The organism is Brucella pseudogrignonensis (assembly GCF_002252525.1).
Taxonomy (GTDB): domain Bacteria; phylum Pseudomonadota; class Alphaproteobacteria; order Rhizobiales; family Rhizobiaceae; genus Brucella; species Brucella pseudogrignonensis.
In genome coordinates, this window is sequence record NZ_NNRM01000021.1 from 55,576 (window position 1) to 163,896 (window position 108,321).

The window sequence follows — 108,321 nt, forward strand, 5'->3', positions numbered from 1 at the left end:
CTACCCGGTTTTTTTTATTGCCTGATTTTCTATGGCATTCAGCGAACGAGAGTGAACGATCGTACGCGAAACGCGCTACAGCATAATTCCCTAAAACTGAATCAGTTTAAGGTAAAATTGTGCTGTAAACATAAAGTGTTAGAGCGATCTTTGTTGGCCCAGTAGGGTGCGCGGCGCTTTAAGCGTCTGGCAGAAGTTTTGAAAGCTCTGGATGCAGCTCTTCAAATCGCTTCATCCAGCGCTTGAGCTTCGGACGACCGCGCTCCCATTTGCCTTCAAAGCGCAGCCCCAGATAACCAAGGGTGGCAGCCACCGCCAGATGACCGCCATGCAGCTTGCCAGCAAGGCGCGGTGGAGCTTCATTTAGAAGATCGAGTGCACGTTCGGCCTTACGCCATTGCAGATCCAGCCATGGCTGATGCACTTTTTCTTCCGGGCGCATACGACGCTCGTAAACATGGGCGAGCAGAACGTCAGCCAAACCGTCTGCAATCGCTTCAAAACGCTCAGCATCCGTACGCTTTTCGGCATTGCGCGGAAAAAGCTTGTTCCCCGATACGCGGTTCAAATATTGCATGATCGCTCGGCTATCGAAGACGGGCTTGCCATCATCTGTAAGCAAGGTCGGGATTTTACCCAATGGATTGGCGCTGACGAGGTTATCCGGTTCTGCCGAGGTGGTAACGACCACGCTTTCAAACGGGATGCCTGCATGGGCTGCGGCCATACGCACCTTGGCGCTATACGGCGAGGCGGGCGAATAAAGGATCTGAGTCATCACGATTCCTGAGGTTTAGGACTATCTTGTCGCGGGCATCATAACGGATCGGCTGCGACATGCATTGGCGTTGACCTGTTCGCAGGCACGAAACTTCAGGTCTTTCGTCATGCAGATGCGAACTTCCTGAAGGTAATTCCTATTGCAGGCGACCGATATTCCGTCCGGCTTCATTCCCGGATTGGCGGTTACAAACGCTTTTTCAACAAGCATCGGATCAACACGACGGTTTCCAGCCATGCTCCGAAGGCTCGGAGGGATGTTCACATGCTGATAGGCTTGACGGACGGTTGCGAAATACTCGTTCTGAGGAAGGCCGGAGCAGCTTCCATGCTTGCGCCATTGATGCGCGACCAGCCCTGTGGACGGCATGATGTCCGAAACGCTTGAAACGATTTGTCGGGGAACAAAACTGCCACGGCTGCGAGCATTGTCGAACTGACAATTGGCTGGATAGCCCCATTCGTTTTGTGGCCAAAGCCCATGAACGACAAACCCGAAAGGGCGATTGGTCCCGCATTGCTGCCTGTTTGCTCTCGGACCTTCCGAAGCGCAATAGCTTGGCGACCATGAAAGAGACAGCACATAGAAATCAAATTCACCGGGGCTGCTGTTGCCCCGGTCTTGCGCCACTACGGGTAGCGCTGCAAAGGAAGTGGCAAGAAGGGCGGCTGAGATCGCCGCCAGTTTGCGCAGCATTGCCTATCCTATCAACGTAGGACGCGGCATTTTGCGTCGTACACGGCCCAGCGATCAAAGCCATCTACGCAGAACTCGACATTCTTGCCGACGCCTGCAAAGCCTTGACCTTCTTCAACCATGTACCAGACCGAACGATTCTGGCCATCGCTGAGAACAGCCGTTGCCTTGCAATAGGTGCGCTCGATCTGGGCTGGATTGTTCTTTGGCTCATAGCGCGTCAGGCGAACATCGCTCATTGCAGAAATGCCAACCTGTGGAAGGTTTGGTACGTTGCGAACCTGATAGCCGAAATCAGAAACGACGCTGCGCAGAATGCTCTGCTGACTGCAAAGACCGGCATCACCAACGGCTGTCGGTGCAGATGTCAGATAATCTGCAGCATTTGCGGGCAGGGAAGCGAACGTCAGGGGAAGAACCGATGCAGCCAGAAGTGCTGCACGAGAAAACTGTCCGATGCGATCCAACTTGCGTTGCATATCTCTATCCTGTCTCACAATTCGAGCGTGATGCTCGTTTTATTAAATTGGCGAGTTGCAGTTTCTTTCAGCAACGGGCAGCGGTCAAGTGCGATCCGTCTCGCTGCGTATCCATTGAATGCTGAAATTGCTCCCCTTTTCTTCACTAAGCAACTTGGTAAGGCAGGGAAGCAGGGTTTGCATCTCACTTTCCAGTGTATAGGGCGGATTGACGACAATCATTCCAGTGCCATCAAGCCTTGGCTCAAGCGATGGTGCGCGAATCGCAAGTTCAATGCGCATGATCTTCGGAATTTCGGTTTCACGCAGACGCTTTGAAAACCGTTCTGTCTCTTTACGATCCTTGACCGGATACCAGAGCGCATAAGTACCGCCGGGAAAACGCTTGTAAGCCTTAACCAGCCCGTCAACGAGGCGATCAAATTCGCCTTCTATTTCAAACGGCGGATCAACCAGCACCAGACCGCGTTTCTCCTTAGGTGGCATATGTGCGCCGAGCGAAAGCCAGCCATCAAGCTCAATGACGCGCGCCTGATAATCGCCGTCAAACAGCTTCGCCAGCTTTTTGGCATCCTGCGGATGAAGTTCCAGTGCCGACAAGCGATCCTGTTTGCGCAAAAGATAACGGGTCAGAAGCGGCGAGCCGGGGTAATGCCGCAGCTCCTTACCATCGTTCACCGCGCGCACCACATCGAGATAAGGCTGCAACAATTCAATGGCGGCTTCCGGGATTTCGCCTTTTTCGACTGCATCGAAAACACGGCTGATCCCGCCCGTCCATTCGCTGGTTTTGCCAGCTTCGGTGCCTCGCAGATCGTAAAGGCCGATACCTGCATGGGTATCGATCACGCGAAAGGCTTGATCCTTACGCTTGAGATATTCAACAATGCGGGAAAGGATGACGTGCTTGACGACATCGGCAAAATTCCCGGCGTGATAGGCGTGACGATAATTCATGTTCGCGCTTGTTTCATGCCTCGTCGCTTTCGGCAATATCCCTGCTTCACCAAATGTGACATATAACTGTCATCATCTGCTCTCATCCGAGTCGAGTCTTCCATGTCTGGTAGCGTACTGCTGATTGTCCTTTGTGGCGCGTTTTTCCACGCAAGCTGGAATGCTATCGTCAAAGGAGGCAGTGACAAATTTTTCGCAGCCGCCTGCATTACCGGTGCGGCTGGTCTGATTTCACTGTTTTTCCTGCCTTTTTTGCCATTGCCGCATCCATCGAGCTGGATTTTCATAGGCCTCTCGACCATCACGCAGATATTCTACATGTCTTTGGTCGCAGCTGCCTATAAATCGGGCGACATGAGTGAAGCATATCCGATCATGCGAGGCACGCCACCTTTGCTGGTGGCACTTGTCAGCGCACCTTTGATTGGTGAAGCCATTGGCTGGGGCGGTTGGGTAGGCATTATACTGATCTGTAGCGGCGTTCTTGCAATGGCGCTCGAAGCGCGGCGTCGTAACGGCGGCACATCGAGCAAAACCGCTTTGCTTGCGCTTGCCAATGCAGGTTTCATTGCAACTTATACCATCATTGATGGCGTCGGCGTACGGGCATCGGGTAACACGCTGTCCTATACGCTGTGGCTGTTTCTGATAAACGCTTTTCCGCTCGGGTGCTGGGCGCTTTATCGTGAGCCGGATCGTTTTCTCAATTATGTTCGTAACCGATGGCGCCCGTCGCTGATTGGCGGCATTGGCACTTTGGCCTCTTACGGCCTGGCGCTGTGGGCAATGACAATGGCTCCAATCGCCGTCGTCGCAGCTTTGAGAGAGACGGCAATCCTGTTTGGTGTTCTCATTTCAGCACTTATTCTCAAAGAGAAAGTGGGCCTGCCACGTTTTCTGGCTGCGGGCTTCATTGTGCTCGGCGCCATTACCTTGAGACTTTCGTGAAAATCTATTTCGTCGCAGGTGGTTCAACACGTCAGAAATTCGTTTCTGTGGAACTTCGCTTGCGCTAAAAAGCGCTATGAACCAGCCATCCCCCAGATCAAATATCAAAATCGGACATTCTGCCTGTCCGCATGATTGCCCTTCCACCTGTGCGCTTGATGTTGAGCTGCTGGATGAACGTACAATCGGCCGCGTCCGTGGTGCGAAGGACAACAGCTATACCGCTGGTGTAATCTGCGCCAAGGTTGCCCGCTATGCCGAGCGTGTTCATCATCCGGATCGCCTGAAACATCCGCTCATTCGTGCTGGCCGTAAGGGTGACGGCGAGTGGAAGCAGGCATCCTGGGAAGCCGCGCTTGATCTGATCGCCGAACGCTTCATCAAGGCCGAACAGACCTATGGCAGCGAAACTGTCTGGCCATATTACTATGCTGGCACAATGGGGCTGGTGCAGCGCGATTCCATCAATCGCCTGCGCTATGCCAAACGCTATTCGAACCAGTTTGACAGTTTCTGCACCAATATGGCGTGGACCGGCTATTTTGCTGGCACCGGCAGCCTGACAGGCCCGGACCCGCGTGAGATGGCAAAGGCGGATGTGGTCGTCATCTGGGGTACCAACGCCGCAGCCACGCAGGTCAATGTGATGACCCATGCGGTGCGAGCACGAAAAGATCGTGGTGCCAAGATCGTTGTCATCGACATCTACGCCAATGCGACCGTGCGACAGGCGGATATGGGTATTGTGCTGAAGCCCGGAACGGATGGCGCTTTTGCCTGTGCTGTAATGCACGTCCTGTTTCGTGATGGTCTTGCGGACTGGGATTATCTCAATCGCTACACCGACGATCCGAAAGGGCTGGAAGCTCATCTTGAGACCCGCACACCGGAATGGGCGGCTGAAATCACCGGCCTGAGTGTCGAGGAAATCGAAGCTTTTGCGCATCTGGTGGGTCAAACCAAGCGCACCTATTTCCGGCTTGGCTACGGCTTTACGCGCCAGCGGAATGGCGCTGTGAATATGCACGCCGCAGCATCGATTGCCTGTGTGACGGGCGCGTTCTTACACGAGGGCGGCGGCGCATTTCATTCCAATTCCGGCATCTTCAAGATGGACAAGCGCGAGATTGAAGGCAGCGCAATGCAGGATAAAAGCCTGCGTTTCCTCGATCAGTCGAAGATCGGACGTATTCTTACCGGCGATAGCGAAGCGCTATATGGCGGGCCGCCCGTAACAGCAATGCTGATCCAGAACACCAATCCAATGAATGTGACGCCAGAACAGCGTCTGGTGCGTCAAGGCTTTGCCCGTGAAGACCTGTTTGTTGCCGTGCATGAGCAATTCATGACTGATACGGCCAAAATGGCCGATGTACTTTTGCCAGCGACCACATTTCTTGAACATGACGATATTTACCGTGGCGGCGGACAGCAGCATGTGGTGCTGGGGCCGAGGTTGATCGAACCTCTTGCAGATGCTCGCCCGAATATCTTTGTTATCAACGAGTTGGCTGAACGTCTGGGCGTCGCACATCTGCCGGGCTTTAACGTCGATGAGCGTACGTTGATCGACAACATGAATGCCAACAGTGCTCTTCCGCATTTCGATGACTTGAAGGAAAAGCGCTTTGTCGATTTGCAGCCTCCATTTGAGGAAGCACATTACATCAATGGCTTTAAATGGCCGGATGGAAAGTTCCGCTTCCGTCCCGACTGGACCGGCAGCCCGTCACCAAACAAACCACCGGAAGTCATGGGACTGCAAGGGCCACATCACTCCATTCCAGAGTTTCCGGACTATTGGAATGTGATTGAGGCCGTGGATGCCGAACATCCATTCCGTCTCGCCACATCGCCTGCCCATAATTTCCTGAATTCGACATTTGCGGAAACACCGACATCTCTCACGAAGGAAATTCGGCCAGAGCTTCTAATCCACCCGGATGATGCGGCTCAACTGGATATCGCAGATGGTGAGCGGATTGAAATCGGCAATCATCGTGGTGAAGTGGTGCTTCATGCGGTGTTGCGCGCTGGTCAAAAGCGCGGTGTCGTTGTGTCAGAAGGTATTTTCCCGAACTCCACGTTCGAGCGGGGTGAGGGGATTAATACGCTGATCGGAGCGGAGCCTGCGGCGCCATATGGCGGTCTGGCGGTTCACGACACCAAAATCTGGATCAGAAAGCTTTGATGAAATAAAAAAAACCGCGCTTAATTTAAATTAAGCGCGGTTTTTGATTGTATCAGGCCGTATTAGCCTGCGTAGTTCAGCTTGAGCTTGGAAAGGCCAACAGCTGCGTTGAGGCCTTTCTGGCCCTGAACCGAAATTGGCTGCAGCGAAATTGTCTTCCACGAGCCGCCGGTCAGGATGTTGGTGCCTGCGCCAATGCCGATTGAGGCATTTGCCGATGCGCCGACATAACGGCCCTTGAGCGCGCCTTCAGGGCGAACGGTTGGAGCCCAGACAGCCCATGCAACGGTGCCGCCATTGATGAAGCCGATATCTACGCCGATTTTTGTGATGTTGCCGGTGTAGTGCTCTACCGGGCCGCGACCGCGAACAGGGCTGAACACACAATCCACGTCCTGCTGGCTGCCGATAATGACGCCGATTGCAGGGGAAATATCACAAGTAAGAGTGCCAACTTCCGAACGCGGCTGGGTGCGACCTGAGCCGGGAGGCGCTACGAAGTCAGCAGCAAGAGCAGGGGCAGTAATAGCAATGCCCGAAACGACGGCCATAGCCGACAGGAAGGAAGTCGAAAAACGGAGAGACATGATGTTGTCCTCTAATAAACACATACTGAAAGAGACGCTTATGCGACTCTCACGGGTTGCCGAAGCAGCTTCCCTTACGAACTTGAATTAGGGCATTTTCGCGAGAATTAAAGTTTTGTTAACGAAAAAATTCGGGTGTGATTAATTTGTCGCGTTTAATCGCGCTTTTGTAACTCAGGCGCTGATCACCATCGCATCTTGCGACAGGCCTATTTCCGCGTCACCACTGGCAAATTTGCTGAGCGCCAAAGCGTAGATCTTGTGTTCGGCTTTCAAAACGCGCGCAGCAAGGCTGCTTTCCGTATCGCCTTCGACGATAGGCACAGCGGCCTGTGCCAAAATCGGACCTTCATCCATGCCTTCCGTCACCAGATGCACGGTGCAGCCTGCAAGTTTCATGCCTGCGTCAAGCGCACGCTGATGCGTGTGAAGGCCTGCGAAAAGCGGCAACAGCGAAGGATGAATGTTGAGGATACGACCTTCATAAGGCGCAATAAACTTAGCTGACAACAGCCGCATGTAACCTGCAAGGCAGATAATATCCGGGTTGAGCAGCGCAAGCGCCTCAAGGATTGCATCTTCATGCGCATCCTTGGAGGCATAATCTTTGCGGGTAAACACCTGCGTCGCGATGCCAGCGGCCTGTGCTTTGGCTAGTCCGCCTGCATCTGACTTATCAGAGAAAACCGAGACGATTTCGGCTGGAAAATCGGGTGCCTGAGCAGCGCGGATCAGCGCCTCCATATTGGAGCCGCCGCCCGAGATGAAAATGACGACCCGTTTGCGGCTCATAGTTTCAGCGTGCCCTGATAGACGACGCCTTCGCCTTCACGCTTGACCATGCGGCCGAGTGTTGTGACGTTTTCGCCTTCATTGGTCAGGGCTGCAATCACTTCGTCCACCTTGTCTGGTGTGACAACAGCGATCATGCCGATGCCGCAGTTGAAGGTGCGCAGCATTTCGAGTGGTTCGACACCGCCGGTCTTTGCAAGCCATGAGAATACGGCAGGAACATCGATTGCATCGAGATTGATTTCAGCCGCAAGACCTTCTGGCAGAACGCGCGGGATATTGTCCGGGAAACCACCGCCAGTAATATGGGCCAATGCCTTGATACCATCCGAAGCACGGATAGCGGCAAGCAACGGCTTCACATAAATGCGGGTTGGCTCCAGCAGGGCTTCACCAAGCGTTGCACCTTCCTTGAACGGCGCATCAGACTTCCAGCCAAGGCCGGACATTTCGACAATACGACGAACCAGAGAGAAGCCGTTGGAGTGAACGCCCGACGACGAAAGGCCGATAATGATGTCGCCTTCCGAAACATCGCCGCGCGGCAGCAGACGGTTGCGTTCAGCAGCGCCAACCGCAAAGCCAGCCAGATCGTAATCGCCATCGCGGTACATGCCCGGCATTTCAGCGGTTTCACCGCCAATCAGCGCACAACCAGCCTGAAGGCAACCTTCCGCAATGCCGGAGACGATAGCTACGCCCTGATCAGGCGACAGCTTGCCGGTTGCGAAATAATCAAGAAAGAACAGTGGCTCTGCACCCTGAACGACGAGATCGTTCACGCACATGGCAACAAGATCGATACCAACAGTGTCGTGCTTGTCTGCATCGATTGCAATTTTGAGCTTTGTGCCAACGCCATCATTGGCTGCAACCAGCACCGGATCGGTGAAACCTGCCGCTTTGAGATCGAAGAGGCCACCAAAACCACCAATTTCGCCATCTGCGCCGGGACGACGCGTGGAGCGAACAAGTGGCTTGATCTTGTCGACCATCAGATTGCCGGCATCGATATCGACACCCGCTTCAGCATAAGTCAGTCCATTTTTTCTGGCGGGGTTATTTTCCGTGGTCATCACCTGCTCCTGAAACTGGCCTGAAACGGGGCTGTGCCCCTAGTGGGGAATAATGAGGGCGCAATGACATGAGATTGCGTGTCCTGCAAGGCCAGAAGGCCGGAAAAGCGCAAAACATCGCAGGAATCTGCTGAAATTTCCGCGATTGTGGATTTGCAGTAACCTGCCAATGCATAGCCAGCGCCGCGCTCATAAGCATTGCAATCTTTTTGCTACGATCTAACTATCTCTATCTGCCTGCGCTTACGAGAATAGTAACACCGACGTATTATAGCTGAGACGCGGGAAATATCTTTGCAGAGAATGGATCAAAATGGCCAAGAAACCAGCGCCTGCGCGTGACACGACGACCAAGACGATACAACAGGCTGAGGCTGTAGCGCGGGATGGCGATATTCACGTCAATGTGGAAGTCGGCGGCTTTACAGGTTCTGTCGTTCGTCGTCAGGCCATGTTCTGGACCTGTACTGCGGCGATATTCCTTCTGTTTCTCGTGATTTTCAGCCCGGTTCTTCTGCCCTTTGTGGCAGGCATGGCACTGGCATATTTTCTTGATCCTGTTGCAGACCGTCTGGAACGGTTGGGTCTGTCGCGACTGGCTGCAACGATTGTCATTCTGCTGGTATTCCTGATGATACTCGTCGTCGGGTTGATGATCATTATACCGGTGCTCGCGACACAGCTCGCAGATTTCATCTCCAAGCTGCCGGATTACATTTCACAGTTGCAGGCGCTTCTTGCCAATGAGAATTCGAGCTGGCTGAAACGCTATATCGGTATCGATAGCTCGGTCATTCAGGAAAACCTCAGCACGCTCCTGCAACAGGGCGCCGGTTTCCTCTCCACATTGCTCCAGTCCCTGTGGAATTCGGGGAAATCTCTCATTGATATTGCGGGCCTTTTCATCGTTACGCCGGTGGTTGCGTTCTACATGCTGCTCGACTGGGATCGCATGGTTGATCGCATCGATTCATGGGTTCCTCGCAGGCAGCTTTATACCGTCCGCGGCATTGCTCGCGACATGGATGCAGCGGTGGCGGGCTTCGTGCGCGGGCAGGGTACTTTGTGTCTCATTCTCGGCACCTATTACGCTATCGGCCTGACCCTGACCGGACTTAACTTTGGCCTGCTTATCGGCTTTTTTGCGGGGCTTATCAGCTTCATTCCCTACATCGGTTCCTTCGTTGGTCTGACGCTTGCAATCGGTGTTGCGCTGGTCCAGTTCTGGCCGGATTGGATCATGATTGTGGCTGTTGCCGCGGTGTTTTTCCTGGGCCAGTTTGTTGAAGGAAACATCCTCCAGCCAAAGCTCGTCGGATCGTCTGTGGGCCTGCATCCGGTCTGGCTGATGTTCGCTCTGTTCGCCTTCGGTTCTCTGTTTGGCTTCACTGGAATGCTGGTTGCAGTGCCAGCTGCGGCAGCGGTCGGGGTGCTTGTGCGTTTTGCCCTGAATCGCTATCTCCATTCTCCGATGTATGACCCTGCTTACAAGCGTTCGCATTCAGATGTCGGACCGCTGATAGAGGCGGGCGAGAATACAGGCAAAGAGAAATGAAATTGAAACGTAACCGGGCCAGATTTTCAGGAGCCAGACATTCTGGAGGCAGCGATGAGTGACGCGCCGCGTCAGATTCCGCTCGCCCTTGAGCATCAGCCCGGCTATCACCGCGAAGACATCATGGTCACGGGGTCGAACCGTGCGGCGGTGGACCTTATCGACCGTTGGCCGAACTGGGTTGCCCCGGTGGTTATCCTTGCCGGGCCGACGGGCGCGGGTAAAACACATCTTGCAGAAGTGTGGCGTGCAGCAACAGGTGCGTTGCTGGCTGATCCAAAATCCATCAGCGAGCGCGTAGTGCATGGTGCTGCGGAATATCCTGTGCTGATTGATAATATCGGTGGCGCACGTTTTGACGAAACAGGCCTGTTTCATCTCATTAACAGCGTTCGGCAGAATGCAGCCCTTGGTCCGGGGCCATCGCTGCTGATGACTTCGCGTCTTCTGCCCGCAAACTGGAAAGTCAAACTCCCCGATCTCGCATCGCGCCTCAAGGCGGCGACAGTGGTGGAAATTGCCGAACCGGACGACATGCTGCTGGGCGGTGTTATTCACAAGCTCTTTGCTGATCGGCAGATCAGCGTTGAACCGCATGTGGTGAGTTATCTGGTCAGCCGCATTGAACGCTCGCTTCTGTCAGCGATCCAGATTGTCGATCGTCTTGATAACGCCGCTATGGAGCAGAAAACGCGCATAACGCGCACGCTTGCCGCGCAGGTTTTGTCCGAAGCTGGTCACGGTGAGGGATGAAGGTCGCTGTCACTGGAGCTGGCGGATTTATCGGAAGTGCTGTTCTGCGCGAGCTGGCCGGCAATGGACACGACACGCTCGCTCTTTCACGCGATGCGCTTTTGGCGCCAGACTTTGACGGCGTTGATGCGGTCATTCATTGTGCCGCTCTGGCGCATCGAACTGGTGCCGAACGCCCGCAGGCGGATGAGTTTGACGCTGTCAATCATCGCCTGACAGTCGAGCTTGCGGAAAAAGCCAGACAGGCCGGTGTACGCCGTTTTATCTTTGTGTCAACAATCTACACGATTGCAGGCAATCCATCGCCGTTAATGTCGGATATGCCGCTTTCACCGCGTGATGATTACGGCCATGCCAAAGCGAAGGCCGAAGCAGCATTGCTTGCGATGCGTGGTATTGAGGTGGTTATTGCACGTCCGGTACTCGTTTATGGCCCAGATGCACGGGCCAATCTGCGCGCTTTAATGAAGCTTTGCGACACAGGACTACCGCTTCCCTTTGGGTTGGCCGACAACCGGCGCAGTTTTGTCTCGCTGGAAAATGTGGCGCGTGCATTGGTGTTTCTCGTCAATGCAAAAAAAGATCAGGTTTCAGGCCAAATTTTCCATCTCGCCGAGCCAGAACCCCGCTCAACCCGCGAACTTGTCTCAAAAGCCCGCAAAGCAATGGGCCGTCCGTCGCGGTTGCTGCCGGTGCCAGCCTTTCTTATGAAGGTTTTGCTGACGCTTGTGGGCAGACAGATGCTTTATGAGCAGCTGTTCGGCGACATGGTCGCCGATACCTCGTCGCTGCTCGCAATTGGCTTTGACTATCTGCCGGGTGATCTGCAAATCGCAGCCATGGCAACAGCCGCACAGAAAACCTAGTTTTTCTGTCCAACGGCCATTGGCGGCTGAATGCGTGCCTTCTGCACGACGGGTGCCGCTGGAGTTGGTGCTTGCGTCTTCTTGGCAATCGAGCCGGTGGTCATCATTTGTGCGCTGTCGGGCTTGTTACGGCCACCGAGCAACTGATCTTCATGAACCCAGCCAATCATGTTGGTTGAAGGCACGACCACGCGATGCCACTTGCCGGTCTTACCATAGGAGCGCATTTCGCGACCCTTTTCGACCGTACCGATGGCCGGTGAGCGATCCCATGCATTCTTGTGAATGGTGAGTTTTGCCTTGGCGTAAATTACCGATGGAGAATGAGCGACCGTATTGGTGCCGCGCGGCGGCATCGGCAACGCGCGTGCGGATGCAGGGGGAGGCGGCGGTGGAGCCACTTTCTGTGTCGCGACTGCGGGCTTTGAAACCTCAATTGCGGCTTGCTGCACAGGCTTGGCCGGTGCGGGCGCTACCAATGCGGCCGGGCGTGGCACCGGACCCACCGCGCCAGCATAATCTCTGCTTTGCGACTTCTTTTCGACCACTGCCTTCTCGGCAGGTTGTCTGGCTTCAACCTTGGCAGGAGCAGACGAAGTGGTTGTCGGGACAGTGCGCTGGAACAAGGCGGTCAATGCTGCTTGCGGGCTTTTATGCTGAGCCGTTGCCCACAGGCTGAACGCACCCAATCCCAAAATAGCGCCAAGCGCCAGAATTGGTGCTGATGAACCTGAACTGTTCTTGCGCCCGGTAGAACGCCCGGTTGAGCGTTTTGTCGGGCGGGAACTTCGTTTCCGTGGCGCCATTTTTCATGTCCCCTGTCCGAATCGCGACAGGAAGACACTACCGAGTCTTCCTTCGCATTTCGTTACCAGGGTATTTATCAGACCGAGCGGGTGAGGCCGCCATCCACGCGCAGGTTCTGACCCGTGATGTAGGCAGCACCTTCGGAGGCAAGGAATGAAACCGTCGCAGCGATTTCTTCGCTTTTGCCATAGCGCTGCATAGGCACGCTATCCCGGCGTTCTTCTGTTGCTGGCAGGCTGTCGATCCAACCCGGCAAAACATTGTTCATACGGATATTGTCTGCCGCATAGGTGTCGGCGAAGACTTTTGTAAACGAGGCCAAACCAGCACGGAAAACTGCTGAAGTCGGGAACATCGCGCTTGGCTCAAAAGCCCATGCGGTCGAGATGTTGATGATCGTGCCGGATTTCTGCTTTTGCATGAAAGGCACGACAAGACGGCTCGGGCGTACAACATTCAGAAAGTAAGTATCGAGACCCTTGTGCCAATCTTCATCTGTAATATCGAGGATCGGTGCGCGTGGACCGTGGCCGGCACTATTCACCAGCGTATCGATACGCCCCCATTTTTCGATAGTGAGATCGACGAGCTTCTTCAGGTCGTCAGCCGACTGGTTCGACCCTGTGACGCCAATGCCGCCCAGTTCCTCGGCCAATGCTTCGCCTTTGCCAGATGACGAGAGGATTGCGACGGAAAAACCGTCCGCTGCAAGCCGCCGTGCGGAAGCCGCACCCATGCCGCTGCCGCCTGCCGTAATGATCGCTACTTTCTGTGTCGACATTTCCTGATCCCAAAATAATGAAATTGTTTCGATATGCAGAAGGTAGCGGACGAGATTGAAATCCCAAGTGAATTTTCTTGAATTTAAGATTTTATAGCGTTGTTCAGGCAATAAAAAACGCCGCTTTCGCGGCGTTCTAACTAAGCTGGTCGGAATGAATTATTCCTGTCCGGATGCCTTGTTGCCCGAAAAGGGTTCACCGGAAGCAGTCTCACCGCGTTTCTGGCTCGCCTCTTTTTGCTGAACAGCATCACGAAATGCTGCCCACTCATTTTCGTGGCGACGATAAAGTGCATCTGAAGTCTGGATATCCATTTCGATCCTCCATTGGCTCTTGGCATGGCAAATAACATGGACCTTGAAGAATCGTTGCATCACAAACGGTAAGCGTTTGAAATCTTAATCGGTTTATATGTTTATAACCGATTTAGACTTGAAACTTTTTGCCGTGTTGACGCGCCTGTCTTAGCCTAAAGGCTTAGTTTTCCTGAATGGAAACGCCACCCTCTCCAATTTTCATTTCGATGCCGGAAGGTTTTGATTCCTCCTGATAGGTATAGATCGCGAATCCTGCGACCACGACAATAAGAGCACCGATAATCAGATAAAGCCCGTTGCGATTCACTCTGAAACTCCTGAAAATTTGAGGATGAAAACAAAACGCACCAGAGCAAGCTTAGTTCCTGGCTTTGAGCTAAGCCATAAACGCACCGAGCTGCGTAACGCTGTGAATAAAATTTGAAAAATCTGTTTTTAGCGCTTGCTTTATACACGGCGATTATCTAGGGAAGGGCCGCTTACAAAGCACGGAGCGTAGCGCAGCCTGGTAGCGCACCTGATTTGGGATCAGGGGGTCGGAGGTTCGAATCCTCTCGCTCCGACCATTCTTTCCAGACAATTTGCCAAGATGAGTATGTCGCAGTCAGATGCTGTGGCGTGCGCCTTTATCGCGTTGACATGGTGTGACGTGTAAACTATTGCCTTAGTGAAATTATCGCCCTTCATGGGCTCAAGAGCATAGATCAAGGTTCGTCAAATGGTTGCACGTATTTACCGTCCAGCTAAGACCGCAATGCAGTCTGGTAAAGCCAAAACCGATAACTGGCTTCTGGAATATGAGCCAGAAAGCGCTCGTAAGGTCGAGCCGCTTATGGGTTACACATCATCCGGTGACATGAAGAGTCAGATTCGCCTGTCTTTCGACAGTCGCGAAGACGCAATTGAATATGCGACCCGCAACGGTATCGCTTATCGCGTAATCGAGCCGCATGAAGTGAAGCGTCGCAAGGTTTCCTATTCGGATAACTTCAGCTTCTATCGTCCACAGCCTTGGACGCACTAACAGCTTTTCCCAGCCTCATGCTTTGTGCTATGGCCGGGTTCTGATGGTGAGGTCCCGTAGCTCAGCTGGATAGAGCACCGGCCTTCTAAGCCGTAGGTCACTGGTTCGAATCCAGTCGGGATCGCCATCAAAACAATGACTTGGATCATTGAATCCTCCTCTGCCAAAAACCTCACATTGCAGCAATCGTATCCGCCAGCATTAGCGCTGCGGTCAGCAATTATCTGCTAATCACCTTCGACACAGTTGCAATTGCGTTCCCAAGTGCTAAACGGGAATTCCGGTAACTCGAAGGAATACGATATGCCGGATCTCTCCACACTTATGCTTTTTGCCACTGCTTGCGTCGTGCTCACTGCTACGCCAGGGCCAGATATGCTCCTCATTGCCTCCCGCAGTATTAGCCAAGGACAGGCTGCAGGTTTTCTCACCTATGTCGGTATTGCCGTGGGCACATATTGCCACGCAGTTGCGGCAGCCCTTGGTCTTTCGCAGCTCTTTTTGGTTTTACCCGTAGCCTATGAAATTGTGCGCTGGGCAGGCTGCATCTACCTCCTTTATCTTGCCTGGAAGACCATTCGCTCAGATGGCACTGTCTTTTCACCGGTGGTGGGCCTCAATCGCGTTTCTTTGAAACGGATATTCGGCGAGGGGCTTTTTACCAATTTGCTTAATCCGAAGATGGTGCTCTTTGTGCTGGCGTTATTTCCCCAGTTCGTGAAGCCTGAGGCTGGTTCCCTCATCTTACAAATGTTGGTTTTGGCAACCGTGCTCAACGGCATTGGTTTGATTGTGAATGGAAGCGTTATTCTTTTGAGTACGCATGTTCGCAATCGCATTAAAGCACGGCCCTCTATGCGAAGGCTGCCGCAATATCTGCTGGCAACTGTGTTCGCAGCGCTTGCCTGCCGCCTCGCGCTCGGAGGTCGTAATTAGGTTTAGCGAGTAACGTTCACTTGGTATAATAACAAAAACGCCGCAAATTTTGCGGCGTTTCTCAATTCGAAATTGTCTGTCTTATTGGCCGTGCGGGCCATCGCCGGAGCGGCTTCGTGGGAAAAATCGCGGACCACGATCACGCGAGCGATCCCAATTTCTTCCACCACGGTCCCAGTGGCGGCCTCTGTCCCATCCACGGCCGCGATCCCAATGGCGACCACGATCCCAATGACGGCGGTCATAATGGCGACGGTCCCAGCGGTCGTTTCGGTCGTTGAGGGCAGCGCCAATCGCGACACCAGCGATCAATGGAATGCCGATCAGAGCGGCATTGCGACCAAAATCGTCTGAGTAACCGCCGCTCGATCCTTCACGCATGGCGAGGTAGCGGGATGATGCCCAGCCGGACAATCCGCCATAGCTAATCTGGCACCAGCCATAACCCGAGGTGCAACCATGCACATTGACAGGCGCTCTATTTGGAATGCTGCCGAGCGCGGCATAACCCGTTCCTGGACCTGTGCGTACATTAAGATTGGTTGTTACAATCGCGTTAGCGGCTTGCGCAGCACCCGCAGAAAAAACACCCAGCGCAATCATGGCGGCTTTAAGAGTGAGTTTCATGGGTCTTCTCCCTGGATTTATATGCACGGTAAACGAATTTACCGGGCAAGAAGTTCCCAATGGTTCTGCTTATGCGTGTATTTTAGCGACGGTGACGCAGAATGACGGCAATGGCCAGTCCTGCCAGACCAATAGCGATTACACCTTGCAACACGAAAACCCAGTTCATCATGGCATTTCCTTTGGGTGCTTTCGACACCTGAAGACAAAATAGACTTATCTGGTTGGCTTCCTACCGTATTTCAGGGGCATGTGAAATGGATAAGTGCCGAAAAGCAGCCGCGGGCCATGAATGTTGATTTTAAATATCAACTTTTCAATCTATGAAAACAAAAGCGACCATTCGGACGCTTCTGTATTTTCCGACTATTCGTCCCGTCCGAAATATTTGGTTTTCAGCGCAGCCAGCTCTTCGCTTTCCTGAAGGCTGATGATCGCAATCGAAGCGGGCTTAACCAGATCACTATGGCGCGGGAAGGCGAAGCCATATTTATCAGGGCTGAAGGTGTTGCCCACGATCTCGATTGGCGCATCGACATTTTGGTGTACATAATATTCAAGCACAGGACTATCGCCAATGATTGCCGAGATTTCGTCATTGGTCAGTGCGGTTACAGCTTCGGGAAGGTGGTCAAAGCCTACAGTTGAGATTGAGCGCGCTGCCATCGTCTGCTCTGCAATACTACCCGTACGCACACCAACCGTCTTGCTTTGAAGGTCAGCCAAGTTGTTGATGTTATTGGAGATATGGGCAACGGTCATTACGCTGGTTACGGAAGATGTTACGTAAGCAACCACGGCAATACCAAAAACCAGCCAGAATGCCTGCCATATACGTCCCGCCCAACCGAAGAGATTCTTGCGTGAGCTTTTGCCGGAAGTGGCAAGCGAAACAACGTGATAGAAGCTTTCGGCCAGGCCCTCAAGCCAACGACGTGGGAAATTCTGGTCAAACCGGCGATCAAAGAGCGTAAGCAAAACTGTGGCAACCAGAATGACGATACCAATCCAGGCGTAGGTGGCAAGATGGCCTGCATCTTCCAGGTCACCAATCAGATCTTCCCAGCCATTTCCCGCTTGGGTGTGAACCATGATCCGAAGGCCTGCATCAAACCAAGGATGAGTAAAATCAACCACTTCCGCACGTTTTTCAGTGATTGTAATGTTGGTGACAGCCGCATCGACTTCGCTCTGAGAAACGGCCTTCACCAGCGCATTATAGTTCGGATATTCGACGAATTGAGACGCAAGCCCTAGACGTGTGCTTATATTGCTCCACAAATCGATAGCCATGCCAGTGTAAATGTCGCCCTGTTTGCTGACAAAAGGCTCACTGACATAAACCCCGACTTTCACCTGACGCAGAGCTGTGTCCTGAGCGACAGTCGGAATCGCTGATAGAGCTAGTAAAAAGAGCGCGAGCAGACTCTGCGTAAAAAGGTGAAGCGGATGCTTAATTGAATTCCAAGAAGACACTGACCCAAGCCGATATTTATTTTCGATAGTTTATAAGTATAAATATTCCAACACTCGATGGAAGCAAAAGAATGAGCTAATTTCACCCTAAATTTTTATTTATATATAACTAAAATACTATGTAAAAACAAAGCGGCTCTCGATACCATCAAGAGCCGCTTTGCTATTTTATGTGTCTATTCCGTGGAGACGAGCACGAGATAAGGCAATTCAGATTGCTGCAAAGCCTTTTTCGAGATCGGCAATCAGGTCAGGTACATCTTCAAGGCCGATCTGCAAGCGAATGACTGGGCCCGGATAATCGCCCTTGGCAACCATGCGATCCTTGATGCCAACTTCATTGGCAAGGCTTTCGTAGCCGCCCCAAGAATAACCGAGGCCAAAAATCTCAAGTGCATTAAGAAATGCGTGAGCTTCCTGTCGTCCGCCGCTTTTCAGAACGAAAGCGAAGACGCCTGACGAGCCTTTGAAGTCGCGCTTCCAGATTTCATGGCCGGAATGGCTTTCAAGGGCCGGGTGCAGCACACGATCAACCGCTGGATGGCTTTCAAGCCAATGAGCGACTTCAAGCGCACTTTTGCGGTGATGCTCCAGACGAACACCCATTGTGCGCAAACCGCGCAGGATCTGATAGGCATCGTCAGGTGCAGCACAAAGGCCGAGCGTGCCATGCGTTTCCAGAAGCTGCGGCCAGCATTTTTCATTGGCCGAAATTGTTCCGAAAAGAATATCGGCGTGACCGGATGGATACTTCGTTGAAGCATGGATGCTGATATCAACGCCAAAATCGAGCGGTTTGAAGTAAAGCGGCGTTGCCCAGGTGTTATCCATCATCACAATCGCACCGACCTTATGCGCTTCTTCGACGATTGCCGGGATATCCTGCACCTCAAATGTGTTGGATGCTGGCGACTCCGTGAAGACGACCTTGGTGTTTGGGCGCATCAGCTTTGCAATGGCTGCACCGATCTCCGGATCGTAATATTCAACCTCGATACCCATACGCTTGAGGATCGTATCGGCAAAGTGACGGGTTGGATTGTAAATAGAATCGACAAACAAAACATGGTCGCCGGGTGACAGGAAAGCCAGCAGAGGGATAGTGACTGCAGCAAGACCAGAAGGCACGCAAACAGTGCCGGCGGAACCTTCAAGAGCGTCTATAGCCTTGCAAAGTGCTTCACTGGTTGGAGTGCCGCGCGTTCCGTAAGTGTACTTCTGCGCGCCCGTCGCCATGGTCTGTGCATCCGGGAAAAGAACGGTAGAGGCGCGCACGACGGGTGGATTGACGAAGCCATAATAATCGCGCGGTTCATAACCATCATGGGCCAACCGTGTGTTTATGCCCAGCTTTTCTGTCTTGTCCTGTTTGTTAGTCACGAAATTGCCTCCAGGCCATGTTGCATGCTTTGCCACCAGTTCTCATTTGGAGAGCTTTGCAAACTGTTTCCGGCGGATTCAGTCTTGCATGTGCAGGTTTTGGTCCGCTCCGGTGGATACTCCAATTTATTGGATAAGACGCACATGAAGCGGATGCAACATGGCGCTTTGTAACAGTGATAATGTAAACCAGAGAAAGAGTAATTCCGATATGAGTGAGAGTAAGGCCACAAGCACAATTCTTTATCCGATCCGCATCGCTTCGGAGTTGGTAAGGGCGCTTGTCAGGCCGGCTTATCCGGGTGCGCCATCAAGCTGGACACTTGAAATGACGGCGCTTGTAGTTCTGCTGCCCTTTGTTCTGCTTGTTCTGCATATTTGGGATGCGCAGATTGTTCGCGCTGCAATGAACAGCGACTTCTTTGTCATGGAAGTGCTTAGAACCATTACGGATTTGATTCGCACTTTGGTCTGGCTTGGCGTCGGCATTATCGTTTGGCTGAGCACGGCTTTCTTGCTCTCACCAAACATTCGCTTAGCTTCACAAGAAGTGCTCGTCCGTTTTCACAGTTGGGCGACTCTGGTTCTTGCATCGATCGTGGTCGGCAGTTTTCCCACGGAGATCGGAAAGCTCTTGATCGGACGCGCGCGCCCGCTTTTGCTGGATGAATTGGGCTCCGCGTATTTCGCTCCGTTTCGGGGCGAACATTCTTATGAAAGTTTCCCCTCCGGACACTCCATGATGGCCGGTATCATGCTGGTTTCACTGTGGATTTTCTTGCCTCGCTGGCGGTTTCTCACGGTTCCGGTCTGTGTTCTTTTCGTTATCAGCCGACTGGCAGCCGGCGCTCATTATCCGACGGATGTCGTGGCTGGACTGACAATTGGCTTTATCGCGACATGGTGGGTGGCTCGCTATATGGCGACGCGAAATATTATTTTTTCGCTAGATGAAGATCAGGTGATGCCGCGGGTCTGAATGGGGCAAAATTGAGGTGCTGATCGCTATGTTCAGCGCCTCTTTTTATCTATAACGATTTGTATTTATTGAATTTTTACAATATTTTCTTTTTTAGGTTCGGCTGATTTTTCAAGCTGAACGCCTTTACCCTAAAATTGGGAAATCGTGTAAAAATCTGCATGTTGATGACCCATTTTTTAGGCAAACGGGCTTTTTCCACGACGTTAATAGCTTGACCAAAACCAAAATATCGCCTTCGATAGCGCTGTGAAGGCGACAGGCATCACTCCGCCCAGAAAAACAACAGAGGGTCGATAACGGCTCCGGGCGAGGGATATCTGCGTAAGCAGGGGTGGGGGAGGTCTTGTGGCCTGTTCTTCAACCTCATGCAAAAAATAAAGCAACAGAGACGTGCATGGATCATTTGTCCACCACGATCTCCAGGGAACATAAAAGGTTGCAGGCCAGATGAAAAAGACTGTTTTGACAGGGGTATTGGGTGCAGCGGCGTTGTTTGGCGCAGCTTCGGGAGCATCGGCCGATACACTTTCGGATGTAAAGGCTAAGGGGTTCCTGCAGTGTGGTGTCAACACAGGTTTGCTCGGCTTCGCATCGCCTAATGACAAGGGCGAGTGGTCGGGTTTTGACGTTGATTATTGCCGTGCGGTTGCTGCCGCGATTTTCGGCGATGCAACGAAGGTAAAGTTCACGCCTCTCAATGCTAAAGAGCGCTTTACTGCATTGCAGTCGGGCGAAGTGGATGTCCTCATCCGCAACACGACATGGACCATCAGCCGCGATACGTCGCTGGGTCTCGATTTCCCTGGCGTCAATTACTACGACGGTCAGGGGTTCATGATTAACTCGAAGAAGCTGTCGGGTATCAACTCAGCACTTCAGCTTTCCGGCGCCTCAATCTGTGTTCAGGCTGGCACCACGACCGAGCTGAACATGGCTGACTACTTCCGCGCCAACAAGATGGAATACAATCCGGTGGTCTTCGAAAAGCTCGAAGAAGCCAACGCAGCTTATGATTCTGGCCGTTGCGATGCCTATACGACTGACCAGTCGGGCCTCTATTCGACCCGCCTCACGCTGGCAAACCCGGATGACCACGTTGTTCTGCCGGAAATCATTTCCAAGGAACCACTCGGACCAGCTGTCCGTCAGGGCGATTCCAAGTGGGCAGACGTTATCCGCTGGACTCACTATGCGCTGCTGAATGCTGAAGAGTTTGGTATTACTCAGGCCAATGTCGAAGAGATGAAGAATTCCGATAACCCGGAAATCAAGCGTCTTCTCGGCTCGGAAGCGGATACCAAGATCGGTACGGATCTCGGCCTCACCAATGATTGGGTTGTGAATATCGTTAAGGGCGTCGGCAATTACGGCGAACTCTTCGAACGCAATCTGGGTGCCAACAGCCCGCTCAAGATCGCTCGCGGTATCAATGCGCAGTGGAACAAGGGCGGCCTGCAATACGGTATGCCGATCCGCTAAGGCCGATCCGCTAAGGAACGCGCTTTTATTGGATAAATATCGGGCGGGGGCAGCAATGCACCCGCCGGATTTGTCGGCTGTATGATTTCGCAGCTGACCTCAGAATCCGCAGCGCATTCAGGGTTCGGCACTCAGGTCTGCGACTGTACCAAGCAATTTAACTCGCGCTTTGTATCTTATGAGCAAGGCTGCAAGGTTCGGCATTTATACGTAACTGCTTTGAAAAGATTTTCCCGGTGGGGGTCGGGAGCCACAGCTATTTTCAAAGCTGATGCGAAAGGCCGAAAGAAAACAGGGAACATATGGCTTCCTATTCTGCAACCGAACGACGCCAAAGCGGCGGCGGCACATCACTCCTCTATGATCCGCGGCTTCGCGGCATCTTCTATCAGGTCGTGGTTTTTGCTGCCGTTATTGGCTTGATCTACTGGATCGTGGGTAACACGATCACCAATCTTCAACGCGCCAACATCGCTTCCGGCTTCGGATTCCTGAATGGTCGTGCTGGCTTCGATATCAGTCAGACGCTGATATCCTATTCAAGCGATTCCACCTATGGCCGAGCCATTCTGGTTGGCCTGATGAACACGCTATACGTCGCTGGGCTTGGTGTTGTTCTGGCGTCGATCATCGGCTTTCTGGTGGGTATTGGGCGGCTCTCGCGCAACTGGCTGATCCGCAAGATCTGCATGGTTTATGTCGAGATTTTCCGAAACATTCCGCCGCTTCTGGTTATCTTCTTCTGGTATTTCGGCGTGCTTTCCGTTTTGCCGCAGGCGCGAGAAAGTCTTTCTCTGCCGCTTGGCAGCTACCTGAATAATCGCGGTTTCTTCATGCCGTCGCCCGTATGGGGTGAGGGTGCGTGGCTGTTGCCAGTTGCCTTGTTGCTTGGCATCGTCGTTTCATTTTTCGTTGCGCGCTGGGCGAAGCGTCGGCAGATGGCGACGGGGCAACCGTTTCATACGGTTCGCGTTTCTGCAGCGCTGATCATCGGCCTGCCGTTACTGGCGCTGATTGTGACCGGATTTCCTGTCTCGTTTGATTTTCCGAAACTCGGAACCTTCAATCTGACAGGCGGTGCGCAGGTTAAGCCTGAATTCCTCGCGCTGCTTTTGGCCCTCTCGTTTTATACGGCATCCTTCATCGCTGAAACCGTTCGTGCAGGTGTTCTGGGCGTCAATAAAGGCCAGACCGAAGCGTCTTATGCGGTGGGCTTGCGTCCAGGTCAGACGATGCGTTTGATCATCGTGCCGCAGGCGCTGCGTATCATCATTCCTCCGCTCTCCAGTCAGTATCTCAATCTGATCAAGAACTCTTCGCTGGCCATCGCAATCGGCTATCCGGATCTGGTCGCCGTTGGCGGTACAATCCTTAATCAGACCGGTCAGGCTGTTGAAGTCGTGGCTGTCTGGATGGTGATCTATCTCGGTATCAGCTTGATCGTTTCTGTTCTGATGAACTGGTTCAATGCCAAGATGGCGCTGGTGGAGAGATGACAATGGAAAACGCAAATCTCCAATATGTCCGACCGCAAATGGTCGAAGGCGAAGCACCTCCGCGTTCTGTGCAGGGGCTTTCGCATTGGTTGCGGGTCAATCTTTTTGCCACGCCAGTTGATGCAGCTATGACCATTCTCGGTCTGTTGCTTGTGGCGTGGTTTCTTCCGCCGATCATCCAGTGGTTGTTCATCAATGCAGCTTGGACAGGAACAGACCGCACAGCCTGTCTGACGATCGCACAGGGCGGCACTCAGCCAGAAGGCTGGTCGGGTGCCTGCTGGGCCTTTGTAAATGCGAAATACGAGCAGTTCATTTACGGACGTTACCCGATCTCCGAACGCTGGCGTGTCAATCTGACTGCGCTGATGTTCGTGGTGCTACTCGTGCCGCTTCTCATCCCAAGGGCGCCGCATAAGGTCTTGAATGCGATCCTCTTTTTCTTCGTGTTCCCGATTATCGCCTTCTTCCTGCTGGTCGGCGGCTGGTTTGGCCTGCCATTCGTGGAAACACCGCTTTGGGGCGGCCTGCTGGTAACGCTGGTTCTGTCCTTCGTGGGTATTGCAGTATCATTGCCATTGGGTGTCGTGCTGGCTCTCGGAAGACGTTCAAAGCTGCCGGTTATCAAGACCTTCAGTATTATCTTCATCGAAATGGTTCGCGGTGTTCCGCTGGTGACAGTGTTGTTCATGGCGAGCGTGATGCTTCCACTGTTTTTGCCGCCGGGCGTGACCTTCGACAAGCTGTTGCGTGCGCTTATCGGCGTGGCACTTTTCGCGTCGGCTTATATGGCGGAAGTGGTGCGCGGTGGCCTTCAGGCTATCCCGCGTGGGCAGTATGAAGGTGCCGATGCACTGGGTCTCAGCTACTGGCAGAAGACCAACCTCATCGTGTTGCCACAGGCGCTCAAGCTGGTGATCCCGGGTATCGTGAATACCTTCATCGGCCTCTTTAAAGACACCAGCCTTGTCTACATCATCGGCATGTTCGATCTGCTCGGCATTGTCCGTCAGAATTTCTCCGATGCAAACTGGGCTTCTCCACAGACACCTGCAACAGGTTTGATCTTTGCGGGCTTTGTTTTCTGGATTTTCTGTTTCGCCATGTCGCGATACTCTATATTCATGGAACGAAGGCTCGACACGGGTCATAAACGATAAGAATCAAGGGAATAATACAAATGAGTGCACAAAGCGCCCTCCCGCAATCCGAACTCGGTGTCGAACTCGACCGTTCAAAGCTGGAAGTCTCGAAGACCGATGTGGCCATCGAGATCAAGAACATGCACAAGTGGTATGGCGAGTTCCACGTTCTGCGTGACATCAACTTGAAGGTTATGCGTGGCGAACGCATCGTCGTTGCTGGTCCTTCGGGTTCCGGCAAGTCAACCATGATCCGTTGCGTTAATCGTCTGGAAGAACACCAGAAGGGCCAGATTATTGTTGATGGTATTGAGCTCACCAATGATCTCAAGAAGATCGACGAAGTGCGCCGCGAAGTCGGCATGGTGTTCCAGCACTTCAACCTCTTCCCGCATCTGACCATTTTGGAGAACTGTACACTCGCACCGATCTGGGTTCGTAAAATGCCAAAGAAGCAGGCGGAAGAAATCGCGATGCACTATCTGGCACGCGTGAAAATTCCAGAGCAGGCCAACAAATATCCGGGCCAGCTTTCAGGTGGTCAGCAGCAGCGTGTGGCGATTGCCCGCGCGCTCTGCATGAGCCCGAAGGTCATGCTGTTCGATGAGCCGACCTCGGCACTTGATCCGGAAATGGTCAAGGAAGTGCTGGATACAATGGTGAGCCTTGCTGCGGAAGGCATGACGATGATCTGCGTAACGCACGAAATGGGCTTTGCCCGTCAGGTCGCAAACCGCGTGATCTTTATGGATCAGGGTCAGATCGTTGAGCAGAATTCGCCAGCCGAGTTCTTCGACAACCCGCAGCATGAACGCACCAAGCTGTTCCTGAGCCAGATCCTGCACTAATCATTTGGTTGGTCGAAATATAAAACACCCGCCAGAGCGATCCGGCGGGTGTTTTTCTTTGCAGCGGTTCCAGTCAAGACTGAATCGTTGGAACCGCTGTAACTGTTTGTTTTTATGCCTTATCCGACGCATCGCAGCAGGAAAAAAATCAGTCTGGCGAACTGAATTTTCTACGGAGGCACTTCGCAGGCTTGGCGGAAATGCTATTCGTCATTCGGTCCCTGGCAGAACTGAATGCGATTGCCGAATGGATCAATCACCGCCATGACACGGCCCCATGGCGCGTCCTCGATGCCGGGCCGCATATAGCGATAGCCACGCGCATTAACTTCCCTGTGGAATTCTTCGACACCCTGCATACGGACGAAAATATTTGCGCCCGGACTGCCATCACCGTGATGTTCGCTCAGATGCAAGGTCAGACCAGCGCGGGAAACCTGCATATAAAGCGGCATTCCGTCGGCAAAGCGATGCTCCCAATCAAGTGTGAAACCCAGAAAACCGATATAGAAATCTTTGGCTTTCTCGATATCGAAAATTCGGAAGATTGGGCAGGTCTGTTCAAACTGGATTGTCATTCTGGCTTGCCTTTGCGACTGGTGTATTGTTCACCATTAGAGCGCATTCCGAAAAGTGTGAAACGGTTTTCGGACCGAGATTCGCGTCAAAACAAATATTTTGGGCGCCGATCTGCTTCAAGCAATTCAAATGCGCTCTAAAGAGGTCGTCATGGCTGAGTATTATTGGTCGGAAGAATTAGCGCCAGCGCAATTTCGCGAGTTTCATGCGGTTTATTGTAAAGAGTGGTGGACTTCGGCGCGTTCATTTGAGGATGTGACGCATATGCTTTCACATTGCGATCTGACGATTTTCTGTCGCGATGCGAACGGATCGATAATCGGTTTTGCGCGTGTGCTAAGCGACTTCACCTTCAAGGCGATGATTTTTGATGTGATTGTTGCGGATCAGTTTCGCGGGCAGGGCCTCGGTAAAGCTCTTGTGGATCGTATAGTCACCCACGAAAAACTGCAGCGTGTTAAAAGCTTTGAGCTCTACTGTCCTGATAAGCTCGTGCCCTTCTACGAGAAACTTGGCTTCGTGAAGGGCACGTCTTCAATGTTGTTTAATCAGCGTTGACAAGATTATGCTTCAAATAAAAGGCTTAGAGCGCCGATCTGTTTCAATCTGATTGAAACGCGCTCTAAAGCCATTTCGAATCCTGCGATCGGCGACTTTGATCAATCTTCGACGAAACGACGCAAACGCTGCAGTGCATCGTCCCATTGTGCAGAGACAGTGCTGAGATAGGCCCTCGCATCGACAAGCGGGGTCGGGCAAAGCCTGAAACGGCTTTCACGCCCAACCTTATCGCGCTCAACCAATCCCGCTTGCTCAAGCACAGAAAGATGCTTGGTCATTCCCTGCCTGCTAATGCTGCCATTTTGTGAAAGCGTGACAATTGAGCGGCTTTCACCGTCGCTCAATGTTTCGATCAGGGCCAGCCGGGTTGGGTCGGCCAGTGCTGCAAAAATGGCAGACATGTTTGCTGATTGCGTGAGCGAGGCTTCGGTCATTTGCTTTCGAGGTATTCCTTGATATTTCGCATCTGCTCTTCCCAACCACCCGTGTTCATTCGAAGGGCGATTGGCCGACGCTCCGCAGGCAGGGCATCAAAGCCTGTTTCGATAACCGTGAGTTTTGTGCCCGACTCGATTTCTTCAAGTTTGAATTCTACCAGTGTTTGCGGTTCTTTCGCATAATCTGTTTCAGCTTCAACAGCATAAGGATGCCAGGTGAAGGAAAAATAGTGCGGCGCTTTCATATCCTTGATGAAGGACGTCCATCTGGTGTCGCCACATCCATCAAATGTAAAGCGGCCAGTCGATGCGCTGCCGACAATAAATGGTCCATCAATTTTGACACGGAACCATTCGCCGAATTCCTCATGATCCGTGAGTGCGCGCCATACCCGATCAATGCCAGCGCGAAGGTTCACGGTCTTCTCAATGCGATCAGTCGATGATGTCGTTGTCATGATATGCATTCTCCTTGATTGGCAACTGTATGGTTGCCAATCTACACGAGTTTTACATATATGCAACCATATGGTTGCTTATTTCATTTTTGCAGCGGTGCTTTTGCAGGAAGTGGAAACAGTGTGATGAATTTTTCTGCCAGAGCATGATCCCCATTCATTGTGAGCAGGTTTGCCTCTTCAAGAGCGATTAAGGGCTGTCCTCCATAGATTGCTGCAGCCATCATGCGGGGAGAACTTTCAAAAGCGATATCATATTGCTCAGCTTTACCGCGCTTTACTTCCAGTCTGCCGTTGTGCAGGTGCGCGGTGAAATCTTCATCATCGAGTTTAAGCCCAATCACAGCATTCATGCCTTGCGAGCGTTCGGGACTGATCATCGTTCTTAGTGATAGCAGGAACGACGTGGTCGAAATCGGCAAATTGGTATCATGGCTCGGCGAACGTGCAGCCCAGCGACCAAGTGTTTGCAGGATCGGTTCTGCTTCATAGCCCCATTCAGTCAATTCATAGACCTGAACGGATGCAGGGGGCGGCAATTTCGACTTCCGTAAAATGCCTGCTTCTTCCAGTCCTTCAAGCCGCTGTGTGAGAACATTGGCGCTTATTCCTGGCAAGTCTGATCGTAAATCGCTGAAACGCTTCGGTCCGAACATCAGTTCGCGAATGACAAGCAAGGCCCAGCGCTCCCCAATTAAATCAAGGGCATGTGCTGCTGCGCAAGCATCGTCATAGCTGCGTCTTGCTGTTGGTGTTTCACGACTAGTTATTTTTTCTAACTTCATAGTTGCTAATTATAACTTATCTGTCATTATGTTCAAGCAATCTTATGATAGTCGGTTTCAAACAACACATAAAATGCCGACTTTATCGCCCGGGGGATCGGGCAGGCGATAGAAAAGCTGCCGTAAAGACAAGCCAAATGAAAATGGGCAGTTCATGCCCGCAATTGGAGGAATTGCCATGCCTAAAATGATTTTCGTAAACCTTCCTGTAAAAGACGTCGCTCGCTCAACCAGTTTCTATGAAGCAATCGGAGCAACGAAGAACCCGATGTTTTCGGACGAAACGGCGTCCTGCATGGTCTTTTCCGACACGATCCATGCGATGATTCTCAGCCATGAGAAATTCAGCCAGTTCACGCCTAAAAAGATTTCCGACGCCAATGCCACAAGTGAAGTTTTGATCTGTCTTTCGGCGGACAGCAAAGCGGATGTGGATGCAACGGTTGAAAATGCAGCTAAGGCTGGTGGTCGCGCTGATCCGGCTCCCAAGCAGGATTACGGTTTCATGTATGGTCGCAGCTTTGAAGATCTCGACGGTCACATCTGGGAGCTGATGTGGATGGATATGGAAGCAGCCGCAAAAGCGATGGGCTAAATCCAAGCATATTCCGAAAAATATGAAACGGTTTTCGAGCGAGAAACGTTTGAAACTAATAGATCGAGCATTTCCAGCCATACAACCAAACTGGAAATGCTCAACAAGTCGGGGGCTGAGACATATGGGAGGAACAATCCATGTCTGGCTTAACAGTATGCCTCTGGTTCGATAACAAGGCTGAAGAGGCGGCCAATTATTACGTATCGCTCTTCAAAGAATTGGGAAAACCAGCCTCTCTGGATGGCTTCATTCGCTTCCAGCACGGTCATCAATCCGGCGGCACCGATGTCGTCACTGCAAACTTTACACTTGACGGACAGGCGATGACTGCCTTGAACGGTGGTCCACAATTCAAGTTCAACCCGGCAACATCGCTTATTCTGAAATGCAAGGATCAGGCAGAGCTTGATGCGTTCTGGAACCGGTTGCTGGAAGGCGGTTCTGCGATGGAATGCAGCTGGCTGACCGACAAATATGGGTTTGCTTGGCAGATTGTGCCGGAGTTCCTGCTCGATATTCTTCAGAACGGTGAGCCTGAGGTCAGGCAGCGCGTGGCAAATGCCATGATGACGATGTTGAAGATTGATATTGCCGCTCTGGAAGCTGCGCTCGACGCAGGTTAACTTTTTACCGCTGCAACGGCATCATAGCCATAAAGCCAGTCCAGATCTTTCAGGAAAGTATCTGGGCTGCGCATGGTAAAAAGCATGTTGCGTCCAAGCGCAAACACACCTGATGCGTGATAGGCAAAGCGGTTCAGCTGGCCGCGTTTGGCAACGGCTGCGATCCGTTCTTTGCGAACAGAATCAAATCGCTTCAGCGCTGATTGTGGCTCTTGGTCATCCAATGCTTCGGCAAGTGCTGCTGCATCTTCAATTGCCATGGCAGCCCCCTGCGCTGCAAAGGGTGTGACAGCGTGAGAGGCGTCACCGAGAAATACCGTTCTGTCCGGGCCAACAAACTGAGCATCAGCCATTTCAAAAAGCGGCCAGTAGGTCCACTCGGTGGCCAGGGTCAGCACTTCACGTACCGGGTTGCTCCAATCAGCATAAATTGACTGCAGCCGTGCATTGTCACCTGTCTTAGACCAGACTTCACCAGGGTTATCGCCCGTCGTAATGGCTACGAAATTGAAGAAGTCGCCACCCTTTACCGGATAAGCGATAAAATGCGCCTTCTTGCCAAGCCATGCAGAAACGGATTTCCGTTCTGGGATTGCTGCCTTGAAGCTTGCGGGCAGGGCATCCGCTGCAAGTGTCGTACGCCACGCGATATGGCCGCTGAAACGCGCCTTTTCATACCCCGCCTTGGCGCGTTGTGCAGACCAGACGCCATCGCAGGCAATGAGATAGCTGGCAGCAATATCTTCATCTGCTCCGCCACGTCTAACCGTTGCGGTGATGCCGTTTAGATCTGCCTTATGGCCAATAATCTCAGCACCGAGATTAATCTCGATATTTGGATTGTCGTGGCAGGCATCTAACAGTGCTGTTTGCAGATCAGCGCGATGGCAAACGACATAGGGATGATGCCAGCGTTTGAATGCCTTGTCGCCAAGTTGCATGGCGAGCAGGGGGCGAGCCTTGCGCCCATCCATGAGATAAAGCGCTTCTGGCGTAACGGCTTGTGAGGAAAGGCGGTCGGCCACGCCAAGGCGCTGGAGATGGCGCATCGCATTGGGAGCCAGCTGCAAGCCCGCGCCGACTTCCGACAGGGCTTGCGCTTTTTCAAACAGCTGGACAGTCCATCCGCGTGCCGCACATTCAAGTGCTGCACTGAGACCGGCAACACCGGCCCCTGCAATCAATATGCGTCCCTTGACCAAGCTGCTCATAATATCAGCGGCACGAATACCGCCATTTATGTTCAGGCAGCTTTGTCAGCAGGTGCTTCGTAAACGCAGCCTGCAGGAACAGTCTCGTCAGCGTGAAGCTGCGGATTGTAGCGATAGAGCGTCGAGCAATATGGGCAAACCACTTCGCTTTCGTCACCCATGTCGAGGAAGACATGTGGATGATCGAAAGGCGGGTTCGCACCGACGCACATGAATTCCTTCACGCCGATTTCAATGGAATTGTGTCCAGCGTCATTCTGGAAGTGCGGGATGATGTGATCGGACATAATAGGCTCCGGAGCTTTTGGATCGCGGCATTCAAATTGGGATGGCTATTTTTCAAGCGTTTACCGCGAACGGCTTGTTTCTGGAAGCGTTTTCATCAATTCTGGGGACATTTCAAGCGGTTTGCTATCAAACTGTCATATGACAGCCATAGGCTTATCGTCGCGCCGGGATTTGCCGGTAGTAACCGGGACAGGAAAAATGAACGAAAACAGCGTTGTGGCAACCCAGGCCGCCGATTTGACCGCACATGTGGCAGATCAGGCGGCAAATGACCATTCTGCAAACCAGAATGCCAGCAAAGTTCAAAACGCTCACGAAGCTTTGAACACTGACAAGACAGCAGAGCTGATGCAAAGCCCTGAACGCTTCGTCAATCGCGAGTTTTCCTGGCTTCAGTTTAACCGTCGTGTTCTCGAAGAAGCAGGCAATACGCGTCAGCCATTGCTGGAGCGTCTGCGCTTCCTGTCGATTTCGGCAGCCAACCTCGATGAATTTTTCATGGTGCGTATTGCAGGGCTTGCTGCACAGGTGCGTGCAGGTGTTGCCATGCGCAGCGCCGATGGTCGCACGCCGCAGGAGCAGCTTGATTTCGTTCTAGAAGAAGTGGGCCGCCTGCAGGAAGGCCAGCAGGAACGTCTGCGTGCGCTGCGTGAGGAGCTTGAAAAAGAGAATATCGAGATCGTACGCGCATCGACCTTGTCGAAGACCGAAAAAGATTGGCTGGAAGGGCACTTCCTGGAAACAATTTTCCCGGTTCTGACACCGCTTTCAATCGATCCTGCGCACCCGTTCCCGTTCATTCCAAATCTGGGCTTCTCGATAGCATTGCAGCTTGCGCGTCGTCTTGATGGTCATCCGATGACGGCGCTGTTGCGCATTCCGGTTGCCTTGAAGCGCTTCATCCAGTTGCCGACCGAGCAGCAGAACACGTTCCGCTTTATCACCATTGAAGACGCAGTCAGCCTGTTTATCGGTCGTTTGTTCCCGGGCTATGAGGTGCGCGGTGCCGGTACATTCCGCATCATTCGCGACAGCGATATCGAAGTCGAAGAAGAAGCGGAAGATCTGGTCCGCCTTTTTGAAACAGCTCTGAAGCGTCGTCGCCGCGGTCAGGTGATCCGCATCGAGTTCGATGCTGAAATCCCGGAAGCGCTGCGTGTTTTCGTTGCTACCGAACTGGGTGTCTCGGAAAACCGCATAAGCGTTCTCGAAGGTCTTCTGGCGCTCAACATGATTTCGGAAGTCGTTTCGATCCCGCGCGATGACCTGAAATTTGTGTCTTACAATCCGCGTTTCCCTGAGCGCATTCGCGAGCACGGCGGCGATTGCTTTGCCGCGATTCGTGAAAAAGACATTGTGGTTCACCATCCATATGAATCATTTGACGTGGTGGTGCAGTTTCTGCGTCAGGCCGCAGCTGATCCTGATGTGTTGGCAATCAAGCAGACGCTTTACCGTACCTCCAATGACAGCCCGATCGTGCGTGCGCTCGTCGATGCGGCAGAAGCTGGCAAGTCGGTCACAGCCCTTGTTGAGCTGAAGGCCCGCTTCGATGAAGAAGCCAATATCCGCTGGGCACGCGATCTGGAGCGCGCAGGCGTTCAGGTGGTCTTCGGCTTTATCGAATTGAAGACGCACGCAAAGATGTCGCTGGTTGTTCGCCGTGAAGACCAGAAGCTGCGTTCCTATGTTCACCTTGGCACGGGCAACTACCACCCAATCACAGCGCGAATTTACACCGACCTTTCATTCTTCACTTCCGATGCCGATATCGCACGCGATGTGGCGCATATCTTCAACTTCATCACCGGTTATGCGCAGCCTGCTGAAGAAATGAAGATCGGGATTTCACCGCTTACCTTGCGCACGCGAATCTTGAAGCATATCGATGACGAGATCACCAATGCGAAGGCTCATAAGCCTGCAGCCATCTGGATGAAGATGAACTCGCTCGTTGATCCACAGATTATTGACGCGCTTTACAAGGCCAGTCAGGCGGGCGTGCATGTGGACCTCGTCGTGCGTGGCATCTGCTGTCTGAGACCGGGTGTTCCTGGCCTCTCAGACAACATTCGCGCAAAGTCGATTGTTGGGCGTTTTCTCGAGCATAGCCGCATTTTCTGCTTCGGAAACGGGCATGATCTGCCTTCAGACAAGGCAATCGTCTATATCGGTTCTGCCGATATGATGCCGCGCAATCTCGACCGTCGCGTAGAGACACTGGTGCCCATTACCAATGCCACCGTGCATCAGCAAATCCTGTCGCAAATCATGTTTGCCAACATAATTGATAACCAGCAGAGCTATCAGCTACTTGCGGACGGCACCTCTCGCCGGATAGAAAAAGAAGATGGAGAGGAAGCTTTCAACGCGCAGGAATATTTCATGACAAATCCAAGCTTGTCGGGTCGCGGAAAGTCGCTGAAGTCATCTGCCCCCCGTCTGATTGCGCATCGTAAACGTGCGCAGGCGGAAAGAAATACGACTTCATGAGTCCAGCAGTAGCACAAGGCCGGTTGAAAGGCCTCAAGCCCGTCGCGGTAATCGATATTGGTTCCAACTCGATCCGTGTCGTTGTTTACGAAGGCATTGTCCGGTCTCCGACAGTGCTTTTCAATGAAAAGCTTCTCTGCGGTCTTGGCAAAGGATTGGCCAAGACCGGAAAGCTCAATGAGAAATCCGTCGATATCGCCCTGCGCGCATTGAAGCGTTTTCGCGTTCTGGCCGAACAGGCGGGTGCGATTTCCATTCATGCGCTGGCAACAGCCGCAGCTCGCGAGGCGAAAAACGGTCCTGATTTCATTTCTCAGGCCGAGGCTATTCTTGGACGGCACATTGAAGTGTTGTCGGGCAAGGAAGAAGCCTATTACTCCGCTTTGGGTATCATTTCCGGTTTCTACAAACCGCAGGGCGTAACTGGCGACCTTGGCGGCGGCAGTTTGGAGCTGGTTGGCGTCAATGACCATGAGGTCGGTGAGGGGATTACCCTTCCGCTCGGTGGCCTGCGTTTGCAGGACATGTCGAACGAACAACTGCCTGAAGCCGCCAAAATCACCCGCACCGAGCTTGCACGCGCGACTCTTCTTGAAGAGCATCAGGGAGAAGTCTTCTACGCTGTGGGCGGTACGTGGCGAAATCTCGCCAAGCTGCATATGACGGCCAAGCATTATCCGCTGCACGTCATGCATGGCTATGAGATGGACCCGGTGGAAGCAAAAAGCTTCCTCACGCGGGTTGCCAGAGGCAATATCGACACGATGCGCGGCATCGAAGCAGTATCCAAAAATCGTCGCCAGCTTCTTGCTTATGGCGCGACAGTTCTGCTCGAAACCATTCGGCGCATGAAACCCTCTAAGATCGTATTCTCGGCGCTGGGAGTTCGTGAAGGTTACTTGTATTCGCTGCTGCCCAAGAACGAACAGCGGCTTGATCCGCTTTTGTCTTCGGCAGAAGAGCTGGCAATTCTGCGTTCGCGTTCGCCGCGTCATGCACGCGAACTCGCAACATGGACGACGCTTTCACTTCCCGTTCTCGGTTTCGATGAAACTGAAGATGAGAGCCGCTATCGTCAGGCGGCGTGTCTGGTGGCTGATATCAGCTGGCGCGCGCATCCCGACTATCGGGGCTCGCAGGCGTTGAACATCATTGCGCATGGTTCGTTCGGCGGTATCGATCATCCGGGCCGTTCTTTCATGGCTCTTGCGAATTACTATCGCCATGAAGGATTGGTCGAAGACGAAATTGCGCCGGAAATCCTGCAGCTTGCCTCACCGCGTTTGCGTGAGCGGGCAAAGCTTCTGGGTGCGCTGCTTCGCGTCATCTATCTGTTATCGGCATCTATGCCGGGCGTAATCCCGCGTCTTTACTGGCGTGAGGAAGACAACGGCATTGCTCTGGTCGTACCGGGAGATATCGCCGATCTGATTTCTGACCGCCCAGAAGGACGTTTACAGCAGCTTTCAAAGCTGACGGGAAAGAACCTCTTCTTTGCCATCGGCGACAGTGCGATTGACGCGAACGAGCATCATTGAAAAGAGTATGATTGATAAATCGAAAGGCCGGCGAGAGTTTTCTCCGCCGGCCTTTTTACTTAGTTTACAGCGGTTCCAGTTAAGAATGAATCGTTGGAACCGCTGTAACTGTTTGTTTTTACGCATTATCCGACGCAAAACTGCTTCGCACTTTTGCTGGATATGCTATAATTCGACAGCTTGAATACGCCGGTTCTCAAATTTAATGCCGATTTTGCCTTCAATGAGATCGAGCGCTTTCTGGCCGAAGACTTCGCGACGCCAGCCCTGAAGTGCAGGTACATTGGCATTCTCGCCTTCAGCTGCAATCTTGTCGATATCATCGGAGCTTGCGACGATCTTGGCTGCAACGCCGTGTTCTTCGGTCACAAGCTTGAGCAGCACTTTAAGAATATCTGCAGCTGCAGCACTGCCTTCTGGCGAATGAGACTGTTTTGGCAACTTTGGCAGATCTTCTTTTGGAATAGCCAGTGCCGCCTGAATGGCATTCACCAAGCCTGCCGCCTGAGCCGAACGTTCCCAGCCCTTCGGGATCGAACGAAGACGTCCGAGCGCTTCCGCATCTTTTGGCTGCTGCTGGGCGATTTCAGCGATCGTGTCGTCCTTGATGACGCGGCCACGCGGAACATTGCGTTCGCGCGCTTCACGTTCGCGCCATGCCGCAACAGACTGAACGATAGCAAGCTCGATTGGCTTGCGCATACGCGTCTTCACACGCTTCCAGGCATCATCTGGATGAAGGTCATAGGTTTCACGCGCGCTGAGAACAGCCATTTCCTCGTTGACCCACTCGCTACGGCCTTCTTTCTGAAGCTCATCTTTCAGATAAAGGTAGATGTCGCGCAGATAGGTGACATCGGCCAGCGCATAGTCGAGCTGCTTTTCAGACAGCGGACGGCGGCGCCAGTCGGTGAAGCGCGATGACTTGTCGATGTGTTTTCCAGTGACTTTCTGAACCAGAGCGTCATAGGAAATGGCATCGCCAAAGCCGCAGACCATGGCAGCAACCTGGCTGTCAAAAATCGGGGCAGGGATCAGGTTGCCCAAGTGGAAGACGATTTCAATGTCCTGACGTGCGGCGTGGAACACCTTGACCACTTTTTCATCGGCCATCAGGCGAAAGAAGGGCGCAAGATCGAGACCGGGCGCCAGTGCATCGACCAGAGCGGTATGGTCGGGCGAAGCCATCTGAATTAGACAGAGTTCCGGCCAGAAGGTCGTTTCCCGAATGAATTCGGTATCGACCGTTACGAAGTCGGATTTGGCTAGGGCGGATACGGCCTCTTCAAGGGCCTCTGTGGTCGTGATGAGCTGCATGTTTTTCTTTTAGAGCGCATCCCGAAAACTGTGAAGCGATTTTCGGACAAGATGCACGTTTAACAGAGGATTAGCGCGCGCTTCGATATGATTCAGTCAGATTGAAACGAGCACTGGATAATGGTGGGCTGCTTTGGGCTGCGTGCCGCGCCACGAGAAGCATATAGCGATGGAATAACACGTAAATAGTGATTTTTGTCGACATAATCCGTCAAGCTGGTTTAACAAGGCCGGATACGTGCCCGGATACAGGCAGTATCGGCTTGACAAAGCGTGATCAAAATGCGCTTTTCCGCCGGAATTGCAGCGCTTTGCCTGCACAAGATTTATAAAGTTCCAAAAGGCAGAAATCATGCACCGTTATCGCAGCCATACCTGCGCAGCCCTTCGCAAATCGGATGTTGGTTCAAAAGTCCGTCTGTCTGGCTGGGTTCATCGCGTCCGTGACCATGGTGGCATCCTCTTCATCGACATTCGCGATCATTATGGCCTCACTCAGGTTGTTGCAGATCCTGATTCGCCAGCGTTCAAGATTGCCGAAACCGTTCGTGGCGAATGGGTCATCCGTGTTGATGGTGAAGTGAAGGCCCGCGCAGATGAGGCTGTGAATGCCAACTTGCCGACCGGCGATGTAGAAATCTTCGCAACCGAGATCGAAGTTCTGGCTGCCGCCAAGGAACTGCCGCTGCCAGTGTTTGGCGAGCCGGACTATCCGGAAGACATTCGCCTTAAGTACCGCTTCCTCGATCTGCGCCGCGAAACGCTGCACAAGAACATTATGAGCCGCACGAAGATCATTGCAGCGATGCGTCGCCGCATGACCGAAATCGGCTTCAATGAGTTTTCGACACCAATTCTGACGGCTTCTTCGCCGGAAGGCGCGCGCGACTTCCTCGTTCCAAGCCGTATTCATGAAGGCAAGTTCTACGCGCTGCCGCAGGCTCCGCAGCAGTACAAGCAGCTCCTGATGGTTGCCGGTTTCGACCGCTACTTCCAGATTGCACCTTGCTTCCGCGATGAAGATCCGCGTGCAGACCGTCTGCCGGGCGAATTCTATCAGCTCGATCTCGAAATGAGCTTCGTAACCCAGGAAGAAATCTGGGAAACGATGGAACCAGTCATGCGCGGCATCTTTGAAGAGTTTGCCGAAGGCAAGCCTGTAACGCAGCAGTTCCGCCGCATCGCTTATGACGACGCGATCCGCACCTATGGTTCGGACAAGCCAGATCTGCGCAACCCGATTGAAATGCAGGCTGTGACCGAGCACTTCGCTGGTTCCGGCTTCAAGGTCTTCGCGAACATGATCGCCAACGATCCAAAGGTTGAAGTCTGGGCCATTCCGGCCAAGACCGGCGGTAGCCGCGCATTCTGCGACCGCATGAATTCCTGGGCGCAGAGCGAAGGTCAGCCGGGTCTCGGCTACATCTTCTGGCGCAAGGAAGGCGATAAGCTTGAAGGCGCTGGCCCGATTGCCAAGAACATTGGTGAAGAACGCACAGAAGCGCTCCGCAACCAGCTGGGCCTCGGCGACGGCGATGCCTGCTTCTTCGTAGCCGGTCAGCCATCGAAGTTCTACAAATTCGCAGGCGATGCCCGTACGCGGGCTGGTGAAGAGCTGAACCTCGTTGATCGTGATCGCTTTGAACTGGCCTGGATTATCGACTTCCCGTTCTACGAATGGGACGAAGACAACAAGAAGCTCGATTTCGCGCATAACCCGTTCTCGATGCCGCAGGGTGGCATGGAAGCACTGGAAACGCAGGACCCGCTGACGCTCAAGGCTTACCAGTACGATCTGGTCTGTAACGGTTTTGAAATCGCTTCCGGTTCGATCCGTAACCAGCTGCCGGATGTGATGGTCAAGGCGTTTGAAAAGGTTGGCCTCAGCCAGCAGGACGTGGAAGAGCGCTTCGGCGGTCTCTATCGTGCATTCCAGTATGGCGCGCCTCCACATGGCGGCATGGCTGCCGGTGTTGATCGCGTTATCATGCTGCTCGTTGGTGCAAAGAACCTGCGTGAAATCTCGCTGTTCCCGATGAACCAGCAGGCGCTCGATCTTCTGATGAATGCACCTTCGGAAGTGTCGCCAGCGCAGCTGCGCGATCTTCATATTCGCTTAGCGCCAACCCAGAAGAGCTGATCTTCTCCGGTTTGAAAATCAAAAGCCCGGTCGCGAGACCGGGCTTTTTCTTTGACCTTATCAGTACGGCAAAAGAAAACCCGGTGAGCAGAACTCACCGGGTTTTGTTTGATGAACCTGAGTTCGATCAGTTGTTGGCTTCAACGCCAACTTTCAGAAGCTGGATCAGCTTTGTCGGGTCGAGCGAAGCGGTCGCAACGATGGACGCGAAGCTTACCGACTGGTCAGGCGAAGCCGAAACGGTCAGCGACTTTGGATCGTCGAAGTACTTTTCAGCTGCGGCCTTGAGCTGCTGGGCAAATTCAGGGTTCTTGAGCTGTGTTGCCATCAGCGGAACCATCATCTTCAGCTGTTCGCCGAGCTGCTTGCCATCGGCACCCTGCTGCTTGCCGTAATATTCGAGCAGCTTCTGTGTGAGTTCTTCGTTGTCAAAGCGGATCGACAGGTTCTTGAGGCTCAGCTGTTCAGCGAGACCGAGAAGAGCGAGGCCAGCTGCGTCTTTTTCTGCATCAGCCTTGGCCATGTTTTCCTGTGTCTTCTGCAGAGCTTCTACGAAAGACAGATCATAGCCGTCGATAGCAGCGGTCAGATTGATCTTGCCGAGTTCTTCAGCATTGATTTCAAACTGATCCAGCGTCGCATTGCCCGAAGTCGGCAGCCATGTACCCTTCGAGTTGATCGAACCCTTAAGAGCGCTCATATCGAGTGGAGCGAGCGGGTTCTTGCCGTTCTTGTCGAAAGTCGCATCAATATCGGCAATGGTGAGATTGTAGTCGATTTTTTCGGCTTTGTTGGCCGAATTCAGAGTCACTTCCATGCCCTTGATCAGAGCGCCATCTTTGCCTGGAGTGCCAACCGAGAACTCGTCGATCTTCATCTTGTCGTAGAAGACCATCTTGGCGAGCGGGCCTTCGGCTTTCTCGGATGGGAGAATAACGTTCTCCATCGAGATGCCTTTGATCGTGGCTTTATCGTTCTTGTCCGCACCTTCAGGAGCGAAGTCCAAATCTGCAACCGAAACTTTTTCGATGCTATAGCCGCCTTCTGGCGTGTCCTGCACGTTTTCGAGCGTTATATCGCCGACAGGCGTCGCGCGGTCAGAAATGGTAGGCAGCTTGATTGTTGTGCCTTTGAGCAAAATGTTGTCGCCGTCAGCCTTAACTTCGGCGAAGTTCAGCTCTCCGCCCTGCTTTGTATAGAGGGCTTTAACGCGCTCTGCGACTGCATTTGCATCTGCAGCCATTGCCGCACTGCCAAGAACAAGCGAGAGCGCGGTGCTTGCTGCGAAGACGCGCACGGCCTGCTTGCTAACAACGAAAACCTTCATTTATTGGCTCCTGATCATTTGGTAAATTTTAGATAGCCTTCATAAGCCTTTACGCAAGGAAAAACAGCCTGTTTCATTCGTTACGTATAAGTTGTGGAGAAAACCTCTACAATTCCCGTATAGAAGCTAAATGACGGCAACATTGCGACGAATGTACTGGATTGGTTCTCATCCCCACTTGCTGACGAATCGCGCAATTGGTACTGAGAACTATGGGTAAAAGTCTGATTCCGCCGGACGACGGCGACGAACACATCGAACGGGTCGATCTTAAATCGGCCCTCGAGGAACGCTACCTCGCTTATGCGCTGTCCACGATCATGCATCGTGCGCTGCCGGATGTGCGCGACGGTTTGAAGCCGGTTCATCGCCGCATCATGCATGCAATGCGCCTGTTGCGACTCAATCCCGATCAGGCCTATGCAAAATGCGCGCGTATCGTCGGTGACGTCATGGGTAAATTCCACCCACACGGCGACGCCTCGATTTACGACGCGCTTGTGCGTCTGGCGCAGGATTTTGCCGTGCGTTATCCGCTCGTGGACGGGCAGGGCAACTTCGGCAACATCGACGGCGATAATGCGGCTGCGATGCGTTATACCGAAGCGCGTATGACCGAGGTCGCGACGCTGCTTCTTGAAGGCATTACCGAAAACGCCATCGACTTCCGCCCGACCTATAATGAAGAGGACGAGGAACCCATCGTCCTTCCGGGTGCATTCCCGAATCTGCTTGCCAATGGCTCGGCTGGCATCGCGGTCGGCATGGCCACCAATATTCCGCCGCATAATGTGGCGGAGCTGTGCTCGTCGGCGCTCTATCTCATCAATCATCCCGAAGCGACTGTTGAAGAACTCGTCACTTCGCCGGAACAATGGGAAGAGCTGAAGAAGGAAGCGGAAACTGATCCGGCAGCACTTTTGAAGTGCAAGGTGCGTGGTCCCGATTTCCCGACCGGCGGCATTCTGGTGGAAGAGCATGCCAACATTCTTGAAGCCTATCGCACCGGGCGTGGTTCTTTCCGCGCACGCGCGCGCTGGGAAAAGGAAGAGGGCAATCGCGGAACCTGGGTGATTGTTGTCACCGAGATCCCATATCAGGTTCAGAAGTCGCGCCTGATCGAGAAGATTGCAGAGCTGCTTCTGGCCAAGAAGCTGCCACTGCTCGACGATATTCGCGACGAGTCTGCTGAAGACATCCGCATCGTTCTGGAGCCGAAGAACCGCACGGTCGATCCTGAACTGCTGATGGAATCGCTTTTCAAGCTGACCGAGCTTGAGAACCGCGTTTCGCTCAACATGAACGTGCTCTCGCACGGCAAAGTGCCGAATGTTCTGTCTCTGGGCGGCGTGCTCAAAGAATGGCTTGAACATCGCAAGGAAGTGCTGGTTCGCCGTTCCGAATACCGTCTCGCAGAAATCGAAAAGCGGCTGGAAATCCTTGGCGGTTTCCTGAAGGCCTATCTCAATCTTGATGAAGTCATCCGCATCATTCGTGAAGAGGATGAACCGAAACAGGAGCTGATGCGGTTCTTTGATCTGACGGATAATCAGGCCGAAGCAATCCTCAACATGCGCCTGCGTTCCTTGCGCAAGCTTGAAGAATTTGAAATTCGCAAAGAATTCGATGGTCTGACTGCTGAAAAGACTGATCTGGAAGGCTTGCTTGCTTCGGGCACGCGCCAGTGGAAGAAGATCAGCACGGAAATCAAAGCTGTCCGTGAGAAGTTTGGCCCTGAAACCAAACTTGGCAAGCGCCGCAGCACCTTTGCCGACGCGCCAAGCCATGATCTCGAAGACATTCATCAGGCGATGATCGAGCGTGAGCCGGTTACGATTGTTGTGTCTGAAAAGGGCTGGCTGCGCGCGATGAAGGGCCATATGGCTGACTTCTCGACGCTGGCCTTCAAGGAAGGCGATAAGCTTAAGCTCGCTTTCCATGCTGAGACGACTGACAAGCTGCTGTTCTTCACGACAGGTGGCAAGTTCTTCACCATTGGTGCGAACACGCTTCCGGGCGGGCGCGGCCATGGCGAACCGATCCGTATCCTCGTTGATATGGAAAATGATCAGGATATCCTGACAGCCTTCGTTCACGATGCTCAGGCCAAGCTTCTGCTTGTATCGCATGAAGGCAATGGCTTCATCGTGTCCGAGAATGAAGCGGTCGCCAATACCCGCAAGGGTAAGCAGGTGATGAATGTGAAGGCGCCAGATGAAGCCAAGCTTTGCCAGCGCATTTCGGGCGATCACATTGCGGTCGTGGGCGAGAACAGGAAGATGGTCGTCTTCCCGCTTTCGGACATTCCTGAAATGACACGCGGCAAGGGCGTTCGTTTGCAGAAATATAAGGACGGCGGCGTGTCCGATGTTCGTACCTTCGCGATCAGCGACGGTCTGTCGTGGCAGGATTCTGCCGAGCGCACCTTTACGCGCAGCAAGGAAGAACTTGTCGAGTGGATTGCGGCCCGTGCCTCTGCTGGGCGTCTGGTACCCAAGGGGTTTCCGCGTTCGGGCAAATTCTAAGGTTCTGCTCAAATAAAAAAGGCGGCATATGCCGCCTTTTTGTTTCTAGCCCTCAAATTTCTGCCAGCCGCGTGGGCCGAGATGCTCCTGCGGCCTGAAGCGCGTCTTATATTGCATCTTGCGCGACCCCTCGACCCAATAGCCGAGATAGACATGGGGGAGGCCAGCGGCGCGTGCGCGCTGGATATGATCAAGGATCATGAAAGTTCCGAGCGAACGCTCGTGCATATGCGGCGTGAAGAATGAATAGACCATAGACAGGCCGTCTGCCATCACGTCCGTAAGGGCTACCGCGATCAGCTCTCCATCGCCTTTCGCGCTGATAAAACTGTCCGGGCCGCGTCTGCGATATTCGATAATCTGCGTGTTGACGTGGGTATCTTCGACCATCATCGCATAATCGAGCACTGTCATATCGGACATGCCACCAGAATGGTGACGGGCATCCAGATAATCGCGGAAAAGGGCATATTGTTCGGTGCTTGGCTGTGCCTTGTGCTGGCGGCCGATCAGATCGCGATTATGGTTCCAGACCCGGCGCATACTCCGGTTCATCTCAAATTCGCCAGTCAGGATACGCACAGAAACGCAGGCGCGACAAAGCTCGCAGGCTGGACGATAGGCAATGTTCTGAGAGCGACGGAAACCGCCCTGCGTAAGCAGGTCATTGATTTCGCTGGCCTTGTCACCCACAAGATGAGTGAAGACCTTCCGTTCCATCTGGCCGTCGAGATACGGGCAGGGCGATGGAGCCGTTAAGAAAAACTGCGGAGACTGTTGCGGTTGATGGGTCATTCAATATCCACGAAACGGCAATACCGAACCATCTCTTTATGCCCTAAAGATTGAGCCGGCTGCACAAAACGTCAATAGACATTTTGTGCAGCCGGCCCTGAATTTTTTTGATGCTTGCTTTAGCGGTCTGAACGAATGACTGCTGTACCAAGCAAGAGGTCGTGCACGGTACGCTTACGGTCGATCACCAGAGTCGCCAAAAGGATGAACGGTGTAAGCACCACATTCAGGCCCCAGAACAGGACAGTGTGGACCAGTGCCAGCATCGGATCGACTGTGCCGCCTTCAAGGCGCACCAGCTTGATGTTCATCATCTGCATACCCTTTGTGGCCTGTTGAGGCCCGCCAAGAGTGCGAGATATGTAAAACAATGCGACTACCGGGAACATGATGGCGTAGAGCGCCCATCCCAGCGAAAGCGTGAGAATTCCAAGGATGAAAATTACGATTGCTGCTGGGATGCAAAGAAAGAAGACAATCATATAGTCGATAAGAAAAGCCATAATACGGCGTGTGCGCACGCCTTCAAAAAATGCGCGGCTTTCAAAACGCGGGCCCATGACTTCGCCGTGCAGAATATGGTCGGACATTTTTCCTTCCAGTCCTTCAAAAGAAGCGTCCGGGAACAACCGTCCGCTGTCCCGCACTGCGCGGAACAGTCTCAAGGTGGTGTATGAAACTGGCTATTTCAAGGAAACAGCGTCTCGGAATTTAGCCCTGGCTTTTCAGCTTCTCAGCAACGTCGAGCGCAAAATAGGTCAGGATGCCGTCACAGCCTGCGCGTTTGAAAGCCAGCAGGCTTTCCATCATGACTTTTTCTTCGTCGATCCAGCCATTCATGCCTGCAGCTTTGATCATCGAATATTCGCCCGATACCTGATAAGCATAAGTCGGCAGGCGGAATGTGTTTTTCAGGCGATGGATGATGTCGAGATAAGGCATACCAGGCTTAACCATCAGCATGTCAGCGCCTTCAGCCACGTCCTGTTCGGCCTCGCGCACCGCTTCGTCCGGGTTTGCTGGATCAATGTAATAAGTCTTCTTGTCGCCCTTCAGCAGACCAGCTGTACCGATTGCATCGCGATAGGGGCCATAGAAGGCGGATGCGAATTTGGTCGCATAGGACATGATCGGTACATGGTTGAAGCCATGCGCATCCAGTGCCTGACGAATAGCGCCGATACGGCCATCCATCATGTCAGACGGTGCGATAACGTCTGCACCGGCTTCAGCCTGTGCGAGCGCACCGCGCACGACCATCGCAACCGATTCATCGTTGATAATTTCGCCATTGCGCAAAATGCCGTCATGACCGTGCGTTGTGAACGGATCGAGTGCTGCATCGGTAATGATACCGATTTCCGGCACTTCCTTCTTGATCGCACGCACGGCGCGGTTGATCAGATTGTCCGGGCTTGCAACGAAAGCGCCGTCCTCTGTTTTTACTTCTGCCTTTTCGCGCGGGAAGGGCGCAATCGCGGGAATGCCAAGCTTGGCAGCCTTTTCGGCCATGCGTACAGCCATATCGACCGAATAGCGCTCAACGCCCGGCATCGCGTCCACAGGCTCGCTGACATTGGTTCCGTAAGTCAGGAAGAATGGCAGGATCAGATCGTCCACCGTGAGATGTGTTTCCTGAACCAGTCTGCGTGACCAGTCGGCCTTGCGCATACGGCGCAGACGACGCCCACCGGTCACGTCATCGACGTGCCCTGAAATGTTGGCAGAAGAAATGTTGGACAAACGATCAGTCATATAAATGTTCCCGAGAGAAGAAAGCTTGGGAATCTAACGGTTCGGAAGCTTGTTATCAGATGAGCACGGTTTATCACGGGAAAAGTGGCTAATCCAAGCACAATGGCCTGCGCAGGATTGACGCGGGGCGTTTCACTTTCTACGCATTGAAAGCATTTCCAGCAAAAGTGTAAAGCAGTTTTGCGTAGGACAATGCGTAGATTAAAAGGGCATTTCCAGCAAAAGTGCGAAGCGGTTTTGCGTGGGATAATGCGCAAGAGGGAATGATTGTAGCGGTTCCAACGTTCAGCTTTATCTGGAACCGCTTTAATCGCACGGGAGAGACATGATGCAGATCGATTTCGGTGGTGGCGGTGAAATCAGCTTTGAACGCAAGGGAAAAGCGGGCCTCGTGAAGCTGACGCGCTCATCGGCGCTCAATGCTTTGACGCATAAAATGATTCTCGCTCTCGACCGTGCTCTGCAGGCCTGGGAAACCGATCCGGATGTCGCCTGTGTTATTCTGGAAGGCGAAGGCCGGGCGTTCTGCGCCGGTGGCGACGTGGTTGCAGCCTATAAGGCCGGACGCGAAGGCACACCCGCTTTTGATTTTTTCCGCGATGAATATCGACTGAATGCCCGCATCGGGAGATTCCCAAAGCCATATATCTCGCTGCTTAACGGCATTGTCATGGGTGGCGGCGCTGGCATTTCCGTACATGGTTCGCACCGGATCGTGACCGAAAACACGCTTTTTGCGATGCCCGAAACCGGCATCGGCTTCTTCCCGGATGTCGGTGGAAGCGCCTTCCTGCCGCATCTCCATGATAATTTCGGCTATTATCTTGCGCTCACCGGCAACCGAATTCGCTGGGGCGATTGCCTGCAGAGCGGCATCGCGACCCATGCAGTGGCGGCCAGCGATCTTGACGACCTTCGCGATGACCTCGTTGCAAAAGCTGACCTTGATGGGGCTTTGGCCAGTGCTCAGTATCCCGATTTTGAGACGGCCCCCGAAACCCGCAAAGTCATTGCGGAAAGTTTCGCACATGCGACGCTTGCCGAATGCCTCGACGCTTTGGAAAAAGCAGCAGCCACGGGCAATAAACCGGCAACGGATATTCTGAATGTTATCGCCACGCGTTCGCCAACCAGTGTCGCTGTCACATTCCGCCAGATTGCCGATGGTCGCGCACTGGATCTCGACGATTGTATGCGGATGGAATATCGCATCGCGTCGCGTATGCTTGCTGGGCATGATTTCTATGAAGGCGTACGCGCGGTTTTGATTGACAAGGATGGAGCACCTGTCTGGAAGCCAGCTTCGACTGATGAAGTGAAGCCGGAAATGGTCAATGCGTATTTTGCTAATCTTGGCGAGAGGGAACTGAGTTTTTGATGCGTCAGGATGAACTGCACCAGCATATACAACCCAGCGGCACTGAATGGTCCTTTGTCTGGTTTATACGGCTGATCGCTTTAGCTGCTCTTGCGAGCGGCGTTTATTACTGGATTAAGCTGATCGGCGTTTATCCAGGCTTGCTGTGGCGTTTCGACCTCATGCCGTGGCAATGGCAGACGGCTTGCGTGGCCCTTGCTCTGCTTATGCCGGTTGCGGCAACCGGGCTGTGGATGCGTGCGCAATGGGGACCGGTATTGTGGTTCGTGGCGGCTGTCGGTGAGATTGCCATCTATTCTGTCTTTGCGCGCCATTTTGAATACAGGCCCATTGTCGTGGGGTTTAACGCCGTTTGTCTCCTCATTTATGTTGTGTTCCGCGTCCTGCTTTACCTCGAGAAAAGACGACTTTCTCGCGTTCGTATAACGGTCTGAAATCGCGCACCGGTAACAAAACATTAAGTCTGAATCTGCATTTCGCTTGGTAAGCTACTGTTAAGGCTGACTTTTAAGTCGAATTTTATGGATCGCGTCTAAAGTCCTCTCAAGACACGGTGAGAAAATACACCGGACCAACAGGAAAGAGAGCGGCCTCATGTAAGGCTGCTCCGACAGAGAGGCAAAAGAAATGATCAATGCACAGCACAGAATGGATGCATCTGCTCCGCTTTTGAATCCCGAAGCAGCTCTCCGCACACTTTATCTCGAAGCATTGCAGCTGGTTGAACGCCTGCATCGTCGCCTCCTTGATGTCATCAAGGACGAATTCGACCGCGCCGGCCGTAGCGATATCAATGCGACGCAGGCACTGCTCCTGTTCAACATTGGCAATTCAGAATTGACCGCTGGTGAGCTGCGCTCGCGCGGTTATTATCTCGGCTCGAATGTTTCCTACAATCTCAAGAAGCTGGTCGAGATGGGTTTTATCCATCACGAACGCTCTAATACGGACCGTCGTTCGGTTCGCGTCAGCCTGACAGACAAGGGCAACGAGATTGCTGATCAGGTACAGGCACTTTACCAGCGCCATATTGCTTCTATCGAGCAGGTTGGTGGTATTCAGGTTGAAGAATTCACCGCGATGAACAAGTCGCTGCAGCGTCTGGACCGCTTCTGGAACGACAGCATTGCTTACAGGCTTTGATATTGCGGATGCCGAAAGGCAGCCGACAACTTAGAAGTTTGTTGCAGAACGGTCACAATTGACCCGGTTTGTATGTTAAAGTTCATTATTGCGAGCTAATTCAGCGAGGCCTGGCTTGAAATCCGGGCTTTGCGACATGAATAAGCCATAAAAACCGACATAAGCGGTTTAATACAGCGCATAAATTAGAGCTATCTGCAGATGCGACGCATCTGGGCGAAACCGGTTAGCCTTTGGGACCAAAACTATGACCAAAACCGACAAGAATGCCGAAGCTTTCAATGTAGGCCGTCGCAGCTTCCTGCGTGGCGCAGCAACGGCCGGTTTGGCTGCGGCTGCAACTGCTATCGCTCCTGCGGCTTTTGCCCAGCAACAGGCTTTGAATGATATTCTTTCGGCGCCACGCCGCGGCAACTGGGATGACCAGTTCGATGCCCGCGCGACCGGCGGTCAGAAAGTGGCAACCAATCAGCCAGTGCTCAGCCAGCAGACTGTGGGAAATCTTCAGTCCGCTATCGCACAATATGCCGATCTAGCAGGTCGCGGTGGCTGGCCACAGGTTCCGGGCAATGCGAAGCTGCAGCTTGGCGTTAATGATCCTTCGGTGCAGGCTCTGCGTCAGCGTTTGATCGTTTCGGGCGATCTTCCGCGTGAAGCCGGTGTGTCCGGTGCGTTCGATACCTATGTCGATGCAGCGGTCAAGCGCTTCCAGTCGCGTCATGGCCTTCCGGCTGATGGTGTGATGGGCCAGTTTACCTATGCAGCAATGAATGTGGATGCCAATACGCGTCTTGGCCAGCTGCAGACCAACCTCCAGCGCCTGTCCGGCATGACATCTGCAACACAGTCTGAACAGCGCTTTGTGATGGTCAACATCCCGGCTGCTCGTATTGAAGCAGTGGAAGGCGGCAGCGTTTCGCAGCGCCATACAGCTGTTGTTGGCAAGATCGACCGTCAGACGCCGATCCTTGACTCCAAGATTCACGAAGTCATTCTCAATCCTTACTGGACCGCGCCAAAGTCGATCATCCAGAAGGATATTATTCCGCTGATGCGGAAGAACCCGCAATATCTCGCGAATAACAAGATCCGTCTCTACAACGCTCAGGGACAGGAAGTTCCGCCGGAAAGCGTAGACTGGAATACCGACGATGCTGTGAAGCTGATGTTCCGTCAGGATCCGGGCAAGATCAACGCCATGTCCTCGACAAAGATCAACTTCCACAATCAACATGCCGTTTACATGCACGACACGCCGCAGAAGAGCTATTTCAATAAGCTCATGCGCTTCGATTCGTCGGGCTGTGTCCGCGTGCAGAATGTCCGCGATCTTGATGTTTGGCTGTTGAAGAACACCGCTGGCTGGGATCGCCAAAACATTGAAGGCACCATTGCATCGGGTGTGAATACGCCTATTCAGGTTTCCGATCCTGTGCCGCTGCATTTCGTTTACATCACCGCCTGGTCAACAGGCGATGGCGTGGTGCAGTTCCGCGACGATATCTACAAGATGGATGGTGCAACCGCTTTGGCGCTCGGCACCGATACTTGATCCCAATTGACTTACAAAAAAGCCGTCCGAACTCGTTTCGGACGGCTTTTTTGTTTTGGGTGCTGATCCAAGCTACGTCATGCCGCATTTTGGAACATGCTTTTCGCTTAGCGGCCATTGGCCTTGCTAATCGAAGTGTGATACTGCGCCTCATACCATATAGCTATCACCGGCTAACCGGAGGGTGTGAAACATGTCGCAAGCCAATAACGCTTTTTTCAACGCAACTCTTGAAGAAATCGATGCCGATATTTTCGGTGCGATCCGTAATGAACTCGGTCGTCAGCGTCATGAAATCGAGCTGATCGCCTCGGAAAACATTGTTTCTCGCGCGGTTCTTGAAGCTCAGGGTTCCATCCTCACCAACAAATATGCCGAAGGTTATCCGGGCAAGCGCTACTACGGCGGCTGCCAGTATGTTGACGTTGTTGAAGAATTGGCAATTGAACGCGCCAAGAAGCTGTTTGGCGCAGAGTTCGCAAACGTACAGCCTAACTCCGGCAGCCAGATGAATCAGGCCGTGTTTCTTGCGCTTCTGCAGCCAGGCGACACCTTCATGGGCCTCGACCTCAATTCCGGTGGCCACCTGACACATGGTTCGCCAGTCAATATGTCGGGCAAGTGGTTCAACGTTGTTTCCTATGGCGTTCGTGAAGACGATCACCTTCTGGATATGGAAGAAATTGCTCGCCTCGCACGCGAACACAAGCCAAAGCTGATTCTCGCTGGCGGTACCGCTTATTCCCGCATCTGGGATTGGAAGCGCTTCCGTGAGATCGCTGACGAAGTTGGCGCATATCTGATGGTCGATATGGCTCACATTGCTGGTCTGGTCGCCGGTGGCGTACACCCATCGCCAGTTCCACACGCCCATGTCTGCACCACGACGACTCACAAGTCGCTGCGCGGTCCACGCGGCGGTATGATCCTCACCAACGATCCTGATCTGGCGAAGAAGTTCAATTCGGCTGTCTTCCCTGGCCTGCAGGGCGGCCCGCTGATGCATGTGATTGCTGGTAAGGCAGTTGCTTTCGCGGAAGCTCTGAAGCCAGAATTCAAGGTCTACGCTCAGAACGTCGTCGACAATGCGCGTGCGCTTTCTGACGAACTGAAGTCGCAGGGTCTCGATATCGTTTCCGGCGGCACAGACAACCACCTAATGCTGGTCGATCTGCGTCCGAAGAATGCAACAGGCAAGCGCGCTGAAGCAGCTCTCGGTCGTGCGAACGTGACCTGTAACAAGAACGGCATTCCTTTCGACCCAGAAAAGCCATTTGTAACTTCTGGTGTTCGCCTTGGAACGCCTGCTGGCACGACCCGCGGTTTCGGCAAGGCTGAATTCAAGGAAATCGGCTCGCTGATCGCAGAAGTGCTCGATGGTCTCAAGGTTGCAAATTCCGATGAAGGCAATGCATCGGTTGAAGCAGCGGTTAAGGCAAAGGTCATTGCACTGACCGACCGCTTCCCAATGTACGGCTATCAGGGCTAAAATTGCTCACAATTTGATGAAGCCCCGCTCAACCCTGTTGAGCGGGGCTTTTTCAATTATGCCCTAATTATGCATCAACTTAACGATGGGGTATGATCGTCAGGAATCAGTCAATCTAAGGCGTGCCTTTTAAATCGGCGCGCTTGGAAACAAAGGGTGAAGCGCGTCGCGTAGGCTATATGCAGATGCGCTTTCGTAAGTGAAAGAGTGCCATGCGTTGTCCCTATTGCCAGTCTGAAGATACGCAAGTTAAGGATTCCCGCCCGGCGGAGGATGGTGCCGTTATTCGCAGGCGCCGTGTTTGCTCGGTCTGTGGCGGACGTTTTACCACTTTTGAACGCGTACAGCTTCGCGACCTCATGGTCGTCAAGAAGAGCGGTCGCCGTGTACCTTTTGATCGCGAAAAGCTTGCCCGCTCCATCGATGTGGCATTGCGTAAGCGCGACGTGGACGAGGAGCGCGTAGAGCGCGCAATCTCCGGCATCGTACGCCAGCTAGAGAGCTCGGGTGAGGCGGAAGTGACTTCAGACGAAATCGGTCGTCTGGCCATGGATGCTCTCAAGGGCGTCGATGATATTGCCTATATCCGCTTTGCTTCTGTTTATCGCAATTTCAGCAAGGCCGTTGATTTCCACAACGTCATTGATGAACTGACGGTAACTGAAACTGATCGTGATCCGGACGCATAAAATGAGCCGAATGGAATTCCCGCACGCAAATGTGACGTCGGATGACGTTCGCTTCATGGAAGCGACCATTCGGCTTGCCCGTCGTAACAAAGGCCTCACAGGCACAAACCCATCAGTGGGTACTATCCTCGTTAAGGACGGTATCATCGTCGGACGTGGCGTCACCGCGATCGGTGGGCGTCCTCATGCGGAGCCTCAAGCGCTCGCAGATTCAGGTGAAGCGGCCCGCGGCGCTACGGCCTATGTCTCGCTGGAGCCCTGCGCCCATCATGGTCGCACCCCGCCATGTGCCGAAGCGCTGGTGCGGGCTGGCGTTGCGCGGGTGGTGGTTGCCGCAACCGATCCGGATGACCGGGTGAGCGGAAAAGGCTTCGCCATATTGCGGGACGCGGGCATTGAAGTGGTGCCGGGTGTTCTGTCGGACAAGGCGGCTGATGACCTTGCAGGCTATCTGAATCGATCTTCTAAAAAACGTCCGGAAGTGATTCTGAAACTTGCACTTTCTGCCGATGGCTATATCGGGAAAAAGGGCGAGGGGCAGGTCCCGATTACCGGTCCGATTGCGCGCGCCCAATCGCATATTCTGCGCTCGCAGACCGATGTGATCCTCATCGGAGTTGATACGGCAATCGCCGATGATCCTATCCTGAATTGCCGTCTTCCGGGGTTGGAACAACGTTCGCCAATTCGCCTCATATTGGACAGCGGATTGAAATTACCGCTCGATTCAAGGCTTATTCGCACTTCGGAAGCCTTTCCTTTGTGGCTTTCCTGTTGTGAAAATGTGGCGCCGGAGCGGCGATACGAGATGCAGGCTGCAGGATGCCGCATCATTGCAGCGGAAAGCGATGAGGGCCGTATCGCTTTGCCGGAGCTGATGGATGATCTTGCAGCACAGGGTATTTCGTCCGTTCTGGTCGAAGGTGGAGCCAGTGTTGCCACAAACTTCCTAAAAGAAAAGCTGGTTGACCGCCTTGTTCTGTTCCATTCGCCTGTGGAAATCGGCGCGACGAATGGGGTTGCCGTCACGGATCTGCAATCCCATATCGATAATGAATTTACAATTTTGCGCAATGCGCAGTACGGCGACGATGCCTGTATCGAGTATGTAAGGAAAGCGTGATGTTTACTGGGATTGTCACCGATATCGGTAAAGTGGATCGTATCAAGCCTTTGAATGAAGGCGTGTTGCTGCGTATTGAAACAACCTATGATCCTGAAACGATCGAGCTTGGTGCTTCGATTGCCTGCTCTGGTGTGTGCCTGACAGTCGTGGCGCTGCCGGAAAAAGGCACAAATGCCCGCTGGTTTGAAGTTGAAGCCTGGGAAGAAGCGCTGCGTCTGACCACGATTTCAAAATGGGAAAACGGCACCCGCATCAATCTTGAGCGCTCGCTCAAGCTTGGCGATGAAATGGGCGGCCATCTCGTTTCCGGTCACATTGACGGGCAAGCTGAAATCGTAGAGCGCAAGGAAGAGGGCGACGCTGTACGCTTTGCCCTGCGCGCACCGGAAGAACTTGCACCCTTTATTGCGCAGAAGGGCTCCGTTGCGCTTGATGGCACTTCGCTGACGGTCAATGGCGTTAATGGCAACGAATTTGACGTTCTGCTCATTCGTCATTCGCTGGAAGTGACAACCTGGGGCGATCGCAAGGCTGGTGACAGGATCAATATTGAGATCGATCAGCTCGCGCGGTATGCAGCAAGGCTTGCGCAATATCAGAAATAAGCTTAGAGCCTACACTCTAAAGCTATAACAGCATTTTCCGAATTTAGCGTTGACCGCAGGTTTTGCGGTCCGCGATTTCTGCCATGGAGTCTCTCATGTCGAAGCACGAGGCGCACGCGCCGCATTTGCTCATTGTTGAAGCGCGTTTCTATGAAGAACTGTCCGACGCGCTTCTTGACGGCGCGAAGGCTGCTCTCGATGCCGCTGGCGCAACATATGATGTTGTGACGGTACCCGGCGCGCTTGAAGTGCCAGCGACGATTTCTTTCGCACTGGATGGCGCGGAAAATGGTGGCACTTATTACGATGGTTATGTTGCCCTCGGCACAGTTATTCGCGGCGAAACCTATCATTTCGATATCGTTGCCAATGAATCCTGCCGTGCGCTGACTGATCTTTCGGTTGAAGAAGGTCTTGCTATCGGCAACGGCATTCTGACAGTTGAGAATGACGAGCAGGCCTGGGTCCGTGCGCGTCGTGAAGACAAGGACAAGGGCGGCTTCGCTGCCCGCGCTGCGCTCACCATGATTGATCTGCGTAAGAAATTCGGAGCCTGATACGATGACTTCTTCTTCTGAAGGCCGTTCTGCACCGAACGCGCCACGATCTGCAAACAAGCGTGGCGTTGCACGTCTTGCAGCCGTACAGGCGCTCTACCAGATGGATGTCGCCGGTACCGGCGTCATGGAAGTCGTGGCTGAATATGAGGCCCATCGTCTTGGCAAAGAAGTCGATGGCACACAGTATCTTGACGCCGATCCGCAGTGGTTCCGCGCCATTGTCGCGGGCGTTGTCGATAGCCAGCTCAAGCTCGACCCGATGATTCATCAGGCGCTCACAGAAGACTGGCCGCTGTCGCGTCTCGACTCGACACTGCGTGCCATCTTGCGTGCCGGTGCATGGGAATTGCAGACCCGCAAGGACGTGCCGACAGCTGTCATCGTTTCGGAATATGTGGATATCGCAAAGGCGTTCTACACTGAAGATGAGCCAAAGCTTGTTAACGCCGTGCTGGATCGTCTGGCTTTTGAACTGCGCGGCGAAAGCCGTGGTGCAAAGCCGCGTGGCCGATAAACCTTAGCCACTCAGTAAATACTCAAAAAGGCTGCGAGAAATCGCGGCCTTTTTTGCATTCTGGCACAATAAACTACGGCTTGACCTTTGCAGATAGCTTCCGCATGTTGGACATGCGGCATTGAGAATGCTGAAATGCAGAAACATCAGCCAATTATTTGATTTCTGGTCGATGTTTTCAGATTAACAACAAGCCGAAGAAGCCCGGTGAATGGTCGGTTTCAGGCACTTCCATGCCGCTGTTCTTAGGCCCGGGGAGGGGTTTTCGGGCCTTTCATGCGCCGATGTGTGCAGGCAATCGCCACCCTTGTGAGCGGTCTGCTTGTGACTGGCGCGAGCTCATGGGAGTTGGCCTAAATGGGAACTGGAGTTCTTCTTCTCGTCATTGCCTGTGGTGTGCTTTCCGTTCTTTTTGCCGTATGGGCGATCCGCTCTGTACTTGCGGCCGATCAGGGCACACCGCGTATGCAGGAAATCGCTGGTGCCATCCGTGAAGGTGCTGCAGCCTATCTCACCCGACAATATACGACCATTGCCATTGTTGGCGTCGTGGTCTTTCTGGCAGTCTGGTATCTGCTGTCTATTTCAGCCGCCGTGGGCTTCCTCATCGGGGCTGTGCTTTCCGGGCTGACCGGCTTCATCGGTATGCATGTTTCCGTTCGTGCAAATGTGCGCACCGCACAGGCGGCATCCTTGAGCCTCGCAGGTGGTTTGGAAATTGCTTTCAAATCCGGCGCTATCACCGGGATGCTGGTGGCGGGTCTCGCACTGCTGGGCGTCTCAGTCTATTATTTTATCCTGACTGTCTGGCTGGGTTATTCGCCTTCCGACCGCACGGTCATCGATGCCCTTGTGGCACTTGGCTTCGGCGCTTCGCTCATTTCAATCTTTGCGCGCCTTGGCGGCGGCATCTTCACAAAAGGTGCTGATGTCGGTGGCGATCTCGTGGGTAAGGTCGAAGCAGGCATTCCGGAGGATGATCCACGCAATCCTGCAACCATTGCCGATAATGTCGGCGACAATGTTGGTGACTGCGCAGGCATGGCAGCGGACTTGTTCGAGACCTATGCCGTTACAGTCGTTGCAACCATGGTTCTGGGCGCGATTTTCTTCACTGGCTCAGATGTTCTCTCAAGCGTGATGCTCTATCCGCTGGCGATTTGCGGCACTTGTGTCATCACTTCGATTGCTGGCACGTTCTTTGTCAAACTCGGCGTCAATGGCTCGATCATGGGCGCGCTTTACAAAGGCTTGATCGCAACCGGACTTTTGTCCGTGGTGGGTTTGGCAATTGCCAACACGCTTACCATTGGCTGGGGTGAAATCGGCACTGTCGCAGGCATGTCGATCACCGGCACCAATCTCTTCATCTGCGGGCTGATTGGTCTCGTCGTCACCGGTCTGATCGTGGTGATTACCGAATACTACACCGGAACTAACAAGCGTCCGGTCAATTCGATTGCCCAGGCTTCGGTCACTGGCCATGGCACCAATGTCATTCAAGGCTTGGCTGTTTCGCTGGAATCGACTGCTTTGCCAGCAATCGTCATTGTTGGCGGTATCATCGGCACATATCAGCTCGCGGGCCTCTTTGGCACAGCAATTGCTGTTACGGCCATGCTTGGCATTGCCGGTATGATCGTGGCCCTCGACGCTTTTGGCCCGGTTACGGATAATGCTGGCGGTATTGCTGAAATGGCCGGCCTTGATCCGGAAGTGCGCAAATCGACAGATGCTCTCGATGCCGTCGGCAACACGACCAAGGCCGTCACCAAGGGCTATGCAATCGGATCGGCGGGTTTGGGTGCGCTTGTACTCTTCGCAGCCTATTCAAACGATCTGGCTTATTTTGCCGCCAACGGGCAAACCTATCCATATTTCGCGGATATGGGGCCGGTGTCGTTCGAGCTCTCCAATCCCTATGTGGTTGCCGGTCTGATCTTTGGTGGTCTCATCCCCTATCTCTTTGGCGGTATGGCAATGACGGCTGTTGGTCGTGCGGGCAGTGCGGTGGTGCAGGAAGTGCGTCGTCAGTTCCGTGAGAAGCCGGGCATCATGACGGGCAAGGATCGTCCGGATTATGCGCGAGCTGTCGATCTTCTGACGAGAGCCGCCATTCGGGAGATGATTATCCCGTCGCTTCTGCCGGTTCTGGCGCCGCTTGTCGTCTATTTCGGCGTGTTGCTGATCTCAGGCTCCAAAGCTGCAGCCTTTGCAGCACTCGGTGCCTCGCTGCTGGGCGTCATCATCAACGGTTTGTTCGTGGCTATATCCATGACATCCGGCGGTGGCGCCTGGGATAATGCCAAGAAGAGCTTCGAAGATGGCTTTACGGATGCTGACGGTGTGAAACACCTCAAGGGATCGGAAGCGCATAAGGCTTCCGTGACTGGCGATACCGTCGGCGATCCTTACAAGGATACGGCAGGTCCAGCTGTTAATCCTGCAATCAAGATCACCAACATCGTGGCACTCTTGCTGCTTGCGGTGCTGGCTCACATGGCTTGATGAAGCACTAATAAAAAAGCCCCTCCAAAAGAGGGGCTTTTTTTAATTCTTTGTATTGGATCAGTTGTTCGCGCCGCCAGCAGCACCCGGCAATGATGTCGGAGCTTTGGAAACGCCCTGAATAATCTGACCAATGAAGGTCTGGTCCTTGCCGCCAGTTGGCGTGGTGCGCGATACGAAATCGAACAGCTTGCCGTCCTGAAGGCCGTAATTGGCAATATTGCTGACCTTGCCGTCCTTGTCGAAGTAAACGGCCAGGATATGACGGTCGATAATTTTGGGCTTCATGAACTGAGCCGCACGATAACGCTTCTGCGAAATGTAATAAAACACTTCGTTATCGAAGGTCGCCGTAGTGGATGGCGTACCGAGTGCGAGAAGCACCTGTTCACGGCTGGAGCCAACCGGAACCGAATCAAGTGCCTCCTGATCGAGCACGTAACCCTCTGTAAGTGTTTCCGACGGGTTTAGCGTGGACGCAGTGTTGCATCCGGCGAGAGCCGCCGAAAAGAGAATTGCTGTGCCTGCGAGAAGGGCACGCTGTTTGCGTGCGCTTAGGAAAATTCGCTGCAACAAAGACCTCTCCATACATTCTATATCAGCGCGGCACTTTCGCCGTCGGGAGAACTTCGGTAAACCACCTTGCTTCTGGATGCAACAAGTACGGTCGTACGGGAATGATTCTTCGACTTTTTCGCCGCAAATCTAAAGCAAATGAGACAGTTGTGCTTCGCGTTTACGAGACGATCGTGGCAGCGGCGCGGCAAAAGCGTTTTTATGCACAATTTCAAGTGCCTGATACGCCTCTCGGTCGCTATGAAATGCTCTCAGTCCATATTTTTCTCGCTCTTCATCGCATGAAAGGCGAAAAATCTGCATTATTGCCGCTTGCGCAGGACATTGCAGACGAATTTTTCAAGGATGTCGATCATTCCTTGCGGGAATTGGGAATCGGTGATCAGGGCGTTCCCAAGCGCATGAAAAAGCTTGCACGTATGTTTTATGGTCGTGTCAGCTCTTATGGGACTGCATTGGATGCTGATGATCGCGACAAGCTGGCAACAGCTTTGACACGCAATATCCGCCCGGACCTCGAATTATGGCCGCATTCTCACTATTTGAGTGAATATCTGTTTGCTTGCCGTGATCGGCTGGCAAAAATTGAGGACAGTGCTTTGGCGGCAGGCGACATATCCTTTATGGATGCTGACGAGATGGCGTTTGCGCCAATATAGCATTTCCCGCAAAGCTGCGAAGCGGTTTGCGTCGGATAATGCATAAAAACAAACAGTTACAGCGGTTCAATATTAACTGGAACCGCTGCAAATAACGAAACAAAGGCTAAAGAGAATGACTGATAAACCGGCGCTGACCTATCCCGTTCCGGTTCTGCATCTGCCCCCCAAGGGCATAACGGTGAAGATTGGGACCACTGACAAGGAAAGAGCTGCTTTGGCTGCCCAGCATGGCTTAGAGGCCGTGAATTCCTTTGCTGCAGAGTTTTTGCTGACGCCTTGGAAAAAGAGCGGCATTCGTTTGCGCGGAACCGTCAATGCGGAAATCGTGCAGTCATGCGTGGTTACACTTGAGCCGCTTAATGCGACGATTGCGGAAGAAGTCGATACGATCTTCGTGCCAGAAAATTCACGCCTTGCCAAAATTCAGCTTGATGAGAGCGGAGAATTGCTGCTGGACGCCGATGGCGCGGATATTCCCGAGACTTTTGCTGGCGACAAAATTGATATTGGCGCTGTCGCTGAAGAATTTTTCGAACTGGCGCTCGATCCATACCCTCGCAAACCCGGCCTGCCTGACGATGCCGAGCCAGCCGTATTTGGCGATGTTGAAGAGGAAGAGAAGCCTGATTCGCCTTTTGCCAAGCTCTCGGAATGGTCCAAGAAGCCCTGATTTAACCGATGCTTGAGAGAATCTGGTTGTGCGCGACCGGAAAAACACTATTTTCGCGGAAAACCCCTATGTTTATAAAGAAGCAAATGGGGCAGGGATCGCACAGGAATAATCAATAGTGATAAAAATTTCGATTGACGCCATGGGCGGTGATTTTGGCCCTGAAGTGGTCATCCCTGGTGCTGCGAAGGCGCTTGAGCGTCATCCTGATATCCGGTTTATTTTCTTCGGTCTGGCTGGTCAGGTCGAGCCCATACTTGCGCGTTATCCAAAGCTACAAGCTGCTTCCGAGTTCCGCGCCAGTCAGGTTGCGATCAAAATGGATGACAAACCAAGTCAGGCGCTGCGCGCTGGTCGGGGCAAGTCTTCCATGTGGCAGGCGATTGAAGCGGTAAAGACCGGCGACGCTGATGTCTGCGTTTCTGCTGGTAATACCGGCGCACTGATGGCCATGTCCAAATTCTGCCTTCGTATGCTGTCTGATGTCGAGCGTCCGGCAATTGCCGGTATCTGGCCTACACTGCGTGGCGAGAGCATCGTTCTCGACGTTGGCGCAACGATTGGTGCCGATGCACGTCAGCTTGTCGATTACGCGGTTATGGGCGCGGGTATGGCGCGGGCGCTTTTTGAGGTGCGCAAGCCGACTGTCGGTCTCCTCAATGTCGGTACGGAAGAAGTCAAAGGTCTCGACGAGATTAAGGAAGCTGCCCAGATTCTGCGCGATACACCGCTGGAGGGTTTGCAATATACGGGCTTCGTCGAAGGAAATGATATTGGCAAAGGCACGGTCGATGTCGTCGTCACAGAAGGCTTTACCGGCAATATCGCTCTGAAAGCCGCCGAAGGCACTGCTCGTCAGATGGCAACCCTTCTGCGCCAAGCCATGAGCCGTACCTTGCTTGCCAAGATCGGTTATATTTTTGCCAAGGGTGCATTTGATCGTATTCGCGAGAAGATGGACCCGAACAAGGTGAATGGCGGCGTTCTTCTTGGATTGAGCGGTATTGTTATCAAGAGCCATGGCGGCGCAACGGCAGAAGGTTTCTGCTCGGCGGTCGAAGTCGGCTATGACATGGTGCGTAATAAGCTTCTTCAGAAGATTGAAGCGGATCTGGCGCATTTCCACCACAGTCATCCGCATTCTGCGTCTAATGACGGAAACGAAACAGCCAAATGATAATTAACCCATAACAGGGTATGAATTTTGACCAGCAGGCGTGGGTCTGCGATGGTCAGGCTAGGACAGGAAAACAAGATGATAAGATCTGTCGTAAGAGGTATTGGTTCGGCTCTGCCTAAGCGGATCATGAAGAATTCCGATTTTGAGGGCGTGGTTGAAACCTCTGACGAATGGATTGTCCAGCGTACAGGTATTCGTCAGCGTCACATTGCTGGCGAAGGCGAAACGACAGTATCGTTGGGTGCGGCTGCTGCCCGCGCTGCATTGGAAAATGCTGGCCTGAAGGCTTCTGATATCGATCTCGTTTTGGTCGCAACCTCGACGCCAAACCATACGTTTCCTGCAAGCGCAGTCGAAATTCAGCGCGAACTCGGCATCACGACCGGCTTTGCATTCGATCTGCAGGCGGTTTGCAGTGGCTTCATCTATGCCGTTACGACTGCTGACCTCTATATTCGTGGCGGACTCGCACGTCGCGTTCTGGTTATCGGCGCAGAAACCTTCTCGCGCATTCTCGACTGGAATGATCGCACGACCTGCGTTCTGTTTGGCGACGGTGCCGGCGCGTTGGTTCTCGAAGCCGGCGAAGGCAAGGGCCTAACCTCTGATCGTGGTATTTTAGCTGCCAACCTTCGTTCCGACGGCAATCACAAGGAAAAACTCTTTGTGGATGGCGGCCCGTCGACGACACAGACGGTCGGTCATCTGCGCATGGAAGGCCGTGAAGTCTTCAAACATGCCGTGGGCATGATCACAGACGTGATCGAAGCATCCTTTGCTGAAACGGGCCTTAGCGCCGACGATATCGACTGGTTTGTGCCGCATCAGGCCAACAAGCGCATTATCGATGCTTCGGCTAAGAAGCTGAATATAGCTGAGGAAAAGGTCGTGATAACCGTTGATAGACACGGCAACACCTCTGCTGCGTCGGTTCCGTTGGCTCTTGCTACGGCTGTCGCTGATGGTCGTATCAAGAAGGGCGACCTCGTTCTTCTGGAAGCTATGGGCGGTGGATTTACCTGGGGCGCAGTTTTATTGCGCTGGTAATAAAAAAATTGATGGGCCGCGAGGAAACTCGCGGCTTGACCACACCGCTTTTATTTGTGTAACCTCCTGTCACTTAAGGATATTATCTGTTCAAACACTAACCAGGTAGGTTCGGTTATGGGAGGTAAGACGGTCACACGCGCTGATCTGGCAGAGGCTGTTTACCGAAAGGTAGGCCTGTCCAGAACAGAATCGGCGGCTCTGGTCGAGATGATACTCGATGAAGTCTGTGACGCCATCGTCAACGGTGAAACTGTGAAGCTGTCGTCTTTCGCGACATTTCAAGTCCGTGACAAGAATGAGCGCATCGGCCGTAATCCGAAGACTGGCGAGGAAGTTCCTATTCTCCCACGCCGCGTCATGACGTTCAAAGCTTCTAACGTTCTCAAGCAGCGTATTCTGCAGGAACACCAGAAGCGTAGCGCAAAAGGCGCCAAGTAATCACCTCATATAGATAAAGAGAGATTTGTCTCTTTTATCTCTTCGTCCTCACCGGACGAAGTATTTCCGCTTGCTTATTTATCCAGTGACATCTGTAAATCCGAAAACTGTGCCTCTTCCTGTAATATATGAAGGGGTGCTTATAAAGTTCTGATATTATATAATCGACGGATAAAGCGAGTCGTTTCGCTAATATAACAGACCGAAAAGTAGGGGCTTTTCATCCCAACTTTTTGTGTTAAACGCCGTTAGATTATTATGATATTATGGCCGGCGCTGATTGATGTGCCGATTGCCATTTGAACTATCTGGACTGGCAGGTTCGCCCAAAAGACGACCACACCACTGGAAAGGGCAAGCAGATGGACAAAAGCCCTGATGCATTCAGGACTATTAGCGAAGTTGCCGAGGATCTCGATCTCCCTCAGCATGTACTGCGTTTCTGGGAAACGCGTTTCACCCAGATAAAGCCTATGAAGCGAGGCGGTGGTCGCCGCTATTATCGTCCGCTGGATGTTGAGCTTCTCAAGGGTATTCGTCATCTGCTTTATGATCAGGGCTACACCATCAAGGGTGTGCAGCGTCTGCTTCGCGAGAACAACGCACAGTTCATCATTGCCTTGGGTAATGGCGATGTGCAGGCTATTGAAGCGATCACGCGCCAGAAACAGGCTGCGGCTGAAAAGCAGGCAATGGAAAATGCCGCTGATCATGAAATGGCTTTGCCGAACGGCATCAAGGCACCACAACCTGCACGCAAGCTGTTCGGATTGCTGAAGGGTGAAGAAGACGGGCCGATCGGTGCCGATGGCAAGCGGCCATCGAAAGACAATCGTTCGCTGTTGCAGGAAGCGCTTTTTGATCTGCTTGAATGTAAGCGACTATTGGATCAGGTTCGCTAGAGCATTTTGCATTTAAGCTGAACCATTCGAAACGCTCTATCTTTTTGTTTTTACGCATGTCTTTGCCCGAAAACTGGTGTCTGGTTTTGAGAGACGTGCTCAAAGAACGTAATTGAATAGAGATAATAAAAAGGGAGGCTTTTGCCTCCCTTTCTTTTTCGGTTATGTCGATGAGAGTTTGAGCCCGACGATGCCCGCGAGAATGAGCGAGACGCTTAAAATCCGGAAGAACGTCGCAGCTTCGCCCAGAATGACAATGCCCACCACGAATGCACCCAAGGCACCGATTCCGGTCCAGATTGCATAAGCTGTGCCCAATGGCAGGCTACGCATGGCAATTGACAGCAGTGCAAAGCTGCCGATCATCGTTACGATGGTGATGATTGTCGGCGTCAGAAGAGAGAATCCTTCTGACTTTTTCATAAAATAGGCCCAGACGATTTCAAGGCCGCCCGCAAGTACGAGATAAATCCATGCCATTATAGTGCTCCTTGGGTATGGGCCGTCCCATATTTGAAGGAACGAAAGGTCGTCCTTTCGCTCTGGTATTGGGTTTCGAGCGCATCCCGAAAAGTGTGAAACAGTTTTCAGATGAAGATGCGCGTTAAAGCTCTAGTGAGAAGGATGCAGGGCGTCGTTTAGATACATGCAGCTTAGCATGGTGAAAACATATGCCTGAATGATAGCCATAAGCAATTCGAGTGCGGTAAGTGCGACAGTCATGGCAAGTGGTAGAACTGCCGACAACAAGCCCATCGTGCCCAAACTGCCCAAGCCCACGACAAAGCCCGCAAAGACTTTAAGCGTGATGTGCCCCGCCAGCATGACGGCAAACAAGCGCACCGAATGGCTGATTGGCCGTGAAATATAGGACATCACCTCGATAGGTACTATAATCGGCGCGAGTATCATGGGGACACCTGCCGGCATAAACAGCTTGAAGAATTTAAAGCCGTGGCGGACCAGCCCATAAATAGTCACGGTGAGAAATACGAGCATCGCCAGCGCGAATGTCACAATGATGTGGCTTGTAACCGTAAAGGCATACGGAAACATCCCAATGAGATTTGCGACGAGGATGAACATGAAAAGCGAGAAAACCAGCGGGAAGAACTTCATCCCGTGTTCGCCTGCATTCTCGCGAATCGTTTTGGAAACAAACTCGTAGAGCATTTCGACTGACGACTGCCAGCGGCCAGGCACAACCCGATTCCGGCGTGAGGCTAAAAACAGAAAGCCAGCAGCAACTGTTACAGTCAGCAGCATGTAAAGCGCAGAATTTGTGAAGACAATCTGTTGGCCACCAAGTGTACCAAGCTCGACGATAGGTCGAATCGCAAATTGCTCAATAGGTCCAGCCACGGAACACCCCTCTTATGGGGCCGTCCCCTATGCGAACACAGACGCGGGTCGTCCCGCGCAACTTTCAGATAGAGACATTTTTTGCGGGCCGCAAGTCTCACTTAATTCAGAACCTACGAAAACTTGAATGGGCAGCTCTGGATCGAGACCGTTTTTGCGCTATTTTTAAGGTAACGCAACTCACTCTGGAGACTGATTGATGGCTATCTCACGGCGAAATTTCATTGTTGCTGCTTCTGCTGCGGGGGGCGGGGCAGCTCTGTCGCCATTCGATAGCTCTCAGGCTCAGGCACAAGGTCAGGCTTCGGTGTCAAAGGTCGAGAATCCAGGTTTTCATCGCTTTCAGTTTGGCGATTTTGAAATCACGACGCTTTCCGATGGGCGCAGAGCAGGCGAAGCGCCTGAAAAAACCTATGCAATCAATCAAGACCCGAAGGACGTGGCGGCACTTCTGGAGGAAAATCTCCTGCCGACTGATCGCTTTGTGAATAGTTTTACACCAGTTCTGATCAATACGGGCAAAGAGTTGGTGCTGTTTGATACCGGAATGGGCGCAGGGGCGCGCGAAGCCGGGCAGGGCAAATTAATCAGCGCTCTTGAGGCTTCGGGCTATAAGGCGGACGACGTATCACTCGTTGTGCTCAGCCATTTTCACCCCGATCATATTGGCGGCTTGATGGAAGATGGTAAGCCGGCTTTCGCGAATGCGCGTTACGCTGCAGGTCAGAAGGAATTTGACTTCTGGACTGATCCGGCGCGTCTTGAGACACCAGCTAAAACCGTTGCGCAAATGGTCGAAAAGAACGTGAAGCCATTCGCCGAAAAAACGACTTTCGTCGATGATGGCAAGGAGGTTGCCTCGGGCATTCATGCGGTGGGCGCTTATGGCCATACGCCAGGTCATCTGGCATTTCGTGTGGAATCGGGCGGAAAGTCGCTGATGCTGATTTCCGATACGGCCAATCACTCTGTCATCACCTTACAGCGCCCCGACTGGCATGTTTCTTTTGATATCGACAAGGAAATGGCGGTTGAAACCAGAAAGCGCATCTTCGATATGCTTGCGACGGAACGTCTGCCGTTCATTGGCTACCATATGCCTTTCCCATCCCTTGCTTATCTTCAACGCGCAGGTGAGGGCTATCGTTACGTCCCGGAAACTTACCAGATCCGCGCAAGTTAAGTCCGCTTATCTACGGTGCAGGGCTGTTCATTTCTGCAATTGCAGAAATTAGACCTTGCGCCGTAACAGGTTATATTCTACGGCTTTTTCATGGTCCGGAGCGTAGCGCAGCCCGGTAGCGCACTTGACTGGGGGAAAAGTTCCCTGAAACCTATTCCCCTTTGTTTTTCAATTGCTTAACGTCCTCTGCAGTATAGTGCGAGGCTTTTTCCGTGGCGCTCATTGCATCCATAGCGGAGCGCACATCTTCCATCATTGCATGAGCATATTTCGTGGTGGTTTTGATGTCAGTGTGGCCGAGTAGCTTCTGTGCAACTCTCAGGTTGCTGGCTCTCAAAATCCGGGTAGCAGCAGTGTGCCTGGTATCATGAAAGCGGAAGTTCTCAACGCCTGCATCTGACACTGCTCGGCGCATTGCGCTTTTCAAGCCGCTCTCTGTCAGCGGATATCTTTCCCCGCGAACATATTCCGGCTTCCTTAGAGTTCGTTTCGCTACGAACGTGAAGACCTTTTCTTTATGATGATTTCTCTCATCCCACAGCAGGTCGAATATTGCCTGAGACATGGGGATGATCCGCACCTTGTTACCTTTTCCGGTAACGGTGAACGTCTTTCCAAAGAAATCTACATTCGCCCATGTGAGGCCCAATATCTCCATACGACGACAACCTGACAAAAAAGCGAAGCGCACGGCTACATCGTAACCGCGCTCGAGTTCGCTCATAATCTGGTTTTCTTCGCCAATGGATGCTTCTCGAACTCTCTCACCTTTTTCAGCAAGCAAATGCTGCGACCAGTTGATGTCGTTCGTCTTAACCCTCCAGACCTTAGCCGCTCGTATAAGCATCTCACGTAATGGCTGCGTCATGGTTCGGTTGACAGTTGCCGGTGATATCTTCTGCGCAACTTTTCGGTTAGGGATCAACTCGTTTCTGCGCTTAGCCACGAGTTCAGCCACTTTACGATCATTGATTTTGCTGAGCTTGGTTTTTCGACCGATGGCCGCAGCCAGCCAGTCAAGCGCCCAAAGTGTGGTTAGATTGTTCTTATGGTGCTGGGCGACCTCATCCCAGTATTTCGTTACCGCGACTTCAAACGTCAGATCGTCTGATTGAAAGGAAGCTGCGTTCGCCAATTCAAGCGCAGCTTCTTCTCTTTTCTGACGCTCTACTTTGAGCGCTTCTCGCTCCGAAGTTTTTCGCGTGTTGCCCGAAAATCTATGACCGCGTAGCCGGAACTCATACGAGTAGGTGCCGTCCTTGCTGTCTTTTCGGATGAAAACTGGCATTCTGTGGTCTTCCGTTGGTTTTTGAATGCTTCAATGTCAGCCGGTTCATATCGGCGGATCTTCCTCATGCCTCTGCCTATATTAATGAACGGCAACTCACCATCATCTGTCAAATGGATTAGATGGCGATGGGAAATGCTCAGCGCTTCCGCAGCCTGCTCTGGGGTTAATAGTTTCAATTTTCCCCTCCAAAATTGTGATTTGTTTCTGTTTCGTTCCTGTTGTAATTGCCACCTGACAGGAGATCGGAATGAGCTACATCAGCACGAACAGGACACTTGGTGAGTGCATCAAGTACGGATACAGGATCACGGCTTACTGCAATGGCTGTCATCACAATGTTCCGCTGGACTTGCCAGCTCTTGCTGAAAAGCTTGGTGCGGACCACGGCGCGTTGCATGCTGATCTTGTTCCAAAGCTTCGCTGCGTTGAATGCAGGGGTAAGAACATCGGTATCATCCTTACCCACGAGAGCGCCGAGGTTGAAGGCATGGCGAAGTTCCCGAAGTATTAGGCCCATCACTTCCCTCTTTCTTGCAGTGCGGTGCGGACAACATCGACAAGCGCATGATGAATGTATGACGGGAAAGTAATGCGCCTGTGCCGGTTCATCCCTCTCAGTCGGCTTAAGACAAGCCCGCTCCAGTAGGTATCCTGTTTCAAACTTTCGGCAGTGGCTTCCAGCGAAACAGGCAGGCGTTCAAGCCGTTTCTCATAGCCAACTGTATTCTGGTACGGCCGCCAAATCTGCTCGAGTGCAAACTTCTCAAGGTCGGTGATACGCATCTACTAACCGCCTTTCAGGGCTTGGCGACCAGGCCGGAACGAATATCCGACCTTGGTTAGACGGCCTGTGTCATTTTCACCGAAGTAGATAATCTGCGCTCCTCCCCACCACATTTGATCGCGGAGTTGCGGCTCTGTCCCAGCAGGTTCAGCGTAAACGCAAACCTCATCGTCGTGGCGATCCATAACATGGTAGCGAATAACCTGTTTCCCGCTTTCCAGCGTGACAGGCATTTTTTCGATGATGTGACCGCCTCCGCTCATTCGCTCTGCTCCCCAAGTGGGCTGGCGTTGAGCATGAAATCCCAATAGTCAGTTGCGGAAGGCAATGAGCCGTAGTTATGAACTGCACTTTCGTTTTCTGCTTTGTGGGCTTCTTTGAGCATCCCCTCTGTAGGCTCCTGTAGAGCGGCGAGGATGGTGGAAATGGCGGCTTTGGCTGTTGGCGACCAGTCGATGATTATTTCATCGTCCGTCATGGTTTCAATCGGCGGATTGTCTATGATTGCCTCAGCAACCAGTGCGATCAGTTCCTTACTCGCCATGGCTGACCTCCTTTGCGCGCAAGATGGCGATGCAGATTGCCATAGGCAATGTGGGTGCTTGGCCTTGAACGCGCTTCCCGTTGACCATTTCCACAGTCCAGCCGAATGATTTGTATCCGCCCGGAAAGCCTTCGTAATCTTGTCCAACATTGTCGAAAACCCACCCCGGCAACACCCTCTCAGCCAGCGCGATAGCCGCGTCTACAGATGCGGTGTAGGCAGGAACCTTGTCGATCATGACGTGATCAGGTGATGGCGACCATGAATACGATCCGAAATGGTTCCACTCTACGGTGTCTCTCTTGTCGTCAGGTACGAAAAACAGAATATGCATTTCGTGATCCAGTCGCCGGTTTGACCCGTCCAGCTTGGATAGTCTGTCAATGAGGGTCATCGTGCTTCTCCTTCATGACATTCGCAGTCGTCATTGTGATTTCCGCATTCAATACAGTGGCTTGTGCAATACCCGCATGGAGGGTTTATGTGGCACGAGCAGCAATCAGCTTCGTAGTCGTCATCACTACGCCATCCAGCAAGTGCCAGACGATCATATGCATGCTGCGCTGGGGTTAATCGTCGCTCAATCGCTTCGAGCTTGGGTTTGCGGCAGTACCAGCACTCATACTGGCCTGTTACACACGAACAGCGAGGGTCGTTTTTTGCTGTGGGCAGTCTCATGGCTTACCCTCCAAGGCGGCGCGGGCTTGGTCGCCCTGATCCTTCTCAATTGAAGACGGATAAGCGCGAAGGACTGTCCCATCATCTTCAGACTTAAAATACCCGTCGTCCCATTTTGACGCGTCCGCGTAGAACTCCAACGCCTTCCTTGCCGCCGCGAGTTGGGTTTCGAGGGCTTTGGTCTGGCAGCTCCAATAATCAACATTAGATGACGCGTTCCTTGCAATGTCTCTCGCATCGGCAAGACTGTTCTCCAACTCTTTAACCCTCGCAGTCAGCGCCGCGTTGTCGGCTTCGGCTTTCTCGGCGCGTTCCTTCCACTCGTTGATTTCGGAGACGCTTTCCATGGTGTTGAGGGTTTCAAACCGCTCAACAATGCGCTGGATCATGCTTGCAGGGTCTGGCGTATGCCGTTCAGGATCATGATCGGTGCAATAACGGTATTCACCGTCACCGCCTGTTTTCAGGTCGATTTCCTGCACCGCTTCGGAATAACCGTCACGCTTTCCAAGCTCATAGGCTTCATCGTTCTCCGCCCGTTCCGCCGCAATGATGGCCTCGGCTTTCTCGGCACGGTAATGCTGCTGCTTATAAAGCTCGGACCAGTGCTTTACTTGCCGCATCGTCTCCGCCCGTTCCGCCGCCAATAGCTCATCAGCCTGCGAGCGGGTGACCACTGCGTCTTGTTTGTAACCAAATTGACCATGCCCCGGAACCAGAGGCTTACGCTGAAATACCTCTGCTCCGGTGGGCGATGTCGTCACGTAGCCAACCGTCTCCAACCCCTCGACCGGCGCGGAGGGGCGGGTGCGGCCTGCAACGAGCGCTTTCACCTTTTCGATAGGAAGGCTGACCATTGCGACCTCAATACCGCCCGCACTTCTGGCCGCGCATTCCAATTCATGCCACGTCTTTTCTTCAAGCGTCTGCATCGCTGCCTCCTGTCGGACGGGTGGCTGGTACATATTCTGGGTGTAAGTTCATTTTAGGGGTAGGATTTGTACCAAGACGCTTATGGTCCATGACGTAATCGCCCCACTGTCGTGCAATTGCTGCCGCGTGACCTGGTGTGAACTTGGATCGAGCCATGCGGCGTTCTTCCGGGTCCTCTGTAGGAGCCATCTTGAAAACCTCGTCACGGGCTGTAGAGCCGTCGAGCGTTCCGGTTCTGCGAAGTGCTGGCAAGCCACCTTTGGTCCACCAGCATGTTGCTTTCTTCACATTGTCCGGGCCGTTCTCGTCAGTGCCAAACCACCACGGCTGGACGGTCTGATTGGGCTTGCCGATCATCTGTTGAGCATATCCAAGCATGACAGGGTTTTCCCATGCGGCGAACTTCACGGGGCAAGTCTGCATGTGGTACCAGAAAGCCCAAGCATCACGGCCCATCTTAAGCCAACGGTCTTCATCCAGACCGCCGTTCTTGCTCATGTTCAGGTAAAGGTGCTTTGCCCCAGAGTTTGCCATAAATGTGCAAGTGCGATGGAAGATAGCTAAATCCCATCCATCTCCCTCAATTTCTGACCAGTCGCCCTGATGATGAGGACCGGCCACAGAAGTTGGCGAAAAATCGCACGACATGGCGTTGTGGCCTAGTGCAAGAAAAGCGTCACGGATTGTGCCGGAATACTCTCCGCCGATTAATACTCGCAACATACTCATTCCGACGCTCCCGGTGAGGCTGGGAGGAGACGCCAGTGGGTGGGATCATTTGCCGGAATGAAGGGTGTATTAGAGCCGAAAAGCCACCGTTCTTCATCGTACCAAATTACGTCGATACCTGTCCCGTCACTGAATTGGTCATCAGGGACAAAGACAAGGAACGGCGTCCCATCCTTCGGCGCTGTCTCAATCGGCAACCACCCATCCGCTACAGGCTGAGACGAGAGGGCGCGGATTTCTTCACATATCTCATCATAAACGTATCGAGCGCCCTGCTGAAAAATTGAGTTTCCGCTGCAATCGCCATTCCCCATGTATTCGCCATTCTCTGAAACATCGAATGCGATCTTCGCCGCTTCCTCCAACGCCTGCGCACGCGGGGATGGGGCCGGATAGCCGAAGTCCTTGAGTGAAAAATCCCTGTTCGCCTGCTTTTCGTGGTCGAATGCAGTCAATAGCCATTGCGGTTCCGGGTGCCATTCTGTCGATCCATACCAAGGCTTGATTGGCGTGATTGTGCGTTCCGAGGTCTCGCCGCGGTAGTTCGTGTAAACAAGCGTTATCGGATTTCCGATATCGGTCGCTCCTACCTGCACCCCTTCCAGGAAAGGCAGGGCAAGATCGGCGCGAACGTATTCAACATTGTAATCAAGGCTTGGTGTGTCGAAGCTAACAACGCAGCTCGACCCTTCCGTCCGCTTCACCGCGTAAATGCGGTCTGGCATAGCCTGTACCGCTTCATCTGGGATGGTCATGGGCGTGCGCTCCCGATCAGAGAAAGCACGCTTTCTGCGGCCTTCTCGTAAATGTAAGCTGTGGTGGCGTCTTCTTTTTCAGCGTCCGAATGAGGCTCAGAACGGTTAATCTCTGTGCGTTCCCACATTGCTGAGGAAATTGCGTTGAGGTGGTCGGATGCTGCTTTAAGTGTTTGCTCGCACAGTTTCATGCTCGCGTCCTCGCAATCCCTGACTGCATGAGCCGGGGCAATGGCAATGGTGGAAGGGCTTTTTTGTCGATGCGGGCGGGCTTTTCGAATTTCGGGAAGCCGGCGCTTTTAATCGTGCCTTTCGGGCCTTTGATGCCCAAATGCTTATCCTGAACCTTGTTGACCTTGGCGCGAACCGTGGCTTCGGCCTTTGTCTTGGCCTTGTGTTCCTCGGCGCAAATAGCATGGAGATTGCTTTCGCGGTGTTCTCCACCAAGCCAGAGAGGGACCTTGTGATCAAACTCAGGCTTGTTTCCGGGTCCGAAAGGCTTGCCAGACAATGCGCAGCAGCCTTCCTGACGATTGACAATCCGGCGCTTGACGCCATCAGGTATCGCAGCGTCGTCGTGCTTGCCTATCCATTCTTTAACGGTTCGCATGGTTCACCTCCGAGAAGTCGGTGAGCGACAGGACGATATCAAGCTCCAGAACACACTCACGGTCGAACTTGCCGCGCACTTCGCGTTCAAGCTGGTCATGTGTGGCGATGTAGAGCTTTGCCTTCTCACGACTGCGGCGAACATCGGAAGGGGCTTGGAGGGACATGGTTTTCATGCTGCGCTCCTTGCCAAATCCTCAGGCTGAACGCCGAGAAGCCCAGCTATAAAGTCGAGAACATCCTGTTTGGACTTCTGAAATTCGCGAGCGTCCATTGCGCTCTTTTTCTGGCTCTTGGCTGTCCATTCACGCACAACGCATTCGACGTTGAACACGATGGAATAATCATCAGCCGGTCGCATGAACGCTGCTACACGTTCGGCGTCAGCCTTTGACGACAGCACAATATCCCTCTCGTTGCGATAACCACAGCGAATGAGTGCTTTCTTGCGCAGATGCTCAGCAGTTGGATAATCGCCGCGCAATTCGTCTGGCAGATTGTCGAATCCATTCTTTACCGCGGCAAAATAATGGTTGTGGCTGTTCTCTGAACGGTCGTTATGTTCGACCATTTTGTAAACTTCACCGACGACAAACTGGCGGTCAGCGCGAGCGGCCCATAAAGCGGAAGCCGGTATCATGGCCTCGCCATTCCATTCCATTGTAATAGGAGCGCTAGACATTATGCTGCTTCCTTCGCCGGTTCCTGACCGTAAGAGCGGATGCGCTCGATCAGTGCCGCTTTCTCATCGTTGAAGCGGTCAATCTCGTCAGACATGGTTTTGATGTAGTCTTCATCGCGAAACACGCGGACGCACAGCATCGGCAGGCGAGGCCAGTAGGAAACGAAATCCCACCATTCCCGGTCTGATATCCAAAGATTGCCCTGTACCTGTGCCTTATGCTCTGGTGGCAGGCGGTTACGTTCCAAGCGGTCGATCTGGATGTGTGGCAAGGCGGTCTTAATTTCCAAGCCGCCTATTACTCCGATCAGACTGTCAGGGCTTGCGCCCTTTTCGCCGTTGCGGATGAAGCCGACGAGTTCAGGCTCTACGCTATTGATGAAGGCGTATGTCTGACGGGCTTCGTCCTCCATTTCCTTGCCGCGCTCAGTGTGAGAGTTTGAAAAGCTCTCAGTCACTTCGCCGGTGATGATTTCACCAGCCAGCTTGCGCATGTACTCTGAGCGCGTCTTGCCTTCGCCTTTCGCCATGACTGTTGCGAACTTTGAAGCGGTAGGGATGCCGAGACGAGCCTGAAACCACTCGTCTCCACCCTGATCCATGTCGAACACTTCCATGGTCAGTGACCCCGCTTAGCAAGGCGCTGCTTGAGAATGTTCATGGCATTGTCGAACTGGTTTACCGCCATGTCAGAAAGGTTGCTGATGCCGCCGAGTGAGAGGAATTGTTTCTCGTCGGATTCGGTAGCTTCCAGCATCTCCCGGATTTTCATCTGCTGTTCTTCCGATATTGTTTTGACGTCTGGCTTCGGCGCGTTGCCGTCGCGGTCATCACCTGTGCTGATGTTGAACAGCATGCAAAGCAGATATCGACGGCCATATGTGGCGGTGCTGCCAAACGCCTGCGTTCCAGTCTTGTTGACCTTGCCCTGTGCTCCTGCGCCATCGACAGGGATTTCGCCTACACCGTTTCTGGAATGGCCTTCCGCGTGCGAGATTTCCCAGAGAATGCGAAGCTCACCCTTATCGTTATAGCCGTCTGGCTGGAACGAAACTGCAAAGCCGTGTGCGTGAATGATCGGCATTGCCTGATCTTCGATTGCTGCAAGGTCCGCATATGTAGAATTGGTGTGGCTGTTCTTGCGCGTCTTTGTCACGACTGGCAATTCAGCCTGGCACTTAGACATCGCCGCGAAATATGCCTTCTTGGCCTGCCGTTCCTCGTCTTCTCGGGCGCGGTCTTCCATACGCTCCTTCATATCGAGCATCTTTTCCAGACGGTCGAGAGGGATTGTCGGGTCCATGGCGATACGTTCGATCATGGAAATCATTGGAGCATCGCCGCCACGGTAAACGGGCGCATTGCTCTCCTGCTTAATATCAAGTGCTTGAGCGGCCATGATTAAAACCTCAATGTTACGTTGGGGATTTCGCCAGCGATAACCGCGAGAACGATCTTCTTGGCTGTTTCTTCGTCTGCGCCTTGGGCCATCAATGCCTCTTTTGCAGACTTCATGATTTTGGAGCGATGAGCTGTGTCGGCATCACGTGCCGCCTGTTCGTCGGCTATGCGTTTGGCTTCGGCTGCACGCTTTGCTTCGGCCTGTTCGGCTTTCTGCTTTACTGCGAGGGCTTCTGCCTCAGCCTTGGCAACAGCGTCTGCTTTTTCACGTTCGGCACGTTCAATCGCTTCGCGCGCTTCACGCTCTGCCTGTTCACGCGCTTGCTGAGCCGCACGTTCTTCGCGGGCCTTCTGCTCTGCTGCCAAGCGTTCCTGATGCTCTTTCTCAGCCTTTTCTCGAGCAAGTGCTTCCTGAGCGATGCGTTCTTTTTCTGCGCGTTTCGCTTCAAGCCGGTCGCGTTCTTCCTTTTCAGCACGCAGCTTTTCAAGTTCGATACGGTCGGCCTCGGCCTTCTGGTGGGCATCGAAGGCGATTTTCAGCTTTGCGAGAGCCTCCGATTTTGCGGCTTCTGCCTGTTCCTTGAACTCACCAAAGCTGTCATCAATGATGATCTTTTCTTCCAGTTCACGGAAAAGAATGGCGAACGCCTGCGGCTCGCCGCCGATCATACCTTTGCCACACGCATCGATATGGGCGAGAGTAGACTTGATATTCTCAATGCGCGCTTCTTCGGCAGCTTCCCATTCGGTCAGCGGCTTGCGAACAGTTTCAGCAAGCGTGTCGAGTTCTTCACGGATCTTACGGCGCTGCGCATCAACCGCATTGATCTTGGCGCGAGCGTCTTCATTCAGCTTTTTGCCAGCTGCATCGATAGCCGTCTTGGTGCGCGTCACCTTATAGGCGAGGGAAGATATTTCCTTGCGGCTCGAAACGGTCGAAAGGTCTGGCTTGAAAGCGTCAGTCTCGGCCTTGATCTGCTCGTAGAACTGAGAATATATTTTCTCATCAACGAGAACCGAAACAGGATTAGCCGATACATAGCCGACGATATCAGTTCCGGTTTCTGTCTGTGTCTGCGCATTCATGCTGCAATTCCTTCTTCGGCCAGATACTTACGATCTGTGAGGTTCAGATAGATCGACCGGATTTCACGGCGTGCGTCGTAAGGGAGAGGACGGGCGAGAAGGTCGCCAGCTGCTTGAATGCGGTCGTCGATTGGCTTGTCTGTGCTGATTGCGGTCAGATACAATTCGACCTGTTCAGCGCTGAGGTGGTCGGCATGATTGGTCATGAAGCACCTCTGGCTTTCGCTCTCAGATCATCGACACGGCGCAAAACACGAGGGTCAATGTCGAGGGCAGAAACGATATCCAACACCTCAAGCATTTCAGGAGCTAGGGCGAATGTGTGCGGCGAGAACTTCCCAAAGAAGCCAGAGAAGTCGACATAGATGTCGTCCCACTCTCCTGCCGCATCGCGGTAGTTGCTTCTAATCTCGAACTGACGAGTTGAACGCGACGGCATCACAGATATTTTCAGCGGTGTATTTTCTTTAGAGCGCATCTGTTTCACTCCGAGCGATTTCCGCCATTGTTTCGGCATGGCAGAGCATGAGAAACGTTGCTGCTGTTGCAGCAATGGCGAGGATGAAAAGGATTGTTACGAAGGTGCAGAGGGTCATGAAGCACCGCCTTCGCGGGCTGTGATCATGGCGTCGGCATACAGATACGCGTTTGTTGCCAGATTGCGCCGTACATCGGAATCCGTGCTGAAATTCCCAACTTCTTTGATAAAATCGGAGACATATCGGCTGGAGAGAAACCCTTGAAGTGCTTTCGCTGCAATGTAATCGCGAAGCGTCATGCCGGGTTGGAATTCTGTGCCAACATTTTCTAGAGGAAACGCTGGACCTCCTGTTTTAATCTCGGCCATTACAGGAACTCCTCAAGCATTTCTGCGAAGCGCTTCATGCTTGGAGCGCGGCTTGCAATGTAATGAGCGCCTTCAACGGTCGAGTTCAGACGATTGGCGTAGTAGCGAGCGTTAAGCTCGAAATAGGCGCAATCCTCGTCTCCACGTTCTTTCTTGATGGCGAGAACGTCACGCAAAAAGCGTGGCTTGTTTACCGTCTGAGCAATGCCTGCAAAGGCTCTCGCAAGGTCGTTTCCGGTGATCTGGTATGTGGAGTGCATTTCGTTGCTCCAATTCGTTTGTTGAATTGAATGTACGATAAACGCACAGAGCGTGCAATAGAAAATGTACGAAAAAAGCACAAAAAAATTGTGACGTGCGAATCGCGCCTTGAACAAAAATAAGACTCGACTCTTTTCTTACGTTCTGGCTGAATGAGAACAGAAAGAGAACATCGCGGAGAGGTAGAAGGGAATGGGGTGGGCGTTACGGCAACATGAGTATCAGTCATTCACACTTCATATTCGGTGTGAAAATTGCATGAGAGAGTCAGAGAGAGGTCTGACTGTCCCTGTCTGCGCCGATATGCCAACGGATGCCGATGAACTGATACAAAGCGCCTTGTTAAGCGATATGCGGTTCTGCTGCATTCACTGTCAAAGCGTTATCGGTCAGCTTTTAGATATAACCGTAGGAGACGAGTAATGACGCGTGAAGTCTTGGAATACATCATTGTTCCACCATATGAGCGCGCGGCTCAGGTGGCAGATTCAGCAGAGATGCTTAAAGACCACTTATCCCGTAAGTTTCCGGGCTACAGCTTTAAGATATCCGGTTTTGTACCGGTTGGGGATGAGGAAGAATTCTGCGTCCTCCCGATCATGAACTATCTCAGCCCAGATGGTCGCTCGCTTATGTGCGAGCAACCTAATCGGTGGTTCATGGCGGACATCGCTAAGGCTTGCCGTGATTTCGATTTTGACAGCAAGAAATTCGCTGCTTAGAACATCGGCGCACTGACTATCTGTATCACCAGTCCAATAACCCGGACGGTTTCGCCATTGTCCGGGTCTTCATTTTTCTCAATAATTATTGGCTTATGGCGTGCGCTAGTTGATCTTGGATGAAACTCCGCCCGATCATCAAAGAGTTGAATTTCCTTTACGGACCATTCGCGCATCTGACCGCCATCACGCTCGCGCTCGACAACTACTGTCAGACCGTTCCGCAACGGAAATTCGTGCTGAATGTCTTCATAGGCTAAAGCAATTACCCTATCCCCCGGTAAAATCGGACGTGGTTTAAGGGCGTTCATTGAATCCCCAGCTACATCAAAGGCAATGATACGCGCATTCGGGAAACGTTCGTCGCGCTCAGCTGGTATCTCCGGCAAGTCGTCTTGGTTGGTGTCATCAACTTCGCGAAATGAGCCAGCGTCAGCAGTGCCAATCACTTTGGCAACAGTTTGCTTCTTTGATTTGACCGGTACGGCATCGCTACCTGGAATAGGGATGCCAATGTATTCTGATATCTTCTGCAACTCGTGGACTTTGATTGAGCGTGTACCCTTTAGTAGGCGCGAGATCTGCGGATGAGCAACGCCAAGATATTGAGCTAGCCCTGTTTGGGTTTTGCCGTCTACCTTCAAGCCTTCTCTGATCCAGTCGATATAGGTTTGCTGCAAATTTTCCATGATGGATGATTTTCGCACAGCCACGCGCGTAATTCCTGTAGCAATATCGTACATTTCCTCTTGCGATGCGTGTGCGTTTATCGTACATTCCTCTCATGAGACACGAGCCAGCAAATAAAATCATCAAAGAATTCGGCGGGTTGACCGCCGTTGCGACAATCGTCGGCGTTTCTCCACATACGGTGATGCGCTGGCGTATGCCTAAGCAATCGGGCGGCACCGGTGGCGCTATTCCTCACTGGCATTTGCCTATTCTGATTACTGCGGCAAAGGAGCGGAAGCTCAAACTTAAGCCGGAAGATTTCGTGTCTTTCGAGAAAACGTCCATGCAATGTGCAAGAGCGTCAGCATGAACAACCCAAACCTCAACCCTAATCAGGATTATCCAATGAGCGACGATATTACATCGGAAGCCCAGACGATTGCTGTCGGCCAATTGCGTGCCTTCATCGAGCGTATTGAACGCCTCGAAGAAGAAAAAAAGACAATCGGCGACGACATCAAGGAAGTTTATGCGGAACTGAAAGGCTCTGGATTCCAAGCGCCCGTTGTTCGCGAAATTATCCGTCTCCGTAAAAAAGAAGATCATGAGCGCCAAGAAGCCGAAGCAATGCTTCAGCTTTACATGGACGCATTGGGCATGAGCTGAGCCATGAGCGCGACCGTATATCCCACACAAGACGGTAATTTCATTGCGACTTGCCAGATCACCGGCAAAGGCGCGAGCGGTCGCACTCGTCATCATGCTTTACGCAATCTCCTTTCGTCTGCGTCTCCCGCCTCCCAAGCAGCAGACGAGAAAAGCCTCACCGCCTTCAATAAGCGCGGTGAGGCTCTCCTTTCTGGACAGGAATAGGCGGCGATGATGAGAAACATCCTGTCCAATTCAAATTCAAATGCCCGTCGAGCGTTTATCTCGCGATCTACCAATCATGGCCGGGTCTTCGATGGTGCTAGCGGATGCCTCCGGCTGTGGCACAGCATGGTTGGTCTTAGACCTCACCGGAACCTTGAACATTCCGTTGTGCGCCTGTGCATCCGCGTCATTTCTTCGGGCTATCGCTGCCTTTCGTGCGTTCTGCAAAACGCGCCACGCTGCGTGCCCGATGTGCTGCAAATTCTCTCTCCTGCGTTCGTTACGTCTCAGGCTCTCCATGTCCTGAAACGTAGCGTGGAGATTTTCGGAAATGTCCGAAAAGTTGTCGGAGAAATCAGAAATGTCTGAATTGGTTTTCGCGTCCAAGGTTTTGAAAGAACGCATTGCGCCTCCATCGGCAGCAAGCGGCATTGGCGCGCGAATCCTTACCGCATCACGAGCACTCAAGTGGTCATTCAATCGAACCAAGGACGTTTGGTACGCCGATGAGCGCGTATCGATCAAGCCGAAAGAGCTACGAAAAGTAGAGGAGGTGTCCGGTGTCAAATACGGACAGCAAAAACTCAGCGAAGTCGATGAACTCATCAGCAGAGCAACGGAAATCTTGGGGAACGATGATCAGGATTTCGCTCGCCCTCTCGCTGTTGCGATGCGGGCGTTCCTTAGCGCTCTGGATAGCGCCAGAACTGGCAAACCCAATGGCAAAGACTGGCATCATCCAGACGCTCGTTGAGTGGGCTATCGTTGCCCTTATCATCGTATTCCCACCGCTCGCCGTCGCTGTTGTCTATGCGAAGTGGGTGGCGTGATGACAGCAAGCGCACGCGGTCTTTTCAGAGCTACAGGGAATAAGCCTAAGCCGGTTCACATCATGCTCGATGGCGAGATTGTTAAAACCGATTCCCTTGAGCGTGAACCAAACGAGTTTTATCCGACACCGCCAGAGCCGACGCGCGCGTTTCTCCATGCTGAGATTGAGCGCCTGCGCGACTTCCCTTGCATTTGGGGACCTGCAGCAGGTGACGGCGCAATGGTTCGCGAAATGGAATCTCTTGGCCTTGTCGTTCGTTCGTCTGATCTGATCGATCGCGGCTGCGATGCGGATATCCGGTCTTTCTATGACTTCCCGGTATCGCCAGCGCCTGCCATCGTAACGAATCCACCTTTCGATCAATGCGGATGGGGCAACGGCAAAGCACGCTGGCTTTATCATGCTCTTGATACCCTTGACGTTGATTACATGGCGCTACTGCTCAACTGGTCTTGGCCGGGGGCAGGTGGCCTTGCATCATTCTGGGGCCGGTTCCCTCCTGCGCGCGTCTACCTAATGCGCTGGAAGATTGATTTCACCGGTCAGGGCGCGCCGCCAATGCTCAACGCCTGGTTCGTCTGGGATAAAGAGCATCGTGGCGAAACCGTTCTACGCATGCTCGACCGCAAAGACGCCAGACAGGGCGAACTATTTGGAGGCGAAGCATGATCAAGCTCGCGCTCCCGTTCCCTCCGTCTGTTTGGGACATCTATGTCGGCTGGGGCAAGTCTCGCCGCGTGTCGCCTGAATATGCGAAGTGGCGCAAAGACTGCGGGTTCTTCCTCAACCGCAAGAACGAATTCATCGACGGGCCTTTCAGCATCTCAGTTGCTTTGAAGCGCCCGCATAAGCGCATGGACCTCGACAACCGCATGAAAGCGCTTCTCGACGTTCTCCAGCATTACAAGGTCATCAAGAACGACAGCCTCTGTGAACGCCTCACAATGACGTGGGATGCCGGTTTGAAAGAGGAGTGTGTCGTCATCTTGCAGCGCGCCGAGGAGGCGTTGTCGTCATGAGCAGATGGGTGCGCGTTCAAGCAGACATACTCGACCATCCTTTGTTCGCCAATTCCGAGCGATCAGAGAGCGATGCATGGCTGTGGCTTATCACGAACGCTGCATGGTCTCCGACGCATCACCGCATCGGGAATGACGTTGTTCCTGTGCCTGTTGGTTCGGTCTTCGTCACCCTGCGCGGACTGGCAAAAGAGTGGAATTGGAAGTCAGAAAAACGCGTTCGCACCTTCCTTCGCGTGCTCGAAAATCACGAAATGATCGTGACAAAAACGGACGCAGGCAAGACGCAGGTAACTATCTGTAATTACTCGAAATATCAGGAAGGCGGACGCACGCAGGACGCAGAGCGGACGCAAGACGGACGCACTAAATACACCAATACACCAAATACATCTTCACTTCGTTCAGATGTTAAGGCGCAAGCGCCCGCAAAACCATCTGTCAAAAGCGAATTGATGAATGTTCTGGATGAAGATCATTCGCAGGCAGTGATTGATCACCGCAAAGCAATCAAAAAACCCATGACCGTCAGAGCAGCTCAATTGCTCGCAGCCGAATTTGCCAAGTGCTCAGATCCGAACGAAGCGGCTGACGTGATGATTTCGGCGGGCTGGCAGGGATTCAAGCCGGAATGGGTCGAGAACCGAAAATCTTCCACACGTCGAGAACCTCCGCCCAAGCGTGGTGAAACAGCCACTGAAATTTGGGGAGATGACCTGAGAGAACGAGGAATTTTACGAGATGAACCAGATAGCTACCAATCAGGCATACTCGATGTTGGTTACGGAGGAGGACATTTCGAAGGCAATGTACGTCCTCTCCGCATTGCCAGCGCGGGTTCAAAGTGACCGCAAGCTGTTCAAGGAAGTTTATTTTCGCGCGCTTCATGGCGTCTCTCGCCACAGCTTGGAAATGGCCGTCCAGAACATCATTCAGGGTCATTCAGAGTTGCAGCATGGCTTCATGCCTTCGCCGCCAGAGCTTCGCCGCGAGTGCGAACGAGTTATGAAACCGATCCTCGACAGCATGGCCTACGTCCGTGAAGTCGAGGCAGCACGCAGAGAAGCAGCAGAACATCGAAGCAGAGCCAGTAAGGTAGACCACACCAAAGGCCGGGAAGTTATCGCGACTGGCATTGATCACGGTGTCTGGTCTTCCAAAGGCAAGCGAGAATTTCCAGTCGGTTCGCTTTGGGTAGCCAAGACAGGAACCGTCTATGGGCCAGCAAAGGGAGCACGCGCATGATCACGCTGACCAAGCGCCAGAAAGACGCTTACGACTTCATAAAATCTTACGCCAGTACGAAAGGCTACGGGCCTTCGTATGAAGAAATATCAGCCGGGATTGGCCTTGCCTCAAAGTCGAGCGTTCACCGCCTTGTCTATGGATTGGTAGATCGCGGCTTGCTCATCAAGCATCAAGGCGTTGCCAGAGGTTATTCATTCCCGCAGCAGGAAGGGAGGGCCGCGTGATGGCCGATACAAAGTTTACGCCGGGGCCGTGGCATCTATGCGCGCACTTGGCAAATATAGACAAAGAGATTGAATGCGGTTGCGGATTTAGAGGCGTTATTTATGGGCCTGAAGGCATAGGTTACGCCATCTGCCAGCCGGGTTTTGATTCAGACAATGAAGGTGAGGAAGGTCTTTCTCCGCCTCGGTATGATCGAATGACAGAGATTGCAAACGCCCACCTAATCGCCGCATCGCCAGAGCTTTATGAGGCGTTGGAAGACGTGCTTGGACTTATCACGCCGGAGTTCAAGGAATGCCCCATGGTTGCGTTCGCAAAGGCAGCGTTAGCCAAGGCTCGCGGGGAGGTTGTGTGATGTTCGCAGTTTCAGCAATCCGTACAAATCAGGGCGCTGCAAAAATCATCGCGCAACGCAATGCAGAGCGTAAGCTCAAGGAGCGTTTGTTGTTGGAAGCCCAAGCGGCTGCGAAGGCAGAAGCCGAACGCGAAGCTGCCGAGCATCTGGAAGTCATTGCAAAGTCGGTGGCGATAATCTCGAGCTTTCGAGCAGTCGATATCATTTTGGGTGAGCGTACACAGGTCAAAGATATCGTCACTCATGCAGTGGCAGGCACAAAGTACACAGCTCAAGACATTCTAGGCCATCGCCGTATGCGCACCATGACCGATCTGCGCCACTACGCTATCCTTTGCGCATGGGCGCTTCGTCCAGACATGAGCCTGCCGCAGCTTGGCAAGCTTCTCGGCGGTCGTGACCACACAACAATCCTTCACGCAAAGAACCGCTTTGGCTTTGAAAGCCGAGAAGAAGCAGCGCGTTTTATCAAACAACACGGCAGGGACGCCACACTCGCGCGTCTCGTCAAGCAGGCGGCATAGGAGAGGGCTATGCTCTACGTGGTCAGCAACGAACCGGCAGAAGTGCAGACACAGAAATGCGTTGATGCCTTCTATGCAAAGAACGGCCCTTGCTGTGCTGGCTGCGATTTCTGGCGCTGGATTAGCGCGACAGTTGGCGAGTGTGTTCGATTCCCTCCGAACCACAACCATGACGCGGCGGCAGGACTTGGCATGACTTCATGCTCTTTGCCGCGCTCAACAACAAATCTGACAAAGCGGGATCATTGGTGCGGCGAGTTCCGAGACGATCCTGACCAAGCATAACCCCAGGCGATGAGGAAACAGGCATGGCGGCATATTCAAAGGCTGAAAAGCGACGACTGAAAAAGGGAAGGCCAGTTTTGCCAGCGGCAGAGCGTGAGCCAAACGGACGAAAGAGCAGACGCAAGTCATCTATCGTCCGCAGAACACATGAATCAGAAGCAGAGACAAAGCTGGTTGTTATTTCAGCCCGCATGAAAATGGGGATGTCTGCATCGATCGCAGAGCGGCCAGAAGCGGGATCCGTTCTCGGTCGCCTCCATATCCTGTTTCCAGATCGCGTCACCTATGCGCATTATCAGGCAGGATTGCGGTATGGTGCCGACTATTGCCGGTATTACGCTCTAAGCGGCATTCCATACCCATCTGCGCGGGCACATGATATGACCCGCGTTCATGGCTCTGGCATTGATAAGCCGGAAGCGGCTGAGCAGGCGCGCGAGCGTATTCTTGATCTGGGTGAAGCAATCCGCAGGGTCGATCAATCAGGACGGCCGATCGCCACCACAGTCCGCAATGTCTGCATTCTCGATGAGGATACAGGCATGCATCTGCCTCACATGGCCCGCTTCCTCGCCATAGGCTTAGACGCACTTGTGGACTTCTACGGGATAGACCGCAAGGCGATTCCACAGGACTTGACTAACGAATGACATTTAGTCAGCCTGAATAAGGTAGGTGATTTGTTTCACCAAGATAGATTTAAGTTTCTCTCGACCCGCTAGTTTATTGCCCCAATCATGTAAGTGGAAATAGCCGTCACCTTCGGGTGGCGGTTTTTTATTGGAGCCTCAAAATGCGCCCATATCATCCAGCGAATTTCAAACTTCAGCCTTTCCCTGCTTGGCGTGTTGCTTGCCTTGCGTGGGCAGCAAAGGCACTTGGCATTCAGTTCAAGATTGAGGGTATCCCGTTTGGGTCGCGTCGGTTGAAAAACAATAAGGTTGTCTATGAGTGCGGAATCCAAGAGGGAATGTGATTTAATCACCTCTCTAGCAGAAGCTTCACAAAAGAAGGTCTGGCGCGCTCGCAATATGATCATTCTTGAAGCAGTCATAGCCGCTTTCATGGATAGCGACACACCACAAGACGTGGCGCAGATACTCAGAAAGCAGGCAGACCAGCTTGAGGAGTTTGGATGAGCGGTGCGCAAATCATTTCACTTGGTGCTCATGAGCGGATGACGGTCAAGGAATGCCTAGATTATTGCGCCCGCGATCATGACGGATATCAAGATGTCATTGTCGTCGGCGTCGATCACGAAGGCAACACTATTCTCCGATCATCCCGCCTCACAAGAGCAGAAGCATCGTTCATACTGATGGACGCGTTAGATCGAGCAAGAGGAAAGTAAGAATGACCACCAAGCTTCTCGCTCTCTCTGCGTTTATCCTACTTGCAGCATGTGCGCTACCTTACGAGCGTCACTGCTCATTCAACGATTACCTGACAAAGACGTGGTGTAGGTGATGGCTCTCTCACCGGAGCGTGTAAAAGAAATTGCTGACAGGGCAGAAGCGAAAGCAGGCCAGCCGGTCACTAAGGGCAGGCCGACAGAATATACAGAGGCATTAGCAGCATACATTCTGAAAGAGCTTGCTTCCGGACGTTCGCTTCGTTCGATTTGTTCAGAGAGTGGAATGCCAGCTGAAAGCACTGTTCGCCTTTGGGTAACAGATGATCGTGAAGGCTTTTCTGCGCAGTACGCACGCGCACGCGAAGCTCAGGTTGACGCGATGGCCGAGGATATTCTCGAAATCGCTGACGAAGGCAACGAAGAAGACACTCAGCGGGCAAAGCTCAGGATTGATGCTCGTAAATGGCTCATGTCGAAGATCGCGCCGAAGAAGTACGGCGACAAGGTTATGAATGAGCATAGCGGCCCAGACGGTGGCCCTATTCCTGTAAGACGTTTCGAGGTTGAATTTGTCGAACAATCTGGCTCAACGGATAAGAATACCTGAGGTATTCAAGCCGCTGTTTCGTCCAGGCGCTCGCTATTATGGCGCATGGGGCGGGCGCGGTTCGGGTAAATCTCATGCATTCGCCACGCGCCTTGTGCTTGAGTGCGTACATCAGCAGATACGTGCTGTGTGTCTGCGTGAGGTGCAGAACTCGATCAAGGATTCCGTCAAGCAGCTGATCGAAGATAAGATCGGTGAATATGGCCTGCTTGGTGACTTCGATATTACTGATCAGGAGATACGCGGGCCGAATGACAGCCTGATAATCTTTCGCGGCCTCAAGAGCCACAATGCGGCGTCTATCAAGTCGCTGGAAGGTTTCAACAGGGCGTGGGTAGAAGAAGCGCAGACTGTTTCGCAGAAGTCGCTTGATCTGCTCATCCCAACACTTCGTGCAGAAGGCTCGGAACTGTGGTTCTCGTGGAATCCAGATCAGCCGACCGATCCGATTGATAAGCTGCTGCGCAACACAGCGAATGACAATGCTGTCGTGGTGCGTGCGAACTTTTCTGATAATCCGTTTTTCCCTGTCGCTCTTCGTGAGGATATGGAGCGCGATAAACGGTCTGACCCTGCAAAATATGCGCATGTTTGGCTCGGTGAGTATCAGACGCTTGCAGATATGCAGTTCATCTCATGGGATGACGTGAACGCGGCTCAGAATCGTCAATTCAAACGTGGTGCCAAGCCGGTACTTTTTGGCATTGACGTAGCGCGATTTGGTGATGACCGTTCTGTGTTGGCAATCCGTGAAGGTGACGTGCTTGTCGACACGATGAAGTGGGAGCGCCTCGATACGCAACAGCTATCGGGATACATTTCCGAGGTCGCCAAGTCTCGCAACCCTCAGGCCATATTCGTTGATGGCGTGGGTGTAGGCGGCGGTGTTGTTGATCGGCTTCGCGTTCTTGGCCTTAATGTGATCGAAGTCAATGGCGGCGCAAAGGCTGCGCAAGACAATCGCTATTATAATAAACGCGCTGAAATGTGGGGCCGCATGCGTGAATGGCTTCGTGACCGAGGCGTCATTCATCAGACTGAGATTGATCTGGCCGCAGAATTGACAGGCCCGCAATACAAATTCGATCCTTCTAATCGCATCATGCTTGAGAAGAAGGACGACATGAAAAAGCGCGGACTTCGGTCTCCTGACTTGGCTGACGCGCTGTCACTGACATTTGCAGAGCATGTGGTGGTTCCGCATCAGAACATGGGGCATTTCGAACCTCAGTTTGTAGCCCCTGACGAAAACATACTGGACAGCTGGTGAAAGTCGAAATCAGAGACGGCACGCTGCGAGACATATGCTTCGTCGCGGCAAACCTGCGCGATCAGGACAGGCGGGAGATATTCGCTACGGCAGTTCTTGATAGCGGGTCACAAGCCGGTGCTGTTTCATATCTGACATCACCTGACTTCTGCTGGACAGCTTGGATAGAAGGTCAGCCGGTCGCGGCATTTGGCGTTACTCAGGGCAACCCACAGTATCAGCCTCATATCCGTTATGCCTGGGCGTATGGGACAGACAAGTTTAAGCGCGCTGCACCAGCAATAACAAGGTTCTGCATTCAGGAGTGGCCGAAGCGTCTCATTGCAGAAGGCGCTACACGCGTCGAAATTCGTTCACTTGCAGATCATGACCTTGCTCATAAGTGGCTGAAATCCATTCGAGCGAAACACGAAGCCGACATGCCCAACTATGGCGTTAACGGCGAAACATTCCAGCTTTGGGCTTGGTTGAAAGAGGATTGGGAAGATGTGCTTTAAGCCAGATACACCGAAAGTGCCAGAGGCACCAGCCGTGCCAAGCGAAGATGCAGAGGCAGCAAAGAGCCGCCGAGCAGCAGAGCAAGACGCAAGCCGTCAGGCGCAGGGTCGCGCTTCAACCATTATCACTACGCCGCTCGGCGCTCAGGATTATGGCAATGAAGAAAACCGCCGCCGCACCACAATCAGCGGGTTCTAATCTATGAGCATCTCAGACGATATCATGCAGATGCAGTCGCAGATGGCGGCTGAACGCTCTCCGTGGGAAGCTGCGTGGCGTGATGTCGTTAATCTGTGCATGCCTTATGCCTCGCACAAGTATGAGATCAACGGGCTTACGCTATCGTCGTCTCTAACCGGTACGGCGCAGCAGCCACAGGCCGCACAGCGCAGCAAAGAGATATTCGACAACACAGCATCATGGGCGCTCACTCGTCTGTCTGCTGGTATGGAAAGCCTGATTACGCCGCGAGTTCAGAAGTGGCATTCGTTCTCTCTAGACGATCCGTTCTCACCAGAGCCGACCGATCTTGAGGAAGAATGGCTTGACCATTTGCGCGATTATCACTTCTCGGCGCGGTATAATACGAAATCAAACTTCGCCCTTGCTAATCAGAAGGCCATTCGCGCCACCTGTGGGCTTGGTACAGGCATTACGTACCTTGAGGAAAATCTAGGCCGGCGCGGTGTCGATCCGGTCAAGGTGCCTTTCTTCTACCGATCGGTGCCGGTCGTTGAATGCTATCTCGGCATCAATGCTTATGACGATGTTGATAAGTGCATTCGCGTCCATGAAATGACGGCGCGTGCAGCTCGTGACTATTTCAATCAGGAAGGTGACAAGCTCCCCGGGGTCGTTAAACAGGTTCTTGAGAAGAAGCCAGACCAGCCGTTTACCTTCGTTCATGCCGTCATGCCTCGCGAGGAAGCGGGTGAATACAAAGACAAACGGCGACATTCCGCCTATGCCTCATTCTGGATTGAAGTTTCCAGCCGCTCCCTGATCAGGTCGAGCGGCTTTTTTACGTTCCCATATAACGTGATGTGGTGGGACCAGACGGACGGCTCCCCTTACGGCCAGTCGCCAATCATGGAAGCACTCTCGGAAATCAAGATGCTCCAGGTCATGGGCAAGACAGTTGCTCAAGTCTCGCAGCAGATGATTAAGCCACCAATGGCTACGGCGCGCGGTATCTACAACCGCCTGAACCTGAACAGTGGCGCGGTCAATCCCGGCTATCTGGATGAGCAGGGCCGCTTGCTGGCACAGCCAATCATTCAGGCACAGAACCCGACATTCGCAGAGCGCCTGATTGAAACGAAGCGCATGGGCGTGCGTCAGAGCATGTTCGTTGACCTGTTTCAGATCCTTGCCGAAGACCCGCAGAAGACAGCAACAGAAGCCTTGCTTCGCGCGAATGAGAAGGGCGAGCAGCTTGGACCGGCAGGCGCTAAGATCGAAAGCGGCATTGCGCAGGGTGTCGAGCGTGAAGTTGATATCATTCAGCGCAAGGGAGCGTTTGAAGCAGGTTCACCATTGGAACCGCCAGCATCGATCGGTGGCAAGAATGTCAGCCCTGCATTTACCGGGCCGCTGGCTCGCATGCGCCGTATGGCTGAATTGCAGGGTGTAGAGCGTGTGCTCCAGATGGCAACAGTCGTCGGTCAGTATGACCAGTCAGTACTTGCTCGCATTGATGGCGATGAAGTCCTTGAGCAAACCCGCGAGATTAGCGGCGCGCCGCGCAAAATGTTCCGTACTGATGACGAGGTAGGACAGATAAGACAGGCCGCAGCCCAACAGCAAGAGCAGGCCGCAGCGCTTCAAATGGCCCAAGGCATGGCAACAGCCGCTAAGGACGCCACGCCAGCAATGCAGGCCATGGCACAGGCTAACGGGATGGCTCCTGCATGAGTTGGCGCAACCTAGCATCAAAGCGTCAGACTGTTCCATTCTATACTGAGCTACAGCTCACGAACGCTTACAAGTCCGTTCTTGGCAAGCAGACGGAAGAAACAGAAATCGTGCTGGCGGACTTTGCTGCACACACTGGTTTCTATCAGGTCGAAGCTCCGGGAGCGGACCTTTCACAGTTTCAAGCTGGCTACAATGCAGGCCTTCGTGCCGCATTCGGCCACTTACTCGGTTTCCTGCACCTCTCTGATTCACAGATGAGGGAATTGGAAAATGCAGCCCAACAAGAAGCCGCAGCGCTTCAAGGGCAATATTAACCCAAGGAAAATCTTATGACAGAGCAGGCGAATGGGCCTGTGGCAGTGGAAGCTACGGCTCCCGCTCCACAGACAACCGCGACCGACTCGACCGTTATCACTGATCATGGGTCGAACGGCGGTAACGAGAACTGGGTGGCTGGCCTTCAAATTGAAGATAACCGCACTCTAGTCGAAGCGAAGCAGTGGAAATCCGCAGACGATGCGATCAAGTCGTATCGTGATCTGGAAGCCCACGCGAGCAAGGCCTTGAAAGTGCCGGGTGCAGATGCAACGGCAGAAGATTGGAATGCGTTCTACGGAAAGTTGGGCCGACCAGAAAGCCCGGATAAGTATGAGCTTAAGCTCAATACCGAAGCCGTGCCACAGGATTTCCCATATGATGAAAAGAGCGCGATTGAGTTCCGTACATGGGCGCACGAAGCGGGTCTAACCCCGCAACAGGCGCAATCCCTTCATGACAAGTTCGTCGGGCAGCAAGCCGGTGTCTTTTCCTCAACGCTAGAGCAGCAAGCAAAAGCCGAAGGTGATGCACACCGAGCGATCACATCACAGTGGGGCGATCCGGACACCGATGGTTACAAGCACAATCTCGAATACACGAGCCGTGCAATCAGCCAGCTTGGTTTGAAGGACAGCCTTGTGAAGGGCGGCATTCTTTCCCCTCAGGGGGCGGTGCTTGATCCAAATGTCGCGTTCGCTTTGGCGAAAGTCGGCAAGGAAATGTACGGCGAAGATTCCACGGCAACCAATGCCTCCGGATCACTCAACAATCCATTCTCATCCGAAAACTTCAACCTGACACAGCAAGGCAAGCTCATCCGTGACGACCCGAGCAAAGCAAAGTCGCTGATACGAGCCGCAGGCGGGAACCCCGCTGAGTTCGGCCTTTAAGCGACTGCCATTCACGAAAGGTTATAGCAATGGCTACTACTCGCCTCTCGGACGTGATTGTTCCGGAAGTATTCTATCCATACCTCATCAAGCGCACCAAAGAACGTGGTGCGATCTTCCAGTCTGGTATTCTTCGCAATGATGCGAATATGTCCAGCTTCCTTACAGGCGGTGGCCGCACAGCCAACGTTCCTTTTTGGCGTGATCTGGCAGACGATGGCTCGTTCGTAGGCTCTGATGATCCTGCGCAGCTCATCACTCATGGTAAAATCCAGGCACTCAAGGATGTTGCGGCCCGTCAGGTTCGCACCAAGTCTTGGTCATCGATGCGACTGTCAGGTGTTCTGGCTGGTGATGATCCGATGCAGGCGATTGGCAATCTGGTTGCCGATTGGTGGATTCGTGAATTGAATAAGATCCTTGTTGCTTCATTGCAAGGCGTCTACCTTGACAATGTTGCCAACGATAGCGGCGACATGGTCAACAACATCAGCCTCACGACTGGCACGCCCGCTGATGCAAACCTTATCTCTGCCGAAGCTATCCTTGATACCAAGCAGACGATGGGTGATGCAGCAGAAGACCTGTCAACACTGATCATGCACTCGGCTGTTTACACCCGCTTGCAGAAGCAGAACCTCATCGACTTTATTCCAGACGCGCGCGGTGAAGTTCGCTTCCCGACTTATCTGGGCTATCGCGTTGTGGTGTCTGACACTGTCCAGGTCATCAACAACGGCGCAAACAACCCATCGGGCTATGTCACGTATCTGCTTGGCAATGAAGCAATCAGCTTCAACGAACAGGCGATGATGACAAGCCCTAATGTCGAAACAGAGCGCAAGCCAGATCAGGGTAACGGCGTCGGTGGCGACATTCTCTACACCCGTCGCCAGTTCGTGCTGCATCCATATGGCATTGCTTGGCAGGATGCATCCGTCGCAGCAGAGTTCCCAACCAATGTGGAACTGGCTACCGCCGCTAATTGGAACCGCGTCTATCCAGAGCGCAAGCAGGTTCCAATCAGTTTCCTTGTAACCAACGGCTAATCGGAGGGCTTCGGCCCTCCTTTCTTTCAAGAAAGGCAATTCCGATGTCCCATGGTCTTCCAAGGTCACTTAAGCGTGCGAAGCTTCCTGCCAGCCCTGTGGCGACTACCACAACCGCAGGGACAGTAAAAAAGGCAGCAACTCAGGCGAATAGCACTGCAACAGATGTCGCGGGCGTTGTTGCCGATTTGAATGCGCTTCTGGCAAAACTCAAAGCGTCTGGCCAAATGGCTTAACAGAGGGAGGCTTTCGAGCCTCTCTTTTCGATTGGAGATTACCATGCCAAAGCAAGAAGACGCCCCATTGAGGGAGAAGACACTGCACGAACTGAACATGGAACAGCGCGCGATTGATCGCGCCAATCGGGTTCCAGAAGAAGAAAATGTCCTTGCGAAACTGCCTGCTGATATCCGACGCAGCGTTGCAAAGCGTCTGCAGAAGCCAGTCCGTGCACCTGTAAAGGATGACTAACGATGTCGCGCTATAGCCCGCCTCTCGCTTGGTATTACCTGAAAAAGCAGCGTCAGCGCCGCGAGCAGCAGGAAGAAACACCGCCGCCTGCGCCTGAACCGGAAGAAGGTGAGGGCGAATGACGCCGACTGATATCTGCAATCTCAGTCTCGACATTATGAAAGAGACAGAGATTACCAATCTAGAGAACGACAATCGGCCTATCGTGCGATGGATGAAGCGAAACTTCGGCCTGTCGCGGGATAGCTTGCTTGCTCGGTATGATTGGAATTTCGCGCTCAAGCGTGTCTTGTTGGCAAAGGACAGCGTTGCGCCGGACTTTGGATGGGGCAACCGCTTCACTATTCCGGCTGACAGTCTACGCATTCTGCCTTTGACGGTGTGTGGCAACTTCGAAGGCACGCCAATCCCGCACGAGGTCGAAGGACCGTATATCCTGACCAATGCGCCGGGGCCGATCCGCTGCCGGTATATCTTCCGCAATGAGGATTACGACCGATACCCGCCTGTATTTGTAGAAGCGTTGGCTTCGTATCTCGCAATGAAATGCGGGCATTGGGTAACTGGCAAGGTTTCATATGTTCAAATCGCTCAAGGTATGCACCGCGAGGCTATCGACAATGCTTGGCGTGTTGATGCCATTGAAGGCACTTCACCGCGCGCAGCCGATAACGAATGGGTACAGCAGCGTTGACCTATTATCCGGTACAGAACACCTTTGACAAAGGCGAGATTAGCCCGCTTCTCGGCGCGCGCTCTGATGTTGATTTCTGGCGCTCGTCATTGGAGTTTTGCCGGAACTTCAATGTGCTCACGCATGGCGGGTTGCGTCGTCGCTCTGGCACCGTGTTTTTGACAGAAGTTGCAGACAGCAGCCAGTTTACGCGGCTGTTATCATTCCGGTTCTCCGAAGATCAGGCTTATGTGCTCGCCCTTAATGGCAATGGCACAATGCGCTTCCTCTCGGAGCGTCAGCAGCTTATTTCAGGCGGCGTGCCGTATTCCATCGCGCAGCCATTCAGTGCGGCCGCATTGCCGAAAGTCAGTTACGATCAATTTAACGACACGGCCTATCTGGCGCATAAGAATTATCGTCCACGTAAACTTTCACGATTAGGGGATGTAAACTGGACAATAGAAAATGCTCCGTTCGAAGACGGCCCATATCTCGACAGAGATTTGACTGTATCAACAAGGTTTACCCCTTCTGGCTTAGGATCCCCACCCGTTTCTTCATCATCAAAGAGCACATCGCTAACATCTGGCTACGTAGAGTTCATCCTGTCCTCACCAGTTGCGGTTGATGCCTATTGGATACTTTCTGTTTCTGACAACCCCGGCGACTCGCCTAGCGGGTGGAAGTTTTCTGGTTGGGATGGGGGAGTATGGGTGGTTCTTGACAGTCGAGACGGCGAAGCAGGGTGGGTTTCAGGTGAGAGACATTTCTACGACTTTAATAATTCGGCGGTATATTCGAGATACAGATTCGATTGGAATGGTGCGCAAAGTAGCGGTGCTTCGAAAATCGATTTCACCGACATCCGAATGCATCAAATTGCTGATACGCAGACGCCATCAAATTTTACAGCATCTTCGGTCGTTGGAATTAACGGTGGTAGTGGTTTCCATACAAGTGATGTAGGTCGCTCGTTTAGAATTAAAGGTGCAAGCGGTCGATGGGTTTGGGTAGAGATTAAGTCCGTTATTTCCAGCACGCAGGTTACTGGGGTTATTCACAAGCATGGGCTTGTGGATACTTCACCTATTTCGGAGTGGCAACTTGGGGCGTTTTCCGATCAATCTGGGTGGCCAGGATGCGTTTCACTGTTCAACGAGCGCCTTATGTGGGCGCGTACAAATACCCAGCCTGTAACTGTCTTTGGATCTAAGCAGGGAAACTTCAGAGATTATGGTGTAGGTGATAGCGCCGTTGAGACGGACGGTTTGTCAATTACGCTGCTATCTTCAAACCAGAATGAAATACTATGGCTAGCCGATGATGACGATCTTGCAACGGGATCTTCGGGGCAGATAAGAATTATAGGGCCCGCCGACCTCAATAAATCGTTCTCAGCAATCAACATTACTCAACGAAAGGGACCCACAAGTGGCGCAGCTCAGTTGCGCCCGCTGTCGATCGGTGGCATCACTCTTTACGCAGGCATCGGCGCGACCAAGATCCGTGAGCTGGTTATGGGCGACCAGAACCGATACGTGGCCCCTGAATTGTCCCTGCTTGGCGAGCATCTGTTCAAAAGCGGTATTGTTGATTGGGGATACTGCGAGCGTCCGGACCCGCAGATTTATTGCGCCATGGCTGATGGATCGCTTGTCTCTGTCACCTATGACCGTGAGCAGAAGGTTGTTGGCTTTGCAAAGCACGAGATTACAAGCGGCTTTGTTGAAAGCATCGCAGTCGTTCCCGGTGTCGAAGATGGCTTTGATGATGTTTATCTCTGTGTGCGCCGCACCATTAACGGCCAGTTGAAGCGCTATATAGAAGTGCTTGAGCGCCCGTTCGACGGTGACATTGATACGATCAACGAAGCTTTTCATGTCGATTGCGGCTTGAAATACAGCGGTTCTCCCATCCAGTCAGTGACCGGCCTCGGCCATCTTGAGGGGGAAACTGTTGTCGCTCTCGCTGACGGCAATGTGTTGATTGGCCTTGCGGTAGAAAACGGGCAAGTCAAGTTACCATATGCTGTTTCAAACATCGCCATTGGGCTTGCCTACACAAGCCGTGCAGTGACGCTCCCGGTATCAGGGCCACAGCAGGATGGCACACTGTTTGGGCGCAAGAAGACCATTCAGGGCGCTATGCTCGATGTTCTGTATTCAGGTGCCGCGACGGTCGGAATGGCTGGCTCTAAAGACTGGTCACCGCCGCTATTCGAGCAGCTTCTTAAAACGGGTGGCGGTCTATTCGGTAACGAAATCGAACTGCGCACAGGCATCATACCGTGTGACATCGAGGGTTCTTGGGGCAACGGCGCTCAGATCGTCATGGAAACTGATGAGCCTCTGCCGCTGTTGATCCGCGCCCTAGTGATGCAACTCGACAGCGAGCCTTAAGGAGAACGACCATTTGCTTTGATCCTTTATCACTCGCTATCATTGGTGGCGTGGCATCTGGTGCTAGCCAGATTTACAGCGCTCAGGCTCAATCCGCATCATACAAAGCGCAGGCGGCTTATGCTGATCGTCAGGCTGAAATGGCCGGTCAGAAAGGCAACTACGACGCCAATCAGCAAGCACGTCAGAATGATCGCCAGCTTGCCAACATGCGCGGGCAGTATCTTTCGAGTGGGATCGCGTTGTCTGGGTCGGCAACCGATGTTCTGCAGGATAGCGCTACGCAAGCGAGCCTTGACGAGCAGGCCATTCGGTACGGCGCGCAAGTCACCAGTGACAACTATCGTTTTCAGGCTGGCTTGGCTCGATCGAATGCACGTTCGGCTCAAATGGGTGGTTATCTCGGAGCGCTTTCTACCGGCGTCAATACACTGTCTGGAATCAACACACTGAACCAGCAGCGCACAATGATCACGAATCCATACGTTAGTGCCGGGGCGTCTCGCGACCCTTGGAATGGTCTGCGCGGGTAGGATAAACACATATGGCAGTCATCAATCCTATTCAGGCGCAGCGGTCGATTGATATCGGCAGCATTCCTGACACTCGTGTCGATAATAGCATCGGCCAAGGCATCGCACAGCTTGGTGGGGCTATAGGGAGCGCTGCTGAACAGCAGAACGTTTTGGCAAACCGTCGCCTTGAAATGCAGCGGCAGGCGGATGAGTTCGCAGCCAATCAATCATTCCAGCGCTGGCAGGATGACAACGCACTCGAATTTGGTCAGTCCGAGCAGAAGATTGACCCGTCAGGAAAGGGATTCACCGATACTGTTTCGGGTATCTACACGAAACGCTCTGAGGAGTTTCTTAAGACTGTCCCGGCGTCTTTGCAGCCTCGCTTTCAGGAACTGGTCGCCACCGCCCGCAACCAGTGGATTGATAAGGGCGCAGCTACCGAGATCGATCAGCGCAACACTTGGTATCGCACTGGCATCACAGAGCGTCAGCAGACCTTGCAAAATCAGGTCTTCAACGATCCCGCGATGTTTGACGCAGCCAAGCAGGACGCCTACCGCACGATTGACGCCTCCGGTTTGCCGCCTTCGGAGAAGGAAGCGCTTCGCAAGAAGACAGACGAAATGTTTGCACTCACCATTGGTGAGCGTGAAATCCGTGATGCGGAGGTAAATCCAGTATCAGCTGGCAGTGCGGCAGAGCGCCTTGGTGTGACCGGTGCCGTGACAACTTCCCGGGGAGGTGACGCAATGTCGCTGCTCCGTAAGTTTGAGGGGTTCCGAGAAACACCTTATTGGGACGTAAATGCTCACCGCGTTGGCTACGGTTCCGATACGATCACCACGGCAGACGGCCGCAAGGTGAAGGTCGAGCAGGGCATGAAGGTGAGCCGTGCGGACGCTGAGCGTGATCTGGCGCGACGTACCAAAGAATTTGAGCAAGGAGCCGCCGCCAAGGTTGGGGTTGAGAATTGGAACAATCTTGCCCCGAATGTACAGGCTGCACTGGTATCTGTCGCTTACAACTATGGTTCTTTGCCTGATAACGTTGCTCAGGCCGCTCGTTCTGGTGATGTGCATGCTATTGCAACGGCAGTCGATGCAAGATCAGGCGATAACGGTGGTGTAAACCGCAAGCGCCGCATGGAAGAAGCGAACATCATTCGCGGTGGCGCTCAGATCACTGGCAATGCTCCAGCGTTTGACCCTGCCTCTATGGACCCACGCTATGCAAATCTGTCGCTCTCTCAGCGTCTTTCATTGTATGACCAGACGCAAGCAGCAGCGCGGCGTGGGCAGACAGCTATCGATGCTCAGCAGACCGCCGCTTACAATTCACAAAAGGGCGCATTGCAGCTTGGGATTCAGACGGGTGATGTTTCCAGCTCGGAACAAATTCTGTCGAGCGGTATGAATGATAGCGATAAAGCAACGTTGATTTCTGCTCTGCGTTCGCGTCAGGGTGATCAAATTGCGGTAGGCGAAGCAGTCGCGGCTTTCCAGAATGGGAGCTTGACGGTCGATCCTTATTCGACAGATGGACGCAAGCGTGTCGATGCTGTCGGTGATGTGATTTCCAAGTCTGTGCCAGCGGATCAGCAGCAGCCAGCATATGAGGAATTGGTGCGCCAGTCCGGAACGCTGCCGCAGTCCGTACTTAATAATATCCGGGCAGGCGCAGATAGTCAGGTCGCCTCCGAAGTGCAGGCCGCAATGCAGGCCGCTTCGCGCTTTGCACAAATCAATCCGTCCGCACTTGGTCGGCGCGAAGGTGGCGAGGCTATTCAGCGCAAGGTTGATGACTTCGATTACTATGTGAACACTCTCAATCTCGATCCATCTGACGCCGCGCGCCGAATCGCGGAGCAAAACGACCCGAATAAGGTTCGTGACCGTAAGGCGCTTGAGCCAGCAGCGAAAGAGTTCCGTAAACAGCTTGAGGGCGCTGACATTGGCGCAATGTTCGATGACAGCTTTATGGGGTGGCGTTCGAATCCGAATGTAGGCTTCACGGAAGGGCAGGCGGCAGGCATAGCAGCGGATTACCTCGCGATAGCGGAAGAACAATTCTACCTCACGAGTGGCAACACCGATCTGGCTAAGTCTCGCGCAGAGCAGGAAATGAAGCGCCTCTATGGTGTTTCGGAAATCGGTGGCTCGAAAACCATCATGAAATACCCGCCTGAGAAATACTGGCCGGGTATGCCGGGGGAAAGCGATCCATATGCTTACGCCAAAGAGCAACTTATCGCTGATCTTGCAGAGGCGTTTCCAAATGATCCATTGTTGAATCCTGTTCGCTCGATGAAGGCTGGCCCGCAGGGCGCTGTTACTGGTCTTAAGGTCGAAGGGAATATTGATCTGGCTCGCCGTCCGCAGGTGGCAAACGAAGACGGCTCGATTAGCACGGTTCGCTCCATCTCTTTTAATGAAGATGGTGCAGAAGTGCTGATCCCAACTGTTTCACCAGACGGCAAGATCCTTTCTGATGATGACGCAATTGCTTTGTACGAGCGAACTGGCCAGCATCTTGGAAAGTTCAGCACTCCAGAAGCTGCAACCAAATATGCCGAAGCACTACACGACGCGCAGGCTAAGTTCTATGACCCGGCATCGATCGTTGCCGACACATTGACTGGCCGCGCAGATGGTCGTGATATTAAAATCCGGGGTGCTGCCGGTGTCGATGAATACCGAAACATGATCCGCGATACAGCATTGAGCCGTATTGTGCTGGTTGCCACTCCAGAGACTGGAGCGGAGGCGAAATCGAACCATCTCCCCGGCTATACCGTCCTTTATAAAGATGAGAATGGCAACTTGCAGACACTGTATGGCAAGCAGTGGCGTCCTGACCCGCAGGCAGTAGTTAGCGGTGCGCGGCGCCAGCAGCAAGACCGCTTAGGTCGTGCGGGGGTATACCAACAGACAGGGCAGGGCCTGGCTGACTTCCTCGCAGGTGGCGCTATACCAATGGGCGCAGGTAGCGCGTGGGATAACCCAGAGGCGCAACAGACGGCACCTATTCCAGCACAAGCACCATCAGCACCGGTTCCGACAACGCCAAATCCAACTGTTCAAGGCAACTTGCAGGATCAGCGCTCGCAGCTGTTCCAGAACGCACAGCAGAGCGGCATGCTCACGCCGGGGGGAATGTAATGCCGTTTTATGAACCTACCGTTCGCGTGAAAGAGTTGACGAACATTGCTCCAGTTGAGCAGCCAGACGATCCAAGCCTTGGCGAGACATGGGGCGCGGCGTTCCGGACCGAAAACATTGTGGGTTCTTATCTGTCATCGCGTGGCGTTCAGAACCCTTACGAAGTCGAACAGGGCTTCAACTCCATCGACTATGTGAAAGACGACCCGGATTTTGCACAACATGTCGAGCGCTTTGGCGGCGTCTTCAATCGTAAGGCGGCTGACGCCCTTAAGGTTCAAATCAAGCGCGAGGAAGAAGACCGGCGCACGCTGGACGCCGCAGGGATTAATGGCACAATAGCGTCACTCGCGGCTGGCGTGTTTGATATTCCTACGGTCTTCTCGGTTGGCGGCGGTATCGCGGGCGCAGGGAGAACCGCACTCGGCACGGCCATTCGCACCAGTGCTGGAGCAGGCATCGATGCTGCTGTTTCCGAAACTGGCCTGCAGCTCACACAGCAGACCAGAACTGGCGAAGAAACAGCGTTTAATGTTGGCGGTTCAATCCTATTGGGTGGCGCACTTGGCACACTGGCAGGGCGCTATCTGTCGAATGCCGAAGCTTCTGCACTCACTCGGAAGATTGAGGAACAAGGCCGTGGATTCGATGAAGCTGACGCGGCAGTGTTTGGCACAGGCGGCGGCGCGCAATCAGCAGGCGCGGCGGCAGTAACCAAAGGTCCGATGCATTTAAAGGACGAAGCGCTTATCAATAAGATTTGGGGCGTCCGCTCACAGGATCCGCTTATCCGTTCACAGCTATCTGATTTTGATGAAACACGAAACACGGTTCGCCAATTGGCAGAAACTCCGCTGGAATATGCCGAAAACGCGCAGGGAGTAGCAACCGAGATTGGCGGCTCAGTCGAAACCCGCATGAAGATGTGGCAGGCGCCGCTCGCTGATAGCTTGCAGCAGATCGATACTGCTTATGCGAAATACTTCCACAGCACGCCAGAGCCGACAGGCTGGCAGCGTCGACTTGCTCCGATGCGCTCGGAAATGCAGCGCATCACTGGCGGCGACAAGCTGACGTTCAAACAGTTCAAGGAAGAAGTGGGACGTGCAGCTTTCAGCGGCGACACACATGCAATTCCAGAAGTAGCGGAAGCTGCAAAGGTTTACCGTCAAATTGATGATGCGATGAAGCGAGCTGCTATCGAAGCGCGTCTTTTGCCAGAAGATATTGCAGTTGAGGCAGATATTTCTCACCTGTTCCGTATGTACAACAAGGACAAGATTGCTGCGTATCGCTCAGACTTTGGCCGAATCCTGCACGACTATTTCATAACTAAGCGCGATGCGGCGGCGAAGATCGGTGACGCTGAAAACGTTGCAAGGAAGGCAGACGCTAAGGCAGATGCAGCGGCAAAGAAGGCAGAAGAATTTTCGCGCCTCTCCGATCAGGAAGTAAGTGAACTGGTCGAGGAAACGATTGATACAATCCTCGGCAATGTGGACGGTCGTATCCCATATGACAGTATTGTTTCCGGTCCACGCGGTCCGTTGAAAGAGCGTCTTCTCCGCATTGAGAGCAAGAAGATTCAGGAATTTCTCAATACCGATATCGAAGAAGTGCTTCATGCTCAAACGCGCACCATGTCCGCTGATGTGGAGCTTGCCAAGAAATTCGGCTCCGTCGATATGTCTGAGCAGATTGCTAAGATTAATGACGAGGCGAACCGGAGGATTGCTGCCGTTGATCGTATGACAGACAAAGACGGCAAGGCCGTATCCCCAGAGGTTAAAGCCAAGGAACGCGCACGGCTCGACAGATCGCGCAAAAGCGCGGTTCGCGATATCGAAGCAATGCGCGACCGTTTACGCGGTCAATATGCCTTGCCTTCAAACCCTGATGGAATCGTCCTGCGGGCGGGACGCGTGGCGCGAAACCTGAATTATCTTCGCCTCCTCGGTGGCATGACGCTGTCAGCCTTCCCGGATATGGCCGGTATTGTTCTCAAGCATGGACTTACCTCAACATTCCGCGACGGGTTCGCGCCTCTCGTCTCCAACATGAAGGCTGTGAAGCTGGCCGGTGCGGAAGTGAAGGCCGCAGGCACTGCACTTGATATGATCCTCGATAGCCGTGCCATGTCTCTTGCTGAGATTGGCGATGACTTCGGACGCGGTAGTAAATTCGAACGAGCCATTAAATCAGCTGGCACTCGCTTTGGTGTTGTCTCTCTTATGGCTCCTTGGAATGCTTCAATGAAGCAATTCAGCGGCATGATCGTGATGACCAATCTTTTGCGCGCTGCTGAAAAGGTGGCAAATGGCGGTGCCAGTCCGAAGGAAATCAGAAAGCTTGCGGCCGCAGGCATCAATGCCGATCTGGCGCAGCGTATCACCCAACAATTCGCGAAACACGGCGAGACACAAAGTGGCGTACTGTTGGCAAAAGCTGGCGCTTGGGAAGACAGGCTTGCACGAGAAGCTTTCCGATCCGCTGTTGTTCGTGACGTTGACCGCATCATTGTAACTCCTGGACAGGATAAACCTCTCTGGATGAGTACCGAACTTGGCAAAACTGTCGGTCAGTTCAAGAGCTTCAACGTTTCAGCAATGCAGCGTATCGCGCTATCCGCCTTGCAGCAGCGAGACGCGGAAACTTTGGCCGGCGTTGTAACTGCCCTATCGCTTGGTGCGATGACCTATGCTGCCAAGCAGGCAGTTGCAGGAAAAGAACTTTCGGACAAACCATCGGTATGGGCAACGAACGCATTTGACTGGTCTGGCCTTGCTGGTTGGTTCATGGAAGTTAACAACGTGGCTGAAAAGGCTACACGAGGTCGAGTAGGTTTGTCAGCACTAACCGGCGAGCAGATGAGCCGATATCAGTCACGAAACGTTGTTGGCGCGTTCCTTGGCCCAACGCCTGATGCAGTCTCCGACATTTTCCAGTTCACAGGATCGATGTTCGCGGGCGATACGACAAAATCAGACTTGAGGAAAATGCGGCAATTGCTGCCTTTCCAAAACCTTTTCTATGTCCGTGGTCTTCTTAATCAGGTAGAATCCGCAACTGGCGATGCATTGAAACTACCAGAGACAAGGAAGAACTGATTGTTTCTCATACAGCTGCTCGCCGTGCTTACATTCTTTCCCATGATAATCGCTGCGCTGATGTCCATTTCGGCGCTACGCAAAAAAGAACATGACTTCGCAATGAAATCAGGCGCGGTCTTTCTCGTCTGCCTGCTGATCGTTGTCATTGCACCCAAGGGCAAACCCCACATGTCTGACGGTTGCCGTTCTTACGGGCGCTTCGCGACTGACTGTTAACTGATCTCAACAATCTGAATATCCCGCCTCGCTCACGCGGGGCCTTTTTCGTTTCAGGCCGTCCTTTCGCAGGACGGCCTTTTTCTTTGGAGCCTCGCATGACTGTTCCTGTACCTGACCAGCTCGAATACATCTCTGATGCTAACGGAGTAACTAAGGACTTCTCTTATCCAAAGCGCTTTTTGCAGAAAGATGAGGTAGTCGTTGCGCTCCGGGATGCTGATGGCGTGGAAACCCCGCAAGTCTTGAACACACACTACACCATCGCTGGAAGTTCTTGGCCGAATGGCGGGACAGTATCGTTTATCACTGCGCCGCTAGCTCCATATAAAGTCGTGCGCTATCGCATGACGCAGGCCAAGCAGACAGTCGATCTGGAGAACAATCAGCGAAACGACGCCCCAAGCGTCGAACTTCAGCTTGATCGTCTCACTATGGCGATTCAGGACAGAGGAAGCTTTCTAACCCGTATTTGGGATTGGCTGACTTCCACGGCGATTGCACTGAGGATGGAGCGTGCGGCTAGAATAGCAGGCGACGCTGCGCTAAATGTACGTGTTGATCAGGAAATCATTGATCGCGCTGATGGTGATAAGGCGCTGGCTTCACTTGTAGGTCAAGCTGGCTCCATTGAAGTGCCGCTTTTTGATACGGCACTTGCCGTTGCTTTTGCTGTCATCAAGCCTACAGTCAATGCAATTCGTACCAGCGGTTATTCTGCGGCGGGTGATGGTGGATCTGCAATCTATATTCGAGTAGACGCAGAACCCCTGCATGCAGGGAAGATTCGGACGCTAGACGGTGCTTGGTTCGAGATAGTAGGGCCGCTCAATGTTCGTCAGTTCGGTGCTAAGGGCGACAATGTGACGAATGATACGGTTGCGATTAATGCCGCAATCACTGCTGCCGATGCCCTTTCTGAAGGCGAACTGCGTATCCCGGCGGGAAGTTACTTGCTCTCCCAGCGCATTGATGTGCCAGTCAACAGTCCTTTAATTATCACGGGGGATGGTCAGACGAAAACTGTGTTTCGTCAGGGGAATCCATCGGCGGGTGGAATAAGATTTAGGCGCAATAATTACGTCTCCCTCGGCGGAGGGATTAGAGATTGCAGCATTGAAGCCGGACCGGGGTTCTTGAATAGTGGATTTTTTGGAGATGGTTCTTCGGGAACTGGATTGGATTTGATCCGCCCCAACGACGGTTTTATTGTTGACAATGTGGGCGTCTATAACTTTGCAGTGAATATGGCAGAGAAGGGTGGATGGAACGCGAGATACCGAAACCTTGTCTCGTTGTTTTACAGATACTCTGGCTTTCTTATCACTAAGTCGGATGACGGCGTGGTAGGCGGCAGTAGTACCCTGCTAACTTCGAAAGTATCGAATAATGGATATACCGGCGCTGTAAAGACTGACGCCAAAGGGTTGGACATTCGCGCAACGGGTGGCTTCCAGTTCGGGAAGGTCGATGTTACTGGCGCTTATAATGGTGTACACGTAAAACCAGCGGCGGGTGATCAGGTCGCATATCTCTTCTTCGATACCGTTCTAGCTGATACTTGTCTCGGTGATGGATGGGTATTTGATGGCACTGATGGGAAGATTGTTACTGTTGGCGGAAGTCTCTGTTGGGGAGCTTACTGTGACGGAAATGGTATGGTGACTAAAGGTGCAAATCTTGATGATCTCACCATGACAAACATGGCCCTCCGCCAAAACAAGCTTCGCGGATGGCATAATCAGGGCGGTACTAATCTTTCGCTGGACGCGGCAAAGGTAGCAGCCAACAGCCGTGATAATCCTGTACATATGCCTGGTATTGAAATCGATGCCGCCGTGGTTGATTGGAAGATCACCAGTTGCCGGATTGGAAATTATGCAAATGCTGGTGTAGTTTCGCAAGGGGATGGTGTTCGCATCAATGCCGGTGCAGACTATGGCGTTGTTGTAGGGAATAAGTGCAATGGATCTGCCCCCGGTTATGCTGGTGTAAATAACATGAGCATCGCTCCAGATATTATCGTGGCCAATAATCAATCGTAAATCATTTGATAATGTAAGGTTTCTTAAATGCGTGAAAAGGCTTTTCTATTGCATAGTACACTAACGTTCCGATTGCTATTACTATTGGAATTTCAATAATGGTGCAGGTGATTATAGCGTCAATTTTATCGTTTGATGTGAACTGAATTGATCTCCATTCAAGTATCTTTGCTAGATTTAATTCAATTATCCTATGAACAATGTATATTGAGAAGCTGATTTCTCCAACAAATATAGCTGGTTTATTAATAATTGCCGGTATGTTTATGTCCATTTTTAAGAATGCCAATATAAACCAAGCGAAAGCTAGTGCTTGAACGTCCGGCCAAATGATCGAAAACCAGTGCATCATCGGCTTGTCTTCCCACGGGTGCGCAGACCCATAAATCTCGTGGAAGTACTGAACGGAGATTGCAATCATCACGATCGAAGCCAACAGAGAAAGGGAGCCGCCGACAAACGGCATACGCCAATTTCGGTATGCATATCCCGCAAGCATTCCAATAAGGAACTGATCTCCTCGCCCTAATAGCGTCCAGTATCCAAGGTGGTTGACATCGTGATCAAGCCCCCAGAGAGCAGCGCGTAGAAGAATCAGGACGATGACGAGTAAGACAATTCGTTGAATTCCATCTCTTGCCAACACTAAAGTAAGGAATGGGAAAATAAGGTAAAACTGGAACTCAATGACAATAGACCAAGTTTGACCAAACATTGTTCCCGGCCATGCAGTCGGGGCAAAAAGCGCCATCTGCATTAAAAAATCGGGAAAACTGCTTTTCAGTGTCAGAACACCAGCCAAAACAGCTAGTCCATACAGCGGGTAAATTCTCCACATTCGTGCTTGGATAAACCGCCAGTAATTAACCTTCTTTCCAGCCACGATGTATTCAAAGATAAACCCGGAAACTACACAAAATAGAGAAACTCCTATTGCGCCTTCGGCTAGAATGCTTGCTCCCATCGGCCAAGTGTCGGTTTTAAAGCTGGGCAGAAATGAATCGAGATAATGTCGGTATACAACCAACAATGCTCCAATTCCGCGTATAATATCCAACCTGCTTAAATAATTAGGGTTGCTGAGCATAAAGTTAATGTTTCCGAATGTTTCCCGTTTTGCCTGTCACCATTAAGCGAAGATTTTGAGACCCGCAATCGGCGCTCAGTTCTTTACCCAGTATTTGCAAATAACAAAGCTCTTCACTCCGATCTGTGCTTTGCGCCGCTCGCCCGATCCTGAGAGTTTCCTGCAACGGAATAATCAGGATCGTACGCAACGCCAGCCATAATCTCAGAATAATGCAAAAAGAAAGCCCCGACCGATTATATGCGGTCAGGGCTGCGCAGATCGCCGGTCACGTCACGAGGATGACCTGCGCAAGGCAAGCTTACCCCCGCCATCGAATGAAGAAAACCCCAGCAAGTCGGTAGCCTTGCCGGGGTCGCGCGTAATGAAGGTCTGATATTCAATGACGCGATAATAGCATAACAATCTTCGAATAAAAGAAAAGCCCCAGAGGCGCTTGAAATCTCTGGGGCCAACCCGGCAGGCGGGCAGCCATGAACCGGGGTTACTCACGTTACATTCAAGCGGGGGCTGTGATGTCGTGAATAAACAATCAAAGTAGATCGCGATTTTTCAGCGTCAAGAGCTCCAAATAAGAAAAGCCCCGACGAGAGGGATCAAGTCAGGGCAGCGCGCCGGGGTTGAAGCTGAGGGGCTTGGGACGGCGCACCCCATCATCATCTCACAATAAAAGGAAAATACAATGGCACGACGCATCAACGCGGCGGGGCTTTCGCTCATCAAGCAGTGGGAAGGCCTCAAAACAACGGCTTATAAGGATGTCGCAGGCATTCTGACTATTGGCTACGGGCATACGTCCGCGGCTGGCGCTCCCAAAGTAACGCCGGGTATGGCAATTGGCGATAAAGAAGCCGAACGCATTCTGCAGAATGATCTGGCTAAATTCGAGGCGAGGGTAGAGCGCCTTGTTACCGTGCCGCTTACTGACAATCAGTTTGCTGTGCTTGTCTCGTTCGACTTTAACACTGGCGCGCTTCACAAATCGACACTGCTCAAGAAGCTGAACAAGGGCGATTACGCTGCTGTGCCTGGTGAACTTGCCAAGTGGGTAAACGCAGGCGGCAAGAAAGTGCAGGGTCTTGTCAACCGGCGCGCTGCTGAGGCTGGTCTATGGGCCAAGGGTGCATTCGTGTCTTCAAACACAGTCACAGCAACCACTAAGACCGATAGGACTGACGTTGTGGCAATCGGCGGTGCTGGTGCGGCTGGCGTCGGTGGCGCGGTCGGGCCCATCCTTCCAGACATAACTCAGGCCATTGTTGACCAGCAAGACAGCCTCACGAGTGGACAGTGGGCGCGCATCATTGTCGGTGGTGTTGTCTTGGCTCTGACGCTCTGGGGCATCTACCGGAAGATCAAATCATGATCTGGGCGCTAATCCCCAACTGGTTGAAGATCACCGCCGCCGCTGTTCTGGCGGCATTTTTGTGTCTGGCTGCTGGATATGTGGCTGGGAAACGTGATGGCCGGTCCAGCATCGAAGCCAAAATCGAAAGACAGAACAATGAAGCGACTGACAAAGCCCTTGGCGCTGTGCTCGATTATGATGAGTGCGTCGATGCTGGCGGGGTGTGGACATTCAAGACCGGTAAATGTGAACGGCGTCCGTAGCGTACTTGGCACCGATCTGCTCGGCGCTCGTGGTGCAACTGATGCAGATCAGCGAAAAATTGACCGGACAATCGTGCGTGGCTGTGCTGGTGGCGTCTGGTCGAAAGATGAATGCGCAAAGCATGATGAGAATTAAGAGGGGCGGCGGGAAGTGAGCTCACAAATGCCAGACACCGAAAACGATCTACGCGCTCGAGTGGTCGGGCTTGAACATGCAACGCAAACGAACAATCAGCGCTTAACAACGCTCGAAGCATGGCAGCGCCAGCGTGAAATAGACAGTGCCCGGAACGATGAGAAGTGGGTAGCCATGGAGGCCCGAATTGATACGCGGTTCACAGGGCTGGAAAGCTCTAACAAAAGCATTCACTCGACCCTCTCGCGCATCAACTGGATGATTATTGGCGGGCTGGTCGCAGCATTCATTGCTTTTGTCGTCGGTGGCGGATTGAAGTCCCTGTAAGGAGTGCTTAGGTCAGCAGCCAAAGTACTTTTTGATGCCGCGCTTAGTATGCGGGCTGGCGCACAATCCATTGAGTACCCGTCCAAACACTTCGGCAGTCATGACTTCCCTGACTTCGAACATACCCTTCTCAATGCCATTATCTAACGTTGATGCAGCTTCGAGCCGCGCAGCACGATAAAGGACCCAAGATTTATGGACGACCCACGGGTGATCGCCACCATCAAGGATGCACGTTCCATCGCATAAGTCGTTCTTCCAAGAAGTTACGGATACAACAAGTTGCTTTTGTTTCGCGCAAGGGTCGGTGCAAACTATATGAAGATGTCGCATGCCAGGATTTTCATCCGGTCCTGACGGGATCAGCAATGTTCCTGCTCTGGCAACCAATTAATGCACCCGAGCTCGCATAAAGGACTGATCGATTGCCTCAAGAGAGCGAACTGTTTCTTCGACCTCATCGATGTTTTCTACGGATAGAACTTGCAGAATGCGTCGAAGCGGAATGACCGTCGAGCCGCCTTTTGGGTCTTCCCACTCAGGGATATTTTTCGGATCATGTGTCCAGTCACGGATTTCCCATTGGTTCATTTTGCCAAAGGCATCCCAGACAGTGTCAACACATTCCAAGTCCGCGTCACTCAGTTCATCGAGAGTATCGAGATCAATGCTCGTATCGGCGAGTGCGATTTGATGATTGGCTTTGTCTTGCAGGAAATCTGACCAACCACACTCTTTCAAATCATATTCGCCGTTAATGTGGCTATATGTATATGAGTTGACAGGCCCGTGCGGCATTGAAACACGGGCTTCCTCCAACACAGGGAAACCATATCGCTTGATGCTCTCACGGTCTACGAGGTAGACAAGCTTAACCGCTTTCAGGATGTTGAGCGATTGCTCACCGGCCTTCAATATTAGCGCCGCAATCAACTGCGCTGCTTTTCTCGGTTCATAACTCATCTTATGGGTCCTTACGCTCGAGGCGTGTACGACTCTGTTATGCGCACCATATAGCGGTTTTCCACAGGAAAGCAATTATCCACAATCATTGTGGATAAACGATGAATAACCTGTGTGAAGTCACTCGTCCGGGTCGGTTCCCCGTTCGCCCATGTGAATAGCGATAGCGGCCTCAACAATAGCCTTGGCCGCTTCTATCCTATCCCATCCTGCCGCTTCTGCCTCATCTAGAGCTTCGACCAGTTTACCGGATACCGCTTCCTGACATTCTAGCCCACGATCTGGATAATTGCCTTCGCGCTTTGGTCCGTTCATAGTATCCTCCTTTTTGAAGGGAGGTAGGGCGATATTCCGCCCTGTCGAGCTTCAAGCACTTCTGGATAAGAACATTGCGAGTTCTCCCTCAAGCCTAAACCATTCGCCCTTTTGTCGGTAAGAACCGAAGTGTGTATGAAAGTATCGCTCAGTCTGGCTTGTGCCGGGTATGATCTTGATAATTTCAATCTCGGTAGGGCAGGCGGTCGATATGCTTTTCAGGCGCTTCGGGACGGATTTGGAGAAACCGATCTTCACTAAGTCACCGGACCGCGCAAAGTAGGTGTATCCGACAGTCCCTTTTTCAAGGGAATATGATGGCAGTGCGGCGGGCTCAGAAACTTTGAAGGCCTGACCATTAGCTGCAGCATCGTACGCACGATTGAATATTGCCGCGCCGACGAGATCGGGATCCGGCAAGCGAGTACGGCGTCCTTTCCCAATCCGAAAGTAATATACAGTCTTGCCATGCCGAGTTGTATTCTTCTCAATATGACGCTTGCCCACCACCGATCTCTCGAGTAATTCAGCATCTTTCTTCGCCTGGATTATACGATTTTGAACATAATTTGACTTTGTCATTTTCTAATCCTGTTGCCTTGGAACAATACTAGAACACCCGTGGCTTTTCGCGTGGCGTTTTTTGTTCTGACGCTCGCCACGCCGTGCATCTGTGTTCATTTCGTTCTTTTTTCATATTTTAAGGGCTTGCGGTTTAAGCCTTTATATTCTACGGCTTTTTCATGGTCCGGAGCGTAGCGCAGCCCGGTAGCGCACTTGACTGGGGGTCAAGGGGTCGTGGGTTCGAATCCCGCCGCTCCGACCATTAAATCAAGCCAATCAATAGAAATTTTTATGGTGCTTTTGCTGACGCTTTTCTTAAACTTCGGCTGAGAATTTCCATCATTTTGAAAATTGTTTTGTAGCCGAAGTGAAGCGCTCAGTGCCGTCTGCAGTCTGCACAAGCACAAAAAAGCCCCTGTATAGAACAGGGGCAATTTTGTTAACCTAATGCAATTTTGGATAAGAATACGTACGGGGGTAATACGATAAACTGATCCATAATGAAGTTAGTAAAAGAAGTTACGAAAATCTATTTCCACGTTAAATGAAAAAATGCCTGGTAATAGTATATCTTGATTAGATCGCAATTTTAGTTATTGAACAACCGCACTTGTTCGCTCACAATTATGAAGTGGGATTGTCTTATATGATGCAAGTTTGGTTGATTGATATTTTCCAAACGAAAAGAAATTTTACCATTTGGTTTAAAATATTTATTTGTATAATGCGGCGCTTCACGAATGTTATATTTAAGAGGAATCGTTCTTTCATTGCTGAAATTATTGCTGTTATCTGATCTCAAGCGGTATTTATTCGTCTTTTTCAGGTTGATGCTTGATGTGCGAGGCATGTAGTGATGAGTTTGATCATTGATTTCGTCAAATACGTTTCAATCGTCGTGATTGGTCTTTTGCCTATTATGAATCCCTTGACGACAATTCCCTTATATATGTCGCTGACCAAGCGCATGAGTGCTGAAAACAAACGTGTTCAGGCGCGAAAAGCATGTATTTATGCATTTTCGATTCTCACAGCATTTCTATTGCTCGGAAACGGGATCATCTCGCTTTTCAGCATATCCATGCCAGGTATTCGCGTCGCTGGCGGGCTGATCATCATGATCTTGGCGTTGCGGATGATTTTCTCGGGGGAGGATTCGTCATCAGAAGTAGATGCAGAGCCCGCCGATATCAAAAAAGCTGATCTGGATTATTCTTTCTCACCACTCGCAATGCCGAGCCTTGCTGGGCCGGGCTCTATTGCGGTTATTATGAGCTTTGGATCGCAGATTCCGTCTGAGCACACAATCATCGGCCATGGGATTGTCATTGTTGGTATCGCCATCACGATCTGCGTTGCTTATCTCGCACTCTCGTCTGCGTCACTGATTGAAAAAGTGCTTGGGGAACACGGTATGCAGGCTGTGACAAAGATCATGGGCTTTCTGCTGACCTGTGTAGCCGTGCAGTTTCT

At 52.7% G+C, this 108,321-nt stretch carries 128 protein-coding genes, 3 tRNA genes and 1 pseudogene (1 of these 132 only partly in view); 78 read left to right on the forward strand and 54 right to left on the reverse strand.

Features of this window, described 5'->3' with window-relative positions:
- Positions 1 to 178: 178 nt before the first annotated feature.
- From CEV34_RS12020 to CEV34_RS12035, 4 genes are all read right to left on the reverse strand, one after another.
- Positions 179 to 778 carry a glutathione S-transferase gene (locus tag CEV34_RS12020; protein ID WP_007874358.1) on the reverse strand — a complete coding sequence of 200 codons (600 nt, stop codon included), beginning with the start codon at positions 776 to 778 and terminating at the stop codon, positions 179 to 181.
- Between the two features lie 21 nt (positions 779 to 799).
- Entirely contained in the window at positions 800 to 1,477 is a 678-nt protein-coding gene (locus CEV34_RS12025; protein ID WP_007874360.1) for a ribonuclease T2 family protein, read from the reverse strand.
- Between the two features lie 11 nt (positions 1,478 to 1,488).
- Complete coding sequence (locus CEV34_RS12030; protein WP_007874362.1) at positions 1,489 to 1,956, reverse strand: hypothetical protein; 468 nt, start codon at positions 1,954 to 1,956, stop codon at positions 1,489 to 1,491.
- 84 nt (positions 1,957 to 2,040) lie between these two features.
- Entirely contained in the window at positions 2,041 to 2,913 is an 873-nt protein-coding gene (locus CEV34_RS12035) for a 23S rRNA (adenine(2030)-N(6))-methyltransferase RlmJ (RefSeq protein ID WP_007874364.1), read from the reverse strand.
- A gap of 102 nt (positions 2,914 to 3,015) precedes the next feature.
- Here CEV34_RS12035 and CEV34_RS12040 point away from each other — a divergent pair, with 102 nt between their 5' ends.
- Positions 3,016 to 3,861 carry a DMT family transporter gene (locus tag CEV34_RS12040; RefSeq protein WP_007874366.1) on the forward strand — a complete coding sequence of 282 codons (846 nt, stop codon included), beginning with the start codon at positions 3,016 to 3,018 and terminating at the stop codon, positions 3,859 to 3,861.
- Positions 3,862 to 3,937: 76 nt separating this feature from the next.
- A complete protein-coding gene (locus CEV34_RS12045; protein ID WP_007874367.1) occupies positions 3,938 to 6,052 on the forward strand; it encodes a molybdopterin oxidoreductase family protein in 2,115 nt (704 codons plus the stop codon).
- Positions 6,053 to 6,114: 62 nt separating this feature from the next.
- On the opposite strand, the gene CEV34_RS12050 is transcribed toward CEV34_RS12045, so the two are convergent.
- The 3 genes from CEV34_RS12050 to purM form a co-directional block, all read right to left on the reverse strand.
- Positions 6,115 to 6,639, reverse strand: coding sequence for a DUF992 domain-containing protein (locus CEV34_RS12050; protein ID WP_007874368.1), 525 nt, complete (start codon positions 6,637 to 6,639; stop codon positions 6,115 to 6,117).
- Between the two features lie 174 nt (positions 6,640 to 6,813).
- Complete coding sequence (purN, locus tag CEV34_RS12055) at positions 6,814 to 7,431, reverse strand: phosphoribosylglycinamide formyltransferase (protein WP_007874369.1); 618 nt, start codon at positions 7,429 to 7,431, stop codon at positions 6,814 to 6,816.
- Positions 7,428 to 8,507: a phosphoribosylformylglycinamidine cyclo-ligase gene (purM, locus tag CEV34_RS12060; protein ID WP_007874370.1), complete on the reverse strand. Its 1,080-nt coding sequence runs from the start codon at positions 8,505 to 8,507 to the stop codon at positions 7,428 to 7,430. Before purM ends, purN begins: the two co-directional genes overlap by 4 nt.
- Before the next feature lie 313 nt (positions 8,508 to 8,820).
- Here purM and CEV34_RS12065 point away from each other — a divergent pair, with 313 nt between their 5' ends.
- From CEV34_RS12065 to CEV34_RS12075, 3 genes are read left to right on the forward strand one after another with little or no spacing between them, the layout of a single operon-like run.
- On the forward strand, positions 8,821 to 10,062 hold the full coding sequence (locus CEV34_RS12065; protein WP_153223305.1) for an AI-2E family transporter: 1,242 nt from the start codon (positions 8,821 to 8,823) through the stop codon (positions 10,060 to 10,062).
- 42 nt (positions 10,063 to 10,104) lie between these two features.
- The gene (hdaA, locus tag CEV34_RS12070) at positions 10,105 to 10,815 is read left to right on the forward strand and encodes a DnaA regulatory inactivator HdaA (RefSeq protein ID WP_171380035.1); all 711 of its coding nucleotides are present in this window, start codon (positions 10,105 to 10,107) and stop codon (positions 10,813 to 10,815) included.
- On the forward strand, positions 10,812 to 11,681 hold the full coding sequence (locus CEV34_RS12075; protein WP_007874376.1) for an NAD-dependent epimerase/dehydratase family protein: 870 nt from the start codon (positions 10,812 to 10,814) through the stop codon (positions 11,679 to 11,681). The genes hdaA and CEV34_RS12075 overlap by 4 nt, the downstream gene beginning before the upstream one ends.
- Here CEV34_RS12075 and CEV34_RS12080 read toward each other — a convergent pair.
- From CEV34_RS12080 to CEV34_RS27020, 4 genes are all read right to left on the reverse strand, one after another.
- A complete protein-coding gene (locus CEV34_RS12080; protein ID WP_007874378.1) occupies positions 11,678 to 12,487 on the reverse strand; it encodes a hypothetical protein in 810 nt (269 codons plus the stop codon). The two genes, CEV34_RS12075 and CEV34_RS12080, sit on opposite strands and share 4 nt — an antisense overlap.
- A gap of 77 nt (positions 12,488 to 12,564) precedes the next feature.
- A complete protein-coding gene (locus tag CEV34_RS12090) occupies positions 12,565 to 13,269 on the reverse strand; it encodes an SDR family oxidoreductase (RefSeq protein WP_007874379.1) in 705 nt (234 codons plus the stop codon).
- 159 nt (positions 13,270 to 13,428) lie between these two features.
- Entirely contained in the window at positions 13,429 to 13,584 is a 156-nt protein-coding gene (locus CEV34_RS27015) for a hypothetical protein (protein WP_007874380.1), read from the reverse strand.
- 163 nt (positions 13,585 to 13,747) lie between these two features.
- On the reverse strand, positions 13,748 to 13,894 hold the full coding sequence (locus CEV34_RS27020) for a hypothetical protein (RefSeq protein WP_007874385.1): 147 nt from the start codon (positions 13,892 to 13,894) through the stop codon (positions 13,748 to 13,750).
- Positions 13,895 to 14,076: 182 nt separating this feature from the next.
- Between CEV34_RS27020 and CEV34_RS12100 the strand changes: the two genes are divergently transcribed.
- From CEV34_RS12100 to CEV34_RS12115, 4 genes are all read left to right on the forward strand, one after another.
- A tRNA-Pro gene (locus CEV34_RS12100) sits at positions 14,077 to 14,153 on the forward strand.
- 152 nt (positions 14,154 to 14,305) lie between these two features.
- Positions 14,306 to 14,611, forward strand: a complete 306-nt coding sequence (locus tag CEV34_RS12105) for an ETC complex I subunit (protein WP_007874386.1) — start codon at positions 14,306 to 14,308, stop codon at positions 14,609 to 14,611.
- A 50-nt stretch (positions 14,612 to 14,661) separates the two neighbouring features.
- Positions 14,662 to 14,738: transfer RNA gene (locus CEV34_RS12110), tRNA-Arg, on the forward strand.
- 176 nt (positions 14,739 to 14,914) lie between these two features.
- A complete protein-coding gene (locus CEV34_RS12115; RefSeq protein ID WP_007874387.1) occupies positions 14,915 to 15,547 on the forward strand; it encodes a LysE family translocator in 633 nt (210 codons plus the stop codon).
- A gap of 81 nt (positions 15,548 to 15,628) precedes the next feature.
- On the opposite strand, the gene CEV34_RS12120 is transcribed toward CEV34_RS12115, so the two are convergent.
- From CEV34_RS12120 to CEV34_RS12130, 3 genes are all read right to left on the reverse strand, one after another.
- Positions 15,629 to 16,174, reverse strand: coding sequence for an SH3 domain-containing protein (locus CEV34_RS12120; protein WP_007874392.1), 546 nt, complete (start codon positions 16,172 to 16,174; stop codon positions 15,629 to 15,631).
- Positions 16,175 to 16,540: 366 nt separating this feature from the next.
- The gene (locus tag CEV34_RS12125; RefSeq protein WP_235819040.1) at positions 16,541 to 17,530 is read right to left on the reverse strand and encodes a transporter substrate-binding domain-containing protein; all 990 of its coding nucleotides are present in this window, start codon (positions 17,528 to 17,530) and stop codon (positions 16,541 to 16,543) included.
- A 330-nt stretch (positions 17,531 to 17,860) separates the two neighbouring features.
- Entirely contained in the window at positions 17,861 to 19,030 is a 1,170-nt protein-coding gene (locus CEV34_RS12130; protein WP_007874394.1) for a cystathionine beta-lyase, read from the reverse strand.
- A 211-nt stretch (positions 19,031 to 19,241) separates the two neighbouring features.
- On the opposite strand from CEV34_RS12130, the gene lpxE reads away from it, so the two are divergent.
- From lpxE to CEV34_RS12155, 5 genes are all read left to right on the forward strand, one after another.
- Positions 19,242 to 20,009, forward strand: a complete 768-nt coding sequence (gene lpxE / locus CEV34_RS12135) for a lipid A 1-phosphatase LpxE (RefSeq protein WP_007874395.1) — start codon at positions 19,242 to 19,244, stop codon at positions 20,007 to 20,009.
- Positions 20,010 to 20,459: 450 nt separating this feature from the next.
- Positions 20,460 to 21,491 (forward strand): amino acid ABC transporter substrate-binding protein, encoded by a 1,032-nt coding sequence (locus CEV34_RS12140; RefSeq protein WP_007874396.1) that lies wholly within the window; start codon positions 20,460 to 20,462, stop codon positions 21,489 to 21,491.
- Positions 21,492 to 21,793: 302 nt separating this feature from the next.
- Positions 21,794 to 22,987 (forward strand): amino acid ABC transporter permease, encoded by a 1,194-nt coding sequence (locus CEV34_RS12145; RefSeq protein ID WP_007874398.1) that lies wholly within the window; start codon positions 21,794 to 21,796, stop codon positions 22,985 to 22,987.
- 2 nt (positions 22,988 to 22,989) lie between these two features.
- Positions 22,990 to 24,147 (forward strand): amino acid ABC transporter permease, encoded by a 1,158-nt coding sequence (locus tag CEV34_RS12150; protein WP_007874400.1) that lies wholly within the window; start codon positions 22,990 to 22,992, stop codon positions 24,145 to 24,147.
- Positions 24,148 to 24,167: 20 nt separating this feature from the next.
- Entirely contained in the window at positions 24,168 to 24,977 is an 810-nt protein-coding gene (locus CEV34_RS12155) for an amino acid ABC transporter ATP-binding protein (RefSeq protein ID WP_007874402.1), read from the forward strand.
- A gap of 203 nt (positions 24,978 to 25,180) precedes the next feature.
- Here CEV34_RS12155 and CEV34_RS12160 read toward each other — a convergent pair whose 3' ends face one another.
- Entirely contained in the window at positions 25,181 to 25,555 is a 375-nt protein-coding gene (locus CEV34_RS12160) for a glyoxalase superfamily protein (protein ID WP_007874404.1), read from the reverse strand.
- Positions 25,556 to 25,655: 100 nt separating this feature from the next.
- Between CEV34_RS12160 and CEV34_RS12165 the strand changes: the two genes are divergently transcribed.
- On the forward strand, positions 25,656 to 26,114 hold the full coding sequence (locus CEV34_RS12165) for a GNAT family N-acetyltransferase (protein ID WP_007874406.1): 459 nt from the start codon (positions 25,656 to 25,658) through the stop codon (positions 26,112 to 26,114).
- 101 nt (positions 26,115 to 26,215) lie between these two features.
- Here CEV34_RS12165 and CEV34_RS12170 read toward each other — a convergent pair whose 3' ends face one another.
- The 3 genes from CEV34_RS12170 to CEV34_RS12180 all read right to left on the reverse strand — a co-directional run bounded on the left by CEV34_RS12170 (position 26,216) and on the right by CEV34_RS12180 (position 27,797).
- The gene (locus CEV34_RS12170; RefSeq protein WP_007874409.1) at positions 26,216 to 26,551 is read right to left on the reverse strand and encodes an ArsR/SmtB family transcription factor; all 336 of its coding nucleotides are present in this window, start codon (positions 26,549 to 26,551) and stop codon (positions 26,216 to 26,218) included.
- Complete coding sequence (locus CEV34_RS12175) at positions 26,548 to 27,012, reverse strand: SRPBCC family protein (protein ID WP_007874411.1); 465 nt, start codon at positions 27,010 to 27,012, stop codon at positions 26,548 to 26,550. The genes CEV34_RS12170 and CEV34_RS12175 overlap by 4 nt, the downstream gene beginning before the upstream one ends.
- Positions 27,013 to 27,095: 83 nt before the next feature.
- Entirely contained in the window at positions 27,096 to 27,797 is a 702-nt protein-coding gene (locus CEV34_RS12180; RefSeq protein WP_007874414.1) for a winged helix-turn-helix transcriptional regulator, read from the reverse strand.
- 178 nt (positions 27,798 to 27,975) lie between these two features.
- Here CEV34_RS12180 and CEV34_RS12185 point away from each other — a divergent pair, with 178 nt between their 5' ends.
- Both CEV34_RS12185 and CEV34_RS12190 read left to right on the forward strand, forming a co-directional pair.
- Complete coding sequence (locus tag CEV34_RS12185) at positions 27,976 to 28,392, forward strand: VOC family protein (protein WP_007874416.1); 417 nt, start codon at positions 27,976 to 27,978, stop codon at positions 28,390 to 28,392.
- Positions 28,393 to 28,532: 140 nt separating this feature from the next.
- Positions 28,533 to 29,018, forward strand: a complete 486-nt coding sequence (locus CEV34_RS12190; protein ID WP_007874418.1) for a VOC family protein — start codon at positions 28,533 to 28,535, stop codon at positions 29,016 to 29,018.
- On the opposite strand, the gene CEV34_RS12195 is transcribed toward CEV34_RS12190, so the two are convergent.
- Both CEV34_RS12195 and CEV34_RS12200 read right to left on the reverse strand, forming a co-directional pair.
- Positions 29,015 to 30,220, reverse strand: a complete 1,206-nt coding sequence (locus CEV34_RS12195; RefSeq protein ID WP_007874420.1) for an FAD-binding protein — start codon at positions 30,218 to 30,220, stop codon at positions 29,015 to 29,017. The two genes, CEV34_RS12190 and CEV34_RS12195, sit on opposite strands and share 4 nt — an antisense overlap.
- Before the next feature lie 41 nt (positions 30,221 to 30,261).
- Complete coding sequence (locus CEV34_RS12200; protein ID WP_007874421.1) at positions 30,262 to 30,516, reverse strand: zinc-finger domain-containing protein; 255 nt, start codon at positions 30,514 to 30,516, stop codon at positions 30,262 to 30,264.
- 250 nt (positions 30,517 to 30,766) lie between these two features.
- Here CEV34_RS12200 and CEV34_RS12205 point away from each other — a divergent pair, with 250 nt between their 5' ends.
- A complete protein-coding gene (locus tag CEV34_RS12205) occupies positions 30,767 to 33,010 on the forward strand; it encodes an RNA degradosome polyphosphate kinase (RefSeq protein WP_374891559.1) in 2,244 nt (747 codons plus the stop codon).
- Positions 33,007 to 34,548, forward strand: a complete 1,542-nt coding sequence (gene ppx, locus CEV34_RS12210) for an exopolyphosphatase (protein WP_007874427.1) — start codon at positions 33,007 to 33,009, stop codon at positions 34,546 to 34,548. The genes CEV34_RS12205 and ppx overlap by 4 nt, the downstream gene beginning before the upstream one ends.
- Before the next feature lie 165 nt (positions 34,549 to 34,713).
- On the opposite strand, the gene rnd is transcribed toward ppx, so the two are convergent.
- The gene (rnd, locus tag CEV34_RS12215) at positions 34,714 to 35,865 is read right to left on the reverse strand and encodes a ribonuclease D (protein WP_007874429.1); all 1,152 of its coding nucleotides are present in this window, start codon (positions 35,863 to 35,865) and stop codon (positions 34,714 to 34,716) included.
- A 352-nt stretch (positions 35,866 to 36,217) separates the two neighbouring features.
- On the opposite strand from rnd, the gene aspS reads away from it, so the two are divergent.
- The gene (gene aspS / locus CEV34_RS12220) at positions 36,218 to 38,005 is read left to right on the forward strand and encodes an aspartate--tRNA ligase (protein ID WP_007874431.1); all 1,788 of its coding nucleotides are present in this window, start codon (positions 36,218 to 36,220) and stop codon (positions 38,003 to 38,005) included.
- Positions 38,006 to 38,132: 127 nt separating this feature from the next.
- On the opposite strand, the gene CEV34_RS12225 is transcribed toward aspS, so the two are convergent.
- The gene (locus CEV34_RS12225; protein ID WP_007874434.1) at positions 38,133 to 39,332 is read right to left on the reverse strand and encodes a hypothetical protein; all 1,200 of its coding nucleotides are present in this window, start codon (positions 39,330 to 39,332) and stop codon (positions 38,133 to 38,135) included.
- 212 nt (positions 39,333 to 39,544) lie between these two features.
- Here CEV34_RS12225 and CEV34_RS12230 point away from each other — a divergent pair, with 212 nt between their 5' ends.
- Positions 39,545 to 41,857, forward strand: coding sequence for a DNA topoisomerase IV subunit A (locus CEV34_RS12230; RefSeq protein WP_007874435.1), 2,313 nt, complete (start codon positions 39,545 to 39,547; stop codon positions 41,855 to 41,857).
- Between the two features lie 45 nt (positions 41,858 to 41,902).
- Here CEV34_RS12230 and CEV34_RS12235 read toward each other — a convergent pair whose 3' ends face one another.
- The 3 genes from CEV34_RS12235 to hemB all read right to left on the reverse strand — a co-directional run bounded on the left by CEV34_RS12235 (position 41,903) and on the right by hemB (position 44,407).
- Complete coding sequence (locus CEV34_RS12235; RefSeq protein ID WP_064320432.1) at positions 41,903 to 42,652, reverse strand: arginyltransferase; 750 nt, start codon at positions 42,650 to 42,652, stop codon at positions 41,903 to 41,905.
- 119 nt (positions 42,653 to 42,771) lie between these two features.
- Positions 42,772 to 43,242 carry an RDD family protein gene (locus CEV34_RS12240; protein WP_007874442.1) on the reverse strand — a complete coding sequence of 157 codons (471 nt, stop codon included), beginning with the start codon at positions 43,240 to 43,242 and terminating at the stop codon, positions 42,772 to 42,774.
- Positions 43,243 to 43,363: 121 nt separating this feature from the next.
- Positions 43,364 to 44,407 (reverse strand): porphobilinogen synthase, encoded by a 1,044-nt coding sequence (gene hemB / locus CEV34_RS12245; RefSeq protein WP_007874444.1) that lies wholly within the window; start codon positions 44,405 to 44,407, stop codon positions 43,364 to 43,366.
- Positions 44,408 to 44,735: 328 nt separating this feature from the next.
- Here hemB and CEV34_RS12255 point away from each other — a divergent pair, with 328 nt between their 5' ends.
- The 11 genes from CEV34_RS12255 to CEV34_RS12305 all read left to right on the forward strand — a co-directional run bounded on the left by CEV34_RS12255 (position 44,736) and on the right by CEV34_RS12305 (position 55,971).
- On the forward strand, positions 44,736 to 45,785 hold the full coding sequence (locus tag CEV34_RS12255; RefSeq protein ID WP_007874446.1) for an enoyl-CoA hydratase/isomerase family protein: 1,050 nt from the start codon (positions 44,736 to 44,738) through the stop codon (positions 45,783 to 45,785).
- A complete protein-coding gene (locus tag CEV34_RS12260) occupies positions 45,785 to 46,219 on the forward strand; it encodes a DUF6163 family protein (RefSeq protein WP_007874448.1) in 435 nt (144 codons plus the stop codon). The genes CEV34_RS12255 and CEV34_RS12260 overlap by 1 nt, the downstream gene beginning before the upstream one ends.
- Positions 46,220 to 46,412: 193 nt before the next feature.
- Positions 46,413 to 46,928, forward strand: a complete 516-nt coding sequence (ldtR, locus tag CEV34_RS12265; protein ID WP_007874450.1) for a transcriptional regulator LdtR — start codon at positions 46,413 to 46,415, stop codon at positions 46,926 to 46,928.
- 247 nt (positions 46,929 to 47,175) lie between these two features.
- The gene (locus CEV34_RS12270; protein ID WP_007874451.1) at positions 47,176 to 48,480 is read left to right on the forward strand and encodes a L,D-transpeptidase family protein; all 1,305 of its coding nucleotides are present in this window, start codon (positions 47,176 to 47,178) and stop codon (positions 48,478 to 48,480) included.
- Between the two features lie 193 nt (positions 48,481 to 48,673).
- Positions 48,674 to 49,969: a serine hydroxymethyltransferase gene (gene glyA, locus CEV34_RS12275; RefSeq protein WP_007874454.1), complete on the forward strand. Its 1,296-nt coding sequence runs from the start codon at positions 48,674 to 48,676 to the stop codon at positions 49,967 to 49,969.
- Positions 49,970 to 50,181: 212 nt separating this feature from the next.
- Positions 50,182 to 50,658: a transcriptional regulator NrdR gene (nrdR, locus tag CEV34_RS12280; protein WP_007874456.1), complete on the forward strand. Its 477-nt coding sequence runs from the start codon at positions 50,182 to 50,184 to the stop codon at positions 50,656 to 50,658.
- Position 50,659: 1 nt separating this feature from the next.
- The gene (ribD, locus tag CEV34_RS12285) at positions 50,660 to 51,781 is read left to right on the forward strand and encodes a bifunctional diaminohydroxyphosphoribosylaminopyrimidine deaminase/5-amino-6-(5-phosphoribosylamino)uracil reductase RibD (protein ID WP_039859649.1); all 1,122 of its coding nucleotides are present in this window, start codon (positions 50,660 to 50,662) and stop codon (positions 51,779 to 51,781) included.
- Positions 51,781 to 52,389, forward strand: coding sequence for a riboflavin synthase (locus tag CEV34_RS12290; protein WP_007874459.1), 609 nt, complete (start codon positions 51,781 to 51,783; stop codon positions 52,387 to 52,389). The genes ribD and CEV34_RS12290 overlap by 1 nt, the downstream gene beginning before the upstream one ends.
- Before the next feature lie 95 nt (positions 52,390 to 52,484).
- The gene (locus CEV34_RS12295; protein WP_007874460.1) at positions 52,485 to 52,946 is read left to right on the forward strand and encodes a 6,7-dimethyl-8-ribityllumazine synthase; all 462 of its coding nucleotides are present in this window, start codon (positions 52,485 to 52,487) and stop codon (positions 52,944 to 52,946) included.
- Positions 52,947 to 52,950: 4 nt separating this feature from the next.
- Positions 52,951 to 53,463, forward strand: coding sequence for a transcription antitermination factor NusB (gene nusB / locus CEV34_RS12300; RefSeq protein WP_007874461.1), 513 nt, complete (start codon positions 52,951 to 52,953; stop codon positions 53,461 to 53,463).
- Between the two features lie 357 nt (positions 53,464 to 53,820).
- The gene (locus tag CEV34_RS12305; RefSeq protein WP_007874462.1) at positions 53,821 to 55,971 is read left to right on the forward strand and encodes a sodium-translocating pyrophosphatase; all 2,151 of its coding nucleotides are present in this window, start codon (positions 53,821 to 53,823) and stop codon (positions 55,969 to 55,971) included.
- Between the two features lie 60 nt (positions 55,972 to 56,031).
- On the opposite strand, the gene CEV34_RS12310 is transcribed toward CEV34_RS12305, so the two are convergent.
- Positions 56,032 to 56,547, reverse strand: coding sequence for an outer membrane protein assembly factor BamE (locus CEV34_RS12310; protein ID WP_039859655.1), 516 nt, complete (start codon positions 56,545 to 56,547; stop codon positions 56,032 to 56,034).
- A 101-nt stretch (positions 56,548 to 56,648) separates the two neighbouring features.
- Between CEV34_RS12310 and CEV34_RS12315 the strand changes: the two genes are divergently transcribed.
- The 6 genes from CEV34_RS12315 (at position 56,649) to CEV34_RS12340 (ending at position 61,449) form a co-directional block, all read left to right on the forward strand.
- Positions 56,649 to 57,206, forward strand: coding sequence for a ubiquinol-cytochrome C chaperone family protein (locus tag CEV34_RS12315; protein WP_007874474.1), 558 nt, complete (start codon positions 56,649 to 56,651; stop codon positions 57,204 to 57,206).
- A 115-nt stretch (positions 57,207 to 57,321) separates the two neighbouring features.
- A complete protein-coding gene (locus CEV34_RS12320; RefSeq protein ID WP_007874475.1) occupies positions 57,322 to 57,879 on the forward strand; it encodes a YceD family protein in 558 nt (185 codons plus the stop codon).
- Positions 57,880 to 57,997: 118 nt separating this feature from the next.
- Positions 57,998 to 59,056: a phosphate acyltransferase PlsX gene (gene plsX / locus CEV34_RS12325; protein ID WP_007874476.1), complete on the forward strand. Its 1,059-nt coding sequence runs from the start codon at positions 57,998 to 58,000 to the stop codon at positions 59,054 to 59,056.
- A gap of 78 nt (positions 59,057 to 59,134) precedes the next feature.
- Positions 59,135 to 60,106, forward strand: a complete 972-nt coding sequence (locus CEV34_RS12330; protein WP_007874477.1) for a beta-ketoacyl-ACP synthase III — start codon at positions 59,135 to 59,137, stop codon at positions 60,104 to 60,106.
- Positions 60,107 to 60,223: 117 nt separating this feature from the next.
- Positions 60,224 to 60,547, forward strand: coding sequence for an integration host factor subunit alpha (locus CEV34_RS12335; RefSeq protein WP_007874478.1), 324 nt, complete (start codon positions 60,224 to 60,226; stop codon positions 60,545 to 60,547).
- 362 nt (positions 60,548 to 60,909) lie between these two features.
- Entirely contained in the window at positions 60,910 to 61,449 is a 540-nt protein-coding gene (locus tag CEV34_RS12340; RefSeq protein WP_007874479.1) for a MerR family transcriptional regulator, read from the forward strand.
- Positions 61,450 to 61,611: 162 nt separating this feature from the next.
- On the opposite strand, the gene sugE is transcribed toward CEV34_RS12340, so the two are convergent.
- Together sugE and CEV34_RS12350 are read right to left on the reverse strand one after the other, a co-directional pair.
- Entirely contained in the window at positions 61,612 to 61,929 is a 318-nt protein-coding gene (gene sugE, locus CEV34_RS12345; protein ID WP_007874480.1) for a quaternary ammonium compound efflux SMR transporter SugE, read from the reverse strand.
- Positions 61,930 to 62,061: 132 nt separating this feature from the next.
- Entirely contained in the window at positions 62,062 to 62,811 is a 750-nt protein-coding gene (locus CEV34_RS12350) for a F0F1 ATP synthase subunit A (protein ID WP_007874481.1), read from the reverse strand.
- Positions 62,812 to 63,010: 199 nt separating this feature from the next.
- Here CEV34_RS12350 and CEV34_RS12360 point away from each other — a divergent pair, with 199 nt between their 5' ends.
- Positions 63,011 to 63,994 carry an MBL fold metallo-hydrolase gene (locus CEV34_RS12360; RefSeq protein ID WP_094543659.1) on the forward strand — a complete coding sequence of 328 codons (984 nt, stop codon included), beginning with the start codon at positions 63,011 to 63,013 and terminating at the stop codon, positions 63,992 to 63,994.
- Between the two features lie 151 nt (positions 63,995 to 64,145).
- On the opposite strand, the gene CEV34_RS27205 is transcribed toward CEV34_RS12360, so the two are convergent.
- The gene (locus CEV34_RS27205; protein ID WP_094543660.1) at positions 64,146 to 65,282 is read right to left on the reverse strand and encodes a tyrosine-type recombinase/integrase; all 1,137 of its coding nucleotides are present in this window, start codon (positions 65,280 to 65,282) and stop codon (positions 64,146 to 64,148) included.
- A gap of 23 nt (positions 65,283 to 65,305) precedes the next feature.
- Positions 65,306 to 65,461: pseudogene (locus CEV34_RS27705) on the reverse strand (helix-turn-helix domain-containing protein); the annotation flags it as partial.
- Positions 65,462 to 65,532: 71 nt separating this feature from the next.
- Between CEV34_RS27705 and CEV34_RS26720 the strand changes: the two are divergent.
- Entirely contained in the window at positions 65,533 to 65,796 is a 264-nt protein-coding gene (locus CEV34_RS26720) for a bifunctional ornithine acetyltransferase/N-acetylglutamate synthase (protein WP_143853353.1), read from the forward strand.
- A 5-nt stretch (positions 65,797 to 65,801) separates the two neighbouring features.
- On the opposite strand, the gene CEV34_RS12380 is transcribed toward CEV34_RS26720, so the two are convergent.
- The 18 genes from CEV34_RS12380 to CEV34_RS12465 form a co-directional block, all read right to left on the reverse strand.
- On the reverse strand, positions 65,802 to 66,068 hold the full coding sequence (locus CEV34_RS12380) for a hypothetical protein (RefSeq protein WP_094543663.1): 267 nt from the start codon (positions 66,066 to 66,068) through the stop codon (positions 65,802 to 65,804).
- A gap of 3 nt (positions 66,069 to 66,071) precedes the next feature.
- Positions 66,072 to 66,332, reverse strand: a complete 261-nt coding sequence (locus tag CEV34_RS12385; RefSeq protein WP_094543664.1) for a hypothetical protein — start codon at positions 66,330 to 66,332, stop codon at positions 66,072 to 66,074.
- The gene (locus CEV34_RS12390; RefSeq protein ID WP_094543665.1) at positions 66,329 to 66,613 is read right to left on the reverse strand and encodes a hypothetical protein; all 285 of its coding nucleotides are present in this window, start codon (positions 66,611 to 66,613) and stop codon (positions 66,329 to 66,331) included. Before CEV34_RS12390 ends, CEV34_RS12385 begins: the two co-directional genes overlap by 4 nt.
- Positions 66,603 to 67,007 (reverse strand): hypothetical protein, encoded by a 405-nt coding sequence (locus CEV34_RS12395; protein ID WP_094543666.1) that lies wholly within the window; start codon positions 67,005 to 67,007, stop codon positions 66,603 to 66,605. The genes CEV34_RS12390 and CEV34_RS12395 overlap by 11 nt, the downstream gene beginning before the upstream one ends.
- Before the next feature lie 280 nt (positions 67,008 to 67,287).
- Positions 67,288 to 68,223 (reverse strand): hypothetical protein, encoded by a 936-nt coding sequence (locus CEV34_RS12400; RefSeq protein WP_094543667.1) that lies wholly within the window; start codon positions 68,221 to 68,223, stop codon positions 67,288 to 67,290.
- Positions 68,210 to 68,953, reverse strand: a complete 744-nt coding sequence (locus tag CEV34_RS12405; RefSeq protein WP_179253501.1) for a hypothetical protein — start codon at positions 68,951 to 68,953, stop codon at positions 68,210 to 68,212. The genes CEV34_RS12400 and CEV34_RS12405 overlap by 14 nt, the downstream gene beginning before the upstream one ends.
- Positions 68,950 to 69,708 (reverse strand): hypothetical protein, encoded by a 759-nt coding sequence (locus CEV34_RS27025; protein WP_179253502.1) that lies wholly within the window; start codon positions 69,706 to 69,708, stop codon positions 68,950 to 68,952. The genes CEV34_RS12405 and CEV34_RS27025 overlap by 4 nt, the downstream gene beginning before the upstream one ends.
- A gap of 187 nt (positions 69,709 to 69,895) precedes the next feature.
- A complete protein-coding gene (locus tag CEV34_RS12420) occupies positions 69,896 to 70,318 on the reverse strand; it encodes an HNH endonuclease (protein WP_094543669.1) in 423 nt (140 codons plus the stop codon).
- Complete coding sequence (locus CEV34_RS12425; RefSeq protein ID WP_094543670.1) at positions 70,305 to 70,493, reverse strand: hypothetical protein; 189 nt, start codon at positions 70,491 to 70,493, stop codon at positions 70,305 to 70,307. The genes CEV34_RS12420 and CEV34_RS12425 overlap by 14 nt, the downstream gene beginning before the upstream one ends.
- A complete protein-coding gene (locus CEV34_RS12430; RefSeq protein WP_179253504.1) occupies positions 70,490 to 70,999 on the reverse strand; it encodes a hypothetical protein in 510 nt (169 codons plus the stop codon). The genes CEV34_RS12425 and CEV34_RS12430 overlap by 4 nt, the downstream gene beginning before the upstream one ends.
- A complete protein-coding gene (locus CEV34_RS12435; RefSeq protein WP_094543672.1) occupies positions 70,999 to 71,616 on the reverse strand; it encodes a lambda exonuclease family protein in 618 nt (205 codons plus the stop codon). The genes CEV34_RS12430 and CEV34_RS12435 overlap by 1 nt, the downstream gene beginning before the upstream one ends.
- 2 nt (positions 71,617 to 71,618) lie before the next feature.
- Positions 71,619 to 72,398, reverse strand: a complete 780-nt coding sequence (locus CEV34_RS12440) for an ERF family protein (RefSeq protein ID WP_094543673.1) — start codon at positions 72,396 to 72,398, stop codon at positions 71,619 to 71,621.
- Positions 72,399 to 72,400: 2 nt separating this feature from the next.
- A complete protein-coding gene (locus CEV34_RS12445; RefSeq protein WP_094543674.1) occupies positions 72,401 to 73,486 on the reverse strand; it encodes a hypothetical protein in 1,086 nt (361 codons plus the stop codon).
- Positions 73,483 to 73,692 carry a hypothetical protein gene (locus tag CEV34_RS12450; RefSeq protein ID WP_094543675.1) on the reverse strand — a complete coding sequence of 70 codons (210 nt, stop codon included), beginning with the start codon at positions 73,690 to 73,692 and terminating at the stop codon, positions 73,483 to 73,485. The genes CEV34_RS12445 and CEV34_RS12450 overlap by 4 nt, the downstream gene beginning before the upstream one ends.
- Complete coding sequence (locus tag CEV34_RS12455) at positions 73,689 to 73,964, reverse strand: hypothetical protein (protein WP_143853355.1); 276 nt, start codon at positions 73,962 to 73,964, stop codon at positions 73,689 to 73,691. The genes CEV34_RS12450 and CEV34_RS12455 overlap by 4 nt, the downstream gene beginning before the upstream one ends.
- Positions 73,954 to 74,082, reverse strand: a complete 129-nt coding sequence (locus tag CEV34_RS27550) for a hypothetical protein (protein ID WP_268877847.1) — start codon at positions 74,080 to 74,082, stop codon at positions 73,954 to 73,956. The genes CEV34_RS12455 and CEV34_RS27550 overlap by 11 nt, the downstream gene beginning before the upstream one ends.
- Positions 74,079 to 74,333: a hypothetical protein gene (locus CEV34_RS12460; protein WP_210199571.1), complete on the reverse strand. Its 255-nt coding sequence runs from the start codon at positions 74,331 to 74,333 to the stop codon at positions 74,079 to 74,081. The genes CEV34_RS27550 and CEV34_RS12460 overlap by 4 nt, the downstream gene beginning before the upstream one ends.
- Positions 74,333 to 74,593: a hypothetical protein gene (locus tag CEV34_RS12465; RefSeq protein WP_094543677.1), complete on the reverse strand. Its 261-nt coding sequence runs from the start codon at positions 74,591 to 74,593 to the stop codon at positions 74,333 to 74,335. The genes CEV34_RS12460 and CEV34_RS12465 overlap by 1 nt, the downstream gene beginning before the upstream one ends.
- A gap of 423 nt (positions 74,594 to 75,016) precedes the next feature.
- On the opposite strand from CEV34_RS12465, the gene CEV34_RS12475 reads away from it, so the two are divergent.
- The gene (locus CEV34_RS12475) at positions 75,017 to 75,316 is read left to right on the forward strand and encodes a hypothetical protein (protein ID WP_094543679.1); all 300 of its coding nucleotides are present in this window, start codon (positions 75,017 to 75,019) and stop codon (positions 75,314 to 75,316) included.
- On the opposite strand, the gene CEV34_RS12480 is transcribed toward CEV34_RS12475, so the two are convergent.
- The gene (locus CEV34_RS12480) at positions 75,313 to 76,059 is read right to left on the reverse strand and encodes an XRE family transcriptional regulator (RefSeq protein ID WP_094543680.1); all 747 of its coding nucleotides are present in this window, start codon (positions 76,057 to 76,059) and stop codon (positions 75,313 to 75,315) included. The genes CEV34_RS12475 and CEV34_RS12480 overlap by 4 nt on opposite strands.
- Before the next feature lie 41 nt (positions 76,060 to 76,100).
- Between CEV34_RS12480 and CEV34_RS12485 the strand changes: the two genes are divergently transcribed.
- The 31 genes from CEV34_RS12485 (at position 76,101) to CEV34_RS12640 (ending at position 101,845) form a co-directional block, all read left to right on the forward strand.
- A complete protein-coding gene (locus CEV34_RS12485; RefSeq protein WP_094543681.1) occupies positions 76,101 to 76,358 on the forward strand; it encodes a carph-isopro domain-containing protein in 258 nt (85 codons plus the stop codon).
- 35 nt (positions 76,359 to 76,393) lie between these two features.
- Positions 76,394 to 76,654 carry a DUF2312 domain-containing protein gene (locus tag CEV34_RS12490; RefSeq protein WP_094543739.1) on the forward strand — a complete coding sequence of 87 codons (261 nt, stop codon included), beginning with the start codon at positions 76,394 to 76,396 and terminating at the stop codon, positions 76,652 to 76,654.
- Positions 76,655 to 76,657: 3 nt separating this feature from the next.
- Positions 76,658 to 76,861 carry a hypothetical protein gene (locus CEV34_RS12495; protein WP_094543682.1) on the forward strand — a complete coding sequence of 68 codons (204 nt, stop codon included), beginning with the start codon at positions 76,658 to 76,660 and terminating at the stop codon, positions 76,859 to 76,861.
- A 361-nt stretch (positions 76,862 to 77,222) separates the two neighbouring features.
- On the forward strand, positions 77,223 to 77,615 hold the full coding sequence (locus CEV34_RS12505; protein ID WP_094543740.1) for a hypothetical protein: 393 nt from the start codon (positions 77,223 to 77,225) through the stop codon (positions 77,613 to 77,615).
- Positions 77,616 to 77,690: 75 nt separating this feature from the next.
- Positions 77,691 to 78,362 carry a hypothetical protein gene (locus CEV34_RS12510; protein WP_094543684.1) on the forward strand — a complete coding sequence of 224 codons (672 nt, stop codon included), beginning with the start codon at positions 77,691 to 77,693 and terminating at the stop codon, positions 78,360 to 78,362.
- Positions 78,359 to 78,712: a RusA family crossover junction endodeoxyribonuclease gene (locus CEV34_RS12515; RefSeq protein ID WP_094543685.1), complete on the forward strand. Its 354-nt coding sequence runs from the start codon at positions 78,359 to 78,361 to the stop codon at positions 78,710 to 78,712. Before CEV34_RS12510 ends, CEV34_RS12515 begins: the two co-directional genes overlap by 4 nt.
- Positions 78,709 to 79,560 (forward strand): hypothetical protein, encoded by an 852-nt coding sequence (locus CEV34_RS12520; protein ID WP_094543686.1) that lies wholly within the window; start codon positions 78,709 to 78,711, stop codon positions 79,558 to 79,560. The genes CEV34_RS12515 and CEV34_RS12520 overlap by 4 nt, the downstream gene beginning before the upstream one ends.
- Positions 79,520 to 79,957, forward strand: a complete 438-nt coding sequence (locus tag CEV34_RS12525; protein ID WP_143853359.1) for a hypothetical protein — start codon at positions 79,520 to 79,522, stop codon at positions 79,955 to 79,957. The genes CEV34_RS12520 and CEV34_RS12525 overlap by 41 nt, the downstream gene beginning before the upstream one ends.
- Positions 79,954 to 80,184 (forward strand): LexA family protein, encoded by a 231-nt coding sequence (locus CEV34_RS12530; RefSeq protein WP_094543688.1) that lies wholly within the window; start codon positions 79,954 to 79,956, stop codon positions 80,182 to 80,184. The genes CEV34_RS12525 and CEV34_RS12530 overlap by 4 nt, the downstream gene beginning before the upstream one ends.
- Positions 80,184 to 80,540: a hypothetical protein gene (locus tag CEV34_RS27210; RefSeq protein ID WP_210199572.1), complete on the forward strand. Its 357-nt coding sequence runs from the start codon at positions 80,184 to 80,186 to the stop codon at positions 80,538 to 80,540. Before CEV34_RS12530 ends, CEV34_RS27210 begins: the two co-directional genes overlap by 1 nt.
- Entirely contained in the window at positions 80,540 to 81,064 is a 525-nt protein-coding gene (locus tag CEV34_RS12535) for a helix-turn-helix domain-containing protein (RefSeq protein WP_179253508.1), read from the forward strand. Before CEV34_RS27210 ends, CEV34_RS12535 begins: the two co-directional genes overlap by 1 nt.
- A 308-nt stretch (positions 81,065 to 81,372) precedes the next feature.
- Positions 81,373 to 81,999 carry a hypothetical protein gene (locus tag CEV34_RS12545; protein ID WP_094543691.1) on the forward strand — a complete coding sequence of 209 codons (627 nt, stop codon included), beginning with the start codon at positions 81,373 to 81,375 and terminating at the stop codon, positions 81,997 to 81,999.
- A 297-nt stretch (positions 82,000 to 82,296) separates the two neighbouring features.
- Positions 82,297 to 82,488 (forward strand): hypothetical protein, encoded by a 192-nt coding sequence (locus tag CEV34_RS26725; protein ID WP_143853361.1) that lies wholly within the window; start codon positions 82,297 to 82,299, stop codon positions 82,486 to 82,488.
- Positions 82,485 to 82,700 (forward strand): hypothetical protein, encoded by a 216-nt coding sequence (locus CEV34_RS12555; protein WP_094543693.1) that lies wholly within the window; start codon positions 82,485 to 82,487, stop codon positions 82,698 to 82,700. Before CEV34_RS26725 ends, CEV34_RS12555 begins: the two co-directional genes overlap by 4 nt.
- 115 nt (positions 82,701 to 82,815) lie before the next feature.
- Entirely contained in the window at positions 82,816 to 83,310 is a 495-nt protein-coding gene (locus tag CEV34_RS12560; RefSeq protein WP_179253510.1) for a terminase small subunit-like protein, read from the forward strand.
- A complete protein-coding gene (locus CEV34_RS12565; RefSeq protein WP_179253512.1) occupies positions 83,273 to 84,580 on the forward strand; it encodes a PBSX family phage terminase large subunit in 1,308 nt (435 codons plus the stop codon). The genes CEV34_RS12560 and CEV34_RS12565 overlap by 38 nt, the downstream gene beginning before the upstream one ends.
- The gene (locus CEV34_RS12570; protein ID WP_094543695.1) at positions 84,577 to 85,077 is read left to right on the forward strand and encodes a hypothetical protein; all 501 of its coding nucleotides are present in this window, start codon (positions 84,577 to 84,579) and stop codon (positions 85,075 to 85,077) included. The genes CEV34_RS12565 and CEV34_RS12570 overlap by 4 nt, the downstream gene beginning before the upstream one ends.
- Positions 85,067 to 85,276, forward strand: a complete 210-nt coding sequence (locus CEV34_RS12575) for a hypothetical protein (protein WP_094543696.1) — start codon at positions 85,067 to 85,069, stop codon at positions 85,274 to 85,276. The genes CEV34_RS12570 and CEV34_RS12575 overlap by 11 nt, the downstream gene beginning before the upstream one ends.
- Positions 85,277 to 85,279: 3 nt before the next feature.
- The gene (locus CEV34_RS12580) at positions 85,280 to 86,992 is read left to right on the forward strand and encodes a portal protein (RefSeq protein ID WP_094543697.1); all 1,713 of its coding nucleotides are present in this window, start codon (positions 85,280 to 85,282) and stop codon (positions 86,990 to 86,992) included.
- On the forward strand, positions 86,989 to 87,309 hold the full coding sequence (locus CEV34_RS12585) for a Bbp19 family protein (RefSeq protein WP_094543698.1): 321 nt from the start codon (positions 86,989 to 86,991) through the stop codon (positions 87,307 to 87,309). Before CEV34_RS12580 ends, CEV34_RS12585 begins: the two co-directional genes overlap by 4 nt.
- A 15-nt stretch (positions 87,310 to 87,324) precedes the next feature.
- On the forward strand, positions 87,325 to 88,203 hold the full coding sequence (locus tag CEV34_RS12590; protein ID WP_094543699.1) for a hypothetical protein: 879 nt from the start codon (positions 87,325 to 87,327) through the stop codon (positions 88,201 to 88,203).
- Positions 88,204 to 88,232: 29 nt separating this feature from the next.
- Positions 88,233 to 89,252 carry a major capsid protein gene (locus CEV34_RS12595; RefSeq protein ID WP_094543700.1) on the forward strand — a complete coding sequence of 340 codons (1,020 nt, stop codon included), beginning with the start codon at positions 88,233 to 88,235 and terminating at the stop codon, positions 89,250 to 89,252.
- A gap of 44 nt (positions 89,253 to 89,296) precedes the next feature.
- Positions 89,297 to 89,488 carry a head fiber protein gene (locus CEV34_RS27710; RefSeq protein ID WP_094543701.1) on the forward strand — a complete coding sequence of 64 codons (192 nt, stop codon included), beginning with the start codon at positions 89,297 to 89,299 and terminating at the stop codon, positions 89,486 to 89,488.
- A 43-nt stretch (positions 89,489 to 89,531) separates the two neighbouring features.
- On the forward strand, positions 89,532 to 89,723 hold the full coding sequence (locus tag CEV34_RS12605) for a hypothetical protein (RefSeq protein WP_094543702.1): 192 nt from the start codon (positions 89,532 to 89,534) through the stop codon (positions 89,721 to 89,723).
- 118 nt (positions 89,724 to 89,841) lie between these two features.
- Entirely contained in the window at positions 89,842 to 90,417 is a 576-nt protein-coding gene (locus CEV34_RS12610; protein WP_094543703.1) for a phage connector family protein, read from the forward strand.
- Complete coding sequence (locus CEV34_RS26730; protein WP_143853363.1) at positions 90,414 to 92,798, forward strand: phage tail protein; 2,385 nt, start codon at positions 90,414 to 90,416, stop codon at positions 92,796 to 92,798. Before CEV34_RS12610 ends, CEV34_RS26730 begins: the two co-directional genes overlap by 4 nt.
- A 50-nt stretch (positions 92,799 to 92,848) precedes the next feature.
- Entirely contained in the window at positions 92,849 to 93,331 is a 483-nt protein-coding gene (locus tag CEV34_RS12620) for a hypothetical protein (protein ID WP_094543705.1), read from the forward strand.
- Between the two features lie 11 nt (positions 93,332 to 93,342).
- Entirely contained in the window at positions 93,343 to 96,474 is a 3,132-nt protein-coding gene (locus tag CEV34_RS12625; RefSeq protein ID WP_094543706.1) for a lysozyme, read from the forward strand.
- Positions 96,474 to 99,581 carry a hypothetical protein gene (locus CEV34_RS27310; RefSeq protein ID WP_235819041.1) on the forward strand — a complete coding sequence of 1,036 codons (3,108 nt, stop codon included), beginning with the start codon at positions 96,474 to 96,476 and terminating at the stop codon, positions 99,579 to 99,581. The genes CEV34_RS12625 and CEV34_RS27310 overlap by 1 nt, the downstream gene beginning before the upstream one ends.
- Complete coding sequence (locus CEV34_RS12635; protein ID WP_094543707.1) at positions 99,582 to 99,800, forward strand: hypothetical protein; 219 nt, start codon at positions 99,582 to 99,584, stop codon at positions 99,798 to 99,800.
- Positions 99,801 to 99,898: 98 nt separating this feature from the next.
- The gene (locus CEV34_RS12640; RefSeq protein WP_143853365.1) at positions 99,899 to 101,845 is read left to right on the forward strand and encodes a glycosyl hydrolase family 28-related protein; all 1,947 of its coding nucleotides are present in this window, start codon (positions 99,899 to 99,901) and stop codon (positions 101,843 to 101,845) included.
- 1 nt (position 101,846) lies between these two features.
- Here the strand turns inward: CEV34_RS12640 and CEV34_RS12645 are convergent, their stop codons facing one another.
- Positions 101,847 to 102,932, reverse strand: coding sequence for an acyltransferase family protein (locus CEV34_RS12645; RefSeq protein WP_094543708.1), 1,086 nt, complete (start codon positions 102,930 to 102,932; stop codon positions 101,847 to 101,849).
- A 682-nt stretch (positions 102,933 to 103,614) separates the two neighbouring features.
- On the opposite strand from CEV34_RS12645, the gene CEV34_RS12650 reads away from it, so the two are divergent.
- From CEV34_RS12650 to CEV34_RS12660, 4 genes are read left to right on the forward strand one after another with little or no spacing between them, the layout of a single operon-like run.
- On the forward strand, positions 103,615 to 104,298 hold the full coding sequence (locus tag CEV34_RS12650; RefSeq protein WP_094543709.1) for a lysozyme: 684 nt from the start codon (positions 103,615 to 103,617) through the stop codon (positions 104,296 to 104,298).
- Entirely contained in the window at positions 104,295 to 104,543 is a 249-nt protein-coding gene (locus CEV34_RS12655) for a hypothetical protein (protein WP_094543710.1), read from the forward strand. The genes CEV34_RS12650 and CEV34_RS12655 overlap by 4 nt, the downstream gene beginning before the upstream one ends.
- On the forward strand, positions 104,437 to 104,679 hold the full coding sequence (locus CEV34_RS27035) for a hypothetical protein (protein WP_235819047.1): 243 nt from the start codon (positions 104,437 to 104,439) through the stop codon (positions 104,677 to 104,679). Before CEV34_RS12655 ends, CEV34_RS27035 begins: the two co-directional genes overlap by 107 nt.
- Before the next feature lie 27 nt (positions 104,680 to 104,706).
- Positions 104,707 to 105,006, forward strand: coding sequence for a hypothetical protein (locus CEV34_RS12660; protein WP_094543711.1), 300 nt, complete (start codon positions 104,707 to 104,709; stop codon positions 105,004 to 105,006).
- Between the two features lie 12 nt (positions 105,007 to 105,018).
- On the opposite strand, the gene CEV34_RS27040 is transcribed toward CEV34_RS12660, so the two are convergent.
- The 4 genes from CEV34_RS27040 to CEV34_RS12680 form a co-directional block, all read right to left on the reverse strand.
- On the reverse strand, positions 105,019 to 105,396 hold the full coding sequence (locus CEV34_RS27040; RefSeq protein WP_179253516.1) for a hypothetical protein: 378 nt from the start codon (positions 105,394 to 105,396) through the stop codon (positions 105,019 to 105,021).
- Positions 105,397 to 105,969 (reverse strand): Panacea domain-containing protein, encoded by a 573-nt coding sequence (locus CEV34_RS12670; protein WP_094543713.1) that lies wholly within the window; start codon positions 105,967 to 105,969, stop codon positions 105,397 to 105,399.
- Positions 105,970 to 106,089: 120 nt separating this feature from the next.
- Positions 106,090 to 106,284 carry a hypothetical protein gene (locus tag CEV34_RS12675; RefSeq protein ID WP_094543714.1) on the reverse strand — a complete coding sequence of 65 codons (195 nt, stop codon included), beginning with the start codon at positions 106,282 to 106,284 and terminating at the stop codon, positions 106,090 to 106,092.
- Between the two features lie 51 nt (positions 106,285 to 106,335).
- Positions 106,336 to 106,866: a GIY-YIG nuclease family protein gene (locus CEV34_RS12680; protein ID WP_094543715.1), complete on the reverse strand. Its 531-nt coding sequence runs from the start codon at positions 106,864 to 106,866 to the stop codon at positions 106,336 to 106,338.
- Positions 106,867 to 107,033: 167 nt separating this feature from the next.
- Here CEV34_RS12680 and CEV34_RS12685 point away from each other — a divergent pair.
- Positions 107,034 to 107,110: transfer RNA gene (locus CEV34_RS12685), tRNA-Pro, on the forward strand.
- Between the two features lie 594 nt (positions 107,111 to 107,704).
- Positions 107,705 to 108,321, forward strand: partial view of a MarC family NAAT transporter gene (locus tag CEV34_RS12690; RefSeq protein WP_007874485.1) — the 5' portion only. Its footprint extends 49 nt past the window's final position; the window shows 617 of its 666 coding nt (coding positions 1-617); it begins with the start codon at positions 107,705 to 107,707; its stop codon lies off the right edge, out of view.

What these genes read in the sequence shown, in the direction of transcription:
- CEV34_RS27210 (WP_210199572.1), top strand. Translation starts at nt 80,184, where the DNA reads ATGGCCGATACAAAGTTTACGCCGGGGCCGTGGCATCTATGCGCGCAC.
- CEV34_RS12460 (WP_210199571.1), bottom strand. Translation starts at nt 74,333, where the DNA reads ATGGCCGAGATTAAAACAGGAGGTCCAGCGTTTCCTCTAGAAAATGTT.
- CEV34_RS12090 (WP_007874379.1), bottom strand. Translation starts at nt 13,269, where the DNA reads ATGTCGACACAGAAAGTAGCGATCATTACGGCAGGCGGCAGCGGCATG.
- CEV34_RS12435 (WP_094543672.1), bottom strand. Translation starts at nt 71,616, where the DNA reads ATGGAAGTGTTCGACATGGATCAGGGTGGAGACGAGTGGTTTCAGGCT.
- CEV34_RS12290 (WP_007874459.1), top strand. Translation starts at nt 51,781, where the DNA reads ATGTTTACTGGGATTGTCACCGATATCGGTAAAGTGGATCGTATCAAG.
- CEV34_RS12485 (WP_094543681.1), top strand. Translation starts at nt 76,101, where the DNA reads ATGAGACACGAGCCAGCAAATAAAATCATCAAAGAATTCGGCGGGTTG.
- CEV34_RS12225 (WP_007874434.1), bottom strand. Translation starts at nt 39,332, where the DNA reads ATGAAGGTTTTCGTTGTTAGCAAGCAGGCCGTGCGCGTCTTCGCAGCA.
- CEV34_RS12255 (WP_007874446.1), top strand. Translation starts at nt 44,736, where the DNA reads ATGCAGATCGATTTCGGTGGTGGCGGTGAAATCAGCTTTGAACGCAAG.
- CEV34_RS12185 (WP_007874416.1), top strand. Translation starts at nt 27,976, where the DNA reads ATGCCTAAAATGATTTTCGTAAACCTTCCTGTAAAAGACGTCGCTCGC.
- CEV34_RS12680 (WP_094543715.1), bottom strand. Translation starts at nt 106,866, where the DNA reads ATGACAAAGTCAAATTATGTTCAAAATCGTATAATCCAGGCGAAGAAA.
- CEV34_RS12400 (WP_094543667.1), bottom strand. Translation starts at nt 68,223, where the DNA reads ATGCAGACGCTTGAAGAAAAGACGTGGCATGAATTGGAATGCGCGGCC.
- CEV34_RS27205 (WP_094543660.1), bottom strand. Translation starts at nt 65,282, where the DNA reads ATGCCAGTTTTCATCCGAAAAGACAGCAAGGACGGCACCTACTCGTAT.
- CEV34_RS12180 (WP_007874414.1), bottom strand. Translation starts at nt 27,797, where the DNA reads ATGAAGTTAGAAAAAATAACTAGTCGTGAAACACCAACAGCAAGACGC.
- CEV34_RS12160 (WP_007874404.1), bottom strand. Translation starts at nt 25,555, where the DNA reads ATGACAATCCAGTTTGAACAGACCTGCCCAATCTTCCGAATTTTCGAT.
- CEV34_RS12440 (WP_094543673.1), bottom strand. Translation starts at nt 72,398, where the DNA reads ATGGCCGCTCAAGCACTTGATATTAAGCAGGAGAGCAATGCGCCCGTT.
- CEV34_RS12395 (WP_094543666.1), bottom strand. Translation starts at nt 67,007, where the DNA reads ATGACCCTCATTGACAGACTATCCAAGCTGGACGGGTCAAACCGGCGA.
- CEV34_RS12045 (WP_007874367.1), top strand. Translation starts at nt 3,938, where the DNA reads ATGAACCAGCCATCCCCCAGATCAAATATCAAAATCGGACATTCTGCC.
- purM (WP_007874370.1), bottom strand. Translation starts at nt 8,507, where the DNA reads ATGACCACGGAAAATAACCCCGCCAGAAAAAATGGACTGACTTATGCT.
- glyA (WP_007874454.1), top strand. Translation starts at nt 48,674, where the DNA reads ATGTCGCAAGCCAATAACGCTTTTTTCAACGCAACTCTTGAAGAAATC.
- purN (WP_007874369.1), bottom strand. Translation starts at nt 7,431, where the DNA reads ATGAGCCGCAAACGGGTCGTCATTTTCATCTCGGGCGGCGGCTCCAAT.
- CEV34_RS12520 (WP_094543686.1), top strand. Translation starts at nt 78,709, where the DNA reads ATGAGCAGATGGGTGCGCGTTCAAGCAGACATACTCGACCATCCTTTG.
- CEV34_RS12575 (WP_094543696.1), top strand. Translation starts at nt 85,067, where the DNA reads ATGTGCTTTAAGCCAGATACACCGAAAGTGCCAGAGGCACCAGCCGTG.
- CEV34_RS12560 (WP_179253510.1), top strand. Translation starts at nt 82,816, where the DNA reads ATGGCTCTCTCACCGGAGCGTGTAAAAGAAATTGCTGACAGGGCAGAA.
- CEV34_RS12505 (WP_094543740.1), top strand. Translation starts at nt 77,223, where the DNA reads ATGTCTGAATTGGTTTTCGCGTCCAAGGTTTTGAAAGAACGCATTGCG.
- CEV34_RS12105 (WP_007874386.1), top strand. Translation starts at nt 14,306, where the DNA reads ATGGTTGCACGTATTTACCGTCCAGCTAAGACCGCAATGCAGTCTGGT.
- CEV34_RS12260 (WP_007874448.1), top strand. Translation starts at nt 45,785, where the DNA reads ATGCGTCAGGATGAACTGCACCAGCATATACAACCCAGCGGCACTGAA.
- CEV34_RS27015 (WP_007874380.1), bottom strand. Translation starts at nt 13,584, where the DNA reads ATGGATATCCAGACTTCAGATGCACTTTATCGTCGCCACGAAAATGAG.
- CEV34_RS12510 (WP_094543684.1), top strand. Translation starts at nt 77,691, where the DNA reads ATGACAGCAAGCGCACGCGGTCTTTTCAGAGCTACAGGGAATAAGCCT.
- CEV34_RS12030 (WP_007874362.1), bottom strand. Translation starts at nt 1,956, where the DNA reads ATGCAACGCAAGTTGGATCGCATCGGACAGTTTTCTCGTGCAGCACTT.
- CEV34_RS12445 (WP_094543674.1), bottom strand. Translation starts at nt 73,486, where the DNA reads ATGAATGCGCAGACACAGACAGAAACCGGAACTGATATCGTCGGCTAT.
- CEV34_RS12050 (WP_007874368.1), bottom strand. Translation starts at nt 6,639, where the DNA reads ATGTCTCTCCGTTTTTCGACTTCCTTCCTGTCGGCTATGGCCGTCGTT.
- CEV34_RS27710 (WP_094543701.1), top strand. Translation starts at nt 89,297, where the DNA reads ATGTCCCATGGTCTTCCAAGGTCACTTAAGCGTGCGAAGCTTCCTGCC.
- CEV34_RS12595 (WP_094543700.1), top strand. Translation starts at nt 88,233, where the DNA reads ATGGCTACTACTCGCCTCTCGGACGTGATTGTTCCGGAAGTATTCTAT.
- CEV34_RS12150 (WP_007874400.1), top strand. Translation starts at nt 22,990, where the DNA reads ATGGAAAACGCAAATCTCCAATATGTCCGACCGCAAATGGTCGAAGGC.
- CEV34_RS27035 (WP_235819047.1), top strand. Translation starts at nt 104,437, where the DNA reads ATGAAGCGACTGACAAAGCCCTTGGCGCTGTGCTCGATTATGATGAGT.
- CEV34_RS12305 (WP_007874462.1), top strand. Translation starts at nt 53,821, where the DNA reads ATGGGAACTGGAGTTCTTCTTCTCGTCATTGCCTGTGGTGTGCTTTCC.
- CEV34_RS12075 (WP_007874376.1), top strand. Translation starts at nt 10,812, where the DNA reads ATGAAGGTCGCTGTCACTGGAGCTGGCGGATTTATCGGAAGTGCTGTT.
- CEV34_RS12315 (WP_007874474.1), top strand. Translation starts at nt 56,649, where the DNA reads ATGATTCTTCGACTTTTTCGCCGCAAATCTAAAGCAAATGAGACAGTT.
- CEV34_RS12145 (WP_007874398.1), top strand. Translation starts at nt 21,794, where the DNA reads ATGGCTTCCTATTCTGCAACCGAACGACGCCAAAGCGGCGGCGGCACA.
- CEV34_RS12530 (WP_094543688.1), top strand. Translation starts at nt 79,954, where the DNA reads ATGATCACGCTGACCAAGCGCCAGAAAGACGCTTACGACTTCATAAAA.
- CEV34_RS12420 (WP_094543669.1), bottom strand. Translation starts at nt 70,318, where the DNA reads ATGCGAACCGTTAAAGAATGGATAGGCAAGCACGACGACGCTGCGATA.
- CEV34_RS12320 (WP_007874475.1), top strand. Translation starts at nt 57,322, where the DNA reads ATGACTGATAAACCGGCGCTGACCTATCCCGTTCCGGTTCTGCATCTG.
- CEV34_RS12190 (WP_007874418.1), top strand. Translation starts at nt 28,533, where the DNA reads ATGTCTGGCTTAACAGTATGCCTCTGGTTCGATAACAAGGCTGAAGAG.
- CEV34_RS12450 (WP_094543675.1), bottom strand. Translation starts at nt 73,692, where the DNA reads ATGACCAATCATGCCGACCACCTCAGCGCTGAACAGGTCGAATTGTAT.
- CEV34_RS12295 (WP_007874460.1), top strand. Translation starts at nt 52,485, where the DNA reads ATGTCGAAGCACGAGGCGCACGCGCCGCATTTGCTCATTGTTGAAGCG.
- CEV34_RS12605 (WP_094543702.1), top strand. Translation starts at nt 89,532, where the DNA reads ATGCCAAAGCAAGAAGACGCCCCATTGAGGGAGAAGACACTGCACGAA.
- CEV34_RS12405 (WP_179253501.1), bottom strand. Translation starts at nt 68,953, where the DNA reads ATGAGTATGTTGCGAGTATTAATCGGCGGAGAGTATTCCGGCACAATC.
- CEV34_RS12490 (WP_094543739.1), top strand. Translation starts at nt 76,394, where the DNA reads ATGAGCGACGATATTACATCGGAAGCCCAGACGATTGCTGTCGGCCAA.
- CEV34_RS12120 (WP_007874392.1), bottom strand. Translation starts at nt 16,174, where the DNA reads ATGAAACTCACTCTTAAAGCCGCCATGATTGCGCTGGGTGTTTTTTCT.
- ldtR (WP_007874450.1), top strand. Translation starts at nt 46,413, where the DNA reads ATGATCAATGCACAGCACAGAATGGATGCATCTGCTCCGCTTTTGAAT.
- ribD (WP_039859649.1), top strand. Translation starts at nt 50,660, where the DNA reads ATGAGCCGAATGGAATTCCCGCACGCAAATGTGACGTCGGATGACGTT.
- CEV34_RS12645 (WP_094543708.1), bottom strand. Translation starts at nt 102,932, where the DNA reads ATGCTCAGCAACCCTAATTATTTAAGCAGGTTGGATATTATACGCGGA.
- CEV34_RS12040 (WP_007874366.1), top strand. Translation starts at nt 3,016, where the DNA reads ATGTCTGGTAGCGTACTGCTGATTGTCCTTTGTGGCGCGTTTTTCCAC.
- CEV34_RS27550 (WP_268877847.1), bottom strand. Translation starts at nt 74,082, where the DNA reads ATGACCCTCTGCACCTTCGTAACAATCCTTTTCATCCTCGCCATTGCT.
- CEV34_RS12465 (WP_094543677.1), bottom strand. Translation starts at nt 74,593, where the DNA reads ATGCACTCCACATACCAGATCACCGGAAACGACCTTGCGAGAGCCTTT.
- CEV34_RS12455 (WP_143853355.1), bottom strand. Translation starts at nt 73,964, where the DNA reads ATGCGCTCTAAAGAAAATACACCGCTGAAAATATCTGTGATGCCGTCG.
- CEV34_RS12525 (WP_143853359.1), top strand. Translation starts at nt 79,520, where the DNA reads ATGTACGTCCTCTCCGCATTGCCAGCGCGGGTTCAAAGTGACCGCAAG.
- CEV34_RS27025 (WP_179253502.1), bottom strand. Translation starts at nt 69,708, where the DNA reads ATGACCATCCCAGATGAAGCGGTACAGGCTATGCCAGACCGCATTTAC.
- CEV34_RS26725 (WP_143853361.1), top strand. Translation starts at nt 82,297, where the DNA reads ATGAGTGCGGAATCCAAGAGGGAATGTGATTTAATCACCTCTCTAGCA.
- CEV34_RS12660 (WP_094543711.1), top strand. Translation starts at nt 104,707, where the DNA reads ATGCCAGACACCGAAAACGATCTACGCGCTCGAGTGGTCGGGCTTGAA.
- CEV34_RS12200 (WP_007874421.1), bottom strand. Translation starts at nt 30,516, where the DNA reads ATGTCCGATCACATCATCCCGCACTTCCAGAATGACGCTGGACACAAT.
- CEV34_RS12555 (WP_094543693.1), top strand. Translation starts at nt 82,485, where the DNA reads ATGAGCGGTGCGCAAATCATTTCACTTGGTGCTCATGAGCGGATGACG.
- nusB (WP_007874461.1), top strand. Translation starts at nt 52,951, where the DNA reads ATGACTTCTTCTTCTGAAGGCCGTTCTGCACCGAACGCGCCACGATCT.
- CEV34_RS12155 (WP_007874402.1), top strand. Translation starts at nt 24,168, where the DNA reads ATGAGTGCACAAAGCGCCCTCCCGCAATCCGAACTCGGTGTCGAACTC.
- nrdR (WP_007874456.1), top strand. Translation starts at nt 50,182, where the DNA reads ATGCGTTGTCCCTATTGCCAGTCTGAAGATACGCAAGTTAAGGATTCC.
- CEV34_RS12480 (WP_094543680.1), bottom strand. Translation starts at nt 76,059, where the DNA reads ATGTACGATATTGCTACAGGAATTACGCGCGTGGCTGTGCGAAAATCA.
- CEV34_RS12335 (WP_007874478.1), top strand. Translation starts at nt 60,224, where the DNA reads ATGGGAGGTAAGACGGTCACACGCGCTGATCTGGCAGAGGCTGTTTAC.
- CEV34_RS12670 (WP_094543713.1), bottom strand. Translation starts at nt 105,969, where the DNA reads ATGAGTTATGAACCGAGAAAAGCAGCGCAGTTGATTGCGGCGCTAATA.
- CEV34_RS12495 (WP_094543682.1), top strand. Translation starts at nt 76,658, where the DNA reads ATGAGCGCGACCGTATATCCCACACAAGACGGTAATTTCATTGCGACT.
- CEV34_RS12140 (WP_007874396.1), top strand. Translation starts at nt 20,460, where the DNA reads ATGAAAAAGACTGTTTTGACAGGGGTATTGGGTGCAGCGGCGTTGTTT.
- CEV34_RS12580 (WP_094543697.1), top strand. Translation starts at nt 85,280, where the DNA reads ATGAGCATCTCAGACGATATCATGCAGATGCAGTCGCAGATGGCGGCT.
- CEV34_RS12230 (WP_007874435.1), top strand. Translation starts at nt 39,545, where the DNA reads ATGGGTAAAAGTCTGATTCCGCCGGACGACGGCGACGAACACATCGAA.
- CEV34_RS12175 (WP_007874411.1), bottom strand. Translation starts at nt 27,012, where the DNA reads ATGACAACGACATCATCGACTGATCGCATTGAGAAGACCGTGAACCTT.
- CEV34_RS26720 (WP_143853353.1), top strand. Translation starts at nt 65,533, where the DNA reads ATGAGCTACATCAGCACGAACAGGACACTTGGTGAGTGCATCAAGTAC.
- CEV34_RS12610 (WP_094543703.1), top strand. Translation starts at nt 89,842, where the DNA reads ATGACGCCGACTGATATCTGCAATCTCAGTCTCGACATTATGAAAGAG.
- aspS (WP_007874431.1), top strand. Translation starts at nt 36,218, where the DNA reads ATGCACCGTTATCGCAGCCATACCTGCGCAGCCCTTCGCAAATCGGAT.
- CEV34_RS12590 (WP_094543699.1), top strand. Translation starts at nt 87,325, where the DNA reads ATGACAGAGCAGGCGAATGGGCCTGTGGCAGTGGAAGCTACGGCTCCC.
- CEV34_RS12650 (WP_094543709.1), top strand. Translation starts at nt 103,615, where the DNA reads ATGGCACGACGCATCAACGCGGCGGGGCTTTCGCTCATCAAGCAGTGG.
- CEV34_RS12585 (WP_094543698.1), top strand. Translation starts at nt 86,989, where the DNA reads ATGAGTTGGCGCAACCTAGCATCAAAGCGTCAGACTGTTCCATTCTAT.
- CEV34_RS12360 (WP_094543659.1), top strand. Translation starts at nt 63,011, where the DNA reads ATGGCTATCTCACGGCGAAATTTCATTGTTGCTGCTTCTGCTGCGGGG.
- CEV34_RS12340 (WP_007874479.1), top strand. Translation starts at nt 60,910, where the DNA reads ATGGACAAAAGCCCTGATGCATTCAGGACTATTAGCGAAGTTGCCGAG.
- CEV34_RS12270 (WP_007874451.1), top strand. Translation starts at nt 47,176, where the DNA reads ATGACCAAAACCGACAAGAATGCCGAAGCTTTCAATGTAGGCCGTCGC.
- CEV34_RS12655 (WP_094543710.1), top strand. Translation starts at nt 104,295, where the DNA reads ATGATCTGGGCGCTAATCCCCAACTGGTTGAAGATCACCGCCGCCGCT.
- CEV34_RS12080 (WP_007874378.1), bottom strand. Translation starts at nt 12,487, where the DNA reads ATGGCGCCACGGAAACGAAGTTCCCGCCCGACAAAACGCTCAACCGGG.
- CEV34_RS12240 (WP_007874442.1), bottom strand. Translation starts at nt 43,242, where the DNA reads ATGTCCGACCATATTCTGCACGGCGAAGTCATGGGCCCGCGTTTTGAA.
- CEV34_RS12675 (WP_094543714.1), bottom strand. Translation starts at nt 106,284, where the DNA reads ATGAACGGACCAAAGCGCGAAGGCAATTATCCAGATCGTGGGCTAGAA.
- CEV34_RS12385 (WP_094543664.1), bottom strand. Translation starts at nt 66,332, where the DNA reads ATGAGCGGAGGCGGTCACATCATCGAAAAAATGCCTGTCACGCTGGAA.
- CEV34_RS12380 (WP_094543663.1), bottom strand. Translation starts at nt 66,068, where the DNA reads ATGCGTATCACCGACCTTGAGAAGTTTGCACTCGAGCAGATTTGGCGG.
- CEV34_RS12475 (WP_094543679.1), top strand. Translation starts at nt 75,017, where the DNA reads ATGACGCGTGAAGTCTTGGAATACATCATTGTTCCACCATATGAGCGC.
- CEV34_RS12430 (WP_179253504.1), bottom strand. Translation starts at nt 70,999, where the DNA reads ATGTCTAGCGCTCCTATTACAATGGAATGGAATGGCGAGGCCATGATA.
- ppx (WP_007874427.1), top strand. Translation starts at nt 33,007, where the DNA reads ATGAGTCCAGCAGTAGCACAAGGCCGGTTGAAAGGCCTCAAGCCCGTC.
- CEV34_RS12065 (WP_153223305.1), top strand. Translation starts at nt 8,821, where the DNA reads ATGGCCAAGAAACCAGCGCCTGCGCGTGACACGACGACCAAGACGATA.
- CEV34_RS27310 (WP_235819041.1), top strand. Translation starts at nt 96,474, where the DNA reads ATGCCGTTTTATGAACCTACCGTTCGCGTGAAAGAGTTGACGAACATT.
- CEV34_RS12170 (WP_007874409.1), bottom strand. Translation starts at nt 26,551, where the DNA reads ATGACCGAAGCCTCGCTCACGCAATCAGCAAACATGTCTGCCATTTTT.
- CEV34_RS12235 (WP_064320432.1), bottom strand. Translation starts at nt 42,652, where the DNA reads ATGACCCATCAACCGCAACAGTCTCCGCAGTTTTTCTTAACGGCTCCA.
- CEV34_RS12035 (WP_007874364.1), bottom strand. Translation starts at nt 2,913, where the DNA reads ATGAATTATCGTCACGCCTATCACGCCGGGAATTTTGCCGATGTCGTC.
- CEV34_RS12390 (WP_094543665.1), bottom strand. Translation starts at nt 66,613, where the DNA reads ATGGCGAGTAAGGAACTGATCGCACTGGTTGCTGAGGCAATCATAGAC.
- CEV34_RS12025 (WP_007874360.1), bottom strand. Translation starts at nt 1,477, where the DNA reads ATGCTGCGCAAACTGGCGGCGATCTCAGCCGCCCTTCTTGCCACTTCC.
- CEV34_RS12515 (WP_094543685.1), top strand. Translation starts at nt 78,359, where the DNA reads ATGATCAAGCTCGCGCTCCCGTTCCCTCCGTCTGTTTGGGACATCTAT.
- rnd (WP_007874429.1), bottom strand. Translation starts at nt 35,865, where the DNA reads ATGCAGCTCATCACGACCACAGAGGCCCTTGAAGAGGCCGTATCCGCC.
- hemB (WP_007874444.1), bottom strand. Translation starts at nt 44,407, where the DNA reads ATGACTGATCGTTTGTCCAACATTTCTTCTGCCAACATTTCAGGGCAC.
- CEV34_RS12545 (WP_094543691.1), top strand. Translation starts at nt 81,373, where the DNA reads ATGGCGGCATATTCAAAGGCTGAAAAGCGACGACTGAAAAAGGGAAGG.
- CEV34_RS12625 (WP_094543706.1), top strand. Translation starts at nt 93,343, where the DNA reads ATGGCAGTCATCAATCCTATTCAGGCGCAGCGGTCGATTGATATCGGC.
- CEV34_RS12330 (WP_007874477.1), top strand. Translation starts at nt 59,135, where the DNA reads ATGATAAGATCTGTCGTAAGAGGTATTGGTTCGGCTCTGCCTAAGCGG.
- sugE (WP_007874480.1), bottom strand. Translation starts at nt 61,929, where the DNA reads ATGGCATGGATTTATCTCGTACTTGCGGGCGGCCTTGAAATCGTCTGG.
- CEV34_RS12535 (WP_179253508.1), top strand. Translation starts at nt 80,540, where the DNA reads ATGTTCGCAGTTTCAGCAATCCGTACAAATCAGGGCGCTGCAAAAATC.
- CEV34_RS12425 (WP_094543670.1), bottom strand. Translation starts at nt 70,493, where the DNA reads ATGAAAACCATGTCCCTCCAAGCCCCTTCCGATGTTCGCCGCAGTCGT.
- CEV34_RS12115 (WP_007874387.1), top strand. Translation starts at nt 14,915, where the DNA reads ATGCCGGATCTCTCCACACTTATGCTTTTTGCCACTGCTTGCGTCGTG.
- CEV34_RS12020 (WP_007874358.1), bottom strand. Translation starts at nt 778, where the DNA reads ATGACTCAGATCCTTTATTCGCCCGCCTCGCCGTATAGCGCCAAGGTG.
- lpxE (WP_007874395.1), top strand. Translation starts at nt 19,242, where the DNA reads ATGAGTGAGAGTAAGGCCACAAGCACAATTCTTTATCCGATCCGCATC.
- CEV34_RS12640 (WP_143853365.1), top strand. Translation starts at nt 99,899, where the DNA reads ATGACTGTTCCTGTACCTGACCAGCTCGAATACATCTCTGATGCTAAC.